Genomic DNA, 115,343 nt, shown 5'->3' on the forward strand with positions numbered 1-115,343 from the left:
TGTGTATACGCAACTTGGGGCTGCCGGCCATTGCGGTGCGGCAGGAATATATTCATCGAACCGCCGTGTACGTGACCCGTATGCACGGTGGTGTGGGAGGAGAGGCGCCGTGAGGCGTCTCCCTATCCCAATTAGCTTACAGAACCACACGAAAACGATGCTGACCGAAAAATACACGCAAGAAAACTACTCCGAACAGTATCTTGAGCTACTACAAATAGCCCAGGATAAATCTTTAGCACTTGGTCTTCCTCCCCCTGAAGCATGGTTTAATGAAGCAGCAGAAGATGAACTCCTAGAGTCTCTTCAGGGCTTCATATTTGAAAACCTCTACCCACACTTATATCGCATCCTTCCTGCGTACTGGGGGAACAGCTGCCAAATCTTATCCGCACATATTTTTTCCTGCCTAAAATCCATGGGAATTAACTGCGACATCGTAGTCGGTGAAGTAGAAATAAATGGCACGCCAGAGTGCGATGCAACCCTAGAAAACCTACAGCAAGAGTATTTAAGTGAAACTCCACCAATAGGAGGTCAACTCATACACGCATGGGTTTCTCTTGGCGGGGATTCCATAATAGACGCAGGCCTTCCAGATAGAGTAATTAAAAATTATCGATTTCCTGAGCAGTTCATGCCACCAATAATGGTGGGGCGCGCATCTGATTTATCGAAGAAATTCCGAACGAGACACCAACCATTGCTTGTCGGAGCAGAATATATCAGCAAGACCAACCAAATAAATCTGGCAAGCATGCGTGAAGAATATGAAAAACGTTTTTAACCGTCCAGCTAACTAGTGGTTCAAATCGTTCGCTTCGCTCACTGGGACGGGCTAAAGCCCGCCCCTTAACCAAACGTGTGTGCCGGGCATGGCACGTAACTATGTCGGTGAAAGTCCGGCAGCCAGGTTTTCGCAGAGCCGAAGGCTAGGGAAACTCTGAAAAAGACTTCCTGATTTGGCAAAATTCGTCGACTTCACTCGCCCGAGCTTTCATGCGCGACTCCCTCGCGGGTATCGACCGGATGATCGCCGATCTGGATCAGCGCATCGTGGGCACCTGGCGTGGGATGCGCGGTTCGGATACTTCCTGTGAGTTCCTGGCCTGGCAGTCCACCTTTCACCCCGATGCCCGATACGAAATCGTCTTCTATTCCGACGCCGAAATGAGCCGGCAGATCCTGGTGCAGACCGGGTTCTGGATGGCCATGAATGGCAAGAGCCGGCTTATGCCGAAGGGCGTCAAGGTGCCGGATGAGTACGACTACCGCCTGATCGACGCGGATACCATTGAGTACATCAACTTGGCGCGGGGACCAACGGCGGAGTGCCAGGAGGACTATCGGTTTGTCGAGCGGCGGGTCCGCTATTGATTCCAGGCGGCCCGGCACTGGCGCGGTTCGAGGAGCCGTTTTGCAACGCCTTCCTTGGTTTTCCGGTTACCTCTCCTGGGGCTGTATATGACGAGTCATGGTGCTATCCGGTCGTTAGCGTTCTTGGCAGGTCTTTGGTTGACGTTGATCGGTCCATTCGCCTCGGCGCAGGCCGAGCCTGAGCCCGCAGACCCCGCCCTTTGGCGGCAAATCGAGCACCTCACTGAGCTGCTGCGCGCCCCCTATGCACAGTGATACCGGGAGGCAACCATGGTGCAGCAGGTGGCCGGTGAGGAAGGCCCGGTGTTGACCCTGGCGGTGTTAATAAAAGGGACAGATTTATTTGTGGGGCCAATGCCGAGCTGGGAGCTTATTGCGCGGAACCGGACAACCAGCCACCGCCACAAGATCCCATGCAATACACCCTCTGACTTCGCCCAGGCGAAAGTGACAACCAGATGGCATTTGCAGATTTAGGCAGGTGCGTCAGAGCGGCGGTTCGTGGTTCAGATTCCCGAGACCAGGAAATCCATCGCGGCAATGATCTCGGCTCGCTGTGGTGCCAAGTCACAGACCTCTCTTCCCATATGTTTCCTGTCGATCCCAGCGATTTGCTGAGTAACGGCAAGGAACGCCTCGCCTTCGATTTCGACTGTTGGGCAGAGCTTCGTCAGGGTTGCCGTTCCGGCAATGCGTGCGGGACTGAGCGGAATCACGACCGTGGTCCGGAGTTCGTCCAGCAGGTTGGACTGGATATCCAGGAGGTACGGGTAGGTCTGGCGGGTGGCATCGTTCGGATTTTCATAAACCTTGAACTGGGCCATCAGAATCCTCTCAAGCTGTCGCCGAAGGTTCCCTGAGCCTCGACCATCCGGTTATAGGCCTCGATGGCGGCCTGGTTGTCTCGTTTCCACGCTTCGCGCTGTTTGGCGCTCACCTGTTCTTCCAGAGCCGCTTCGAGCGTTGCGGAAAGATTGATCTTCAACGCCCTGGCCTTGGCGAGCAGATCGCTGTTGATGCTGACATTGGTGGGCTTCTTTGTGGCCTGCGTATCGAATAGGGAACTCATGCGTGCCATCTCCACGGTATTTGATGCGCACAGGCTATGCGCATCAACCGTGGGCCGCAAGGGAGTTGGCATGGCAATCAACGTGCCGCCAACAGCTGCCGCGCCAGCGGCAGCACCTGGTCGCGGGTCAGGGGCGCCAGCGGCAGCTGTTCGGCGTCGTGCAGGTCAACCCAGCGCGCCTCGGCGATTTCGGCGCGGGCGGTGATGGTCTGGTCGAGGGGCAGGGCGAACAGTTCGGCGACCACCTCCAGGCCGGGCTCGTTGGCCGCCGGGGCGCTGAAGTTGCCCAGGTAGGTGGCCTGCGCGGCGTCGATCCGCAGGCCGAGTTCTTCGTGCAGTTCGCGGCACAGGGTGTCGACCGGGCGCTCATCCGCTTCCAGCTTGCCACCGGCCTGCATGAAGGCCGTGGTGCCGGCCTTGCGCACCAGCAACAGCTGGTGCCTGGCGTTGTAGATCAGGGCGGCGGCGATGGAGAGGTGGGGTGCTTGCATGGAGTTTCCTTGAGCGGGGGCTGGCGGTGTGGTCGGTGCTTCGTATACTGTTTGCATATACAGTATTCGCGGAGGGCCCATCGTGCAACTCATCGACAAGCTGAGCATCCTCGCCGATGCCGCCAAGTACGATGTGTCCTGCGCCAGTAGCGGCGCGCCCCGGCGCGGTTCGAAGGGGCAGTCGGGCATCGGTTCCGCCGGCCCGGGCATCTGCCACAGCTTCACGCCGGATGGCCGCTGCGTGTCGCTGTTGAAGATCCTGCTTACCAACTTCTGCCTGTACGACTGCCAGTACTGCGTCAACCGCCGCTCCAGCGACGTGCCGCGCGCCCGTTTCAGCCCCGAGGAAGTGGTGGCGTTGACCCTGGACCTGTACCGGCGCAACTGCGTCAGCGGGCTGTTTCTCAGCTCGGGGATCATCCGCTCGGCGGACTACACCATGGAACAACTCGTAGAGGTGGCGCGCCTGCTGCGCGAGGTGCACGAATTCCGCGGCTACATCCACCTGAAGACCATTCCCGACGCCGATCCGGCGCTGATCGAGCAGGCCGGCCAGTACGCCGACCGCCTGAGCGTGAACATCGAGCTGCCCAGCGACACCAGCCTGGTGCGCCTGGCGCCGGAAAAGACCGTCGCGGGCATCCAGCGCGCCATGGGCACTATCCGCTATCGCCAGCAGGCGGTGGAAGGCGAGGCGCGGGCACCCGCGTTCGCGCCGGCCGGGCAGAGCACGCAGATGATCGTCGGCGCCGACGACAGCGACGACCACCGCATCCTGCACACCTCGCAATCGCTGTACCGGCGCTTTCGCCTCAAGCGCGTCTACTACTCGGCCTTCAGCCCGATTCCCCACAGCCCGGCCACGGTGCCGCAGGCGGCGCCGCCGCTGCTGCGCGAGCACCGGCTGTACCAGGCGGACTTCCTGATGCGTGGCTACGGCTTTCGCGCCGAGGAGCTGCTCGGCAAGCCGGGCAACCTGGCGCTGGACATCGACCCCAAGCTGGCCTGGGCGCTGGAGCATCGCGAGCAGTTCCCGGTCGATCTCAACCGCGCCGAGCCGAGCCTGATCGCCCGCGTGCCAGGCATCGGCGTGCTCAGCGCGCAGCGTATCGAGCAGCTGCGCCGCCAGCGCAAGATCCGCTACGAGGACCTGCGCCGGCTGCGCTGCGCGCTGGACAAGGCCGGCCCGTTCATCGTCACCGCCGACTACCGCCCGCGGCAGGACAGCAGCGAGTCCCTGCGCCTGCGCCAGCAACTGGCCGAGCGGCCGGCACAGCAGATGGCGCTCTGGTGATGCGCTGCGTACGGGTTGATGGCGGCTTCGCCGACTGGCGCGACAAGGCGCGCACGCTGCTGCACGAGGGCGTGCCGCCAGCGTTGGTCAGCTGGCGCGACGAGTTGATGCCGGCCGACCTGTTCGCCGAGGAGGCGCTGGCCCGCTACGCGCCCGGGTCGCAGGTCACCGTGCCGCGCCAGGTGCTGGAACTGCTCGAACGGGCCGCGCGCTTTCGGGTGGCGGAGCGCTGGGCGTTGCTCTATCGCATCCTCTGGCGCGTGGCGCTGGGCGATGCGGCCGCCGCGCTGCCGGGCGACCCGGACGGCAGCGAGCTGCACCTGCGCATCAAGGCGGTGGGCCGGGAGATTCATCAGCTGCATGCGCTGCTGCGTTTCGTGCCGCTGGGCGGCGCGGGCCTGCCCGACTACGTGGCCTGGTTCGAGCCGGAGCACGAGGTGCTGGACGTCGCCTGCGGGCATTTCGCCGAACGCATGGGGCGGCACAGCTGGTTGATCGCCACGTCGCGCGACGGCGTGTGGTACGACGGCGAGCGCTTCGACTACCGCGCCGAGGCGCCGGACGAATGGCAAACGCTGGCGCGCACGCCCGACCCCGAGGGGCAGGCACTATGGCTGGCCTACTACCGCAGCACCTTCAACCCCACACGGGTGAATCCGCAGGCGCTGCGCCAGCACCTGCCGCAGCGCCTGTGGCAGCAGGTGCCGGAGGGGCGGCTGATTCCCGCGCTATTGGTGCAGGCGCGCATGGGTGCGCAGCGCGATGGGCAGGCGCCTGAGGTGAGCGTGCGACCCGGCAAGCGCATCCGCCTGCGACAGCAGGACTGAGAAAAGGCGTGCGCACGGTGGGCGCTGGGGGGGCAACACAGGCTAAAATGCTGCACTTTAACTCTCGCCCTCCCGGAGCCCCTTCATGTCCAGCATCACCCTGAGTCGCTACCTGATCGAGCAGACTCGCAACTTCAACACCCCGGCCGACCTGCGTTTCCTGATCGAAGTGGTGGCACGCGCTTGCCGGCAGATCAGCCACGAGGTGTCGCTGGGCGCGCTGGGCGGGGTGCTGGGCAGCATGGGCACCGAGAACGTGCAGGGCGAAGTGCAGAAGAAGCTGGACGTGCTGTCCAACGACATCCTCCTGGAAGCCAACGAGTGGGGCGGCCACCTGGCCGGCATGGCCTCCGAGGAAATGGAGCAGGCCTACCAGATTCCCGGCAAGTACCCGAAGGGCGCCTACCTGCTGGTGTTCGACCCGCTGGACGGCTCCTCGAACATCGACGTGAACGTCTCGGTGGGCACCATCTTCTCGGTGCTGCGCTGCCCGAACGGCCACAACGGCAAGGGCGATCTGTCCGAGGAGGCCTTCCTGCAGAAGGGCACCGAGCAGGTGTGCGCCGGCTACGCCATCTACGGCCCGCAGACCATGCTGGTGCTGACCCTGGGCAACGGCGTGAAGGGCTTTACCCTCGACCCGCACATGGGCAACTGGGTGCTGACCCACGACAACATCCGCGTGCCGGAACAGACCGCCGAGTTCGCCATCAACATGTCCAACCAGCGCCATTGGGAAGCCCCGGTCAAGCGCTACGTCAGCGAACTGCTGGCCGGCAAGGAAGGCCCGCTGGGCAAGAACTACAACATGCGCTGGATCGCCTCGATGGTGGCCGACGTGCACCGCATCCTCACCCGTGGCGGCATCTTCATGTACCCGCGCGACGCCCGCGAGCCGGAAAAGCCCGGCAAGCTGCGCCTGATGTACGAAGCCAACCCGATGTCGATGATCATCGAGCAGGCCGGCGGTGCCGCCACCAACGGTACCCAGCGCATCCTCGACATCCAGCCCGACTCCCTGCACCAGCGCGTGGCGGTGTTCCTCGGCTCGAAGGAAGAGGTCGAGCGCATCACCGCCTACCACAACCAGGCCTGACGCCATGCAACCCTGGCAGCCGCTGCTCGACTGGTGGTTCGGCGCACCCGCCGCGCCGGGCGAGCAGGCGGCGCGCCAGAACGGGTTGTGGTTTGGCTACCGGCCCGAGCAGGATGCCGAGGCGCGCGAGCGCTTCGGCGGGTGGGTCGAGCAGGCCCTGCGCGGCGAGCTGCACTGGGCAACGGAGCCGCACGGCTGGCTGGCCGAGCTGATCTGCCTGGACCAGCTGACTCGCATGATTCACCGGGGCACGCCCGCCGCGTTTGCCGGTGATGCCCGGGCCCAGGCGCTGCTCGATGTCGGGCTGCGCCAGGGCTGGGATCGCCAGCTGTCCGACCTGGAACGGGTGTTCTGCTACCTGGTGCTGGAGCATGCCGAAGGCTTGCTCCTCCAGGAGCGCGCCGTGGCGGCCTTCGCCGAGTTGCTGGCGCGCCAGGCCGAGGCCGACCGCGCGGCCTTCCAGTCCTTCCACGACTACGCCGAGGCGCATCGCCGGGTGATTGCCCGCTTTGGGCGCTTTCCGCACCGCAACGCCATCCTCGGCCGACCGAGTAGCGGCGCCGAGCGGGCCTTTCTCGCCGAGCCCGGTTCGTCGTTCTGAGCGCGACCCTTCATCGCCGCGCCACCTCCCCAGGCTCGCCGCTCGCGGGCTTTCCCGTTAGGCTGCCGCCCATAGTTTTATCGAGGAGTTGCGCCATGTTGTCACGTCTCGCCATCCTGCCGCTGTGCCTGTTGCTGGCCGCCTGCAGCAAGCTGACCCAGGAAAACTACGCCCGGCTCGAAGCCGGTATGCCGCGGGCCGAGGTCGAGGCGCTGCTGGGCAAGCCGACGCAGTGTTCCGGCGCGCTGGGCCTGTCCAGCTGCACCTGGGGCGACAGCGAGCGCTACGTGAGCGTGCAGTTCGCCGGCGACCAGGTGCTGCTGTTCTCCGGCAAGGGACTGCGCTGACGTTTCCTCGCTATCATCCCGTGATCCGCAGCCACGCCTCGGGAGCAACCCATGCAACCCCTCTACCCGGACATCAAGCCCTACGCCTGCCATGCGCTGGCGGTCGATGACACCCACACCCTGCACGTCGAGGAGAGCGGCACGCCGGACGGCCTGCCGGCGCTGTTCGTGCACGGCGGGCCCGGCGCTGGCTGCGATGCCAGTTCGCGCTGCTACTTCGATCCGACCCTGTACCGCATCGTCACCTTCGACCAGCGCGGCTGCGGCCGCTCCACGCCGTTCGCCAGCCTGGAGAACAACAGCACCTGGCACCTGGTGGAGGACATGGAGCGCATCCGCGAACAGCTGGGCATCGACAAGTGGCTGCTGTTCGGCGGCTCCTGGGGTTCGACCCTGGCGCTGGCCTATGCGCAGAAACACCCGGATCGGGTGCTGGGGCTGGTGTTGCGCGGCATCTTCCTGTGCCGTCCGCAGGAGTTTCACTGGTTCTATCAGGAAGGCGCCAGCCGCCTGTTCCCGGACTACTGGCAGGATTACCTGGCGCCGATCCCGCCGGCCGAGCGCGGCGAGCTGATGCAGGCCTACTACCGGCGCCTGACCGGCGAGGACCAGATCGCCCAGATGCAGGCCGCCAAGGCCTGGGCGGGCTGGGAAGGCCGCACCGCCACGCTGCGTCCCAACCACGAGGTGGTGGAACGTTTCCACGAGCGCGCGCTGTCCATCGCCCGCATCGAATGCCACTACTTCGTCAACGATGCCTTCCTGGAGCCCAACCAGCTGCTGCGCGACATGGAACGCATCGCCCACCTGCCGGGGATCATCGTGCACGGCCGCTACGACGTGATCTGCCCGCTGGACAACGCCTGGGCGCTGCACCAGGCCTGGCCGAACAGCGAGCTGCAGATCATCCGCGACGCCGGCCATTCGGCGGGCGAGCCGGGCATCGTCGATGCGCTGGTGCGCGCCACCGACGCCATGGCCCGCCGCCTGCTGCGCCTGCCCAACGGCGGTGACGCATGAAGGCCCTGATCCAGCGGGTGCGCGCCGCGCGGGTGGAAGTGGCCGGCGAGGTGGTCGGCGCCATCGACCAGGGACTGCTGGCGCTGGTCGGCGTCGAGCCGCACGACACTCCGGCCAGCGCCGACAAGCTGCTGCACAAGCTGCTCAACTACCGGGTGTTCGCCGATGCCGACGGCAAGATGAACCGCTCGCTGACGGATGTGGACGGCGGGCTGCTGCTGGTCTCGCAGTTCACCCTGGCGGCGGACACCAAGAGCGGCCTGCGCCCGAGCTTCTCCACCGCCGCGCCGCCGGCGCTGGGCGAGCAGCTGTTCGATGACCTGCTGGCCAAGGCCCGCGCCCGCCACGGCCAGGTGGCCAGCGGCCGCTTCGGCGCCGACATGCAGGTGCACCTGATCAACGACGGGCCGGTGACCTTCCTGCTGGAAACCTGACGGGTTGCACGGGCGGAACGGCGGCCAGAAAGGCGCTGATCGCGGCCGCGTAGGGTGGATGTCGTATTTCACATCCACCGTGGCCCCGCTCGGTGGATCGATGAAGCGCGATCCACCCTACATCCCTGGCGGTCAGGCGCCGTGCTTAATACAACCGCGCCAGCAGCGCGGTGACGGCGGTTTCCACGCGCAGGATGCGTTCGCCCAGCTGCACCGGCTGCAGGCCGGCGTCGCGCAGCTTGTCCACCTCGTAGGGAATCCAGCCGCCTTCCGGGCCGATGGCCAGGGTCACCGGCTGATCCAGGGGCAGGCCGCGCGGGCAGGCGGGGAAGTCGCCGGGGTGGCCGACCAGGCCGAGGGTGCCGTCCGCCAGGGCTGGCAGGCGGTCTTCCACGAACGGCTTGAAGCGCTTTTCGATGCTGATCTCGGGCAGCACGGTGTCGCGGGCCTGCTCCAGGCCGAGGATCAGCTGTTCGCGGATCGCCGCAGGCTCCAGGAATGGCGTCTGCCAGAAGCTTTTCTCCACCCGGTAGCTGTTGAGCAACACCAGCCGCGCCACGCCCAGGGTGGCCACGGTCTGCAGGGTGCGCTTGAGCATCTTCGGGCGGGGCAGGGCGAGCAGCAGGGTGATGGGCAGCTTGGGTGGCGGCGGCTGGTCGAAGGTCACCTGCAGCTCGGCTTCCTGCGGACCAAGACGCAGGATGCGACCTTTGCCCATCAGGCCCGCCAGGCGGCCGACGCGCAGGCTGTCGCCTTCGTCGGCGCGGTGGACTTCATGCAGATGGACCAGCCGCCGATCGCGCAGGATCACACGGTCGGCGGCAATGAAATCGGCCTCTTCGAGCAGCAGCAGGTTCACGGCTGGGCGCTGGGTGGCTGATCGTTGTGCTCGGTCGTTTCGACCTCGGTCGAGGTTTCGCTTTCCTTTTCGGCCTCTTCCTTCTCGCGACGGATCATCGCGCCGAAGAACAGACCCACCTCGAACAGCATCCACATGGGTACCGCTAGCAGGGTCTGCGAGAACACGTCCGGCGGCGTCAGCAGCATGCCGACCACGAAGCAGCCGACCACCACGTACGGCCGGCTCTTGCGCAGGGTGGCCACATCGACGATGCCGACCCAGATGAGCAGGAAGGTGGCGATGGGGATCTCGAAGGCCACGCCGAAGGCGAAGAACAGCGTGAGCACGAAATCCAGGTACTGGCCGATGTCGGTCATCATCGCCACCCCTTCCGGGGTCACGCTGGCGAAGAAGCCGAACATGATCGGGAACACCACGAAGTAGGCGAAGGCCATGCCGGCGTAGAACAGCAGGATGCTGGACACCAGCAGCGGCACGGCGATGCGTTTCTCGTGGGTATACAGGCCCGGCGCGATGAAGCCCCAGGCCTGTTGCAGCACCACCGGCATGCCCAGGAACAGCGACACCACCAGGGTCAGCTTGAACGGCGTGAGGAACGGCGAGGCCACCCCGGTGGCGATCATCGTCGCGCCTTCGGGCAGGTAGGCACGCAGCGGCGCGGCCACCAGCGCGTAGATGTCCTGGGCGAAGTAGAACAGGCTGACGAAGATCACCAGCACGGCGATCACGCAGCGCAGCAGGCGCGTGCGCAGTTCGGTGAGGTGCGAGACCAGCGGCATTTCCTGGTCGCCGGGTTGGCGCGTACTCATGATTGCTGCGGTTTGTCCGGGGTGGTGGAGGCGGAGGTGCCGGTCGGCGCCGGCTCGGTGGGCGCCACCGGGGTCGGCTGGGGCCCAGCGGCTGCCGTCGCCTCGGCGGCGGGCGCCGCAGGCGTGTCGGCAGGCTTGTCCGCCGGTTGCAGGCCCAGGTTTTCCTTCATCTTGCGCTCCATATCGAGAATGTTCTCGTTATGCAGCTGGCGACGAATCTCGTCGGCGCCGATCTCACGCTCTACTTCCGTCTTGATGGACAGGAAGCTGCGCTTGATACGCCCGATCCACAGCCCGGCAGTGCGCGCGGCTCCCGGCAGGCGCTCGGGGCCGAGCACCAGCAGGGCCACAAGGCCGACCAGTAGCAGTTCGCTGAAGCCGATATCGAACATGAGCGGACCTTGGCTGGGGCTTAGTCTTTCTTGACCGGGTCTTCGACCTTGCGGGCTTCGCCATTGATGACGGTGCCCTGTTGTGCCTGCTGGTTCGGAACCTGCTGGTTGTGCTTCTGCTCTTCGCTGGCCTTTTCTTCGTCAGCGCCCACCGATTTGCGGAAGCCCTTGATCGCGTCACCCAGGTCGGAACCGAGGCTCTTCAGGCGCTTGGTGCCGAACAGCATGACGACGATGAGCAGGATGATGAGCAGTTGCCAGATGCTGATGCCGCCGAATCCCATGATGGAATCTCCCAAGTTAATGTCAGGATTGCGGGCGCGCGGCCTTTTCCGCGTGCCCGGAGAGGCCGAAACGGCGCTCCAGTTCGTCGAGTACCGCCTGAGGGTGCTGGCCGAGGGCGGCCAGCATCACCAGGCTGTGGAACCACAGGTCGGCGGTCTCGTAGATCACATCGCTGCAGTCGCCACTCTGCGCGGCGTCCTTGGCGGCCAGGATGGTTTCCACCGACTCCTCGCCGACCTTTTCCAGAATCTTGTTCAGGCCCTTGTGGTACAGGCTGGCCACATAGGAGCTGTCAGGCGCCGCGTTCTTGCGCGACTCCAGCACCTCGGCTAGACGGTTCAGGGTGTCACTCATGGCTGTGTGCCTTGTGATAGATGGCGTCGGGGTTCTTCAACTGGGCGTCCACCGTGTGCCAGGCGCCGTCGCGATAGACGCGGTAGAAGCAGCTTTCCCGGCCGGTGTGGCAGGCGATGCCGCCCAGCTGCTCCACCTGCAGCACGAGCACGTCGGCGTCGCAGTCCAGGCGCAGCTCGTGCAGCTTCTGCACGTGACCCGATTCCTCACCCTTGCGCCACAGCTTGCCGCGCGACCGGGACCAGTAGATGGCACGACCTTCCTGGACGCTCAGGCGCAGGGATTCGCGGTTCATCCAGGCCATCATCAGGATGCGGCCCGTCGTGTGGTCCTGGGCGATCGCCGGCACCAGGCCGTCGTCGTTCCAGTTGATCTCTTCCAGCCAATCGGTCATTGCGTGTTCGCTACTGCTTTCGGTGAGGCCGGTGGTCCGACCGGGTGTTGAGTGTGCCACCGCCAGCGCGCTGCTGGCTATCGGCGGATGATCAGATAAAGGCCGGCGGTCGCCATCAGCCAGATCGGCCAGGCTTCCAGGTTGTCCAGGGTCTGGCTGTTAGCTACAGCAAAAAGCGCGCCACCTACCAACAATGCGGCGCCGGTCAGGCGCAGCACCCAGCTGTCGCGACGCCGCCAGGGCTCGGGCGGATCGTTCAGGTGCGGGCGCGACAGGCGCTCCAGCAGGTCGCGGGTCATGTTGGCCAGGTGCGGCAGCTGTTCGAGCTGCGACTTGGCCTGCATGGCCAGGTTCAGCGGGCTCATGCGCTCGCGCATCCAGCGCTCCAGGAACGGCTTGGCGGTGGTCCACAGGTCCAGGTCAGGGTACAGCTGGCGGCCGAGGCCCTCGATGTTCAGCAAGGTCTTCTGCAGCAGCACCAGCTGCGGCTGGATTTCCATGTTGAAGCGCCGGGCGGTCTGGAACAGGCGCAGCAGCAGCTGGCCGAAGGAAATGTCCTTGAGCGGCTTCTCGAAGATCGGCTCGCACACGGTGCGGATCGCCGCCTCGAACTCGTTCACCTTGGTGTCGGCCGGCACCCAGCCGGAGTCGATGTGCAACTGCGCCACCTTGCGGTAGTCGCGCTTGAAGAAGGCCACCAGGTTGCGTGCCAGGTAGTCCTGGTCCTCGGGGGTCAGGCTGCCGACGATGCCGCAGTCGATGGCGATGTACTGCGGATTGCGCGGCTGCCGGGTGCTGACGAAGATGTTGCCCGGGTGCATGTCGGCGTGGAAGAAGCTGTCGCGGAACACCTGGGTGAAGAAAATCTCCACGCCGCGTTCGGCCAGCAGCTTCATGTCGGTGTTCTGCGCGCGCAGGGCGGCGATGTCGGTCACCGGCACGCCGTAGATGCGCTCCATGACCAGCACCTTGGGCCGGCAGTAGTCCCAGTGGATCTGCGGCACGTAGATCAGCGGCGAGCCTTCGAAATTGCGCTTGAGCTGGCTGGCGTTGGCCGCTTCGCGCAGCAGGTCGAGCTCGTCGTAGATGACCTTCTCGTAGTCGCTGACCACTTCCACCGGGTGCAGGCGACGCGCCTCGCTGGACACGCCTTCGGCGATACGTGCGAGCAGGAACAGCCAGGCCAGGTCCTGGGCGATGATCGGCCGCAGCCCCGGGCGGATCACCTTGACCACCACGTCTTCGCCGCTGTGCAGGCGCGCGGCGTGCACCTGGGCGACCGAGGCCGAGGCCAGCGGCTGCTGCTCGAAGCTGGCGAACACCTTGGCAATGGGCGCGCCCAACTGTTCCTCGATCAGCGCCACGGCCCTGGCCGGCTCGAACGGCGGCACCTGGTCCTGCAGCAGCGCCAGTTCGTCGGCGATGTCCTCGGGTAGCAGGTCGCGGCGGGTGGAGAGAATCTGCCCGAACTTGATGAACACCGGGCCCAGGTCCTGCAGCGCCAGGCGCAGCCGCGCACCGCGCGAGAAGTCGCTGCGCCGGCGCGGCAGCCAGCGCCAGGGCAAGGCGTAGCGGGTAGCGGCCAGCCACCAGGGCAGCGGCAGGGCGTACAGCAGGTCGTCGAGGCGATAGCGGATGACGACCAGCAGGATGCGCAGCAGGCGGCGCAGGGCGGCGAACAGCTTCATGAAGTCCGGTTTCCTCGGCTCAGGCGTTCGACCCGGGCCTCAAGACGGTCGAGGGCCATTTTCATCTGGTCGAGTTCGGCGAAGCGGGCCTCCGCCTCGCGGTTGCCCACCAGGCTGCGGGCTTCCTCGGTCAGGTAGTCGGCCAGGTCCTGGCGCAGGCTGCCCAGGCTGTCGCCGGTCCAGCCGGCGGCGCTGCGCAGGCGGCCGCCCAGCAGGGCAGCCCCCAGCGGGCCGACCCAGCGGCCGAGCTGGTACTCCCAGTCCAGTTCCAGGGATTGCAGGATGTCCGCCAGCTCGGTGAGTGCGCTGGCGTCACCGTCCAGCTCCACCTGCGGGCCGTGCAGCACGGCGACCTTGTCGCGACTCACGGCCAGGCGCAGCAGCTCGCTGGCTGGAGCGCGCAGGGTGCAGTCGGCGGGTGCTTCCCAGTGGCTGGCCAGGCGCAGGCCGTTGGCACCGGGCAGCAGGTGGATCCGCAGCGCCGGCGCCGGGCAGTCGATGGCCAGCACCTTGCCTTCCAGGCGCGCCAGCCGGGTCAGCGCCACAGCATCCAGCGCCAGCAGCGGATTCAGGCCGCGCTCGACGGCGGCGAGCAGGGCGGTGCTCAGCATCAGGGCTTGATGCCGCGGTGCAGGGCGACGATGCCGCCGGTCATGTTGTGGTAGGTGACCCGCTCGAAACCGGCCTCCTGCATCATGCCCTTGAGGGTTTCCTGATCGGGGTGCATGCGGATCGATTCGGCCAGGTAGCGGTAGCTCTCGGAATCCTGGGTGATCAGCTTGCCGAACAGCGGCAGGGCGGTGAAGGAATACAGGTCGTAGACCTTGCCGAACAGCGGGTTGGTGGGCTTGGAGAACTCCAGCACCAGCAGGCGGCCGCCCGGCTTGAGCACCCGCAGCATGGAGCGGATGGCGGCGTCCTTGTGGGTGACGTTGCGCAGGCCGAAGGCGATGGTCACCACATCGAAGTAGTTGTCCGGGAAGGGCAGCGCCTCGGCATCGGCCTGCACGAAGCTGACGTTACCGGCCACGCCGCTGTCCAGCAGCTTGTCGCGGCCGACCATGAGCATCGAGGCGTTGATGTCGGCCAGCACCACTTCGCCGGTTGGGCCGACGATGCGCGAGAACTGACGGGTCAGGTCGCCCGTGCCGCCGGCGATATCCAGCACGCGGTTGCCCGGGCGCGCGCCGGACAGCTCGATGGTGAAACGCTTCCACAGGCGATGCACGCCGCCGGACATCAGGTCGTTCATCAGGTCGTACTTGGCGGCCACGGAGTGGAACACCTCGGCGACCTTCTTCGCCTTCTCGCTCTCGGGCACGGTCTGATAACCGAAGTGGGTGGTCGGTTCGGCCTCGGGCTTGCGGGAATCGTTCATGTCGGTCACCTGATGAAAAGTGGCGGGCATTCTAACCGCTGGCGCCGGAGCCGACCATGTATGCGATCAGCAACCCGGCGTGGCGAACTGGAGTATATTGGCGCGTTTTTTTGCCCGACCCCGGAGTATGCGATGGCCACCATTCGTGTCGAACGATCCCACCAGCTTGGCCGCGAGGCCGTGCGCGACAAGGTCGAGGCGCTGGCCGCGCGCCTGGCGCGCGAGTATCAGCTGCGCTGCCAGTGGCGCGGCGACCGGCTGGATGTCGAGCGCAGCGGGGTGAAGGGTCACATCGCCATCGATGAACGCGCGGTGCGCATCGAACTGAGCCTCGGGCTGCTGCTGTCGGCGATGCGCGGGCCGCTGCAGAGCGAGATCGAGTCGGCCCTGGACCGCGAGCTGGCCTGACGCTGCGCGAGAGCCAGGCCGGCGCTGCCGCAACGGCCAGGCTACAGCCGGAAGCGCTGGGTCAGCTGGCGCAGGTCGCCGCCCAGGCGCGCCAGTTCCACCGTCGAGGTGGCGGCCTGCTCGCTGGCCGAGGCAGTCTGCTGTGAAATGTCCTGCACCTGCGTCACGCTGCGGTTGATCTCCTCGGCGACCGCGCTCTGCTCCTCGGCCGCCGCCGCGATCTGCTGGCTCATGTCCTGGAGCTGCGACACCTGTGCGGTGATGTCGCGCAAGGCTTGCCCGACGTCACGGGCCAGGGTCACGGTGTCCTCGCTCAGGGTGCGGTTCTCGTCCATCGACTGTCCCGCGTGCTGGGCAGCCTCCTGCAGGCTGGCGATCAGTTGCTCGATCTCCCGGGTCGACTGCTGGGTGCGCTGCGCCAGGCCGCGCACCTCATCGGCGACCACTGCGAAACCGCGTCCGGCTTCGCCGGCACGCGCCGCTTCGATCGCTGCGTTGAGCGCCAGCAGGTTGGTCTGCTCGGCGACGTTCTTGATCACATCCAGCACGCTTCCGATGGCCTGGCTGTCGTGCCGCAGGCGCTGCATGGCTTCGGCCGAGCGGCTGGCTTGTGCGGCCATGCGCTCGATCTGCTCGAGCGCGGCGGCCACCACACGCTGACCGGCGTGCGCCTGTTGTTCGGCCTGGTTGCTGGACGCGGCGGCGCTGGCCGCGTTGCGGGCCACCTCCTGCACCGTGGCGGCCATCTCGTTGATGGCGGTGGCGACCTGCTCGGTCTCCGCCTTCTGATGCTGCACGCCGCTGCTGGTCTGTGCGCTGATCGCCGACAGCTCCTCGGCGGAGCTGGCGATGCGGGTGACGCTGCCGTCGATGCTGCCGATCAGTTCACGCAGGCTTTCGCGCATCTGGTGCATGGCCCGCTGCAGCAAGCCGAGCTCGTCGTGGCGGTCGCTGACCAGGTCGGCGCGCAGGTCGCCGCTGGTGATGCGCTGGGCGAACTCCAGGGTCTTGCGCAGCGGCTCGGTCACCTGGCGGGCGATCACCACGGCCGCCACGGTGCCGAGCAGGATGGCCAGCAGCATCAGGCCGAGGGTGACCTGGAAGGCCAGGGACAGTTGCGCCTCCATGCGCTCGCGAACCTGCGCGTTCAGCTCGCCGATGGCGCGCACCGACTCGCTCTGGTGTTCCAGCAGGGCGGCGTGGGCGGCGGCGGTTTGTGCCAGGCCGTCCTTGAAGGATTCGATGCCCTGGCGATACAGGGTGAGGTACTGGCTGAGCTCATCGAGATAGGGGACATGCCGCGCAGGCAGCAGCTGGCGCAGGGTCGCCGCCTGGTCCAGGGCGCGCTGGAAGCCCGGAATGGCCAGCTCGAAGGAGGCGTCGGTGTGCTGGAACACGAAGCCGCGGACCAGGTAGCGGGTTTCCAGCACACGCTTGACCAGGTCGCCCAGCGCGCGGTTCTGGCGATGCAGGGCGGTGTCCGTGGGGTTGGCCTGCAGCGCGGCGTCGATCTGTTCCTCCAGTGCGGTCAGCGCGGCCATGGCCTTGTTGCCGTTGCCGATCATTACCTGGCGGCTCTGCTCGCGCGACGCGCGGGCCGCGATCAGGGCATCGAACGCGGTGCGGATGGCGGCCAGACGCTGCAGGTTGGCGTCGATCTCGCGGTGGATGCGCGGGTCATCCTGACGCGCGCCGCGCAGCAGTTCGGCAATGCCCCCTTCCAGTGCGGCAAGCTGCTCGGCGTGGCGGGGGTGGGCATCCTTGTCGAAGCGCAGCTGCAGCGGCGGAATGGTTTCCGCCAGGCGAGCCGCCTCAGCCAGACGGTTCTGCAACAGGCTGCCGTCGATCAGCTGGTCCAGGCTGCGCAATCCATACAGGTTGCCCAGCAGGGTGAAGAGGATCGCGAAGCCGAAGCCGAGGCCGAGCTTGCGGGTCATGGGCAGGTTCGCCAGCAGGCGATGGAAAAGGGACATGAGGACTCCTGTCTCGGGTTACTCCCCCTCGCTCTGCGGCGGGGGTGACCCGCCTGTTTCGTCCAGCGGACGCGAAACTGGAGACGCATGACTCACCGCTATCCGTTTTTGTCGCTTCTAGTATGAGATTTCTAATCCTGCCGACTAGCGTGCACCACGAGCCCAGCGAAACGGGCGTGTTCTTACCCACCAGTGGAGAGGTGCAACATGGTCAAGACAGCATTGAAGAAAGTGAATGAAGAAGCCGCCCGCCCGGTGCTGGAGGGTGTCCGCTATTCCGCTCGCCAGCTGTGGCTGGCCGGCATCGGTGTCTACGCCAGCCTGGGTCGCCAGGGCCTGAGCTACTTCCGCGATCTGGTACGCAGTGGCGAAGAAGCCGAGACCCAGGGCAAGCAACTGGTCAGCGAGAAGCTCGAGCAGGCCACCGACCGGTTCAAGTCGGTCCGTCGCCGGGTCGACTCCCGACTGGAAAAGGTCGAGGAGCGGGTCGGTGCGCGCGTGGGCCGTGTGCTCAAGCGGGCCGGCGTACCGAGCCGCGCCGATATCGAGGCGCTGTCGGACAAGCTCGACGGTCTGAACGAAATGCTGGTGCGTACGGCCAAGCCGTAACAAGGAGGCCATCATGGCTGACAAGCGCAAGCAGAGCGGCTGGAGCGAGGATGTCGAGAAGTATTCGCGGCAGATCTGGCTAGCCGGTCTGGGCGCCTACGCGAAAATCGGCGAAGACGGCAGCAAGCTGTTCGAGTCGCTGGTGCGCGAAGGCGAAAGAACCGAGCAAATGGTCCGCGACGAGGTCGAGGCGGTGAAGAACGGCGCACGCAGCCGGGTTGCCGAGGCCAGGGACAAGGCGCTGGGCAAGTGGAATGCGCTGGAGGAGGCGTTCGACAAGCGCCTGAACAGCGCGATCACGCGCCTGGGGGTACCGAGCCGCCACGAAATCCTGGCCCTGGACGACAAGATCGAGGCCCTGAATCGTCAGCTGGACCGGCTGAGCGCGTTGCGGCTGGTGCAGGACGAGCCCGCCAGGCCGGCGGACGAGGCGCCGAAGAAGGCAACCCGGGCCAGCAGGCCCGCGCGCAGCGGCGAGAGCAAGCCGCGTGCGCGCAAGCCCAAGGCTGTGGTCGAAGCGCCGCAGGCCGAAACGCCGGAAACCGCCTCGCAATAAGGAGGCCTGAACGCCCCGCCTGCGCGGGGCGTTTCGCTTCCAGTGCCAACCGCTGGCCGTTACCCTCGATAGCGCCGCGCCAGACTGGCCGTGTCCTGGCGCGACGCGTCCGACAGGTGCGGCGAGACCAGCATCATCAGCTGATAGACCACCTGTTCGATGTCGGCCCGGCGCCCCAGGATGCGCTGGTAGTCCAGAGCAAACAGCAGGGTCAGGGTGATCTGCTCCACCAGCTCGCTGATCACAGAAGGCTCGCCCTGCAGGCGTGCCTGCCCCTGCAACTGGGCGAGCAGGCTGGCCAGGCAGTGCTTGAGCTGTGCCAGCCAGGCCCGTACCCCGCGGGCCAGGGTGGGTTGGCGCTCGGCCAGGTTGGCCAGGTCCTGGAACAGGAAGCGATAGGCTTCCAGGCGCTCCACCAGCAGCTGCAGGAACAGCCAGTAATCCTCGATGGCCAGCCGTGCATCGTTCGGCGGCGGCTGCAGCAGTGGCGCCAGCTCCTGGCGGAAGCGCTCGAACAGCGCCAGCACCAGGGGCTCCTTGCCGCGAAAGTGGTAATAGAGATTGCCTGGGCTGATGCCCAGCTCGGTGGCGATCTCCAGCACCGAGACATTGGCCTCGCCGCGTGCATTGAAGCACTGCAGTGCACATTCCAGGATGCGCTCCCGGGTTTTCATGCGTGGGTCTCCAGACGCTGATGCACGTAGCGTCCCGGGGCCGGGTCCAGCGCCGGATAGTCGTCGTTTCCCGCCGTGTCGTGTGCTGCCTGCAGCGGGCCGGCATGCGCCTGCAGCCACTCCATCCAGCGCGGCCACCAACTGCCTGCACGCGTCTGGCTGATCGCCTGCCAGGTCTGCGGCTCGGCATCCAGACGATCGGTTTCCTGGTAGTGGGCCTTCGGGTGCCCGGGCGGATTGACGATGCTCTGTACGTGCCCACTGTTGACCAGCAGGAAGCGGCGCTGGCCGCCGAGCAGGCGTGCCGAGCGGTAGGCGGCCTGCCAGGGCGTGATGTGGTCGTTGCGGCCGGCCACGCTGAAACTGTCCACTGTCACCTGCGACAGGTCCACCGGCTGGCCGCACACTTCCAGGCCCCCGGGCCGCGCCAGCGGATTGAATTTGAAGAAATCCAGCAGCTCGCCGTGCAGGGCGGCGGGCAGGCGCGTGTTGTCGTTGTTCCAGTAGAGGATGTCGTTGGGTGGCGGCTGCCGGCCGAGAAGGTAGTTGTTCACCCAGAACGGCCAGATCAGCTCGTTGGGTCGCATCCAGGCGAACAGGCGTGCCATCTCGCGGCCGTCCAGCACGCCCTGCTGGTAGGAGTGGCGCTTGGCGGCCTCCAGGCCTTCCTCGTCGACGAACAGCAGGGGCGTGGCATCGAGCTGGCTGTCCAGCAGGCTGACCAGGTACGTGGCGCTGGCCACCTGGCCGAGACGGCCGACCGCCTGCAGGTAGCCTTGCAGGGCGGCGATGGTCAGGCCGCCGGCACAGGCGCCGAGCAGGTTGACCTGTTCGGCGGCGCAGAGGGAGCGGCAGGCATCCATGGCCTCCTCCAGGGCCTGCACGTAGCTGGACAGGCCCCACTCGCGCTGTGCGCGGCCGGGGTTGCGCCAGCTGACCATGAACACCTGGATGCCCTGTTTTAGGCAGTACTGCACGAAGCTCTTCTTCGCATTGAGGTCGAAGATGTAGAACTTGTTGAGCTGCGGCGGCACGATCAGCAACGGCACGGCGTGCTGCTGCTCGGTCATCGGGTGGTACTGGATCAGCTCCAGTACCTCGTTGCGCAACACCACCGTGCCGGCGGTGGTGGCCAGGTTGACACCGAGCTGGAAGACATCGGCAGGCACCTGGTTGGGCAGGCCCCTCGGCAGGTCATGGGCCAGCTGGCGCAAGCCGCGCAGCAGGCTGGCGCCCCCCGTGTCGAAGCACTCCTTGACCACCAGCGGATTGAGGGGGCTGTTGGAGGGCGACAGCGCATGGCTCAACTGGGTGGCCAGGAATAATGCACGGTCGCGGTCGTCGCTGGGCAGGTTGCTCTGTTCCAGCCAGCTGAGCCATTGCTGCTGGCAGGCCAGGTAGGCCTGCAGGGTGCGCCGGTACACCGGGTTGTCATGCCAGGTCGGGTCGGCGAATCGCGGGTCGTCGCCCACCGTGTGAAGGGTTTCGCCCCGTAGCACGCGGGCCAGCTTGCCGGTCAGCGCCAGGCCGTTGCGCAGGGTATGCAGCGGCTGACGCAGCCCCTGGCCGAGCAGCAGGCCGAGGCTGGAACGAAGATCGCGCCCGCGCAGGCCGATGATCGCCTGCCGGGCGGTGAAACGCGTTGGGGGAAAGTCGGCGCTGGCCGGCCTGGGCTCGTGCATGGGCAACACTCCTTGTCATCACTCAGCTGGCGCGCGCCAGCCCGCCGGGCGGGTGCATGACCGCGCGCTTCGGCTCTTCTTCGAGAAAGGCCATGATGATCGGCGCAACCGCGCGGGCCCGGGTTATCAGGAACAGGTGGCCGTCATCGATGACATGCAGTTCGGCATTGGGAATGCGCCAGGCCAGCAGGCGCATGTTGACCAGCGGGATGATCGGGTCATCGTCGCCGGCGAGGATCAGGGTCGGCTGGCGGATGCGATGCAGCCAGGGCAGGCTGGTCCAGCCCAGGCCGGCGAACAGTTGCCAGTAGTAACCCAGCTTGCCGCCGGAGCGGATCTTGCTGGCGTGCTCGAGCGCCAGCTCCGGATCGCGGCGGAAGGCGCCGCCATAGATGTGCGGGGCGATCTTCGCGCCGTAGGAAGGCTGCAGGTAGCGCCGTGGGCTGGCCATGCGCAGCAGCACCTTCGGTTTGCCGGGCACCATGAAGGCGCCGGCGGAGGTGGCCGCCAGCACCAGTTTCTTGCAGCGCTCGGGAAAGTCGTGGGCGAACTGCTGGGCCAGTGCGCCCCCCCAGGAAACGCCGATGACATTCACCTGCCCATAGTTCAGGTAGTCGAGCATGCGTGCCATCAGGCGCGCCAGGCCGCCGAAACGATAGGGCAGCAACGGCGTGGAGGAGCCCCCCACGCCGGGCACGTCGAAGGCAATGACCTCCAGGTCCGCGGGTAGCGCGTTGACGAAGGGCAGCACCAGCTCCAGGTTGGCGCCGATGCCGTTGCAGATCAGCAGGGGTGGCAGATGGGACGACCCCGGGCGCACCGCGGTGCGCAGCGTCTGTGTGTCGAGGATGATGGTGCGGAAAACGAATGACTGCGACATGCGCCAATCCTCCGGTCGGTGGGCGTGCTGCGTCCGGTGCCGCCGCCGGGGCGGCGGCACTCCTTCAGGGGGCGATACGGCCCGCCCCGGTGCATCAGCACTCGTGGACGTAGGTACCCGGCGCCGGTTCGGCCGCCGGGAAGGCACGGTTGCCGGTGCGGCGCGGCGCCTTCTTCAGCTCACCGGAGCGCGCCTGCAGCCAGTCGCGCCAGTACAGCCACCAGCTGTCGCGCTGTTCAGTGGCGCCGGCCTTCCAGGCATCCGGGTCCTCCTCCAGGGCTGCGCCGTGCAGGAAGCGCGCCTTGGGATTGCCGGGCGGATTGAGAATGCTCTGGATATGACCGCTGTTGGAGAGCACGAATTCGCAGTGTTCGCCGAACAGCCGGGCGGACCTGTAGCTGGCCTGCCAGGGCGTGATGTGGTCGGTGGTGCCGGCGATGCAGAACACCTCGGCCTCGATGGACTTCAGGTCGATGGGCGTGCCGCACACCTCCAGCGCGCCGGGCGTGCGCAACGGGTTGTTGCGAAACAGCTCGATCATGTCATGGTGCAGGCCGGCCGGCAGGCGGGTGGTGTCGTTGTTCCAGTAGAGGATGTCGAACTCCGGCGGCAGGTTGCCGAGCAGGTAGTTGTTCACCCAGTAATTCCAGATCAGGTCGTTGGGGCGCATCCAGGCGAACACCCGGGCCAGATCGCGGCCTTCCAGCACACCGGCTTCGCTGGAGCGGCGCTTGGCGGCGTCCAGGGTCTTGTCGTCGACGAACAGCGCGTACTGACTGTCGAAGTCGGTGTCCAGCACGCTGACCATCAGGGTCAGCGCCTTGATCCGGTTGTCCCCCAGCGCGGCGTAGTGGCCCAGCAACACGGCGGCCGTAACCCCGCCGGAGCAGGCGCCGAGCATGTTCAGATCCGGGCTCCCGGTGATCGCCAGCACGGCGTCCACGGCTTCCTTGAGCGCCTCGATGTAGCGGTTCAGGTCCCAGTGGCTGTGCTGCCGGGTCGGGTTGCGCCAGCTGATGATGAAGGTCTGCAGCCCGCTGTCCAGGCTGAAGCGGGCCAGGCTCTTGTCCGGGCTCAGGTCGAAGATATAGAACTTGTTGATCTGCGGCGGCACCACCAGTACCGGTCGGGTGTGCACCTGCTCGGTGGTCGGCTGGTACTGGATCAGTTCCAGCAGCTCGTTGCGGAACACCACCGAGCCCGGTGTGGTGCCCAGGTTGCGGCCGACTTCGAAGGCCGCCTTGTTGACCTGGGACGGCAGCCCGCCGTTGCTGACCATATCGCGGGACAGCTGCGACAACCCTTTGAGCAGACTGGCGCCTCCAGTCTCGAACAGGCGCTTGACCGCTGCCGGGTTGGCCAGGCTGTTGGTGGGCGCCATGGCCTCGGTGAGCAGGTTGAGGATGAAGTGACCGCGGCGGATATCGTCGGCGGGCAAGTTGCTGGTCTCCAGCCAGTCATGCAGTTCCTTGCGCCACGCCAGGTAGGCCTGCTGATAACGGCGGTAGATGGGGTTGAGCTTCCAGGCCGGGTCGCTGAAGCGGCGGTCGTCCGGGTCGGGGCGCAGGTCGGACCTGTCCAGCAGGACATCCTTGAGGGCGCTGCCCAAACGCAGCAGGTGCCGGGCGCTGTGCACCGGCTGGCGAACGGTCTGGGTGAGAACCTGGCGGGAAGAATTGAGCAGATCCTTTCCGCGCAGTCCGGCAATCGGATGGGGTTTGCAGCCGTGCAGGGCGAGGGGTTGTTGCATGTCCGTGCTCATCGAAATGAAGCTCCATCTCCTGATGCGAGAATGCCGCGCGACCCGGAATGGGGCGTACAGCGTGGGCGGTGAGCGGCCCTGGCGCAGGGGCCGGGTCGAACCGCATCAGGTGTATAGGCGACATTCGCGCACTTGCCAGTTTCAGGCGGTTTTTTTACGCCGAATGGTGGTCTGGTGTGCGAAACGGCACAGATGCCGAACAGGGCTGCGCCGGCCTGGGGCGTTGGCCGGGCGCAGGCCCTGGAATGGGGCGTGGAGCGGAGGTCAGAGCATCAGGCGCACGGCCGATTCGTCGGGGTCGCGGGAGCGGCCTGCGGCATTCAGTCGCTGCAGGTAGTCCTGCCAGAGTTCGTCCTGATGGGTGGCCAGCTGGTGCAGGTAGTCCCAGCTGTACAGGCCGCTGTCATGGCCGTCGTCGAACATCAGCTTGAGGGCATAGTTGCCGGCCGGCTCGAGGCCGGTGAGGGCCACCTGCTGCTTGCCGTATTGCAGCACCGGATTGCCATGCCCCTGCACCTCGGCCGAGGGCGAGTGCACGCGCAGGAATTCGGCGCTGAGCAGGTAGCGTTGCTCGCCGTAGCGCAGCTCCAGGGTTTTCGAGGCCTTGTGCAGCTTGATCGCGGTGGGGATATGCATGGAGAGACTCGCTGAAAGCGGGAAGCCGGAAGGGTGAACAACTCGCATAGCGATTGTCCACCGCTCGAGGCGGGGAGCGAAGGTGGTGGAAAACCGCTGTGCGGGTTTTCCACCCTACGCTTTTCCATCAAAGGATATAGCGCGACAGGTCCTCGTCCTTGGCCAGCTCGCCCAGGTGCTGGTTGACGTAGGCGGCGTCGATGCGGATCGGCTGCTCGCCGTGGGCCGCGGCGAGGTCACCGGCGCTGAACGAGACTTCCTCGAGCAGGCGCTCCAGCAGTGTGTGCAGGCGTCGCGCCCCGATGTTCTCGGTCTTCTCGTTGACCTGCCAGGCGATCTCGGCGATGCGCTTGATGCCATCGGCGGCGAATTCGATGTCCAGCCCTTCGGTCTTCAGCAGTTCGCAGTACTGCTCGGTGAGCGAGGCATGGGGTTCGCTGAGGATGCGTTCGAAGTCCTGTGGCGAGAGGGCCTTGAGCTCGACGCGGATCGGCAGGCGGCCCTGCAGCTCCGGCACCAGGTCGCTGGGCTTGGACAGGTGGAAGGCGCCGGAGGCGATGAACAGGATATGGTCGGTCTTCACCATGCCCAGCTTGGTGTTGACCGTGCAGCCCTCGATCAGTGGCAGCAGGTCGCGCTGCACGCCCTCGCGGGACACGTCGGCACCGCCGACATTGCCGCGCTTGGCCACCTTGTCGATCTCGTCGATGAACACGATGCCGTTCTGCTCGACGGCCTCCAGGGCGCGCGCCTTGAGTTCCTCCTCGTTGACCAGCCGTGCGGCTTCCTCGTCGCGGATCAGCTTGAGCGCATCCTTGATCTTCAGCTTGCGGGTTTTCTTCTTGCCCTTGGCCATGCCGGCGAACAGGCTCTGCAGCTGGTTGGTCATCTCCTCCATGCCCGGCGGGGTCATGATCTCGATGCCGGTCGGCCCGTCGGCCACCTCGATGTCGATTTCCTTGTCGTCCAGCTGGCCTTCGCGCAGGCGCTTGCGGAACAGCTGGCGGGTGTTGGAATCCTGCGCCGGTGCGGTTTCCTCGCCAAAGCTGCGCGCCGGCGGCAGCAGGGCGTCGAGGATGCGCTCCTCGGCGGCGTCCTCGGCGCGGTGGCGCATCTTCGCCACTTCCTGCTCGCGGAACATCTTCAGCGCGGCGTCGGCCAGGTCGCGAATGATGGATTCCACGTCGCGCCCGACATAGCCAACCTCGGTGAACTTGGTCGCCTCGACCTTGATGAAGGGCGCGTTGGCCAGGCGAGCCAGCCGGCGGGCGATCTCGGTCTTGCCGACACCGGTCGGGCCGATCATCAGGATGTTCTTGGGGGTGACTTCCTGGCGCAGCTCGGCGGGCAGCTGCATGCGCCGCCAGCGGTTGCGCAGGGCGATGGCGACGGCGCGCTTGGCCTCGTCCTGGCCGATGATGTGGCGGTTGAGTTCGTGGACGATCTCGCGGGGGGTCATGGACATTCGGTTACTCCGGAGTGGGCGCGATCGGGTCAGACCGCGGAGTCCAGCTCTTCGAGGGTCAGGTTCTGATTGGTAAAGACACAGATGCTGCCGGCGATGTTCAGCGCGGTTTCCGCGATCTCGCGGGCGGACAGCGCCGGGTCGCCCTTCTGCAGCAGGGCCATGGCGGCCGCCTGGGCGAAGCCGCCTCCGGAGCCCATGGCGATCAGGCCGTGCTCGGGTTCGACCACGTCGCCGTTGCCGGTGATGATCAGCGAGGCGTCCTTGTTGGCCACCGCCAGCATGGCCTCCAGGCGGCTCAGCGAGCGGTCGGTGCGCCAGTCCTTGGCCAGCTCCACGGCGGCGCGCACCAGGTGGCCCTGGTGCTTCTCCAGCTGGCCTTCGAAACGCTCGAACAGGGTGAAGGCATCGGCGGTGGCGCCGGCGAAACCGGCCAGCACCTGGCCGTGGTAGAGGTGGCGGACCTTCTTGGCGTTGCCTTTCATCACGGTGTTGCCCAGGGAAACCTGGCCGTCGCCACCCATGACGACTTTGCCGTTGCGGCGCACTGAAACGATGGTGGTCAAGGGGAAAATCTCCACGCAGCGGGGCCGACGGCCCGAATGCAAGCCGATATGGGGGTGCCGGGTGGAGGCTTCAAGCGAAGGGCGACGAACGTCGAAGGCGGTGCGGCGCGAGGCGCGTCAATTCACCTTGCGCTGTTGCGGCAGGAGGTTGCTGAACCCATTGCTGGTGAGCACCTGCTGCGCCTGGCCCATCTGCTCGCGATTGCTGAACGGGCCGACCAGCACGCGGTGCCAGGTGCGATCGCCAACCGTGCCGGACTCCAGGCGGGCGATCTGGCCCAGCAGGGTGATCTGCGCGCGCACGCTCTCCGCCTGGGCCTTGGTGGGGAAGGAACCGGCCTGCAGGAAAAACTGACTGGTGCTGCCGGTGGCAGCGCTGGCAACCACCGGTGGCGGAGGGGGCGGCACCTTGCCCTGCAGGGCCATCTCGGCGCGTTGGGTGTCGATGCGTGCGGCCTCCTGCGGGGTGACCGGTTTGGGCGCCGGTTTGGGCGGTGGCTTGACCGGCTCCGGCGGGACGATGACTTCCGACTCGGGCAGCAGGGTATAGAAGTCGTACTTGGGCTTGGGCGCCGCGGGTTCAGTCGGTTGTTTCGGGGCGGTGGTTTCCCTTGGGCGCTTCACCGCCTCGTTGCCGGGCTCGAGGGTGGCGAGAAACACGACGAAACCGCCGATCAGCAGGCCGCACGCCAGCCAGGCCCAGGCCGGCAGCTGCTTTTTGCTCGCAGGCGCCTGCGGGCGGCTGGCGCCACGCTTGGGGGCAGGTTTCTTGCGTGCGGCGGCAGCCATTTACATGCGCTCCAGAGGTTCCAGGCCGAGCAGTTCGAGCCCCTGCTTGAGGGTGCGGCCGGTCAGGGCGGCCAGGCGCAGACGGCTTTGCTGGGTGGCTTCGTCCTCGGCGGTGAGGATCGGGCAGTGCTCGTAGAAGCTCGAGAATAGTCCGGCCAGGTCGTACAGATAGGCGCACAGCAGGTGCGGCACGCCCTTTTCGCCAACACTGTTGAGCACTTCACCAAACTGCGCCAGCTTGGCGGCCAGGGCCTGCTCCTGTTCGGCCTGGATATGAATCTGGCCGTCCACCTCGTCGAGGCCCTTGCCCAGCTTGCGGAACACGCTGGCCACACGGGTGTAGGCATACAGCAGGTAGGGCGCGGTGTTGCCCTCGAAGCTCAGCATCAGTTCGAAGTTGAAGCTGTAGTCACTGGTGCGGTGCTTGGACAGATCAGCGTACTTGACGGCACCGATGCCGACGGCGCGCGCGATGGTGCGCAGCTCGGCTTCGTCCAGTTCGGGGTTCTTGCCTTTCACCAGGGCGTAGGCGCGTTGCTCGGCTTCGTCGAGCAGGTCGATCAGCTTCACGGTGCCGCCGTCGCGGGTCTTGAACGGACGGCCGTCGGCGCCGTTCATGGTGCCGAAGCCCATGTGCTCCAGCTGCATGCCGGCGTGCACGAAACCGGCGCGACGGGCCACTTCGAAGGCCATCTGGAAGTGCAGGGCCTGGCGCTGGTCGACGAAGTACAGCGCGCGGTCAGCCTTCAGTTGCTGGCTGCGGTAGCGCATGGCGGCCAGGTCGGTGGTGGCGTACAGATAGCCGCCGCCGGCCTTCTGCACGATCACCGGTAGCGGGTTGCCTTCGGCATTCTTGAATTCGTCGAGGAACACGCACTGGGCGCCCTGGTCCTCGGTGAGCAGGCCCTGGGCGCGCAGCGCCTCAATGATGCCGGGCAGCTCGGCGTTGTAGGCGCTTTCGCCCTTCACGTCGGCCGGGGTCAGGCGCACGTTGAGGCGGTCGTAGACCTTCTGGCAATGCGACAGGGATATCTCGTTGAAGCGCGCCCACAGGCGCAGGCACTCGGCATCGCCGGCCTGCAGCTTGACCACCAGCTCGCGGGCACGGTTGGCGAAGGTTTCAGAGTCGTCGAAGCGCTGCTTGGCGGCACGGTAGAACTGCTCCAGGTCGGACAGCTCGGTTTCCGCCGACGCCGGGTTCTCTTCCAGGTAGGCCAGCAGCATGCCGAACTGGGTGCCCCAGTCGCCCACGTGGTTCTGGCGGATCACCTCGTCGCCGAGGAACTCCAGCACGCGGCCCACGGCGTCGCCAATGATGGTGGAACGCAGGTGGCCCACGTGCATTTCCTTGGCCAGGTTCGGCGAGGACAGGTCGATGACCACGCGCTGCGCCGCGCCGGCCTTGCGCACGCCCAGGTGCTCATCGGCCAGGGCGACCTCCAGGCGCTGGGCCAGGGCGTCGGTGTTCTGGAAGAAATTCAGGAAACCGGGGCCGGCGATGTCCACCTTGCTGATGGACGGATCGGCCGGCAGGGCGGCGATCAGCTTCTCGGCCAGGTCGCGGGGCTTCATGCCGGCGGGCTTGGCCAGCATCATGGCGATGTTGCTGGCGAAGTCGCCGTGGCTCTTGTCCTTGGTGTTCTCCACCTGGATGGCCGGGGTCAGGCCCGCGGGCAGCACGCCATCGGCGGTGAGGCGGTCAAGGGCTTGCTGGATCAGGTGGCGAATGCTGTCTTTCATCGGAAGGCTCGGTCGGCGGGGCTGCTCGAAAACCGCGCATTATAGAAGCAGCGGCAAGGGTCAGGCCACAGGCAAGGGCGTGGCGACGCCCGGTCGGTCGGCGCGTTCCTGGCCGCCGCGTGCCCCCCCCCCCGCCCGGCGGCCACAAACAGCGTTGACCGCCCTGCGTGGTGGGCTGGTGCGCGGGCGAGATCGTAGGGCGGTTGGCGCTTTCCCGGCCGCCGTTGCTCAAAACAGGTCGATCGGATCGACGTCCAGCGACCAGCGCACCGCGCGGCTGTCCGGCAACTGCTCCAGGCGTGGCAGCCAGGCGTGCAGCAGCCTGTGCAGCGGTGCCCGGCTGTTGCCCTGCAGCAGCAGCTGCGCGCGGTAACGGCCGGCGCGGCGCTCCATCGGCGCCGGTACCGGACCGAGCAGTTCGATGCCGCCGGCGACCTGCAGTTCCTCAAGCAGCGCTTCGGCTTCGACGCAGGCCAGGTCGAGGAAGCCCTCGGCCTGGCCGGGACGGTGCGCCTCGGCGCGCAGCAGCGCCAGGTGGCTGAACGGCGGCAGGCCGGCGGCGCGCCGTTCGGCCAGCGCCTGTTCGGCGAAGGCGAAGTAACCCTGTTCGGTGAGCTGCACCAATAAAGGATGGTCGGCCAGCTGGCTCTGGATGATCACCCGTCCGGGCTGGTCGGCCCGTCCGGCCCGTCCGGCGACCTGGACGATCATCTGGGCCATGCGTTCCGGTGCGCGGAAATCGGCGGAGAACAGTCCGCCATCGGCATCGAGGATCGCCACCAGGGTGACGCGCGGGAAGTGGTGTCCCTTGGCAAGCATCTGGGTGCCGACCAGCACGCAGGGCTCGCCCTTGTTGATGGTGGTGAACAACTGCTCCATGGCGCCCTTGCGCGCCGTGCTGTCGCGGTCGATGCGCAGCACAGGGTAGTCGGGAAACAGGGTGTTGAGGCGTTCCTCGGCGCGCTCGGTGCCGGTGCCCAGCGGGCGCAGGTCCACATGGTTGCACTTGGGGCAGTTGTGCGGCGTGCGCTCGGCATGCCCGCAATGGTGGCAGCGCAGCTCGTGGTGGCGCTGGTGCACGGTCATGCGTGCGTCGCAGCGCGGGCACTGGCTGATCCAGCCGCAGTCCTGGCAGAACAGGGTTGGCGCGAAGCCGCGGCGGTTGAGGAACACCAGTACCTGCTGGCCCGCTTCCAGTGTCTGGCGCATGGCCTGCTGCAGCGGGCCGGAAATACCGCTGTCCAGCGGCAGGCTTTTCACGTCCAGGCGCAGGAAGCGCGGCGCCTGGGCGCCGCCGGCGCGCTGGGTCAGCTTGAGCAGCGCGTAACGGCCGGTTGCGGCATTGTGCAGGCTTTCCAGCGATGGCGTGGCCGAGCCGAGCAGGATCGGCAGGTTCTCCTGGCGGGCGCGCATCAGCGCCAGGTCGCGGGCGTGATAGCGCAGGCCCTCCTGCTGCTTGTAGGAGGCGTCGTGTTCCTCGTCGACGATGATCAGTCCCGGGTTCTTCAGCGGTGTGAACAGCGCCGAGCGGGTGCCAATGACGATCTCCGCGTCGCCGTCGCGCGCGGCCAGCCAGGCGTCGAGGCGCTCGCGGTCGTTGAGTCCCGAATGCAGCAGGGCGATGCGCGCGTTGAAACGGCGGGCAAAGCGGTCCAGGGTCTGCGGCCCCAGGTTGATTTCCGGAATCAGCACCAGCGCCTGCTTGCCGGCCTCCAGGGTCTGGCGGATCAGCTGCAGGTAGACCTCGGTCTTGCCGCTGCCGGTCACCCCGGCCAGCAGGAAGGGCCGGAAGCCGCCGAAGCTGGCGCGCACCGCTTCGGTAGCGGCGCTCTGCTCGGCGTTCAGCGGCAGCTCTGCCTGCGCCAGCCAACCGCCGTGGTGCGGCTTGACCGTGCGTGCGCGCACGCTGACCTGCACCAGGCCCTTGTCGCGCAGCAGCTCTAGGCTGTCGCGGTTGAGCTCCAGCTTGCCGAGCAGGCTGTGCGGCACGCCCTGCGGATGCTGGGCCAGCGTGCGCAGCGCCTCGCGCTGGCGCGGAGCGCGACTCAGGCGCGGATCGTCCAGGCTGGCGCCCGGGACCTGAGTCCACACCTGTTCCTGGCGTACCTCGGCCGGTTCGCCCTGGCGCAGCAGCACCGGCAGGGCCCAGCTGAGGGTGTCGCCCAGGCTGTGCTGGTAGTACTGCGCCGTCCACAGGCATAGCCGGAACAGCGCCGGGGGCAGCAGGGGGCGGCTGTCTAGCAGTTGCAGGGCGGCCTTGAGCTTGTCCTCGGGCACGTCGCTGTGCGGGGCGGTTTCCACCAGCACGCCGACCACCTCGCGCCGGCCGAACGGCACGCGCAGGCGCGTGCCAGGTTGGAGCGCGGACGCCGGCACGCCGGGCGGCGCTCGGTAGTCGAACAACCGGCGCAGCGGCGAGGGGAGGGCGAGGCGGAGAATGAGGTTGGTCACGGTCGATCCCTGGCAGATTGCCGGCGATCTTAACAAGCGCACGCCGGTGGCGGGCGCTCTTGCAACGAGGGTCTGCTCTGGTATCATCCGCCGCCTGTTTTGCGTGCGGTATTCGGCATAGGGCCGGATGGCGGCACGCCGACTCGAGGACGTACCATGAAAGCCGATATCCATCCGAACTACGTCGAGGTCACTGCGACCTGCTCCTGCGGCAACGTGATCAAGACCCGCTCCACCCTGGGCAAGGATCTGAGCATCGACGTGTGCAACGAGTGCCACCCGTTCTACACCGGCAAGCAGAAGGTGCTGGACACCGGCGGCCGTATCGATCGCTTCAAGCAGCGCTTCGGCGTGTTCGGCGCCAAGTAAGGCCCGACATTCGGGAAGCCCTGGTGGGTATTTCCGTGCTGCAGAAAAAGGCGCCCCTGTGGGGCGCCTTTTTTATTGCCGTTCTGTTCGTCCGGCCAGTCGCCGCCCTCTGCGCGCTGCCGGGCGAGGGCGAGACGGTGCGCGTCGAACGCGTGGTGGATGGTGACACCCTGCGCCTGGTGGATGGTCGCCGGGTGCGCTTGATCGGCGTGAACGCGCCTGAGCTGGCCGGGCAGGGCCGGCCTGCCGAGCCTTATGCGCAGGCGGCGCGGCGCTTCCTGGTCGAGCAGGTCCAGGAAAGCGCGGGGCGCCTGCGGATGCTGCCCGGGGTCGAGCGCCGCGACGGGCATGGCCGCGAACTGGCACACCTGTACGACCGCCAGGGGCGCAACCTGGCCGCGTTGTTGCTGCGCGAGGGGCTGGCGCTGCAGGTGGCGGTGGCGCCCAACCTGCGCCTGGTGGACTGCCATTACCAGGTCGAGGCCGAGGCCCGCCTTGCCGGCAAGGGCCTCTGGCGGAATATGGCCGCGCTCGCGCCTGCGCAACTGCGGCGTCCGGGTTTCGCGCTGGTGCACGGGCGAGTCACCCGGGTGGCGCGCAACCGCGGCGGGACCTGGCTGGAGCTGGACGGCGGCCTGGCGCTGCGTATCCGGCCGCAGCATCAGGCGCGCTTCCGCGCCCTGGATCTGGATAGTGTGAGCGGGCGCACGGTGGAGGCGCGCGGCTGGGTGCTGGAACGCATGCGCCCGGGGCCCGGGCAGGCGCGCTGGTTGCTCGAGCTGGATCATCCGGTGTTGCTGCGACCCGTCGAGCGCGTCGGGATGTGACGCCCTGTCGCATTGCTTTCTGGATTTTCGCGACCTTTTTACGCACCGTTCGGCGCCGGCTTGTGGGGGGGTATTCTTCTTTCGTATGCTCGCTGCCCTGCACAAAAAAAAGCGGATACCTCCACCATGTCTGATTTGAAAACAGCCGCTCTCGACTACCATGCCCAGCCCCGCCCCGGGAAGCTGAGCGTGGAACTGACCAAGCCTACTGCCACCGCTCGCGATCTGGCCCTGGCCTACAGCCCCGGCGTGGCTGAGCCGGTACGGGAAATTGCCCGTGATGCGGACCTGGCCTATCGCTACACCGGCAAGGGCAACCTGGTAGCGGTGATTTCCGACGGCACGGCGATTCTCGGCCTGGGCAACCTGGGCCCGCTGGCGTCCAAGCCGGTCATGGAAGGCAAGGGCGTGCTGTTCAAGCGCTTCGCCGGCGTCGATGTGTTCGACATCGAGGTAGACGCGGAAAGCCCCCAGGCCTTCATCGACACCGTCAAGCGCATCTCCATCACCTTCGGCGGCATCAACCTGGAAGACATCAAGGCACCCGAGTGCTTCGAGATCGAGCGCACGCTGATCGAGCAGTGCGACATTCCGGTGTTCCACGATGACCAGCATGGCACCGCCATCGTCACCGCGGCCGGCATGCTCAACGCGCTGGAAATCGCCGGCAAGACCCTGGAAAACGCGAAGATCGTCTGCCTGGGTGCCGGCGCCGCCGCCACCTCCTGTATGAAGCTGCTGATCAGCATGGGCGCCAAGGTCGAGAACATCTACATGATCGACCGCAAGGGCGTGATCCATGCCGGTCGCGACGACCTGAACCAGTACAAGGCGATGTTCGCCCACGAGACCGACAAGCGCACCCTGGACGACGCCCTGGAAGGCGCCGACGTGTTCGTCGGCCTGTCCGGTCCGGACCTGCTGAGCCCTGAGGGCCTCAAGCGCATGGCGGCCAACCCGATCGTGTTCGCCTGCTCCAACCCGGATCCGGAGATCAAGCCGGAACTGGCCCATGCCACCCGTAGCGACGTGATCATGGCCACCGGCCGTTCGGACTACCCGAACCAGGTCAACAACGTGCTGGGCTTCCCCTTCATCTTCCGCGGTGCCCTGGACGTACGCGCCAAGCGCATCAATGAGGAAATGAAGATCGCCGCCGCGCTGGCCCTGCGTGACCTGGCCAAGCTGCCGGTGCCCCAGGAAGTCTGCGCTGCCTACGGCCTGTGCGGTCTGGAGTTCGGTCGCGAGTACATCATTCCCAAGCCGATGGATCCGCGCCTGATCACCCTGGTGTCCGACGCGGTGGCCAAGGCCGCCATCGAGAGTGGCGTGGCTACGCTGCCCTACCCTAAGAACTACCCGCTCAAGTCGGTGGATGACGTGTTCAACGTCTGATGCCCTGAGCAGAAACAAAAAACCCGCCGAGAGGCGGGTTTTTTGTGGGCGGGATTCGCGACGGACTCGGTGGGAGCGGACGCGTTCGCGAGCTCTTCGCGCCGGCCACCGGCCTGTGGCCCCGAGCACCAAAGGTGGCGAATGCATCGCCCCCGCAAGGCCTGCGGGGCGGCACCCTGCCTAGAACAGGTCGATCGGTGCCACCTCGTCGGCCGGCAGCGGGCTGCCGGGGGCGCCGGCGTCCAGCTCACCCAGCGGCGGCGGTGAGTCCTCGCTCTTGAAGATCTCGAAGTAGGCATTCGGCGTGGCGGCCGACGCGGCGCGGCCGGTGACCGGGTCGATGCGCAGGCTCAGCAGACCGCCGGGTTCGGGCAGGGTGCGCGACGGCTTGCCGCTGAGAGCCGGACCCATGTAGCTCATCCAGATCGGCAGCGCCACGGTGCCGCCGTACTCCCAGCGGCCGAGGCTCTCCGGCTGGTCGAAACCGGCCCAGACGGTGGTCACGTAGTCGCCGTTGTAGCCGGTGAACCAGGCGTCCTTGGAGTCGTTGGTGGTGCCGGTCTTGCCGGCCAGGTCGTCGCGCTCCAGCGCCAGGGCGCGGCGGCCGGTGCCCTTGGTGACCACGTCCTTGAGCATGCTGTCGAGGATGAAGACGGTTCGCGAGTCGACAATCTGTTCGGCGATGCGCGGCTGCTGCGTGTCGTCTGCTGGCGCCGCATCGCTGACCGTGCGCAGGTTTTCGGTCCCGGCCTGATCGGCAACGACTTCGCCCGGTTTCGGGGCGCGGGCCGGATTGGCCTGGTAGATGATCTCGGCGTCACGATTCTCGACGCGCTGGATCAGGTAGGGCGTGACCTTGTAGCCGCCGTTGGCGAACACGCTCCAGCCCGCGGTGATCTCCAGCGGCGTCAGCGCGGCGGTACCCAGCGCCAGCGACAGGTCGCGGGGCAGGTTTTCGCGCGGGAAGCCGAAGCGGTCCATGTAGTTCAGGGCGTACTGGATGCCGATGTTCTGCAGCAGCCGGATCGACACCAGGTTGCGCGAGCGGTAGAGCGCCTCACGCAGGCGGATCGGACCGAGGAAGGTGTTGTTGTCGTTCTTCGGCCGCCAGGCCTCGTCCATGCTGGAGTCGTGGTAGACGATCGGCGCGTCGTTGACCAGCGTGGCCGGCGTGTAGCCGCGATCCAGCGCGGCGCTGTACAGGAACGGCTTGAAGCTGGAGCCGGGCTGGCGCCGGGCCTGTACCACGCGGTTGTAGTTGCTCTGCTCGAAGGAGAAGCCGCCCACCAGGGCGAGGATGGCGCCATCCTGCGGATTCAGTGAAACCAGCGCGCTTTGCGCGGTCGGCAGCTGGCTGAAGGCCAGGCTTTCATCCGGTTTGCGCTGCACGCGGATCAGGTCGCCGGGCTGCACCACGTCGCCCGGCTTCTTCGGCCAGTCGCCGACGTTGTCGGTGTCCAGGTAGGGGCGGGCCCATTTCATGGTTTCCCAGCTCACCGGCTCCTCGCCCTGGCTGGTCAGTACCAGGATTCCGTCGTCAGTCAGCTCGGTGACGATGGCGGGCAGCAGGCCGCCAATGCTGCGCTGCTCGGCCAGGCGTTGTTCCCAGGCTTCACGGGTCTGGCCGCGGTAGCGGGTTTCCGGCCCGCGATAGCCGTGGCGCTGGTCGTAGCTCTGCAGGCCCAGGTGTACGGCGCTGTTGGCGAAGCTCTGCAGGTCGCTGGGCACCGTGGTGTAGACCCGGAAGCCCTCGGTATACGCCTCGCTGCCATACAGGCCGACCATTTCCGCGCGGACCATCTCGGCCACGTAGGGCGCGTTCAGTTCCGGGGTCGGGATGTGCAGGCGCACCTCGACCGGCTCGGCCAGGGCGTCCAGGTAACGCTGCTGGTCGATCTTGCCCAGGCGGTACATGCGGCCGAGGATCCAGTCGCGACGCTCCTTGCTGCGCTCGGGATTGACCACCGGGTTGTAGCGCGAAGGCGCCTTGGGCAGGCCGGCGATCATCGCCAGCTGGGCCAGGTTCAGTTCCTGGATGGATTTGCCGTAGTAGATCTGCGCGGCGGCTTCGATGCCGTAGGCGCGGTTGCCCAGATAGATCTTGTTCACATACAGCTCGAAGATCTCGTCCTTGCTCAGGTCGCGCTCGATCTGCAGGGCCAGGAGGATTTCGGTGATCTTGCGCGAGAAGCTCTTCTCACTGGTGAGGAAGTAGTTCTTCGCCACCTGCATGGTGATGGTGCTGCCGCCCGACTGGATCTGGCCCGATTTCAATAATTGCGTGGCAGCGCGCATCAGGCCGCTGATGTCAACGCCATAATGATTCGCAAAATTGTCGTCCTCCGCAGCCAGCAAGGCGTCGATGAAATCGCGGGGGATGGCTTCGAATTCGATAGGCGTTCGCCGCATTTCGCCGTACTCGGCGATGAGCTTGCCGTCGCTGCTGTAGATGCGCAGGGGAATCTGCAGCTGGATGCTGCGCAGCGCTTCGACGGAGGGGAGTGTGGGATTGATGTAGAGGAAGGCGCCGCTGAGGCTCAGCGCCAGACCGCATACGACGGCGAAGCCGGACCACACGACGAATTTCAGCAGGCGAATCAAGGTGGCGGATTTCCAGGGTAAAGGGTGGGCGTCAGGCCGACGGGCCGGGAAAAGCGGGTCGCATTATAAGCGCTTTCCCTTCCTGCGAGCCATTTGGCCGCCTGTCAAGAGGGCTGCTGGATGTCGAGCGGCATCACAGTGTTCGTAAGTCGCGGATGCACATAGGGAAAAACGGGCGTGCCAGGACTCTTCAGTAAAAAGGCCAACGCGGTGCTCGGCGTCGATATCAGTTCGACTTCGGTCAAGCTGCTCGAATTGAGTCGTTCGGGGAACCGCTACAAGGTCGAGGCCTATGCGGTCGAGCCGCTGCCGGCCAACGCGGTGGTGGAGAAGAACATCGTCGAGGTGGAGGGCGTCGGTCTGGCGCTCGCCCGCGTGCTCGGCAAGTCGCGGGCCAGTGCGCGCCAGGCGGCGGTCGCGGTCGCCGGCTCCGCCGTCATTACCAAGCTGGTGGAAATGGATGCCGGCCTGAGCGATGAGGAGCTGGAGACCCAGCTCAAGCTGGAGGCGGACCAGTACATCCCCTATCCGCTGGAAGAGGTTGCCATCGACTTCGAAGTGCAGGGTCCGGCGCCGCGCAATCCGGAGCGGGTCGAGGTTCTGCTGGCGGCCTGCCGCAAGGAGAACGTCGAGGCGCGCGAGGCGGCACTGTCGCTGGCCGGCCTGTCTACCCGGGTGGTGGATGTCGAGGCCTATGCCCTGGAGCGCACCTACGACCTGCTGGCGCCGCAGCTCGGCAAGCGGGGCGAGAACCTGGCCGTCGCGGTGGTGGACATCGGCGCCACCATGACCACCCTGAGCGTGCTGCTCAATGGCCGTACCTTATATACCCGCGAGCAGCTGTTTGGCGGTCGCCAGCTCACCGAGGAAATCCAGCGCCGTTACGGACTGACGCTCGAGGAGGCAGGCCTGGCCAAGCGCCAGGGCGGGCTGCCCGAGGATTACGAGCGCGAAGTGCTGCAACCGTTTCGCGAAGCGGTGGTGCAGCAGGTCTCTCGCTCCCTGCAGTTCTTCTTTGCATCCGGCCAGCTGCATGAGGTGGATTGCATCCTGCTGGCCGGCGGTACCGCCTCCATTCCCGGCCTTGCCCGTCTGATCGAGGAAAAACTCGGCACGACCACGCGGGTGGCCAACCCGTTTACCGACATGACGCTCAACAGCCGCATCAATGCCGCGGCGCTCGCCGCCGACGCGCCAGCGCTGATGATCGCCTGCGGCCTGGCGATGAGGAGTTTTGACTGATGGCTCGCATCAACCTGCTTCCGTGGCGCGAGAAGCTGCGCGAAGAGCGCCGCAAGCGCTTCCTGGCAACGCTTGGCGGCGTGCTGGTCGCCGCGGCCGGCCTGCTGTTCCTCAGCGACCAGTACCTGAGCCTGTCCATCGAGCAGCAGAGCGCGCGCAACGATTACCTGCGCAAGGAAATCGCCGTGCTGGATGCCCGCATCAAGGAAATCAGCGAGCTGCGCACCCGCCGTCAGCAACTGCTGGAGCGCATGAAGATCATCCAGGATCTGCAGGGCAACCGTCCGATCATCGTGCGGGTCTTCGACCAGATGGCGCGGACCTTGCCCGAGGGCGTGCATTTCAGCGAGCTGAGCATGACCGGCAAGAGCATCGCCATTCGCGGCGCCGCCGAATCCAACAGCAAGGTGTCCAGCCTGATGCGCAACCTGGATGGCTCCGACTGGCTGGCCGGGCCGAACCTCACCGAGGTCAAGGCCGTGACTTCCGGCGCGGTCGAACAGGCCAACGTCTTCCAACTGACGGTGCAACAGGTGGTACCCGAGGTGCGTGAGGAAAAAGAGGTGAAGAAATGAGTCTCGCCCAATCCCTGGAAGGGCTGCGCAAGATCGACCTTGCCGACCTGGACCTCAACAACCTGGGTTCCTGGCCGGCGCCGGTCAAGGCCGTGGCTGCCGTGCTGCTGTTCGCGCTGACGCTGTTCATGGGCTACCAGTTGCATCTCAAGGAGCTGCAGGAACGCCTGGATCAGCAGCGCAACGAGGAAATCACTCTCAAGGAGCAGTTCTCCACCAAGGCCTTCCAGGCCGCCAACCTGGAGGCCTATCGGGCTCAGTTGGTGCAGATGGAGGAATCCTTCGGCGTCATGCTGCGCCAGCTGCCCAGCGACACCGAGGTGCCGGGGCTGCTGGAAGACATCACCCGCACCGGCCTGGGCAGCGGCCTGGAGTTCGAGGAGATCAAACTGCAGCCCGAGGTCGTGCAGCAGTTCTATATCGAGCTGCCGATCAAGATCAGCGTGGTGGGCGGCTACCACGACCTGGCGACCTTCGTCAGCGGCGTGGCCAGCCTGTCGCGCATCGTCACGCTGCATGATTTCGAGATCAAGCCGCTCAAGGATGGCAGCGCCAGCAAGCTGCGCATGGCCATCACCGCCAAGACCTACCGCTACAACGACAAGGGGGTGACGCCATGAGCCGCCTTCGCGCCGTGACGGTAGCCGCAGTGCTTGCCAGCCTGGCGGGCTGCGGTGCCGGCCACGATTTTCATGACCTGCAGGGCTACATGGATGAAGTGCGCGCCCGTCCGAAGGGGCGCATCGAGCCGATTCCCAGCTTCCAGCCCTACGAGGCCTTTACCTACAGCGCCGCCAATCTGCGCAGCCCATTCCAGCCGCCGATCCCCGTCGACCTGGCGCGTCAGCAGCGCGGCTCGAAGGACATCAAGCCCGACGAGAATCGCGTCCGGCAGTTCCTGGAGGGCTTCAACATCGAGATGTTCGAGATGGTGGGCAGCCTGTCCAACGCCGAGGGCATGTTCGCCCTGGTGCGGGGCGCTGGCGGCGTGCACCGGATTCGCATCGGCGACTACCTGGGGCGCAACCACGGAAAGGTGGTGGCGATTGAGACCGGCAAGGTCGATGTGCTGGAGATCGTCCCCGACGGCGATGGCGGCTGGCTCGAGCGGCCGCGCAGCATGACGCTCAAGGAGCGCTCCTGATGATCACTAACAACAGCCTGTCTGTACAACGGAACGCACGCATGAACAGCATTTTCCCGCGCCTCGGTCTGTCGCTGCTGGCGACCCTGCTCGCCCCGCACGCACTGGCGGCCACCCTGCAAAGCCTGGATGTCGCAGCCTTGCCGGGCGATCGGGTCGAACTAAAGCTCGGCTTCGACCAGCCGGTGTCCGCGCCGCGCGGCTACACCATCGATCAGCCGGCGCGCATCGCGCTCGACCTGCCCGGCGTGACCAGCCAGATCGGCGTGAAGAACCGCGAGCTGGGCATGGGCAATGCGCGCAGCCTGAACATCATGGAGGTCAAGGACCGCACCCGGCTGATCGTCAACCTCGACCGGCTGACGCCCTACAGCACCCGGGCCGACGGCAATCATCTGTATGTGGTGCTCGGCGAGAACGCCGTCGCGGGCGCGGCGCAGGTGCCGCTGGTTGCCAGTGTGCCGACGCCGCAGGCTGCGGCGGCCGGCGGGCGGGTGATTCGTGGCGTCGATTTCCAGCGCGGCGAGCAGGGTGAAGGCAACGTCATCATCGACCTGGGGGACCCGGCCATGGCGCCGGACATCCAGGAGCAGGGCGGACGCATCCGCCTGGAGTTCGCCCGCGCCCAGTTGCCCGAATCGCTGCGCCTGCGTCTGGACGTCAAGGATTTCGCCACCCCGGTGCAGTTCGTCAGCAGCGCGGTGCAGGGTGACAAGGTGGTGATCAGCGTCGAGCCCAGCGGGCAGTACGATTACATGGCCTTCCAGACCGACCGGCGCCTGACCCTTAGCGTCAAGCCGCTGACCGATCGCGAAATGGAACGCCGCAAGGCGGAGCGTTTCGCCTACACCGGCCAGAAGCTCTCGCTGAACTTCCAGGACATCGAAGTGCGCTCGGTGCTGCAGCTGATCGCCGACTTCACCAACCTGAACCTGGTGGCCAGTGACACCGTGCAGGGCAACATCACCCTGCGCCTGCAGAACGTGCCCTGGGACCAGGCGCTGGACCTTGTCCTCAAGACCAAGGGCCTCGACAAGCGCCAGGTGGGCAACGTGCTGCTGGTGGCGCCGGCCGCCGAGATCGCCGAGCGCGAGCGCCAGGAACTGGAAGCCCAGCGCCAGGTGGCCGAGCTGGCCCCGCTGCGCAAGGACGTGATCCAGCTGAACTATGCCAAGGCTTCCGAGATCGCCAAGCTGTACGAGTCGGAAGCCGCCAAGGGCACTCTCAAGGACGACATGCGCGGCTCGGTGATCTTCGACGACCGCACCAACAGCCTGCTGGTGACCCTGACCCAGGAGCGCATCGACGAGTTGCGGCGCATCGTCACCTTGCTGGACGTGCCGGTGCGCCAGGTGATGATCGAGGCGCGTATCGTCGAAGCCAACGTCGACTACGACAAGAGCCTCGGCGTGCGCTGGGGCGGCAGCCAGACGTTCGCCAACGACCGTGGCGTCTTCTATGGCAACGATGACCGTGGCGACGAGGGCGGCAAGAGCGGCGCGGACAGCAGCGGCAACTTCCCCTTCGTCGACCTGGGCGTGCTGGGTCGCACCTCGGGCTTCGGCATTGGCTACGTGACCGACAACCTGATCCTCGACCTCGAACTGACGGCCATGGAGAAGACCGGCAACGGCGAGATCGTCTCCCAGCCCAAGGTGGTCACCGCCGACAAGGAAACTGCCAAGATCCTCAAGGGCGCGGAGATTCCCTACCAGGAAGCCAGCTCCAGCGGCGCCACCTCGACCTCGTTCAAGGAAGCGGCGCTGTCGCTGGAGGTGACCCCGCAGATCACCCCGGACAACCGCATCATCATGGAAGTGAAGGTCAACAAGGACGCCCCGGATTTCGCCAACGCCATGAACGGCGTGCCGCCGATCAACAAGAACGAAGTCAACGCCAAGGTGCTGGTGGCCGACGGCGAGACCATCGTCATCGGCGGTGTGTTCTCCAATACCCAGATAAAGGGTGTGGAGAAGGTGCCCTTCCTGGGCGACGTGCCCTTCATCGGCCGACTGTTCCGCCGCGACATCGTGCAGGACAAGAAATCCGAGCTGCTGGTCTTCCTGACTCCGCGTATCATGCACAGCCAGGCGTTAGCTGTGAGTCGTTAGGGTTGTGCAAAATCTGATCATCGTGGGCCCGATGGGGGCTGGCAAAAGCACCATCGGGCGTCTGCTTGCCAAGGAACTGCGTCTGGACTTCAAGGACTCCGACAAGGAGATCGAGGTGCGTACCGGCGCGAACATCCCCTGGATCTTCGACGTCGAGGGCGAGCAGGGCTTCCGCGACCGCGAACAGGCCGTGCTGGCCGACCTCTGCCAGGAGCAGGGGCTGGTGATTGCCACCGGCGGCGGCGCGGTGATGCGCCCCGAGAACCGCCAGGCTCTGCGCGCCGGCGGCCGGGTGATCTACCTGCACACCTCGGTTGAGCAGCAACTGGCGCGCACCGCCCGCGATCGCAACCGCCCGCTGCTGCGCACCGCCAACCCCGGGCAGGTGCTGAGCGACTTGCTGGCCATCCGCGATCCGCTGTACCGCGAGATCGCCGACCTGATCATCGAGACCGACGAGCGACCGCCGCGCCTGGTGGTGCTGGAAATCCTCGCGCGCCTCAAGGAGCTTCCCGAGCGTTAATGCCGGCGTCTAACTGGGGTATCCTAGCTCCCTGATCAAATCGGGGGCCCCATGCAGACTCTTCAGGTCGATCTCGGAACGCGCAGTTATCCCATCTATATTGGCCGCGGCCTGCTCGACGACGGCGCGCTGCTGGCCCGCCATATCGTCGGCCGCCAGGTGGCCATCGTCAGCAACGAGACGGTGGCGCCTCTCTATCTCCAGCGCCTGTCAGCGGCACTCGCCGATTTCAAGCAGACCCACATCGTCCTGCCCGATGGCGAAGCCCACAAGAACTGGGAAACCCTGCAGCTGATCTTCGACGGCCTGCTGCAGGCCCGACACGACCGGCGCACCACGGTGATCGCCCTGGGCGGCGGGGTAATCGGCGACATGGCCGGCTTTGCCGCCGCCTGTTACCAGCGCGGCGTGAACTTCATCCAGGTGCCCACCACGCTATTGTCCCAGGTCGATTCCTCGGTGGGCGGCAAGACGGGCATCAACCACCCGCTGGGCAAGAACATGATCGGCGCCTTCTACCAGCCGCAGGCGGTGCTGATCGACACCGCCAGCCTGGCCACCCTGCCGGCGCGTGAGCTTTCCGCCGGCCTGGCCGAGGTGATCAAGTACGGGTTGATCTGCGACGAGCCTTTTCTCGGCTGGCTGGAAACCAACATCGACGCGCTGCGCCAGCTCGACGATGCCGCCCTCAGCGAGGCGATCGAGCGTTCCTGCGCGGCGAAGGCCCGGGTGGTGGGTGCCGACGAGCGCGAATCAGGCATTCGCGCCACCCTGAACCTCGGCCATACCTTCGGCCACGCCATCGAAACCCACATGGGGTATGGCGTGTGGCTGCATGGCGAGGCCGTCGGTGCTGGCACCGTTATGGCGCTGGAGATGTCCCGTCGCCTGGGCTGGATTTCCGAAGCCGAGCGCGACCGCGGCATCCGCCTGCTGCGTCGTGCGGGCCTGCCGGTGGTACCGCCGCAGGAGATGACTTCCGAACACTTCCTCGAACACATGGCGGTGGACAAGAAGGTGCTCGACGGCCAGCTGCGCCTGGTGCTGCTGCAGCGGCTGGGCGAGGCGGTCGTCACCGCCGATTATCCACGTGAGGCCTTGCAGGCTACCCTGACTACCGATTACGCCGGCCTTGTCGACTCGCTAGGAGACGCCTGATTCATGAGCAGCCTTCACGCCGAGGACGTGTTCCTCAGCCACTACCAGTTCAGCCATGACCCCTTCGCCGCGCGGGTGCCCAACTTCAAGTTCTTCCCGGCGCAACGCAAGCCGCTGCTTGCCCAGCTGCTGCACCTGGCGCGCTACAGCCAGCTGCTGCTGCTGGTGACCGGGCCGCTGGGCAGTGGCAAGACCCTGCTCCGCCAGGCGCTGGTCGCCACCTGCAACAAGCAGACGGTGCTGCCGGTGGTGCTCAATGCGAATTCCGGCGGCAGCGCCCAGGCGCTGTTGTTGCAGATTTCCCAGGTGCTCGGGCTGCCGGATGCGGACTCGACGACTATCCAGCGACATGTCGAGCAACTGGCGCTCACCGGCCAGGCGGTGTTCCTGCTGGTGGACGATGCCGAACTGCTGAGCAGTGAAGCCCTGGCCGAGCTGCTGGTGCTGGCACAGGGGCCTGAGGAAGGGCGTGCCCACGTGTTCCTGTTCGGCGAGGCACAGACCGTCGAACGCCTGACGGCGCTGAGCGGTGACGATCAGGAGGAGCGTTTCCATGTCATCGAGCTGCAGCCCTACAGCGAGGAGGAAACCCGGGATTACCTGGCGTTGCGCCTGGACGGCGCCGGTCAGGGCATCGGCCTGCTCAGCGACGAGCAGGTGCGGGAGATTCACCAGCGCTCCGGCGGCTGGCCGGGGCCGATCAACGAGGCTGCTCGTGACCTGATGGTCGAGGCCATGCTGGAGGAGCGCGGTCTGCTGCGCCCGGCGGGCTTCCAGTTCAACCTGCCGCGCAAGCATCAGCTCGGTCTGCTCGGTATTCTGCTGGCCGTGGCGGCCGGTTGGCTGTGGCTGGGCAGTGGTGACGAACCTGCCACTGATGCGCAGGTGTCGCCTGCCGCCGCACCGGTCGAGCGCCATGCGGTGACGCGGGCGGCCGAGCCGGCGGTGCCGCGCGTGGAATTCGCCAATACGCCACAGCCGCTGCCGTTGCCGAGTGCGCCGAATCGCCCGGCCCAGCCACCTGCCCCGGCTGCTCCGGCGGTTGCCCCGCAAGCCGCCCCCGCAGTCACGGCCCTGCCGTTACCGCCCGAGCCGCCCACGCCGCAGCCACTCGCGAGCGCCCAGCCGGTGGCGGCGCCTGCTGCCCCGGCACCCGCCGCGAGCGAGCCGGCGCCGGCCAGGGTGTCCCTGCCGCTGCCCGAACCGGAGAGCAACGCCCCGGCCGCCCAGCCTCCCCGGCCGGCCGCCACGCAGATCGCCAGCCTGCCGCTGCCAACGCCCCAGGCGCCCTCCGTTGACTGGTACCTGGCCCAGTCGGCGCAGCACTATGCGCTGCAGGTGCTGGCGGTCAGCTCCGAACAGGCAGCTCGCGACTTCGTCCGCGAGCTGGGCAGCGAGTATCGCTATTACCGCAAGGTCCAGCAGGGCAAGGCGCTGTTCGTGGTAACCACCGGCAGCTTTGCCGATCAGGCGGCCGCCAAGGCAGCCATCGACGGCCTGCCCGCCAAGGTGCGCGCGGGCAAGCCTTGGGCGCGCAGCTTCGCCGGCATCCAGCAGGAAATCGGCCGGCCCTGACCGGCCTGTCCCGCATGTCGCAGGGGCGACATGCGGACTCCCCTCTCTGTCGCTTTTCTGATATTAAATTTCGCCTTTCTGACTCTGGAGCGAGCTGGAGGCCGCGCCGCGCCTGGCGTTCAGGCATCCCCAGTGTCAACCTGCTCTCCCTGCATCGTTCGCTTTTGCGACATTAACTTTCGGTTTTCGGTCATTTTTGCGTTGTGAGGCTCAGGGGCGCTGTGTAAGATGGCGTCCGTTTCAGTCGTTGCGGTCCCTGTCAAGTGGGGCCGAAACACTGCGCCAAGTGATTGATTTTGAAAGCAATGTGCCTTCCCGGTGAGGGCCGCCAGGCGAGATTCCCCTATGAAAGCAGGTCTGTACCAACCCGAAGCGTTCAAGGACAACTGCGGCTTCGGCCTGATTGCCCACATGCAGGGCGAGGCCAGTCATCACCTGCTCAAGACTGCCATTCAGGCGCTGACCTGCATGACCCACCGCGGCGGCATCAATGCCGACGGCAAGACCGGCGACGGTTGTGGCCTGCTCATCCAGAAGCCCGACCTCTTCCTGCGCGCGGTGGCCCGTGAGGAATTCAATGTCGAGCTGCCGGCCCAGTACGCGGTGGGCATGGTGTTCCTCAACGCCGACCCGGTGAAGGCCGAAGCGGCGCGCGCCAACATGAACCGCGAGATCCAGGCCGCCGGCCTGCAGCTGATCGGCTGGCGCAAGGTGCCGGTGGATACCTCCGTGCTCGGTGAACTGGCGCTGGCACGCCTGCCGCAGATCGAGCAGGTGTTCGTAGGCGGCGCAGGCTTGTCCGACACGGCGTTCGCCGTGCAGCTGTTCCGCGCCCGGCGCCGCTCCTCGGTGGCCAACGCCGCCGATACCGACCACTACGTGTGCAGCTTTTCGGCGCAGACCCTGATCTACAAGGGCCTGATGATGCCGAAGGACCTGCAGGCATTCTTCCCGGATCTCAACGACGAGCGTCTGCAGACCGCCATTGCGGTGTTCCACCAGCGCTTCTCGACCAACACCCTGCCGAAGTGGCCGCTGGCCCAGCCGTTCCGCTTCCTCGCCCACAACGGCGAGATCAACACCATTCCCGGCAACCGCAACTGGGCGCAGGCACGTCGCCTGAAGTTCGCCAACGACCTGATCCCCGACCTGCAGGAGCTGGGCCCGCTGGTCAACCGCGTCGGTTCCGACTCCTCGAGCATGGACAACATGCTGGAGCTGCTGGTGACCGGTGGCATGGACCTGTTCCGCGGCCTGCGCATGCTGATGCCGCCGGCCTGGCAAAACGTCGACACCATGGATGCCGACCGCCGCGCCTTCTACGAATACAACTCCATGCACATGGAGCCGTGGGACGGCCCGGCCGGCATCGTGCTCACCGACGGTCGCCACGCCGTCTGCCTGCTCGACCGCAACGGCCTGCGTCCGGCCCGCTGGGTCACCACCAAGAACGGCTACATCACCCTGGCCTCGGAAGTCGGCGTCTGGGACTACCAGCCCGAAGACGTGCTGGCCAAGGGGCGCGTCGGTCCGGGGCAGATCCTCGCCGTGGATACCCACACTGGCGACGTACTGCACACCGACGACATCGACAGCCGCCTGAAGTCGCGCCACCCCTACAAGAAGTGGCTGCGCCAGAACGCCCTGCGCATCCAGTCGACCCTGGACGACAACGACCACGGCGGCCCGCAGTACAGCAGCGAGCAGCTCAAGAGCTACATGAAGATGTTCCAGGTCACCTTCGAGGAGCGTGACCAGGTGCTGCGTCCGCTGGCCGAGCAGGGCCAGGAGGCCGTGGGCTCGATGGGCGACGACACGCCGATGGCCGTGCTGTCGCGCCGCGTGCGCTCGCCGTACGACTACTTCCGCCAGCAGTTCGCGCAGGTCACCAACCCGCCGATCGACCCGCTGCGCGAAGCCATCGTCATGTCGCTGGAAACCTGCCTGGGTGCCGAGCGCAACGTGTTCGAGGAAACCCCCGAACACGCCAACCGCGCGATCCTCAGCAACCCGGTGATCTCCCCGGCCAAGTGGCGGACCATCATGGAGCTGGACCGTCCCGGCTTCGAACGGCATGTCATCGAGCTGAACTACGACGAGTCGGTGGGTCTGGAAGCCGCCGTGCGCAGCTTCGCCGATCAGGCCGAAGCGGCGGTCAAGGCCGGCAAGGTGCTGCTGATCCTCAGCGACCGCCACATCGCCCCGGGCAAGCTGCCGGCGCACGCCGCGCTGGCCGTGGGCGCCGTGCACCACCGCCTGGTGGAGAAGGGCCTGCGCTGCGACTGCAACATCCTGGTGGAAACCGGCACCGCCCGTGACCCGCACCACTTCGGTGTGCTGCTGGGCTTCGGCGCCACCGCCGTGTACCCGTACCTGGCCTATGAAGTGCTGGCCGACCTGATCCGCACCGGCGAAGTGCTGGGCGACGTCTACGAAGTCTTCAAGTACTACCGCAAGGGCATCTCCAAGGGCCTGCTGAAGATCCTCTCGAAGATGGGCATCTCCACCGTGGCCTCCTACCGGGGCGCCCAGCTGTTCGAAGCGGTCGGCCTCGCCGACGAGGTGGTCGAGCTGAGCTTCCGTGGCGTGGCCAGTCGCATCAAGGGGGCGCGCTTCGTCGACCTGGAAAACGAACAGAAGCTGCTCGCCGCCGAAGCCTGGACCCCGCGCAAGGGCATCCAGCAGGGCGGCCTGCTGAAGTTCGTGCACGGCGGCGAGTACCACGCCTTCAACCCGGATGTGGTGAACACCCTGCAGGCTGCGGTGCAGACCGGTAACTACGCAACCTTCAAGGAATACACCGCGCTGGTGGACAGCCGTCCGGTGTCCATGCTGCGCGACCTGCTCAAGGTCAAGGAGGCCGCCCAGCCGCTGAGCCTCGACGAGGTCGAGCCCCTGGAATCGATCTTCAAGCGCTTCGACGCCGCCGGCATCTCGCTGGGCGCGCTGTCGCCGGAGGCCCACGAAGCCATCGCTGAAGCCATGAACCGCATCGGCGGGCGCTCCAACTCCGGCGAGGGCGGTGAGGACCCGGCGCGTTACGGCACCCTGAAGAGCTCGAAGATCAAGCAGGTGGCCACCGGCCGCTTCGGCGTCACCCCGGAGTACCTGGTCAATGCCGAAGTGCTGCAGATCAAGGTGGCCCAGGGCGCCAAGCCGGGCGAGGGTGGTCAGTTGCCCGGCGGCAAGGTCAACGGCCTGATCGCGCGCCTGCGCTATGCGGTGCCCGGCGTGACGCTGATCTCCCCGCCGCCGCACCATGACATCTATTCCATCGAGGACCTGGCGCAGCTGATCTTTGACCTCAAGCAGGTCAACCCCAAGGCGCTGGTCTCCGTGAAGCTGGTGGCCGAGCCGGGTGTGGGCACCATCGCCGCTGGCGTGGCCAAGGCCTACGCCGACCTGATCACCATCTCCGGCTACGACGGTGGCACCGGCGCCTCGCCGCTGACCTCCATCAAGTACGCCGGCTCGCCGTGGGAGCTGGGCCTTTCCGAAGCGCACCAGACCCTGCGCGGCAACGACCTGCGCGGCAAGGTACGCGTGCAGACCGACGGCGGCCTGAAGACCGGCCTGGACGTGATCAAGGCCGCCATCCTCGGCGCCGAGAGCTTCGGCTTCGGCACCGCGCCGATGATCGCCCTGGGCTGCAAGTACCTGCGCATCTGCCACCTGAACAACTGCGCCACCGGCGTGGCTACCCAGAATGACCAGCTGCGCAAAGACCACTTCATCGGCACCGTGGACATGGTGGTGAACTTCTTCACCTTCATTGCCAGCGAAACCCGCGAGTGGCTGGCGCGTCTTGGCGTGCGCAGCCTGGAAGAACTGATCGGGCGCACCGACCTGCTGGAAATTCTCCCCGGTGAAACCGAGAAGCAGGGTCATCTGGACCTCACGCCGCTCCTGGGCAGCGACCTGATTCCGGCCGACAAGCCGCAGTTCTGCCAGGTGGCAAGCAACCCGTCCTTCGACCCCGGCCTGCTGGCCGAGAAGATGGTCGAGCTGGCCGGCATGGCCATCGCCGACAAGCTGGGCGGCGAGTACGCGCTGACCATCTGCAACTGCGACCGCTCCATCGGCGCGCGGGTCTCCGGCGAGATCGCCCGTCGCCACGGCAACCAGGGCATGGTCGATGCGCCGATCACCTTCCGCTTCAAGGGTACCGCCGGTCAGAGCTTCGGCGTGTGGAACGCCGGCGGCCTGAACCTGTACCTGCAGGGCGACGCCAATGACTATGTCGGCAAGGGCATGACCGGCGGCAAGATCGTCATCACCCCGCCGGCCGGCAGCCAACTGGATACCCGCGTGTCGGCCATCGTTGGTAACACCTGCCTGTATGGCGCCACCGGCGGCAAGCTGTTCGCCGCCGGCACCGCGGGCGAGCGCTTAGCGGTGCGCAACTCCGGCGCCCATGCGGTGGTGGAAGGCACCGGCGATCACTGCTGCGAATACATGACCGGCGGCTTCGTCTGCGTACTGGGGCGTACCGGCTACAACTTCGGCTCGGGCATGACCGGCGGCTTCGCCTACGTGCTGGACGAGGACAACAGCTTCTTCGACCGGGTGAACCACGAGCTGGTGGAAATCCAGCGCATCACCGGCGAGGCGATGGAAGGCTATCGCAGCCACCTGCAGAAGGTGCTTGCCGAGTACGTCGCCGAGACCGGCAGCCCGTGGGGCACCGAGCTGGCCGAGAACCTCGACGACTACCTGCGTCGCTTCTGGCTGGTCAAGCCCAAGGCCGCCAGCCTGAAGGGCCTGCTGGCCAGCACCCGCGCCAACCCGCAATAACCCGTGACCCGGGGCAGAGCCTTCTGCCCCGACCCAGATTCCGCGAGCGGGCACCCAAGATGTCCGCCGCTGCCAAGAGGTTTTTAGTCATGACTGAACGTCTGCATAACGACTTCCAGTTCGTCGACGTTGATCGCCAGGACCCGAAGAAGAAGCTGCTGCGCGTGCGCAAGAAGAACTTCGTGGAGATCTACGAGCCCTTCAAGCCCGACGAGGCCAGCGAGCAGGCGCACCGCTGCCTGGAGTGCGGCAACCCGTATTGCGAGTGGAAGTGCCCGGTGCACAACTACATCCCGAACTGGCTGAAGCTGGTCTCGGAAGGCAACATCCTGGCCGCTGCCGAGCTCTCCCACCAGACCAACACCCTGCCGGAAGTCTGCGGCCGCGTCTGTCCGCAGGACCGCCTGTGCGAGGGCGCCTGTACCCTCAATGACACCGGCTTCGGCGCGGTGACCATCGGCTCGGTGGAGAAGTACATCACCGATACCGCCTTCGCCATGGGCTGGCGCCCGGATCTGTCCAATGTGGTGCCGACCGGCAAGCGCGTCGCGGTGATCGGCGCCGGCCCGGCGGGCCTGGGCTGCGCCGACGTGCTGGTGCGCAACGGCGTGACGCCGGTGGTGTTCGACCGCAACCCGGAGATTGGCGGCCTGCTGACCTTTGGCATCCCCGAATTCAAGCTGGAGAAGCAGGTACTGGCGCGCCGTCGCGAGGTGTTCACCGGCATGGGCATCGAGTTCCGCCTGAATACCGAGATCGGCAAGGACATCGGCATGCAGCAGCTGCTGGACGAGTTCGATGCGGTGTTCATGGGCATGGGCACCTACACCTACATGAAGGGCGGCATCCCCGGCGAGGATCTGCCGGGCGTGCATGCCGCGCTGGATTTCCTGGTGGCCAACGTCAACCGCAACCTGGGCTTCGAGAAATCGCCGGCCGACTTCGTCGACATGAAGGGCAAGAAGGTGGTGGTGCTCGGCGGTGGCGACACCGCCATGGACTGCAACCGCACCTCGATCCGCCAGGGCGCCAAGAGCGTCACCTGCGCTTACCGCCGCGACGCCAAGAACATGCCGGGCTCGCGCCGCGAGGTGAAGAACGCCAAGGACGAGGGCGTGAAGTTCCTGTTCAACCGCCAGCCGGTGGCCATCGTCGGCGAAGATCGGGTGGAAGGCGTCAAGGTGGTGGAAACCCGCCTGGGCGAGCCGGATGCCCGTGGCCGCCGCAGCCCCGAGCCGATCCCGGGCTCCGAACAGATCCTGCCGGCCGACGCCGTGGTGATCGCTTTCGGCTTCCGTCCCAGCCCGGCGGCCTGGTTCCAGGACTTCGAGATCGGCACCGACGAGCAGGGCCGGGTGGTCGCGCCGGAACAGGGCCGCTTCAAGTTCCAGACCGGCAACCCCAAGGTATTCGCCGGCGGCGACATGGTGCGCGGCTCGGATCTGGTGGTCACCGCCATTCACGAAGGCCGTCAGGCCGCCGAGGGCATCCTCGACTACCTGGGCGTGTGACGCCCTGCGGTCGGCCAGCCTTCTCCGGTTGCTCCGCCTGACGCCGATCAAACCAAAGATGAAAGGCCCGGCCCGCGCCGTGCCTTTTGTCGCGCGCTTTGCGACAATGCCCGGTCTCTTTTCTGGCTGGAACCTGGACATGACTGCCCTGAAGAACGATCGCTTCCTGCGTGCCCTGCTCAAGCAACCCGTCGACGTGACCCCGGTGTGGATGATGCGCCAGGCCGGCCGCTACCTGCCGGAATACCGGGCGACCCGAGCCAAGGCCGGCGACTTCATGAGCCTGTGCATGAATCCGGAGCTGGCCTGCGAGGTCACCCTCCAGCCGCTGGAGCGTTACCCGCTGGATGCCGCGATCCTGTTCTCCGACATCCTCACCGTGCCGGACGCCATGGGCCTGGGCCTGTACTTCGAAACCGGCGAGGGCCCGCGCTTCAAGAAGGTGGTGCGCAGCCTGGCCGACATCGAAGCGCTGCCGATCCCCGATCCGGAAAAGGACCTGGGCTACGTGATGGATGCCGTGCGCACCATCCGCCGTGAGCTGAACGGCCGCGTGCCGCTGATTGGCTTCTCCGGCAGCCCCTGGACCCTGGCCACCTACATGGTCGAAGGCGGCTCCTCCAAGGACTTCCGCAAGTCCAAGGCCATGCTTTACGAAAACCCGCAGGCCATGCACGCCCTGCTGGACAAGCTGGCCCAGTCGGTCACCAGCTACCTGAATGGCCAGATCAAGGCCGGCGCCCAGGCCGTGCAGATCTTCGATTCCTGGGGCGGCAGCCTGTCGGCGGCGGCCTACCAGGAATTCTCCCTGGCCTACATGAAGAAGATCGTCGACGGCTTGATCCGGGAGCACGACGGTCGGCAGATCCCGGTGATCCTGTTCACCAAGGGCGGCGGCCTGTGGCTGGAATCCATGGCCGAGGCCGGCGCCGAGGCGCTGGGCCTGGACTGGACCTGCGACATCGGCAACGCCCGCGCTCGCGTGGGTGACAAGGTGGCGCTGCAGGGCAACATGGACCCCAGCGTGCTGTACGCCAAGCCGGACGCCATCCGCGCCGAGGTGGGTCGCATCCTGGCCGCCTACGGCCAAGGCACCGGTCATGTGTTCAACCTGGGCCATGGCATCACCCCGGAGGTCGATCCGGCCCACGCCGGCGCCTTTATCGAGGCGGTGCACGAGCTGTCGGCGCAGTACCACCGCTGAGTCGCTGGCGGTTTCGCCTGAAAAGAACGCCACTTTATGTGGCGTTCTTTCATTTCGGCCCGCCTGGCGAAATGCCCGATCTTGAGCCTTCCGTAGGGGTCGCGCGGGTGCAGGTCATGACATAGACTCCAGGGTCATTGTCAGAATCGGGGAGACCAGCATGCGGCGAGTCGTGTTCAACCAGAAGGGCGGCGTCGGCAAGTCGAGCATCGCCTGCAACCTCGCCGCCGTAAGCGCCGCCGAGGGCTATCGCACCCTGCTGATCGACCTGGATGCCCAAGGCAATTCCAGCCACTACCTGACCGGGCTGAGCGGCAACGAGCTACCGGTCGGCATCGCCGATTTCTTCAAGCAGGTACTGTCCTCCGGGCTGACCAGGAAGGGCCGCGTGGACATCTACGAGACGCCGTTCGACAACCTTCACCTGGTCACCGCCACCCCCGAACTGGCCGAGCTGCAGCCCAAGCTGGAGCAGAAGCACAAGATCAACAAGCTGCGCAAACTGCTCAGCGAGCTGTCGGCGGACTACGACCACATCTACCTGGACACCCCGCCGGCGCTGAACTTCTACACCGTCTCGGCGCTGATCGCCGCCGACCGCGTGCTGATTCCGTTCGACTGCGACAGCTTCTCGCGCCAGGCGCTGTACGGCCTCTTGGAGGAAATCGACGAACTGCGCGAGGACCACAACGAGAAGCTGCAGGTGGAGGGCATCGTGGTCAACCAGTTCCAGCCGCGCGCCAGCCTGCCGCAGCAGATGCTCGACGAGCTGATCGCCGAGGGCATGCCGGTGCTGCCGGTGTACCTGAACAGCTCGGTGAAGATGCGCGAGTCGCACCAGGCGTGCATGCCGCTGATCCACCTGGACCCGAAGCACAAGCTCAGCCAGCAGTTCGTCGAGCTGCACCGGCATCTGAACGCAGATAGCTGAAACGCGCCGTAGGCGGTCGGCGCTTTTCCGTCCGCCGAAAGGAACCCGACCGAAGTTGCGGCGCTTTTCCGACTCTAGCCTCGGCTGATCAGGATGTCGCAGGGCGGCTGGCGCAGCAGGTCCTGGGCCATGCCGCCGAGCAGCGCGTCGCCCATCAGGCTGCGGGTGTGCTTGCCCAGCGCCAGCAGCTGCGGCCGTCGTTCGGCGATGGCCGCGGCCAGGCAGGCGCCGCGTTCGCCGCTGCGCACACCGTATTCGAGTACCCGACCGGGCGGTGCCAGGCGCGCCTGTTCGTCCGCCACCAGACGGCTGAACAGGCTGCACTGCAGGTCGAGATCCTCCTGCTGTTCGGCTGCCTTGCTCGGCGCCACCTCGAACACGTTCAGCGCGTACAGCTCGGCCTCGCTGGGCAGCAGGCGATGCGCCTGATGCAGGGCGGCGCAGGCGCACTGCGAGAAGTCCAGCGCCACCAGCGCCCGCTGATAGGGCGACACATCCCGGTTGATGGCCAACAGCAGCGGAATGCGGCTGCTGCGCGCCAGGCGTTCCAGAGTGGTGCCGGCGAACAGCTCGGGGCTGGACTTGTGATGGGCGCCCAGCACCAGCAGATCGGCGCCGACGCCCTCCGCCTGGCTGGCGATGGTGGCCGACGGTTGACCCTTGGCGATACGCAGCTCGGCGCCCGGCAGCCCCAGGGCCTGCAGGCGCTCACGCAGCGGCTGCGGATCGGTTTCCCGCTCCTGCACATGCAGCAGGGTCAGGCGACCCTCCAGCTGGCGGGCCAGCTGGGCGGCGCGCTGCAGGGCCAGGTCGGCCTCCGGGGTCAGGTCGTGGGCGATGAGAATGTGCATGGTGAACACCTGAGTTGAGGCTGCCGTTTCGAGCCGACAGCCTAGCAGAGGGCAGCCCCGCCGGGCTGCCCTGGGTCAGGTCATAGCGCCGCACCGCGCAGTTCGGCGACCCGCTGCTGCAGGGTCAGCCGGTCGGTGTCCGGCGCCAGCGGTTCGCCGGCCACCAGGGTGACCCGCGACCAGATGCGGCGGAACGGCCGGCGCGCCGGGTCGCGGCTGAAGAAGCTGCCCCACAGCCCGCGCAGCGCCAGCGGGATCACCGGCACCGGCGTGTCGCGCAGGATCAGCTCGACGCCGCCCTTGAACTCGTTCAGCTCGCCAGTGGTGGTCAGCTTGCCCTCCGGGAAGATGCACACAACTTCGCCGGCCTCCAGGTAGGCCTTGATGCGCGCGAAGGCCTGCTCGTAGATCGCGCGATCCTCGTGCTGGGCGGCGATGGGCACCGCGCCGGCGGTGCGGAACACGAAGTTGAGCACCGGCAGGTTGTAGATGCGGTAGTACATGACGAAGCGCACCGGGCGACGGATGGCGCCGCCGAGCAGCAGCGCGTCGACGAACGACACGTGGTTGCACACCAGCAGCGCGGCGCCCTCGTCGGGGATCGCCTCCAGGTTGCGGTGCTCGACCCGGTACAGGGTGTGGCCGAGCAGCCAGATGATGAAGCGCATGCTGAACTCGGGAACGATGGTGAAGATGTAGCCGTTCACCGCCAGGTTGAGCAGCGAGACGATCAGGAACAGCTCGGGAATGCCCAGCCCGGCCCAGTCCAGCACGGCGATGGCGAGCAGCGCCGCCAGCACCATGAACAGCGCGTTGAGGATGTTGTTGGCGGCGATCACCCGGGCGCGCTCGTCCGGCTTGCTGCGCGACTGGATCAGTGCGTACAGCGGCACGATGTAAAAGCCGCCGAAGACGCCCAGGCCGAGGATGTCGAGGAGGATGGCGCGCCCCGGCGCGCTGGCCAGCAGCGTCAGCCAGTCGTGGGGCGCGCCGCCCGGGAAGCTGGCGACGTGCCAGGCCAGCATCAGGCCGAACAGGCTCAGGCCCAGCGAGCCGAAGGGCACCAGGCCAATCTCCACCTTGTGGCCGCTGAGCCGCTCGCAGAGCATCGAGCCGAGCGCGATGCCCACCGAGAACACCAGCAGGATCAGCGTCGCCACGCTTTCGTCGCCGTGCAGCCAGTCGCGGGCCAGCGCGGGGATCTGCGTCAGGTACACCGCGCCGAGCAGCCAGAACCAGGAATTGCCGAGCAGCGAGCGCGACACTGCGGGGCGGCGGGTCAGGCCCATGCGCAGGGTGCGCCAGGTCTGCCGGGGAATGTTCCAGTCGAACCTCAGGCCCGGCAGCGCCGCCGGGGCGGCGGGGATGCCGCGGCTGGCCAGGTAGCCGAGCAGCGCCACTGTCACCAGGCTGGCGCCGATCCACAGGCTGTAGTCCGCGCGCGCGAGCAGCAGGCCGGCGCCCAGGGTGCCGAGCAGGATCGCCAGGAAGGTGCCGGACTCCACCAGCGCGTTGCCGCCGACCAGTTCGGTGTCGTCCAGGTGCTGCGGCAGGATCGAGTACTTCACCGGGCCGAACAGTGCCGACTGGGTGCCCATGGCGAACAGCGCCAGCAGCATCAGCGGCACGCTGCCCAGCCAGAAGGCCAGTGCGCCGAGCAGCATCAGCGCCAGCTCGAGCAGCTTGAGGCGGCGGATCAGCCAGTCCTTGGCGTACTTCTCGCCCAGTTGGCCGCCGAACGCCGAGAACAGGAAGAACGGCAGCACGAACAGCAGCGCGCAGAGGTTGACCAGGGTGTCGGCGCTGCCGGACAGGGTCAGCTTGAACAGGATGGCGAGGATGATCGCCTGCTTGAACAGGTTGTCGTTGAAGGCGCCGAGCGCCTGGGTGAGGAAGAACGGCAGGAAACGCCGGCTGCGCAGGAGGCTGAACTGGGACGACGAGGACATGGTTTCCATCCGTGAACAAGGCCGAGGGGCCGCTCACGGCCCCGTTCGGCGCATAGCATATCGCCACTGAGGCGACAGACCCATGTCAGGCGCGCCGGCCTGTGATCAGATCCCCTGCTGGCGCAGCCAGGCGAGCAGCTGCGGTAGCGGCATGGCGCCGCTCTGGCGGGCCACCTCGCGACCGTCCTTGAACAGCAGCAGGCTGGGAATCGAGCGGATGCCCAGTTGCCCGGCCAGCTGCGGGTTGGCCTCGCTGTCCAGCTTGGCCAGCCGGCATCTGCCCTGCAGCTCGCGGGCGGCCTGGGCGAAGGTCGGCGCGAAGCTGCGGCACGGCCCGCACCAACTGGCCCAGACATCCACCAGCAGCGGCAGGTCGCCCTTGAGCTGGCTGGCGAACGAGGCCTGGTCGATGTCGAACGGCGCCGCCGGCAGCACGGCGGACTTGCAGCGCCCGCAGCGCGGCGCGTCGTGCAGGCGATCGGCGGGAATACGGTTCAGCCCGGCGCAGGACGCGCAGGGCACCAGCAGGGTGTCGGACATGCAGAAGGCTCCGGAAATGGGCAATGCCCTTTAGGTGGAGCCGGGAAGGGGAGAAATCAACGGGGCGGGCCTGCGCGGGGTGTTATGGACGTAGGGTGGATCGCGCTTTACCGATCCACCAACGCGCCAAGGCGCGGCCGGCGAGGCGCGCCGTGCCGGCGCGATGGTGGACAAGAAACGCGTTGACCACCCTACGAGTGCAGGCAGCCAGTCTTAGCCTTTCGCCGCTTCCAGCGCCTGGGTCAGGTCTTCGAGGATGTCATCGATATGCTCGATGCCGATCGACAGGCGCACCAGGTCGCGGGAGACGCCGGCGCGGGCCAGTTCCTCGTCGTTCAACTGACGGTGGGTGGTGGAGGCCGGATGGCAGGCCAGCGACTTGGCGTCGCCGATGTTCACCAGGCGCACCACCAGCTTGAGGGCGTCGATGAACTTCGCTGCGGCGGATTCGCCACCCTTGATGCCGAAGGACATGATCGACGCCGGCTTGCCGCCCATGTAGCGCTGCGCCAGCGCGTGCTCCGGGTGCTCCGCCAGGCCGGCGAACTGCACCCAGCTGACCTGCGGGTGGCCCTTGAGGAACTCGGCGACCTTCTGGGCGTTCTCGCAGTGGCGCTCCATGCGCAGCGCCAGGGTTTCCAGGCCCTGCAGGATCAGGAAGGCGTTGAACGGCGACAGCGCGGCGCCCATGTTGCGCAGCGGCACCACGCGGCAGCGGCCGATGAACGCGGCCGGGCCGAAGGCCTCGGTATAGGTCACGCCGTGGTAGGACACGTCCGGAGTGTTGAGCAGCGGGAAGCGCGCCTTGTTCTCGGCCCAGGGGAATTTGCCGGAGTCCACCACGATGCCGCCGATGCTGGTGCCATGGCCGCCGATGTACTTGGTCAGCGAGTGCACCACGATGTCGGCGCCATGTTCGAACGGCCGGCACAGGATCGGCGTGGCCACGGTGTTGTCGACGATCAGCGGCACGCCATGGCGGTGCGCGGCATCGGCCAGCGCCTGCAGGTCGATGATGTTGCCGGCCGGGTTGCCGATGGACTCGCAGAACACCGCCTTGGTGTTGTCGTCGATCAGCGCTTCCAGCGCGGCGATGTCGTCGTGGGGCGCGAAGCGCACCTGGATGCCCTGGCGCGGCAGGGTGTGGGCGAACAGGTTGTAGGTGCCGCCGTACAGCTTGGCCACCGAGACGATGTTGTCGCCCACGCCGGCGATGGTCTGGATCGCGTAGGTGATCGCCGCCATGCCCGAGGCCACCGCCAACGCCGCCACGCCGCCTTCCAGCGCCGCCACGCGCTTTTCCAGCACGTCGGTGGTGGGGTTCATGATGCGGGTGTAGATGTTGCCGGCCACCTTCAGGTCGAACAGGTCGGCGCCGTGCTGGGTGTCGTCGAAGGCGTAGGAGGTGGTCTGGTAGATGGGCACCGCCACGGCCTTGGTGGTCGGGTCTGGGCTGTAGCCGGCGTGGATGGCCAGGGTTTCCGCTTTCATGCAGGGTCCTTGTTGTTGGTTTTCGTGTGGAGCGCAGCATGGCCAGACCGTCTGGGGCGGTCAATGCCCTGAGTCAGCCTGAGCCGTTGGCGAGCTAGATCGTTTTCTGCCGATTTAGAACACCGAGGAATAGATGTTGTAAGCGCTTATCGCGGTAATCAGCAGGCCGACGACAATCAGCAAGGTGCGGGCCGGCAGCTTCCTGCACAGCAGGGCGGCAAAGGGCGCGGCGAACAGGCCGCCAAACACCAGGCCGGCCACCATCATCCAGGTGCTCGGCTCGCCGGCCAGCAGGATGAACGAGGCCGCGCTGGCCAGGGTGAGGAAGAATTCCGCGAAATTCACCGAGCCGATGGTGGTGCGCGGGTCGCTGCCCGAGCCGATCAGGCTGCTGGTCACCACCGGACCCCAGCCGCCGCCCCCGGCGGCATCCACGAAACCGCCGAACAGCGCCAGCTTGCCGACATGCCGGGGCGCCTTGCGCTGGAAAACCTGACGGCAGGCCTTGCACAGGATGTACAGGCCCATCAGCAGCAGGTAGGCGGAAATGAAAGGCTTCATTACCGCGCCATCGAACTGGGTGATCAACAGGGCGCCGAGAAAGGCGCCGAGCATGCCGGGCAGCAGCAGGCTGAGGAACAGCCGGCGGCTGACATTGCCGAGCTTCACGTGAGAAATTCCGGACAGGCCGGTGGTGAACACCTCGGCGATATGCACGCTGGCGCTGGCCGCCGCCGGACTGGCCCCGGCGCTGAGCAGGAAGCTGGTGGCAGTGATGCCGTAGGCCATGCCGAGCGCACCGTCCACCACCTGGGCGAGAAAGCCGACCGCCACGGCACTCCAGAATGCCGGGCTGTGCAGGGTGCGGTCGATGATCTCCAGGCCGCTCAGCCCGCCGTTGTCGCCGAAGAACAGCCGCCAGGCCAGCACCGACAGCAGGCTGGCGAGGATTGCCAGGGCCGCCCACATGGCGATGCGCAGCGCCGGGTGGTTGTCCGGATGGCTGATGGTGTCCTCGATCGGCGGCAGCCCCAGCCGGGTGTGCTCCGCGTTGAGCGGGGAGTCGCTGAGGTCGATGGAGCGAATCTTCATGGGGGCGGGCCGTGGGCAATCACAAATCGACGGCGACCTTAGCGAGCCGGGTTTAGCACGTCCAAGTATGTTTCGCTTGTAAGTTATGCCTTGAGGTTCTAAGTCCGGCGCGCAGGAAACGAGCGCTGTATTCAAGCCGAAGGCTCCAGGGACGATAAGATGGCCACCCTCCGTCGCTTTCGGGGGCAGGGCCCCCGCCTCACAGAAGAGTCCAACCATGAAGAAAACAGGGATAGCCGCCGTCGTTCTGCTGGTGGCCGGTGCCGCGGTGACCGCCGGTGCCTGGTACACCGGCACTCAGCTGGAAACCCTACTCCCCGAAAAGATCACCGAAGCCAACCAGGAACTGGCGCGCCAGCTGCCGGGCAGCGAGGTGCAGCTCAGCCTGACCTCCCTGGAGCGCGGGGTGTTTTCCAGCGTCGCCCGCTACCAGCTTGACCTGGGCGAACTGGCCCACGAATGGCCCGCCTCCGAACTGGTACTGGTCGAGCACATCGAGCACGGCCCGCTGCCCTTGTCGCGCCTGAGCACCCTGCGCCTGCTGCCAGTGCTGTCGCACAGCCAGACGCGCCTGGAGGAAACCGCGCTGACCGCGCCGTGGTTCAGGCAGGCCGAAGGTGGCGAACCGTTGCGCATCCAGACCACGCTGGGCTACGACCTGGAGGCCAGCGTGCGTCTGGAGGTTGCGCCGCTGCGCTTCGCCGACGGCGAGACACACCTCAGCTTCAGCGGTTTCCAGGGCGAATTCGAGGGCTCCGCCGAGCAGGTGACGGGTAGCGGGCATTTCGACCGTCTGGAGCTCAGCACCCTCGGTGAGCAGCCGACGCGTGTGGGCCTGCAGGGACTGCAGGTGGTTTTCGACCGCCACAAGGGGCCGTCCGGCCTGTTCCTCGGCGAGCAATCGGTGACGCTCGAGCGGCTGGATGTGCACTGGCCGGGCCTGGAACCGCTGGTGCTGACCGAGCTGGCCCAGCGTGATCGCCTGAGCCAGACGGACGACCTGCTGGCCGCCGACCTGACCCTCGAACTGGCTGGGCTGAGCTATGCGGAGCAGCCGCTGGGCGCGTTGCGCATGGACTGGAGTGCCCGCGACCTGAATGCCGGGGCGATCGTTGCACTGGCGGACCTGATCGGCAGCTATGCCGAGACTCTGGAAAGCGACCCCGAGCATGAGGGCTTCAGCCATGCCCAGGAACAGCATCTCAAGGCTGCGCTGGAGTCTTTGCTCGACAGCCGGCCCAGCCTCAGCCTGGACAGTCTGTCGCTGAAGACCGCCAACACGGAGAGTCGCCTGAGCCTGCAGCTGGGCCTGAGCAAGCCGGCGATGGGTGAGGCGCTGCCGCCGGAAGTGCTGATCCAGCAACTGGTCTCCCGCCTCAACCTGCAGCTGGACCTGCCCAAGGCCAGCATTCGCGACCTGGTGGGCTACCAGGCGCTGTTCGATGCCAGCCTCGACCCGCAGGCGGTGGCCATGGAAGCCGACATGCTGGCCGAGATGGCCGGAGACATGGCGGTGGGCATGGAACTGGCCACCCTGCAGGGTGACACCCTCCAGACCCGTCTGGACTATGCCGACGGCCAGGTGACCCTGAATGGCCAGACCCGTCCGCTGGAGGAGTTCCTCGCCATGCTGAGCCTGCTGGCTGGCGGCGGCGTGGCAATCGAATAGGACTGCCCGCCGTGACGCCCGGTGGTTGCAGCGGCGGCTGGACCAGCCCGTAGGGTGGACAACGTTGTCCTTGTCCACCATGGCCCCCGCGCGCAACCTGATAGCGGCCAGAAAAACGCTGACCGCCCTACCTGCTTCATCAGGACGAGCAACTGATTTCCAGGTGCTTGCCCCATTGCGGTGGGCGCTCGGTGTAGCGCTCCTTGCCGGGCTGTTCCTCGAAGGGGCGACTGAGCACCGCGTGCAGCTCGTGCAGCGGCGCGAAGTCGCCGGCCTCGGCGGCTTCGATGGCCTGCTGGGCCAGGTAGTTGCGCAGGCTGTAGCGCGGGTTCACCGCGTGCATGCGCGCACGGCGCGCCTCGGCCGAGCCGCCTTCGCGCGCCACCCGGGCGCAGTAGTCGGCGGCCCAGGCGTCGAAACCAGCCAGATCGACGAACTCCTCGCGCAGCGTGCCCACCGCCGCTTCGGCGGGTTGTTCGCCCAGCGCGCGAAAGAAGTTCGGGTAATCCACCGCGCCGCCCTGCATCAGTTGCAGCAGGCGCTGGATCAGCTCTGTATCCGCCTCCTCGGCCTGGGTGAAGCCCAGCCTACGGCGCATGCGGTCTAGCCAGTGCGCCTGGTACAGCGGCAGGAACAGGCCGAGGGTCTCGCGCAGCGCCTCCACCGGTACGAACGGCGTCAGCGCCTGGGCCAGCGCCGACAGGTTCCAGTGGGCGATGGGCACCTGGTTCTCGAAGCTGTAGCGCCCCGTGTCGTCGGAGTGGTTGCAGATGAAGCGCGCGTCGAAATCATCCAGAAAGGCGTAGGGGCCGAAGTCGAAGGTCAGGCCGAGGATCGACAGGTTGTCGGTGTTCATCACCCCGTGGCAGAAACCGTAGGCCTGCCAGGCGGCGATCATCTCGGCGGTGCGTTCGACCACCGCGCGGAACAACGCCGCGTCATCGGCGCAGTCCGGGAAGTGGTTGGCGCGGGTGAAGTCCAGCAACTGGCGCAGCGCCCCATGCTGGCGCGTGTAATAGAAGTACTCGAAGTGGCCGAAGCGGATATGGCTGGGCGACAGGCGCAGCAGCATGGCGGCGGTTTCCTTGCGCTCGCGCCACACCGGCGTCGCCGAGGCCACCACACACAGCGCGCGTGTAGTGGGAACACCGAGGGCCGCCAGGTATTCGCTGGCCAGGAATTCGCGGATGGAACTGCGCAGCACCGCGCGGCCATCGCCCATGCGTGAGTAGGGCGTCGAGCCGGCGCCTTTCAGGTGCAGGTCCCAGTGCTCACCGGCCTCGTTGACCACTTCGCCCAGCAGCAGCCCGCGACCATCACCCAGGCGCGGGTTGTAGACGCCGAACTGGTGCCCGGAATAGACCATCGCCCTGGGTTCGGCGTCGCGCCACAGCGCATTGCCGGAGAATAGCCGGACGAATTCCGGCCGCTGCGCTTCGGCCGGGTCCAGATCGAGCAGCGCCAGGGCCGCCTCACTGGCGATGGCCAGGCGTGGCTCGGCGATGGGCTCGGGCTGCACGGCGGTGGAGAAGTCATCGCCCAGCCGCGCGAAACGGTTGTCGAAGTGCAACTGGTCCAGGCGTTTCATGGGCAACCTCAGGGTTTGGCCGGCGGTGGGATCGGCTGCTCGGTGGCCGCGCCAGCGGCGCCCAGCACGGCCGTTTGGCCGATCTGCGCTTCCTGCCCCTCCAGGTTCTTCACGAACACGTCGACCTGTCGGAAGGCGATCTCGATGCCGTGCTCGCGGAACAGCTGCTCGATGCGCCGGTTGATCTCGTCGGTGGCTCGGCCCCGGTCGCCCAGTTCGCGCACATGGATGATCAGGTCGTGGTCCAGCGTGCTTTCGCCGAAGGTCTGGAACAGCACCAGCGGCTCGGGGTCACGCATGACCCGCACGTTCTCGTGGGCTGCCTGATAAAGCAGGCGACGCACCAGCTCCAGGTCCGAGCCATAGCCGACACCGACCTTCAGCACCAGGCGGGTGACGGTGTCGCTCAGCGTCCAGTTGATCAGCTGGCTGGTAATGAAGGTCTTGTTGGGCACCACCACCACCTTGCGATCGGCATCGACGATGTGGGTGGCGCGGATGCGGATACGGTTCACCGAGCCGGTGACGTTGCCGATAGTCACCAGGTCGCCGATGCGTACCGGGCGCTCGAACAGGATGATCAGGCCGGAAATGAAGTTGGCGATGATCTCTTGCATGCCGAAGCCGATGCCCACCGACAGCGCCGCCACCAGCCACTGCAGCTTGTCCCAGCTGACCCCCAGGGTGGACAGCGTGGTGACGATGCCGAAGCCCATGATCAGGTAGGACAGGAGGGTGGTGGTGGCATAGGCGCTGCCCTGCGCCAGGCTCATGCGCGACAGCACCAGCACTTCCAGCAGGCCGGGCAGGTTGCGCGCCAGCACCAGGGTCAGTGCCACGATCAGCAGCGCGCCCAGCAGGTCGAGCAGGCTGATCGGCCGCAGGCTGGCGGTGGCGCCGCTGCCCTGGGTGAACTCGTAGAGGGTGACGTTATCCAGGTAGCTGAACACCGTCAGCAGGTCGGCCCAGACCCACCAGAGCACCGCCAGCAGGCCGGCGAACAGGCCCAGGCGGATCAGCCGCAGGGATTGCTGGTTGACCTGCTCGATGGCCAGCCCGGGCTCCTCGACGGGCGCCGCCACGCCGTCGACGCCCTCCGGCGTCTGCGCCTCGGTTTCGCGGCGGGCCTGCGCGCGCTGCCAGGCCAGGCGCCGGGCCGCCACCGCCAGGCCACGCGCCAGCAGGGCTTCCAGCAGCACCCAGAGCAGCAGGGCGTAGAGGGTGTCGATCAGCCGGCCGCTCAGCTTGAGCGCCGTGTAGTAGTAGCCGGCGAAGATCGCCGCCATCAGCAGCAGGGGCAGCAGGGCGACCAGCGCGCCCAGCAACCGGCGCAGCGGCGGCGCCTCGCTACTTTGCGGGCCCTGGAACATCAGGCGGGCCAGCAGCCAGCTCAGCAGCGCGAACCCGACCAGCAGCAGGAGCACGCCCAGCATGTCCTGGTCGAGTAAGCGCGGCTGGTTCTCGGCGAACGCCACCACGCCGACCAGGATCAGCAGCACAAGGCCCAGCCAGCGCATCTGCCGGTGCAGGAAGGACACCTGTGTGCGGCTCCAGCCGAAATGCCGCTCGGCCACTCCGCCCGGGGCGAGGATCTGATACGCGGTGTACAGCACCAGCCAGGCGCCGGCCATGGCATACAGCGCGGCGCCCAGGTGGACGTTCTGGCCGCGGGCGTCGATCTGCAGCGCATAGCCGCCCAGCGCCAGCATGAGACTGACGGGCAGGGCCTGCACCAGGCAGAACAGGATGGCCAGCGGTGTGTGGCGCTGGCTGTCGCGCCCCACCTGGCCGATGTCCTCATGCAGCGCCTGCAGCTTGCGTTGCCAGAACTGGCGCCGGGCGATCAGCAGGCCGCTGAGCAGCAGCGGCAGGAACACCCAGGGTCGGCTCAGCAAGCCGTTGGCCAGTTCGCCGAGGGCGCCCTGCCAGTCCAGGCGCGCCGCCTGCTCGACCAGCCGGCTGGGCAGGCGCTTCCACCAGTCCGGCTGCAGCGGCGGGTGGCTGGGAATCCAGAACAGCTGTTCTTCCAGCGTGTTGCTCAGGCGGCTGGCCAGGTCGCGCAGCTGGCGCTGGTTGAGCTGCAGGCTGACCGCTTCGCCCAGCAGCGCGTTGAGCTCGCGCGCCATGCGGTCGGCCAGTTCGGCGCGACTGTTGATCAGTTCCAGCAGCGCGGCGCGCAGTTGCTCATTCCCGGGCTCGCCGCTATCGGCGAGCAGTCGATCGACGAAGGCGCGCGGATTGGCCAGCTGCTCGCGGCTCTGGTTGAGCTCGAACTGGTAGAGGCGGATGTCGGCAATCTCGTCCGCCAGCTTGCCATCCACCGCGACCTGCGGCAGGCGGCGCTTCTGTTCCATGAGGATCTGCGCCAGCAGCAGGCTGCCCTTGAGCGCCTCGATCTGCTCGCCCAGCACCTGTTCGCTCTGAGTCAGGCTTTCCAGGCGCTGGCGGGTGCGCAGATTGGTCTGAGTCACTTCGTTGCGGCGATCGGTGATGCGCAGCAGGTGATCGGTCAGTTGCAGGTTGCGTGCGGTTTCCTGGGCAATCAGGCGATCCGGGCTGGCGCTGCGGGCTTCAAGGGTGGCCTGCTCGCGGGCCTGCTCGGATTGCGCCAGGCGCTTGGTGTTGATCAGTTCCTGCAGGGCGAGGATCTCCTGCTCCAGGCGCTCGATGCGCGTGGTGAGCAGCTCGCGGCGACGGCTGCCCAGGTCCAGCAGGGTGTCGTTGCCGGCCAGGGCGCGGCGGCTGAATTCATTGCTGAGGGTCAGGGTGGCCAGCTCGGCCGTCAGCAGGTCGCGCTGTTCGGCGCTGAGCGCCTGGCCGTCCAGGCGGTCGTCCTTGAGGGCTGCCTGCAGTTTCTGCATGCGCGCCTGGTTGCCGCTGATCTCGGTCTGTGCCCGCTCTGGACGTGTCTGCGCATTGATGACCAGGCTGTTGGCGGCGGTCAACTCCTGTTGCCACTCGGTCAGCTGCTGGTTGCGCGCGTCGAGGATGATCTCCAGCTCGACGATCTGGGCGCCGGCCTGCTCCCGCGCCGGATCGCTCTGTGGCCGGGCCTGCAGTTCCTCATAGGCGCGGCGGGCCTCGCTGATCTGCTCGGGCGCGTCGGCCAGCTCCCGTTCCAGGGCGCTGATCCGCTCGCGCAACTCGTCCTGGCGGGCCAGCTGCGCGAGCGTCTGTTCCAGGGTCTGCTGCACCTGCAACTGCTCGCTCTCCGGCAGTTTGCGATCCGGCAGGGCCGCCAGGGCAGCCTCGACGGACTCCCGGCTGGGCGGTTCGGCAGCATGGAGGGGAAGGCAGACGAGTAGCAGGAGGAACAGCGAACGAATCAGGGGCATGGGCTGGTCGGTGAACGGCGGGCCGGCGCGCAATGCGCGCCGGCCTCTGGCTAGAAGGACGGCCCCGGCGGCAGGGATTTGCTGCCCTCGGGGAATTTCAGACCGATCTTGCGGATGCGCGGACCGTCCATCTTGGCGACGGTCCAGGTCAGGCCGTTCCATTCGACCTGATCGCCTACCACGGGTTCGCTGCCCAGGCGCCGGGCGATGAACTGTCCGAGCGGCATGTCGCCGGCCTCTTCACCCAGGTTCAGCCCGTACACGGCGGCGACCGCGCCCAGCTCGGCCGAGCCTTCGAGGATGAAGTCGCCGAAGAAGTGCAGGTCCTGGCCGCGCTTGGGCGGTTGGCTGAACAGATTGCCGAGGGTGGGCAGGTCTTCTTCCTGGCCGATCACGCAGAGGATGTCACCCACCTGCAGCGTGGTGCTGCCGCTGGGGTGCAGCAACTGCTGGCCACGGAACAGCGCCGCGATGCGGGTGCCGGCAGGCATGTTCAGCGCGCGCAGCGGCGCGCCGATGTACCACTTCTTCTCGCCCAGGCGATAGACGAACAGTTCCCAGGGGCTGGTGGGGTGTACTTCCAGGCCGGTACGGGAAATCGGCGACGGCGACGGCGGCACTTCCACCCGCGCCTTGCGGGCCGCCCACGGCAGGGTGCTGCCCTGCAGCAGCAACGACACCAGCACGATGAAGAAGGCCACATTGAAGAACAGCTGGGCATTTTCCAGCCCGGCCATCAGCGGGAACACCGCGAGAATGACCGGGACCGCGCCGCGCAGGCCGATCCAGGAGATGAAGCTGCGCTCACGCAGGTTGAAGCCCTTGAACGGCAGCAGGCCGATGAACACCGACAGCGGCCGGGCGAAGAAGATCATCCACAGCGACAGCGCCAGGGCCGGTACGGCGATGGGCAGCAGCTCGCTGGGCGTCAGCAGCAGGCCGAGCACCAGGAACATGCCGATCTGGCTTAGCCAGGCCAGGCCGTCGAACATGTGCAGGATGCCGTGGCGGTTGCGGATCGGCCGGTTGCCCAGCAGCAGGCCGCAGACGTACACGGCGAGGATGCCGCTGCCACCGATGGCGCTGGCGATGGCGTAGATCATGATGCCGCCGCTCACCGCCAGCAGCGGGTACAGGCCGCTGGCGATCTCGATGCGGTTGATCAGCTGCAGCAGCAGCCAGCCGCCGGCCAGGCCCAGCACGATGCCCAGGCCGAACTGCTGGATCAGGCTGACCAGGAAGCCGAGGCCGAAATCGGCTTCACCGGTGGCGATCATGGCGATCAGCGACACGGTGAGGAACATCGCCATCGGGTCGTTGCTGCCCGATTCGATTTCCAGGGTGGAGCCGACCCGCTCGTTCAGCCCCTTGCCGTTGAGCAGGTTGAACACCACCGCGGCGTCGGTGGAGCCGACGATGGCGCCGATCAGCAGGCCTTCCAGCAGGGTCAGGTTGAACAGCCAGGCGGCGGCGATGCCGGTCAGGCCGGCGGTGATCATCACCCCGACGGTGGCCAGCGACATGGCTGGCCACAACGCCACGCGGAAGGTGGCGGCGCGGGTGCGGATGCCGCCATCCAGCAGGATCACCGCCAGCGCCAGGTTGCTGACCAGGTACGCCAGTGAGTAATCGTTGAAGACGATGCCGCCGATGCCGTCGACGCCGGCCAGCATGCCCACGGCCAGGAAGATGACCAGCACCGGGATGCCGATGCGGGTGGAGAACGAGCTCACCAGGATGCTGCTGGCCACCAGAAGCGCGCCAATGAAGAACAGGGCGTTGATGTTACTGGCGTCCAAAGGCGTCGCTCCTTCTCGTCTGACTGTGTCGGGTTTCGAAGAGCGACGCTATGTCAATAAGCCCTCGAATATCAAGCGCTTAATGCAATTTGAGGGCCATGACGAAAATGCGCCTCAGCGGTCGAGTCCGCCCGCCAGCCGCTGTGTCAGTTCGGCCGCCGGCAACCCCTGCGTGTTGCCGACATGCTGACCGGCCCACAGCGGCGAACAGGCGGCGGATCCCTGGCGCTCCGCCGCGGCGCGCAGCGGGCCGATCGCGTTGCCGGCCAGCGGGAACGGGGCAATGCCCTCGGGGCGCGGGCCCAGGGCCTGGATGAGACGGTTGACGATGCCGCGCGCCGGCCGGCCGCTGAACAGCGTGGTCAGCTCGGTGTAACGGGCCGCCGGACTGCCCAAGGCGGCCCGGTGCAGGGCGCTGGTACCGGCTTCCGGGCAGGACAGGTAGGCGGTACCCACCTGCACACCGGCGGCACCCAGGGCCAGGGCGGCGCGCACGCCGCGCGCATCGGCGATGCCGCCGGCGGCGATTACCGGCACGTCCAGGGCATCCACCAGTTGCGGCACCAGCGCGAAGATGCCGAGCTGACGACCCAGGTCCGCGGACAGGAAGTGGCCGCGATGGCCACCGGCTTCCAGGCCTTGGGCGATCACCGCGTCGACGCCGTGCGCCTGCAGCCACAGGCCTTCCTCCACCGTGGTGGCGCTGGACAGGATGCGCGCCCCGCTGGCCTTGACGCGATCGAGCAACTCGGGTGCCGGCAGGCCGAAGTGGAAGCTGACCACCGCCGGCCGATGGCGCTCGACGATGTCGGCCATCGCCGCGCTGAACGGCTGGCGCCCCGGGCCGTCGGGAATGCTCGCCGGATCGACGCCGAACTCGGCGTAGAAGGGCGCCAGCAGCGTGCGCCAGTGCTGCTCGCGCGCAGCGTCCGGGGCCGGTGGCGTGTGGGCGAAGAAGTTCACGTTATAGGGCTGATCGGTGAGCGCCCGGAGCTTGCCCAGCTCGGCATCCAGCGCCTCGGGGGCAAGCAGCGCCGCCGGCAGCGCGCCGAGGCCGCCGGCCTGGCAGACGGCGGCGGCCAGGCGGTGGTCCTGGGAGCCGGCCATGGGGGCCTGGAGGATCGGCAGTCGGCAGCCGAGCAGGGAAGTCAGGGCGTTCATCGTTGCAAAGCTCCTTGCGAGCGAAGGGTGGAAGGACCCGGCACCGCCCACATCCAGCCCAGCGACCAGATGAAGGCGCCCAGGCCCAGGGCGAAACTCTGCACCAGGGTGCCGCCGGCCTGCAGCCACAGCTCGGCCAGCCACGGGCCAGAGAGCTGCGCGCCGCCGTACAGGGCAATCAGCGCGGCCGACAGGCGCGGTCCCTGATGGGGCTGCAGGCTGCGCGCCAGGCGCTGGGTGAGCAGCACACTGCCGATGAAACCGCCGCCCACCAGCGCCGCGCAGAGCAGCACGCCGGTGGCGTTCGGCAGCAGCAGCGGCGCCGCGCAGCCGATGCCCTGCAGCACGTAGGTGCCGAACAGCGCGCCGCGATCGCCCAGGTGCGCGCCCAGGTAGTTCCAGGTCGGCACGGAGAGCAGGCAGGCGAAGGCGGTCCACAGCCAGACCTGGCCGATCAGCGGATCGCCCACCGGCAGCAACTGGTTGGCCAGCGTGGGCAAAAAGGTCATCGGCAGGATGTAGCCCAGCCCGGCGCCGGCGTAGGCCATGAACAGCGGCGTGCTGGCGCGGTCGAACAGCCGCCTCGACGGCGGGGTGGCATCGCCGCGCGGCGCGGCCGGCGGGATGTGCAGGCGCAGCAGCAACAGGCAGCTGAGCAGCGCCAGCGGCACCGCCAGTGCGGCCATCGGCCACCAGCGCGCCGCACCGCGCAGCCACTCGGCGGGCGCTTCGGCCAGCCAACTGGTGAGCAGCAGGCCGGCGGCGAAACCCAGGTACACCAGCCCGCTCAGGGTGGCGCGGCCACGTTGCGCCAGCCATTCCAGCACCAGCGCCGGGGCGAGCACGAACACCAGGCCGTTGCTGATGCCGTTGGCCAGGCGCAGCAGCAGCAGGCCGAACACGTCCTCGCAGGCGCCCTGCGCCAGGGTGATGGCGGCGTTGCCGAGCAACGCCAGCGGCAGCGCGATGCGCAGGCGCTGCGGCGCGGCCAGCAGCAGGGCGAGCAGGGCGCCGAGCAGGTAACCGATGTAGTTCCAGGTGGCGAGCCGCGCACCCTGTTCGAGGCTCAGCAGGCCGTCGGCAAGCAGGTGGGGCAGCAGCGGGGTATAGGCGAAACGACCCAGGGCGTGGACAACGACCAGGGCGGCGCTGCCGGCGAACAGGGCAAGGAAAATCTGGCGGGGAGAAGCGGCTGGCATGTTCTTGTACGTCCTTGGGCAACCACGGTCGTCACCATAGCGGTTGCCCGGTGCGGATCGTTAGTGAAAAATCCTGAGCCTCGCTTTCACTCCGGATGAAACCCCTTGGCTACCTGGGAACGCCTCAACCCCTATCTGCTGCGGCACTTTCTGGCCATCAGTCGCGCCGGCTCGCTGAGCGGCGCGGCGAAAAGCCTGCACTGCGTGCCGTCCAACGTTTCGGCCCGACTGCGCCAGCTGGAAGAGCAGTTGGGCGTCAGCCTGTTTCGCCGCCAGGCCCAGCGCCTGAGCCTGACCCCCGCCGGCGAGCGCCTGCTGCCGCACGCCGAGCAGCTGGAGCAGCTGTGCCGGCAGGTGTGGAGCTGCGTGCACGAGGACCCCTGGAGCGGCGAGCTGCGCCTGGGTTCCATGGAGACCACCGCCGCCGTGCGCCTGCCGGAAGTGCTCGCCGCCTTCCACCGCGAGGCGCCGCGGGTCAGCCTCAGCCTGCTGACCGGGGCCAGCCGCCAGTTGATCGACGAGGTGCTGGCCGGGCGCCTGGATGCCGCGCTGATCGGCGGGCCCTACAGCCATCCGCAACTGGTGGGCGAAGAGGTCTGGCGCGAGGAACTGGTGCTCGTGCTGCCAGCGCGCGCGCAGCTGGACATGCTGGCGCAGTCGCCGGTGACCCTGCTCGGCTTTCCCAGCGGCTGTCATTACCGCGAGCGGCTGGAACGCTGGAGCGAGCGGCAATCGCTGCAGATCGCCGCGCGGCAGAGCTACGGTTCGATCGACGCGATCCTCGGCGGCATCGCCGCCGGCATGGGCATCGGCCTGCTGCCGCGCAGCCTGCTGCAAAGCCACGCGCGCGGCCAGCTGGTGGCCTGGCAGCCGATCGACGCGGAGCTGGCGGCGGCGCCGACCCTGCTGGTGCGCCGCCGCGACGCCGCTCCCCATCCGGCCCTGGAGAGGCTGCGCGAGCTGCTGCACGGGCGCCAGGCCTGCACGGACCCGTAGGAGCGAATTCATTCGCGAGCTTTTGGCGGCGGCCGCACCTGGCCGGCCGCCCCTAGCCGGCCGCCACAATAAGCTCGCGGACAAGTCCGCTCCCGCCAAAGCGGCTGCGGTTCCGTCCCTAGGCGCTGCCCACCTTGAACTGGCCGACCAGCCGCGTCAGGTGTTCCATCTGGTCGCGGATCTCGCTGGCCGCGCCCACCGTCTGCCGGGCGGCGCGGGTGCTCTGCTCGGCCACCTCGGCGATGGTGTCGATGTTGCGCTGCATGTCCGTGGTGACGCTGGCCTGCTCCTCGGCGGCGGTGGCGATCTGCCGGGTCATGTGGCTGATGGTGCTGACCGCCGCCGCGATGCGCTCCAGCGCGGCATTGGCTTCGCGGGTGCGCTCGACGCTCTGCCCGGCCTCGCGGTGGCTGACCGCCATGCCGCCGACCGCCTGGCGGGCCTGTTCCTGCAGGTGCAGGACCATCGTGCGGATCTCCCCGGTGGAGGCGCTGGCCCGCTGCGCCAGGTCGCGCACCTCGCCGGCCACCACGGCGAAGCCCCGGCCCTGCTCGCCGGCCCTGGCTGCCTCGATGGCCGCGTTGAGCGCCAGCAGGTTGGTCTGCTCGGCGATCTCGTTGATCACGTCCAGTACCCGGCCGATGTCGTCGCTGTCGTGCTGCAGCGTGCGGATCACCTCGGCGGCTGCGCCGATCTCGGCGGCCAGCAACTGGATGCCTTCGGCGGTCTGGATCACCACCGCGCGGCCGCTGTCCGCCTCGCTGTGCCCGTCGCGGGCGGCCTGGGCGGTCTCGGCAGTGTTGATGGCGACCTCCTGGACCACGGCGACGATCTGCGTCATGGCGGTGGCCAGCTGGGTGAGCGATTCGCGCTGCTGGCTGACGCCCCGTTCGGCCTGCGTGGCGGCGGCGGCGACCTGGTGGGCGCCGTGGCTGACGTCCTGGGTAGCGTCGCGCACGGCGCGGATCAGGTCGCTGAAGCGTGCCAGCATGGCGTTGTAGGCCCGCCCCAGCAGCGCCAGCTCGTCGCGGCCGCGCTCGTCCAGCTGCACGCTGAGATCGTTGCTGCGCTCGGCCTGCTGGATCAGGCTCACCGCCTGGTGCAGGCGCAGGCCGACCATGCGCACCAGCAGGTGCAGCACCAGGGTGAGGATCACCACGCCGGCCAGCAGCACCAGGGAAAACCACAGGTTGTAACGGGTCTCGGCGGCGGCCGCGTCGGTGTCCGCCGCTGCGCTGCGGCTGATGGCCTGGCCCAGGGCGAGCAGGCTGTCGATGCCGGCGGTCGACACCGTCAGCCATTGCTGGTCGTCGAGCTCGTAGGCGCCGCTGGCGGCGCCGGCGTACACCCGCTCGCGCGCGGCGCCGAAGCGCTCGACGAACTCCGCCTGCACCCGCGCCCAGGCGCCGTCGATGCCGCTGTCGGCGCCCTGGCGCAGCAGGGGCAGGCCGACGTCGCGCAGGTAGGCCAGCTGGCGCTCGACGATGCTGCGAAAGCCGAGCAGTTCCTGACGGGTCGCCTCCGGCAGCGGCCGAGCGCTGGCGATCGCCATGGCCAGCTGGGCGCGCTCGCGGCCGGCGTATTCGGAGGCGAGCCAGACCGCCTGCTTGAGTTGTGTGTTCTTGAACGCGGCGCTTTGCAGCGCGCTGTTCGGCAGGAACGGCGTATCGCGCAGCCGCGCCGCGCTGTCGATCAGCGCGGTGGCTGTCGCCACCCACTCGGACGCCGGAATGGCCAGCTGGCCCGGTGCGCTGTCATCGATCCGCCGGCGGGCCTCGCGGAGCGCGATCCAGGCGGCGTGCACCTGGTCCAGGCTGGCGCGCAGCGAGTCGTCCGCCAGCTCCTCGCCGAGCGCGAGGGCCTGGGTCAGGGCCGCATCACCCTGGGCGCGCAGGTTCGGCAGGCGCCCGGCCAGTGCCGGATCGCCGTCGCCTTCGGCCAGGCGGCTGAGCAGCGCCGCGCCCAGGCCGCGTTCGCGGGCCTGCTCGGCGGCAGCCACCAGCAACTGGTCGGCCATGCGGTTGGCCGTGCCATACCGGGCAGCCAGGCGCGCGGCCGGCTGGTTGACGAAGGCCAGTTGCCAGAGGATGACGAGGATCAGCAACACGGCGATCAGCATGACCGGCGCGGTCAGGGTGAGGCGCAGCGGCAGGAAGCGCAGCAGGGTCAGCATCGGGATCGTCTCCATTCTTCTTGTTGTCATGCGCGGCGGTGGCGGACCGTTCGGATGCGCCGGGCCTGGCAGCGGCCTGTTAAACTGCGCCACCCCAGGAGTCCCGACCCATGAACTACCGTCACGCCTTTCACGCCGGCAACCATGCCGATGTGTTCAAACATGTCACCCTGGCGCGGCTGATCGCCTTGATCACGCGCAAGGACACGCCCTTCGCCTACCTGGACAGCCACGCCGGGGTCGGGCTCTATGACCTGCGTGGCGACCAGGCCAGCCGTACCGGCGAATGGCTGGAGGGCATCGGCCGCGTGTGGCAGGCCCAGAGCGTGCCGGCCCTGCTGGATGACTACCTGGGCGTGCTGCGTGCCATGAACCCTGACGGCGAGCTGCGCCATTACCCCGGTTCGCCTGAGCTGGCCCGGGTGCTCAGCCGCGAGCAGGACCGCCTGCACCTCAACGAGAAGCACCCGGCGGACGGTGAGCTGCTCAAGGACAACATGCGCGGCGACCGTCGCGTCGCCGTGCACCGTGGCGAAGGCTGGTTCGTGCCGCGTGCGTTGTTGCCGACCCGCGAGAAGCGCGTGCTGCTGCTGATCGACCCGCCATTCGAACAACCGGACGAGCTGGAGCGTTGCGTGCAGGCCCTCGACGAGGCCCACGGCCGCATGCGTCAGGCCATCGTGGCCATCTGGTACCCGATCAAGGACCGCCGCCAGCTCAAGCGCTTCTACCAGCGCCTGGAGAAGAGTGGGGCGCCCAAGCTGCTGCGTGCCGAGCTGTACGTGCACAACCCGGACGACGCCGAGCGTCTCACCGGCTCGGGGCTGGTGATCAGCAACGCGCCCTGGGGCCTGGAGGAGGAACTGCGCGAACTGCTGCCCTGGCTGGCCCAGACCCTGGGGCAGAGCCAGGGCGGGTGGACCCTGGACTGGCTGATTGCCGAGCGTTGATTGTCATGAGCAGTGATTACACGATTTATCGGAGCCTGGTGGCCGCGATGATGAAGGGCGAGGAAACCCTGCCCAGCCTCCCGCAGCTCACCCTGCAGATCCGCTCGGCGCTGTCGCGCCCGGAAACCACCCAGGCCGAACTGGAGCGGCTGATCAGCCGCGATCCCGGCCTGGCGGCGCTGCTCATCAAACATGCCAGTGGCGCCCTGTACCGCCGCGCCAAGCCGACCCAGAGCCTGCGCGAGGCGATCAGCCTGCTGGGCTTGCGCCAGGTGGGCAGCATCACCATGGCCCACAGCCTCAAGAGCCTGGCGGTGCTGCACAACCCGACCTACAAGCTGCTGTACATGGATGCCTGGCGCTACCTGGTGCTCAAGGCCAGCACCAGCGCGGTGCTGGCCCGCGAGCTGGGTGGGGTGGTGCCCGAACAGGCGCTGCTGGCCAGCCTGCTCAGCGACGTGGGCAACCTGGTGCTGCTTTCCGCCTTCATGGACACCCGCGAACCGGTGAGCCTGGAGCATTACCGCCGGCTGTGCCACGAGTTCGGCCGCTCGCTGGGCCTGCTGCTGCTCAAGCGCTGGGGCGTGGAGCCGGAGTACATCGCCGTGCTGGAACAGGCCGGCGACTGGCAACGCGACAGCGGAGCACGCCTGCAGGTGATCGACGTGGTGAACCTGGCGCTGTACCACGCCAGGCTGCAGCGCGAGCCGAACAGCGGGCTGCCGCCGCTCACCGAGCTGTCCGCCTGGCGCAAGCTTGCCGAGCCGGACAACCGGCTGGACGAGCAGGGCCGCCTGGCGCTGATCGCCGAGCACCGGGAACAGGTGCAGAGCCTGGCGCGCAGCTTCGGCGGCTGATTACGGCAGGCACACCCCGGTGCCGCGCAGCCCGCAGTATCCGTGGGGATAGCGATCCAGATACTGCTGGTGTTCCGGTTCGGCGTAGTAGAACGGCGGCGCTGCGACGATCTCGCTGCTGACCGGCCCGAATCCGGCGCGGGCCAGGGCGCGGGCGAAGGCATCGCCGCTGGCCCGGGCGGCGTCCAGTTGCTCGTCGCCGTGGCAGTGGATCACCGAGCGGTACTGGGTGCCGATGTCGTTGCCCTGGCGCATGCCCTGGGTCGGATCGTGGGATTCCCAGAACACCCGCAAGAGGGTGTCGTAGTCGACCTGTTGCGGATCGAACACCACCAGCACCACCTCGGCATGACCGGTCAGGCCACTGCACACTTCCTCGTAGGTGGGGTTGGGCGTCAGGCCGCCGGCATAGCCCACGGCGGTGGTCCAGACGCCGGGTAGCTGCCAGAAGCGCCGCTCGGCGCCCCAGAAGCAGCCCATGCCGAACACCGCCTGCTGCAGGCCAGCCGGAAACGGACCGCGCAGAGGATGGCCCAGCACCCGGTGGCGTTCCGGCACCGGCATAGGCGTGGAGCGACCGGGCAGGGCCTGATCGGGCGTGGGCATGGAGAGGGAGTGGGCAGGCATGGCGCGGTACCTCATGAGCTCTGTAATGGACAGCCTAAGCCGGCTGGCGCGGAGAGTGAACCCGGCACCTGTCCCGTAAGGCGGTCAAGGCATCGCCTTGGCCGCCGTGAAGGCGCGGCGTTGCCCACCCTGCGCCAACGGGCGCCGCCGATCAGTGCTTGTCGAGTCGCTGGTCCAGCCCGTCGAGCAAACGCTCCAGCGCCCCCTGGTTGGCCCGCAGCACGCCGAGGCCGCCTTCGCGCATGGTTTGGGCCTTTTCAGGCTGCTCGAACAGAGTGCTGATTTCCAGGGCCAGGCCGGCGGCATCCGCCACCTCGCCTAGCGCACCGGCGGCGCGCAGCTGCTGGGAGATTTCCAGGAAGTTGAACAGGTGCGGGCCGCTCAGCACCGGCTTGCCGAGGGCGGCCGGCTCCAGCAGGTTGTGGCCGCCATTGGCCACCAGGCTGCCGCCGACGAAGGTCACGTCGGCCAGCGCATAGAGGAACAGCAGCTCACCCATGGTGTCCCCGAGCAGCACGCTGTGCTCGGCGGTCACCGGCTCGTTGCCCGAACGCCGGCAGGTGGCAAAACCTTGCTGGCGGCACAGCGCGAAGACATCCGCAAAGCGCTCCGGATGACGCGGCACCAGGATGAGCAGGGCGTCGGGATGACGTTCCAGCAGCTTGCGGTGGGCCGCCAGGATCACCTCGTCCTCGCCGCCGTGGGTGCTGGCGGCGATCCACACCGGGCGTTGGCCGGCGCCCCACTGGGCGCGTTGCGCGGCAGCGCGTTCCACCAGGGCCGGATCGATGCGCAAATCGAACTTGATCGAGCCGGTGACGCTTACCCGCTCCGCGCGCGCGCCGAGCTGGCGGAAGCGCTCGGCCTCCGTCTCGGTCTGCACCGCCAGCCAGTCCAGCTCGGCGAGCATCGGCGCGGTCAGCTTCCTGAAGCGTGCATAGCCGCGCGCCGAGCGCTCCGACAGCCGCGCGTTGGCGAGCACCACCGGAATGCCGCGCCGGGCGCACTGGTGGATATGGTTGGGCCACAGCTCGGTTTCCATCACCACCGCCAGCCTGGGCTGCAGGCGATTCAGGAAGCGCGCGGCCGCCCAGGGCAGGTCGTAGGGCAGATAGCAGTGCTGCACCTGGTCGCCAAACAGGGCGCGGATGCGCTCCGAGCCGGTTGGCGTCATGCAGGTCACGGTGATCGGCAGGTCGGGATGGCGGGCCATCAGTGCGCGGATCATCGGCGCGGCGGCGATGCTTTCGCCGACGGAAACGGCATGCACCCAGATACCGCCGGGCCGGAAGGCCGGCAGGCCGAGGGCGAAGCGCTCGCCGGTGCGCCGGGCATAGGCCGGGGCCTTGCGGGCGCGCACCAGCAGACGAATGCCCACCAGCGGCAGGCCCAGGTGAAGCAGCAGGGTGTAGATGAGTCGGTTCATGGGCGCGCAGCTTAACAAAGCCTGTCGCCGGGGCGTGAGCGCGGCGCGCCGGTTCGCCGGTTGCGCCGGCGGAAGCCGGCACGGTTTATACTGCCGGCCCCGTTTCAACCACGAGCCCGTGTCCATGTCCCAAGCGCTGAGTACCGATGTCCTGATCGTGGGTGGCGGCATCGCCGGCCTGTGGCTGAATGCCCGGCTGCGCCGCGCCGGCTACGCCACCCTGCTGGTGGAAGCCGACCGGCTGGGCGGCGGGCAGAGCGTCAAGTCGCAGGGCATCATCCATGGCGGCACCAAGTACGCCCTGCACGGGGCGTTGACCGGCTCCTCCGAGGCCATCGCCGACATGCCGGCGCGCTGGCGCAAGGCGCTGCTCGGCGAGGGCGAGCTGGACCTTTCTGGTGTGCGTCTGCTCTCCGACGCCCATTACCTGTGGTCGCCCGGCAGCCTGGCCGGCAACCTGACCAGCTTCTTCGCCAGCAAGGCCATGCGCGGGCGCGTGGATGCGGTGAAGGGCGAGCAGCTGCCACCGGCGCTGCAGCATCCGAAGTTCAAGGGCAAGGTCTACCGACTGGCCGAGCTGGTGCTCGACGTGCCCAGCCTGATCGCCCGCCTGGCCGAACTGGCCGGCGACGGCCTGCTGGCCGCCGAGACCATCGAGCCCCTGCGGGAAAACGGCGAGCTGGTCGGCCTGCGGATCGACGGTCGCGAGGTGCGTGCCCAGCGCATCGTGCTCAGTGCCGGCGAAGGCAACGCCGCGCTGCTCGCGGCGCTCGGCCTGGAGCAGCCGAAGCAGCAGCTGCGCCCGCTGCACATGGTGCTGGTCAAGGGCCCGAACCTGAAGCCGATCTACGCCCACTGCCTGGGCGGCGGACCCAAGCCGCGCGTCACCATCACCACGCACCCCGCCGCCGACGGCCAGTGGGTCTGGTACCTGGGCGGCGACCTGGCCGAGGCCGACGGCGTGGCCCGCGACGAGGCCGCGCAGATTGCTGCGGCGCGCAAGGAAATCGCCGACCTGCTGCCCTGGGTGGACCAGAGCGCGCTGCGCTGGGCCACCTTGCGTGTGTCGCGCGCCGAGCCGGCGCAATCCGGGCTGGTGCGTCCGGACAACGCCTTCCTGGCCGAGCAGGGCCGCCTGCTGGTTGGCTGGCCGACCAAGCTGGCCCTGGCGCCGGATCTGGCCGACCGGGTATTTGCCAGCCTGGAACGCGACGGCATTCGTCCGTCGGCGCAGCCCACCGTGTCGGCGCTGCCGCGCCCGGCGGTGGCCCGTCCGGTGTGGGAGGAACTGCTGCCATGACCGACCTCAAGCAGCTGCATGACCTGCATCGCCCGCTGGGCAGCACCGGCCTCCTGGTTTCGCCGCTGGGGCTGGGTACCGTGAAGCTGGGCCGCGACCAGGGCGTGAAATACCCCAGCGGCTTCCGCATTCCCGATGACGCCGAGGCGCGGCAACTGCTGGCCCTGGCCCGCGAGCTGGGCATCAACCTGATCGACACCGCGCCGGCCTACGGCACCAGCGAGCAACGCCTCGGACCGCTGCTGCGCGGCCAGCGCGACCAGTGGGTGATCGTCAGCAAGGTGGGCGAGGAGTTCGAGAACGGCCAGTCGCGCTTTGATTTCTCGCCGGCGCATACCCGGCTGTCGGTGGAGCGCAGCCTCCGGCGCCTGGAAACCGAGCATATCGATCTGGTGCTGGTGCATTCGGACGGCAACGACGTGGCCATCCTGCGCGACAGCGGGGTCTACGAGACGCTGGCCGAGCTCAAGCACGAGGGCAAGATCGGCGCCTTCGGCCTCTCCGGCAAGACCGTGGAAGGCGGGCTGCTGGGGCTGGAGCGTGGCGATTGCGCGATGGTCACCTACAACCTCAACGAGCAGGCCGAAAAACCGGTGCTGGACTACGCTGCCAGTCACGCCAAGGGCATCCTCATCAAGAAGGCCCTGGCCAGCGGCCATGTCTGCCTGGCGCCGGGGACGGATCCCGTGCGTGCCAGCTTCGAACTGCTGTTCGGCCACCCTGGGGTGTGCAGCGCCATTGTCGGCACCATCAACCCGCTGCACCTGGCCCACAACGTCGCGACGGCTGCCGCCGTCATCCGTTCCATCCGCTAAGGCCGCGACCGCGGCCGCTTCCCCGCAAGGAGGCACCATGCCGCGAACCCTGCTCAGCAAACTTCCCGGTGACTTCAAGACCCTGCCGCTGCGGGTCGACGCCAGCCGCGAGGGGTTGCGTTACCAGAGCCTCGGCCTGCCGCTCAATTTCAGCCAGATGCTGGCCCGCCGGCGGCCGGTGGCCATCGACGATCCGCACTGTTTCAGCGTCGAACTGGCGAACCTCGGTGTTTCGGTACGCCTGACCCTGCACTGGCAGGGTTGCGATTACTGGATCCTGGTGCGCCAGCAGCGCGCGGATCGCCAGGATGACGTGCTCAAGCTGATTTCCGGCTACGTGCCGGCCCACGAGCTGGGCCTGCCGCTGTTCACCGCCATGCAGGAAATCGCCGAGGAATGCCTGATCGAGCACGCCGACGGCTGGCTGCCCGGGCGTTTCGCCGATGCCTGGCTGCCCACGCCCTACCGTGACAGTCTGCGTTACCTGGCCAACAGCCATTTCAACCTGCAGGCGCTCGGCGGGGGCGACACGCCGGTGCGTTGCGGTGCGCTGTGCCTGGCGGGCGAACCCCGCGCCTACGTTCATCAGCCCACCGCCTCGCTGCAGCTGGTCTACGACCTGCGCCTGAAGCTGCCGGACGATTGCCAGCGGCCGAGCCTCTACCACGTGGACGAATGCCTGGAAGGCGACCGCCTGGTGGCCCGCCTGGACCACGACCGCCCGGATATCTACCTGCTGGAGCCGCGCCACGGCGAACTGCACAGCCTGCGCAACGGCCGGCTGCAGCCAGTGGACACGCGCGACCTTTGGCTGTCGGAGAGCTTCGCGGCGCAGGACGGCTGGCTGATCCGTGACGAGCGGGTGGCGCTCGAGCAGTGGCGGGCGCAACGCCAGGCGGCGAGTTAGCCAGAGCCGTGCAGGCCTTGCCTGAAAGTGCGGGTTGTTTTGTGGGGGCGGACTTGTCCGCGATTCAGGCGTTCACGGTGTAACTGCGCAGGCGCTCCAGCAGCTCGCGGCCGTCGATGGGACGGTCGAACAGGTAGCCCTGGCCGGTGTCGCAGCGCTGCCGGCGCAGGAAGCTCAGCTGTTCCTGGGTCTCGATGCCTTCGGCCACCACGCGCAGACGCAGCTTGTGGGCCATGGCGATCACCGCGGCGGTGATCTCCATATCGTCCTGGTTGGCCGGAATGTCCTTCACGAAGCTGCGGTCGATCTTGATGGTGTCCAGCGGGAACTTCTTCAGGTAGCTGAGCGAGGAATAGCCGGTGCCGAAGTCGTCCATGGCCAGGGTGAAGCCCAGCGCCTTGAGCTGATGCAGTTGCTGGTGGTTGGCCTGGCTGGCGTCCAGCAGCAGGCTCTCGGTCAGTTCCAGCTCGAGGCGCGAGGCCTCGACCTTCTCCTGCACGAGAATGTCGCGCAGCGCGTTGACCAGCTCGGTGTCGTGGAACTGGCGGGGCGAGAGGTTGATGGCGATGCGCACCTCACCCATGCCGGCGGCGTCCAGGCGATGCAGCATGCGGCAGGCCTCGCGCACCACCCATTTGCCGATCGGCACGATCAGCCCGGTTTCCTCGGCCAGGCCGATGAAGGCATCCGGCGGGAACATGCCTTCGGTGGGGTGCTGCCAGCGCAGCAGGGCTTCCAGACCGGTCAGGCGGTCGGTCTTCAGGCACAGCTTGGGCTGGTAATACAGCAGCAGCTCGTTTCGCTCGATGGCGTGGCGCAGGTTGTGCTCGATGAACTGGCGGCGGTGGGCTTCGGCGTCCAGCGCGGGGGTGAATGCCTGCCAGCGGTTCTTGCCGCTGGTCTTGGCCTTGTGCAGTGCCAGGCCGGCGTACTGCATCAGCGTCTGGGCATGCTTGGCGTGCTCCGGGCTGCGTACCAGACCGATGGAGGCGGTGACGTTGATCAACTGGTTGGCCACGAACAGCGGGCGACTGAGCAGGTGCAGCAGCTGCTGGGCGACCTCCTCGGCGTCCTGCAGATCGCTGGCGTCGAGCAGGGCGGCGAACTCGTTGCTGGCGAAGCGCGCCAGGCAGGTCTTGGGCCCCAGCGCGTTGCGCAGCCGCCGTGACAGGCTGGTCAGCACCTTGTCGCCGGTTTCGTGGCCCAGGTTGTCGTTGATGCGCTTGAAGTTGTCGATATCCATCAGCAGCAGGCTGAAGGGCGCATCCGGGGTTTCCGCCAGGCGCTGCTCGAGGCGCCCGATGAAGTACGGGCGATTGCCCAGTCCGGAGAGACTGTCGCGCAGGGTTTGTTGCGTCTGGCGCTGGTAGTTCAGCTTGTTGAGGGTGACGTCCTCGCACAGGCCGAGCAGGTGGGTGGTCTGCCCCTCCGCATTGCGGACCCGGGACACCCACATGTGGCCCCAATAGGGCTCCAGGCTCTTGCGCTGGCTGCGGAACTCGATCTGCCAGCTGTCGTTGTCCGGCTTCTGGCGCAGCGCCGTGCGCACCAGTTCCGGCAGGCTGGCCAGGGCGGGGAATTCGTCCAGCGAGCGTCCTTGCAGTTCGCTCGGGCTGTACTGGGTGATGGCTTCGAAGCGGGGGTTCGAGAACACCACGCGACCGTTGATATCCACCAGCAGGAAGGCCTCGGCGCTCTGCTCCAGGGCGCTGCGGCACAGTTCGGCGGTGTCAGTGAGGTCGGCGGCCACCGCGTCCAGCGGCAGCAGGTAGCCGTGCAGCCGTTGGGCCTGGTCATCGGCGGGCTCGCCGAACTCCAGCAGGCTGATATCGCCATGGGCGGTCGCCAGGCGGTGCTGCACCTGATAGTGGCCGCGCTCGGCCAGCTGTTGTCGCACCTGCTGGTGCAACTGCTCGCGCCGCGTGGCGTCCAGCAAGGCGCCAAACGCGGCGTTGCCGAACAGCCGCAGCAGCGGATGGGCATCCGCGCCCGGACCCGGCTCGCAGCCGTCCAGCGTCCAGCCGGCATCGTTTAGCCGGGTGAAGCGCCACAGGCCGAGTCGGGAGAGGGCGGGGAGAGACGATGTCAGGTCCATAGGATCCATGGATGCGAACGATTCCCTAGTGTAACGCTCGCGCGCGTTGCTAGCACCTTGCCATTATCCCGTGCGTGCCGGGCGAAAGGCATTCTGCCCGGGCGGCTTAGTGTGCCCCGAGTCACAAAAGCAAAAAAAGCCCCGCTTGCGGCGGGGCTGGAGAGACGAGCGTGGCGTGCTCGTTTGAGGAAAGCGGCCGGGCCGGTGGCCCGGCAGGGATATCACAGCAGCAACGTGCGGATATCGGCCAGCAGCTCGGAGAGCCGCTTGGTGAAACGCGCCGCGGCGGCCCCGTTGATCACCCGGTGGTCGTAGGACAGCGACAGCGGCAGCATCAGGCGCGGCTGGAACGCCGAGCCATCCCAGACCGGCTGCATCGTGGCCTTGCTGACGCCCAGGATCGCCACTTCCGGCGCGTTGACGATCGGCGTGAAGCCGGTGCCGCCAATGTGGCCGAGACTGGAGATGGTGAAGCAGGCGCCCTGCATGGCATCGACACCGAGCTTCTTGTTGCGCGCCTTGTCGGCCAGCTCGGCGGCCTCGCCGGCCAGTTGCAGCAGGCTCTTCTGGTCCACGTCGCGGATCACCGGCACCAGCAGGCCGTCCGGGGTGTCCACGGCGAAGCCGATGTGCACGTACTTCTTGCGGATCAGCGCAGCGCCGCTGGGTGCCAGCGAGCTGTTGAAGTCCGGCATCTCCTTGAGTAGGTGCGCGCAGGCCTTGAGCAGCAGCGGCAGCACGGTCAGCTTCACGCCGGCCTTTTCCGCTGCAGCCTTCTGGGCCACGCGGAAGGCTTCCAGCTCGGTGATGTCGGCGGACTCGAACTGGGTGACGTGGGGCACGTTCAGCCAGCTGCGGTGCAGATTGGCGGCGCCGACCTGCATCAGGCGGGTCATGGCCACTTCCTCGATTTCACCGAACTTGCTGAAATCCACCGCCGGGATCGGCGGAATGCCCGCACCACCGGCAGCCACGGCCGGCGCGGCCTGGGTCTGCTGCATCATGGCCTTCACGTAGGCCTGCACGTCTTCCTTGAGCACGCGGCCGTGCGGGCCGGTGGGCGTGACGCGCGCCAGGTCGATACCGAACTCGCGGGCCAGCTGGCGCACGGCCGGACCAGCGTGCACCTGGGCGGCGGGGCGCTTGGGGGGCTCGACCAGCGGGGCAATGCTCTCCAGCGGCGGGTTGCCGTCGGCGGCGCTCGGTGCCGGCTTCTGCGGTTCGGCCACCACCGGAGCAGGCGCCTTGGCAGCCGCTTGCGGAGCGGCGGCCGGTGCCGCGGGCTGGGCGGCCGGCGCGGCGCCTTCCACCTTGAGGGTGAGGATCAGGTCGCCGGTGCCCACTTCGGCATCCAGCTGCACGGCAATCGATTCCACCACGCCGGCGGCCGGCGAGGGGATTTCCATGCTGGCCTTGTCGGACTCCAGGGTGATCAGCGACTGCTCGGCGCTCACCGTGTCGCCGGCCTTGACCAGCACCTCGATGACACGCGCCTTGCCGGCCGAACCGATGTCCGGCACGCGGATTTCCTGGCTGCTGGCCGGGGCCGGAGCGGCGGCGGGTGCGACGGTTTCCTTGGCGGCGGGCTGGGTGGCCGGCGCTGCCGGTGCGGCCTCGGCCTTGGGGGCGGCGGCCGGCTCGGGGGGCGGCGCGCTGGCGCCGGCGTCGTCGCTTTCCAGCTCCAGCAGCTCGTCGCCTTCCTTGAGGCGGTCGCCCAGCTTGACCTTCAGGCTCTTCACCACGCCGGCCTTGGGCGCGGGAATCTCCATGCTGGCCTTGTCGGATTCCAGGGTCAGCAGGCTCTGCTCGGCCTCGATGCGGTCGCCCACCTTGACGAACAGCTCGATGACTTCGCCTTCGCCGCTGCCGATGTCCGGGACACGAATCAGTTCACTCATGGTTCGCTCCTCAGCAGTCCAGCGGGTTGGGCTTTTGGGTGTCGATGCCGAAGCGGGCGATGGCTTCGGCCACCACTTTGCGCTCGATCTCGCCGCGGTCGGCCAGGGCTTCCAGCGCGGTCAGCACGATCCAGTTGCGGTCCACTTCGAAGAAGTGGCGCAGCTTCTCGCGGGTGTCGCTGCGGCCGAAGCCATCAGTGCCCAGCACCTTGTACTCCTTGACCGGCACCCATTGGCGAATCTGATCGGCGAACAGCTTCATGTAGTCGGTGGAGGCGATGACCGGGCCCTTGCGGCCGCCCAGGCACTGCTCGACGTAGCTCTGTTGCGGTTTCTGCTCCGGGTGCAGGCGGTTGTGACGCTCCACCGCCAGCCCGTCGCGGCGCAGCTCGTTGAAGCTGGTGACGCTCCAGACGTCGGCGCCGATCTTGAACTCTTCGCGGAGGATCTTCGCCGCCTCGCGCACTTCGCGCAGGATGGTGCCGCAGCCGAGCAGCTGCACGTGGCAGGCGGCTTCCTTCTTGTCCTCTTCGAGCAGGTACATGCCCTTGATGATGCCGTCCTGTACACCCTCGGGGATGGCCGGCTGGGCATAGGACTCGTTCATCACCGTGAGGTAGTAGAAGACGTTCTGCTGCTCCTCGGTCATCTGGCGAATGCCTTCGCGGATGATCACCGCCAGCTCGTAGCCGTAGGTGGGGTCGTAGCTGCGGCAGTTGGGGATGGTGCTGGCAAGGATGTGGCTGTGACCGTCCTCGTGCTGCAGGCCCTCGCCGTTGAGCGTGGTGCGACCGGCGGTGCCGCCGATCAGGAAGCCGCGTGCGCGGCTGTCGCCGGCGGCCCAGGCCAGGTCGCCGATGCGCTGGAAGCCGAACATCGAATAGAAGATGTAGAACGGCAGCATCGGCTGGTTGTGGGTGCTGTAGGCCGTGGCGGCGGCGATCCAGCTGGACATGGCGCCGGCCTCGTTGATGCCTTCCTCGAGGATCTGGCCCTTCTTGTCCTCGCGGTAGAACATCACCTGGTCCTTGTCGACCGGCTGGTACAGCTGGCCTACGGACGAATAGATGCCGAGCTGGCGGAACATGCCTTCCATGCCGAAGGTGCGCGCCTCGTCCGGCACGATCGGCACGATGCGCGAGCCCAGCTCCTTGTCCTTGACCAGCTGCGCCAGGATGCGCACGAAGGCCATGGTGGTGGAGATCTCGCGATCGCCCGAACCGTCGAGGATGGCCTTGAGGGTTTCCAGCGGCGGCGTCGGGATGCTGAAGCTCTTGTTGCGGCGCTGCGGGACCGGGCCGCCGAGCTTTTCACGGCTCTTGAGCAGGTACTTCATTTCCGGGCTGTCGGGCTCGGGCTTGTAGAACGGCAGTTCTTCGAGCTTGTCATCCGGAATCGGGATGCCGAAACGGTCACGGAAGACCTTCAGGCTGTCCAGGTCCACCTTCTTGACGTTGTGGGCGATGTTCTGGGCTTCGCCCGAGCCGGTGCCGTAGCCCTTGATGGTCTTGGCCAGGATCACCGTCGGCTGGCCGGTGTGGTGCACCGCCGCGTGATAGGCGGCGTACACCTTGAACGGGTCATGGCCGCCACGGTTGAGCTTCCAGACCTCGTCGTCGGAGAGGTCTTCGACCATCTTCAGCAGCTCGGGGTTGGCGCCGAAGAAGTGCTGGCGCACGAAGGCGCCGTTGTTGGCCTTGTAGTTCTGGTAGTCGCCGTCGACCACCTCGTCCATGCGTCGCTGCATGACGCCGTCGGCGTCCTTGGCGAACAGCGGGTCCCACAGGCGGCCCCAGATCACCTTGATGACGTTCCAGTCGGCGCCGCGGAAGTTGCCTTCCAGCTCCTGGATGATCTTGCCGTTGCCACGCACCGGGCCGTCCAGGCGCTGCAGGTTGCAGTTGATGACGAAGATCAGGTTGTCCAGCTTCTCGCGGCCGGCCAGGGAGATGGCGCCCAGGGACTCCGGCTCGTCGGTCTCGCCGTCGCCCAGGAAGCACCAGACCTTCTGCTTGCCGGCGGGGATGAAGCCGCGGCTTTCCAGGTACTTCATGAAGCGCGCCTGGTAGATGGCCTGGATCGGGCCCAGGCCCATCGACACGGTCGGGAACTGCCAGAAGTCCGGCATCAGCCAGGGGTGTGGGTAGGAAGACAGGCCGTTGCCGTCCACTTCGCGGCGGAAGTTCTCCAGCTGGTCTTCGCTGATGCGGCCCTCCAGGAAGGCGCGGGCGTAGACGCCGGGCGCGGCGTGGCCCTGGAAGAAGACCAGGTCGCCGCCATGTTCTTCGGTCGGGGCCTGGAAGAAGTAGTTGAAGCCGATGTCGTACAGCGTCGCGCTGGAGGCGAAGGTGGAGATGTGGCCGCCCAGGCTGGAGTCCCGCTTGTTGGCCCGCGCCACCATGGCCAGTGCGTTCCAGCGCACCAGCGAGCGCACGCGGCGCTCCATGAACAGGTCGCCGGGCATGCGGGCTTCGTGGGTGACCGGAATGGTGTTGCGGTAGGGCGTGGTGATTGCGTAGGGCAGCTGCGTGCCGCTACGGGTGGCCAGCTCGCCCATCCGGGTGATCAGGTACTTGGCGCGGTCCTCGCCTTCGCGGTCGAGGACCGACTCCAGGGCGTCCAGCCACTCCTGGGTTTCGATGGGATCTTGGTCTTGCATGGCTTGCTCCAGGGCTCAGGGCGACCTTTTGAGTCGCCTCGATGGCACTGCCGCGTCGTGGCCGCAGTGTCTTTTGTTGTTCGTTGTGTGCCAGGGACAATCGGCGCTTGTAGTTTTACTACAAAAAAGCGAGACCCAACAGTCATCGCACAAATTTGTAGCGAAACTACAGGGGTGGCCGCGAAACCGTCCTTGGCGGGCCCTGTTTGCAGGGCAAGCATAGACCGCGTCACCGGCAACCCTTGACGAACCCCCCGGCGATGCCCTCTGCTGGCGGTCCATTCGCCCCTTTCGCAGAAGGAAGTTTCCCCATGAGTCTGCCCTCCCTGGTTGCCGTCCCGGCGTCGCTGGCTGATCTCGCCGAGCGACCGGGTGTCGCACTGCGCGCCCGTCTGGCCGAGCGAGGGCGGGCGGATGACTGGCCGGCGGCGCGCCAGGAGGCGTTCGTCCGCGCCTGCGTGGCCAGCGACTTCGTGGCCGAGCAGGTGCAGCGGGATGTCGAGGCGTTTCTGGCGCTGGCGGACTCCGGCGAGCTGGAGCGCAGCCTGCGCCCCGGCGAACTGCGCGGGCAGTTGCAGGCGCTGCTGGCCGACTGCGAGCAGGAAGACGATCTGGCCCGCCGCCTGCGACGCTTCCGCAACCGCCAGCAACTGCGCATCGTCTGGCGCGATGTGAATCGCCTGGCCGATCTCGGCGAGACCTGCCGCGACCTCTCCGACCTGGCGGACGCCTGCATCGACCTGGCCTACCGGTGGCTGTACCCGCGCCATTGCGCGCAGTTCGGCACGCCGATGGGTCGGCGCTCCGGCAAGCCGCAGCAGATGGTGATCCTCGGCATGGGCAAGCTCGGTGCCCACGAGCTGAACCTGTCCTCGGACATCGACCTGATCTTCGGTTTCCCCGAAGGCGGCGAGACCGAGGGTGTGCGCCGCTCCCTCGACAACCAGGAGTTCTTCAACCGCCTGGGCCAGCGGCTGATCAAGGCGCTGGACGCCATCACCGTGGACGGCTTCGTGTTCCGCGTCGACATGCGCCTGCGCCCCTACGGCTCGGCCGGCGCGCTGACCCTGAGCTTTGCCGCGCTGGAGCAGTACTACCAGGACCAGGGGCGCGACTGGGAGCGCTACGCGATGATCAAGGCGCGCGTGGTCGGCGGCGATCAGGTCGCCGGCGCGCACCTGCTGAAGATGCTGCAGCCGTTCGTCTATCGGCGTTACCTGGATTTCTCGGCCATCGAGGCGCTGCGCAGCATGAAGCAGCTGATCCAGCAGGAGGTGCGCCGCAAGGGCATGAGCGAGAACATCAAACTCGGCGCCGGCGGCATCCGCGAGGTGGAATTCATCGCCCAGGCCTTCCAGCTGATCCACGGCGGCCGCGACCTGAGCCTGCAGCAGCGGCCGCTGCTGCCGGTGCTGGCCGTGCTGGAGGCCGAGGGCTACCTGCCGGCTCCGGTGGTGGCCGAGCTGCGCGACGGTTACCGCTTCCTGCGCTATGTCGAGCACGCCCTGCAGGCGCTGGCCGACAAGCAGACGCAGATGCTGCCTGAGGATGCCCGCGAGCGGGCGCGGGTGGCCTTCATCATGGGCTTCGCCGACTGGCCTGCGTTCATGGCACGTCTGGAGCAATGGCGCGAACGTATCGAATGGCATTTCCGGCAGGTGATCGCCGACCCTGACGAGGAAGAGGAACAGGCCGCGGGTGGCGAGTGGCTGGCCCTGTGGCTGGGCGATCTGGAGGAGGACAGCGCCATCCGGCAACTGGCCGAGCTGGGCTTCGCCAGCCCCGAGCACGCCTGGCGACACCTGCACGACCTGCGCGGCAGCAGCCAGGTGCGCAGCATGCAGCGCCTGGGCCGCGAACGCCTGGACGCCTTCATGCCGCGCCTGCTGGCCCAGGTGGCCGAACAGGACGCCCCGGATCAGGTGCTGGAGCGCGTCATGCCGCTGGTGGCGGCGGTGGCGCGGCGCTCGGCCTACCTGGTGCTGCTCACCGAGAATCCCGGCGCGCTGACCCGGCTGCTGCAGCTGTGCGCCGCCAGCCCGCTGATCGCCGAGCAGATCGCCCGCTTCCCGTTGTTGCTCGACGAGCTGCTCAACGAAGGCCGCCTGTACAGCCCGCCGCAGGCCCCGGAGCTGGCCGCCGAGCTGCGCGAGCGGCTGATGCGCATTCCCGAGGACGACCTCGAACAGCAGATGGAGGCGCTGCGCCACTTCAAGCTGGCCCACAGCCTGCGCGTGGCCGCCTCGGAATTCGCCGGCACCCTGCCGCTGATGAAGGTCAGCGACTACCTGACCTGGCTCGCCGAGGCGATTCTCGAACAGGTGCTGGCGCTGGCCTGGCGCCACACCGTGGCCAAGCACGGCACGCCCAAGCGCGCCGACGGCAGCGACTGCGACCCGGACTTCATTATCGTGGGCTACGGCAAGGTGGGCGGCATCGAGCTGGGCCACGGCTCGGACCTGGACCTGGTGTTCATCCACGACGGCGATCCGCAGGCGGAAACCGACGGCGCCAAGCCCATCGACGGCACCCAGTTCTTCACCCGCCTGGGCCAGCGCATCATCCACCTGCTGACCACCCAGACCACGTCGGGCCAGCTCTACGAGGTTGACATGCGCCTGCGCCCCTCGGGCGACGCCGGCCTGCTGGTCAGCTCGCTGGCGGCCTTCGAACGCTACCAGCAGCAGGAAGCCTGGACCTGGGAACACCAGGCACTGGTGCGCGCCCGGGTGCTGGTCGGCAGCCCACGGGTGGCGCAGTGCTTCGAACAGGTGCGCGGGCAAGTGCTGGGGCGGGCCCGCGACCTGCAGAAACTGCAGGCGGAAGTCAGCGAAATGCGCGCCAAGATGCGCGACAACCTGGGGACCCGGGCCACCGACGCCGGACGTGGCGAAAACGCCTTCGACCCCGCGCAGAGCTTCGATCTCAAGCAGGATGCCGGTGGTATCGTCGATATCGAATTTATGGTGCAATACGCGGCCCTGGCCTGGTCGCACCAGCACCCGGAGCTGCTCCGCTACACCGACAACATTCGCATTCTGGACGGCCTCGGCGCGGCCAACCTGCTGCCCGAAACGGATGTCCAGTTATTGCAGGAGGCCTACAAGGCCTACCGCGCCGCAGCCCACCGCCTGGCCCTGCAGAAACAACCCGGCAAGGTGCCGGGCGATCAGTTCCCCGATTCGCGCCGCCTGGTGCGGCGCATCTGGACGGAACTGGGACTGAACTGACTTCACGCAGGCGGCCGACGGCCGCCTCACTTGACCATTGAGGAATGCAACGATGTCGATGGCTGACCGCGACGGTGTGATCTGGTACGACGGCAAACTGGTGGAATGGCGCGGCGCGACCACCCATGTGCTGACCCACAGCCTGCACTACGGCATGGGTGTGTTCGAAGGCGTGCGCGCCTACGAGACCCCCCAGGGCACCGCGATCTTCCGCCTGCAGGCGCACACCGATCGTCTGTTCGATTCGGCCCACATCATGGGCATGAAGATTCCTTACACCAAGGAAGAGATCAACGAAGCCACCAAGGCGGCGGTGCGCGAGAACGGCCTGGCCAGCGCCTACATCCGTCCGCTGGCGTTCTACGGTTCCGAAGGCATGGGCATCCGTGCCGACAACCTGAAGGTGCATGTGATTGTCGCCGCCTGGCACTGGGGCGCCTACATGGGCGAGGAAGCGCTGGAGCGCGGCATCAAGATCCGCACCAGCTCGTTCACCCGCCACCACGTGAACATCTCCATGACCCGCGCCAAGGCCAGCGGCCACTACATCAACTCGATGCTGGCCCTGCAGGAAGCCGTTTCCGCCGGTGCCGACGAGGCGCTGCTGCTGGATCCGGAAGGCTACGTGGCCGAGGGTTCGGGCGAGAACATCTTCCTGGTCAAGGACGGCGTGATCTACACCCCCGAGGTGACCGCCTGCCTGAACGGCATCACCCGCAACACCGTGCTGACCCTGGCCCGCGAGCTGGGCGTGGAGATCGTCGAGAAGCGCATCACCCGCGACGAGGTGTACATCGCCGACGAGGCCTTCTTCACCGGCACCGCCGCCGAAGTGACGCCGATCCGCGAACTGGACGGCCGCCAGATCGGCATCGGTCGTCGCGGCCCGGTCACCGAGAAGCTGCAGAAGGCCTACTTCGACCTGGTCACCGGCAAGACCGATGCCCACCCCGAGTGGCGCACCCTGGTCAAGTGATTCACCAGCGCAGGGTGGGTTAGGCCGCAGGTCGTAACCCACCATCCGGCCCGCAGGGGCGGCCAATGGATGCCTGGCGACATCCTTGGTGGGTTACGCCGCGAGCGCGGCTGACCCACCCTACGGGGACAATTCCTAGTATGAACATTCTGATCATCGGACCCAGCTGGGTCGGCGACATGGTGATGGCCCAGACGCTGTTCACCTGTCTCAAGCAGCAACACCCCGATTGCGCCATCGACGTGCTGGCCCCGGAGTGGAGCCGGCCGATCCTCGAGCGCATGCCCGAGGTGCGCGAGGCCCTGAGCTTTCCGCTCGGCCATGGCGTGCTGGAGCTGGCCACCCGCCGGCGTATCGGCAAGTCTCTCAAGGGGCGATACGACCAGGCGATCCTGCTGCCCAACTCGCTGAAGTCCGCCCTGGTGCCGTTCTTTGCCGGTATTCCCAGGCGCACCGGCTGGAAGGGCGAGATGCGCTATGGGCTGCTCAACGACATCCGCCTCCTCGACAAGCAGCGCTACCCGCTGATGATCGAGCGCTTCATGGCGCTGGCCTACGCGCCGGGCGCCGAGCTCCCGCAGCCCTATCCGCGCCCGTCGTTGCAGATCGACGAGGCCAGCCGCGCCGCCGCGCTGGAAAAATTCGGCCTGACCCTGGACCGTCCGGTGCTGGCGCTGTGCCCCGGCGCCGAGTTCGGCGAAGCCAAGCGCTGGCCGGCCGAGCACTACGCCAAGGTGGCGGAGGTCAAGATCCGCGAAGGCTGGCAGGTCTGGCTGTTTGGCTCGAAGAACGACCATCCCGGCGGTGAGACCATCCGCGAGCGGCTGATTCCCGGCCTGCGCGAGGAAGTCAGCAACCTGGCCGGCCAGACCTCGCTGGCCGAGGCCATCGACCTGATGTCCGCCGCCACGGCGGTGGTGTCCAACGACTCCGGGCTGATGCACGTGGCGGCGGCGCTGAATCGCCCGCTGGTGGCCGTGTACGGCTCCACCTCGCCGCAATTCACCCCGCCGCTGGCCGAGCAGGTGGAGATCGTGCGCCTGGGTCTGGAATGCAGCCCCTGCTTTGAGCGCACCTGCCGCTTCGGTCACTACGACTGCCTGCGCCAGCTCAAGCCGCGCGCGGTGATCGAGGCGCTGGATCGCCTGGTGCCGCAGCCGGTCGAGGTGAAATGAGTGAAGGTGCTGCTGATCAAGACGTCGTCCATGGGCGACGTCATCCACACCCTGCCGGCGCTCACCGATGCCGCGCGCGCCATTCCCGGCATCCGCTTCGACTGGGTGGTTGAGGAGGGCTTCGCCGAGATTCCCGCCTGGCACCCGGCGGTGGAGCAGGTGATCCCGGTAGCGATTCGCCGCTGGCGCAAGAACCTGTGGAAAACCTTAAAGAATGGCGAGTGGCGCCAGTTCAAGCAGCGCCTGCGTGAGGGCGACTACGACCTGGTGATCGATGCCCAGGGCCTGCTGAAAAGCGCCTGGCTGACCCGTTACTGTCGCGCGCCGGTGGCCGGCCTGGACCGTGACTCAGCCCGCGAGCCGCTGGCCAGCCGCTTCTACGACCGCACCTTCCACGTGCCGAAGGAACAGCACGCCCTGGAACGAGTACGCCAGCTGTTCGCCCAGGCGCTGGGTTATCCGCTGCCCGACTCGATCGGCGACTATGGTCTGGACCGCGCCGCGCTGGCCGAGTCGTCCGCTACCCCCTACATCGTGTTCCTGCATGGCACCACCTGGTCCAGCAAGCACTGGCCGGAAGCCGACTGGCGTGCCCTGGCCGAGCGCCTGAGCGCCGACGGCTGGGCGATCCGCCTGCCGTGGGGCAACCCCGGCGAAAAGGCCCGCGCCGAACGCATCGCCGCCGGTCTGCCCGGCGTCGAGGTGCTGCCCAGGCTGAACATTGTCGGCGTCGCCCGCGTACTGGCCGGCGCCCGCGCCTGCGTGGCGGTGGACACCGGCCTCGGCCACCTGGCCGCGGCGCTGGATGTGCCGAGCATCTCCCTCTACGGCCCGACCCGCCCCGGCCGCGTCGGCGCCTACGGCAAGGGTCAGGTGCACCTGTGCGCCAGCGGGCCGAACGCCGGCAGCGGCGACCGCGACAAGCCCTGTTTCGAGGGGCTGGATGCGGTGCGCGTGTATCCCGAATTGCAGCGCCTGTTGGCGGAGAACCCCTGAATGCGCCTGGCCTTCCTGCTCTACAAGTACTTCCCGTTTGGTGGCCTGCAGCGCGACTTCCTGCGCATTGCCCTGGAATGCCAGCGCCGTGGCCATGCCGTGCGGGTCTACTGCCTGTCCTGGGACGGCGAAGTGCCGGAAGGCTTCGAGCTGCGCCGTGTGCCGGTCAAGGCGTTCAGCAACCACAGCCGTAACCAGAAATACATCGATTGGGTATCTGCCGATCTGGCCCGCGACCCGGTGGACCGCGTGGTGGGCTTCAACAAGATGCCGGGGCTGGACGTCTATTACGCCGCCGATGGCTGTTATGCCGCCAAGATGGCCGGCAAGGGCTGGCTGAGCCGTCTTGGCGGCCGCTACCGGCATTTTTCGGAAACCGAGCGGGCGGTGTTCACCGCCGAGGCGCAAACCCGGATCCTGATGATATCCGAGGTTCAGCAGCCGTTGTTCATCCGGCATTACGGCACCCCCGCCGAGCGCTTTCACCTGCTGCCTCCGGGCATCTCACCGGATCGGCGGGCGCCAGACAATGCCGCAGCGCTCCGCGCGCAGCTGCGGGAGGAGTTTGGCTGCGGCCAGAACGATCTGCTGGTTCTTCAGCTTGGCTCAGGGTTCAAGACCAAGGGGCTGGACCGCAGCCTGGCAGCACTGGCTGCGTTACCCGAGTCGTTGCGGGCGCGCACCCGGTTGCTGGTGATCGGCCAGGACAATCCCAAGGCGTTCCAGGTCCAGGCGGCCCAGCTGGGCATTGCCGAGCGGGTGCAGTTCCTCGGTGGGCGCAGCGATGTGCCGCGCTTCCTGCTCGGCGCCGACCTGCTGATTCACCCTGCCTACCACGAGAACACCGGTACCGCGCTGCTGGAGGCGCTGGTCGCCGGGCTGCCGGTACTGGTTACCGATGTCTGCGGTTACGCCCACTACATTGCCGAGGCAGACGCCGGCCGGGTGCTGCCCAGCCCCTTCCAGCAGGCGCAATTGAATCAGTGCCTGGCGCAGATGCTGGAGGATGATCAGGCTCGTCAGCGCTGGTCGGCCAATGGCCTGAGCTACGCGGACAGCGCAGATCTTTATTCGATGCCGCAGCGTGCGGCGGATGTGATTCTCGCCGATTGAGCCACAACCGGGCCCGCGCAATGCGGGCTCGACTGAACGCCCCGCTTTCTCCCTGCCCGGTCAAGCGGCCCGCCAGGCATCTTATTGCTTCGTTTCGTGCCCGGCTTCACGTGCGCATGCTCCCTGCTGGACTTTAATCGGCAATCGACCAGATGGGGCGCGTGCGTCTGCCGGTGCCCTATGTGTCTGACTCGCTCACAGGAAGTGGCGGCGGTCAATTCTGTATCGCAGTGTGGTGCGGTGTATCATTGGTCGCCTTTACATCGAACTTCCCATCAAATCGCCTGGTCTAGGCTTGGCTATACGCAGGGGAGTGCTGATCAGGAGGTGGATGTTGGCAGACATTTTTCTTGCCGAGCCCTTGAACAACCTATGGGCCGGCAAGGACCCGTTCGTTGCAGTCGAGGCGCTGGACGGTCCCGTTTATAGGCAGAAGGAAGGCCGAGTAGTGTTCCGTGTGGAGCTCGATGGGGCGGCTTACTTCGTCAAGATCCATCGCGGCATCGGCTGGCGGGAAATCTTCAAGAATCTGCTGAGCTTCCGGTTGCCGGTGCTCGGGGCCCGCCAGGAACTGTTGGCCATCCGCTGCCTGGAGCAGGCCGGCATCCCGACCCTGAAGCCCGTCGGCTACGGGCGTCGCGGGCTCAATCCTGCACGTCAGCATTCCTTTCTGATTACCGAAGAGCTGGCTCCGACCATCAGCCTCGAAGACTACTGCCAGGATTGGGAGCGTACGCCTCCGCCCCTGCCGCTCAAGCGGGCGCTGATTGACCGGGTGGCGGATACGCTGCGTGGCATGCACGGGGCGGGGCTCAATCACCGCGACTGCTACCTGTGCCACTTCCTGCTGCACACGGACTGTCCACCTGCCCCAGACAATCTGCGCCTGTCGGTGATCGATTTGCACCGCTCCCAGGTGCGCAGCCGGGTTCCACTGCGCTGGCGCGACAAGGACCTGGCCGGGCTGTACTTCTCTGCCTTGCACATCGGGCTGACGCGCAATGATAAGCTGCGCTTCCTCAAGCGCTACTTTCGCCAGCCGTTACGCGACATCCTGATCCGGGAGGCCAGCCTGCTCAGTTGGCTGGAGCGCAAGGCGGCTCGTTTGCTGGAGCGGTATCGGCGAAAATACGCACCCGGTGTTCAGACATAAGGTTGTTGTCCATTGAAGCTGCACGAATTGGCCGGCTCCGGCAGTACCCCCTCGACCCCGCTGGAACTGGAGCTGGCCGACGCAGCAGGGCCGGGCCTTTTGCGTGTCGAGCGTTGGCTGTCGCCGGGGTCCGAAGCCTACGTGGCGCAGGGGCGTTGGCGCAGTGGGCCAGTACAGGCCCGTCTGCTTATCGGGCGGCATGCTGCGGAGCGTTTCCGCCGCGAGCGTGAGGGCGCCAGACTGTTATCAGCCCAGGGCATGGCCGGGCCGCGCCTGCTCGCGGAGGGTATGCAGGCGGGGCAGGGCGGCTGGCTGCTGTACGAGGCTCGCGAAAATGCCGAAGCCCTGGATGCCCGTTGGCGGCGAGTGGCCGACGAGCTGCTGATTTCGGAACGGCAGCAGGAAGTCCTGGGCGCGGGGCTTGCCGCGTTGGCGACGCTTCACGCCAAGGGCCTGTGGCACGAACGGCCAGGCCTGGATCAGCTGCAGAGCGGTGCCGGTGAAACCTGGTGGCGAGATCCAGGGGCCATCCGTGCTCAGACGCCCGGTACACCCCTTTCACGCGACCGGGTGCTGGATGACCTCGGCCGTTTTTTTGCGCAGCTGCCGGTGCGCGCCGAACCGTTCTTCGAGGAACTGCTGGTGCATTACCTGCTGGTCAACGGAGAACATGCTCTGCCGCTTGAGCGCCTGCTGGACATCTCGCGGCGCATGCGGCGTGAGGGTATGCGCGGGTTTATCCGTAGTCTGGGGCGCACCGGCAAGCACGTGCAGGTCAGCCGTGGACTCGGTGGACTCACCGCAGTGGTCAACGGCGAGGCGGGACGGCTGTCCGCGATTCTTGCTGACCCCGAGGCCGCCATGGCTGGTGGCAAACCCCTCAAGCTTGGTGATACCACCACCGTGGTGCGGGTGGAAACGGACAGCGGTCCGGTGGTTATCAAACGCTACAACCTGCTCGGCTGGCGGCACTGGCTGCGCCGTTGCCTGGTGCCGACCCGCGCCTGGCGCTGCTGGATATCCGGTCATCGTCTGGAGTACCTGGGCATTCCCACTCCCCGTACCCTGGCTGTCATCGAAAATCGTTGCTGCGGATTGCGCGGGCGCAGCTACCTGATCACCGAATTTCGTGCGCTGCCCGACCTGCTGCATCACCTGCAGCCAGACGCTCACACGGTCCCTCCCGAGCCCGAAGTGAACGCCCTCGAACAACTGTTCGCAACGCTGCTGCACGAGCGCATCAGCCATGGCGATTTCAAGGACACCAACCTGCTGTGGGATCAGGACCACTGGGTGATGATCGATCTGGATGCCATGCGGTATCACCGCTGGGGAGCCCGGTTCAGGAGGGCGTACGAGAAGGATCGGCGCCGAGTGCTGGAGAACTGGCGAGCAGATGCAGCGGCTTTCAGCGTGATTGATGCGCGGCTTCCCCATTACGTCGATGGCTAAGCCGGACAGATATTCAAGAGGAGCGGTCACCGTGAATGAGAATAAGGGCACTCCAGGGAAGCTGGTTAGCGTGGTTATCCCTGCCTACAACTATGCAAAGACCCTGGAGCGTGCTGCTGAGTCGGTCATTGGCCAGCTTGACGAGTCCTCAGAGCTGATCATCATTGATGACGGTTCGAAAGATGAAACTCCCGAAGTGATGCAGCGCCTGGCTGAGCGCCATCCTGGGAAATTTATCGGTATCCGCAAGGAAAATGGCGGTCTTGCCTCGGTTCGCAATCGAGGCATAGCCGAGGGGCGCGGGGATTATCTGATCTTTCTCGATGCGGATGATGAGATGGCACCGGGAGCGCTGGCAGCTATCCGGCAGCACATCGAACGAAACCCGGACACTCGTCTGGTCATCGGTGGTAGCGAAGCAATCTACCCCAACGGGAGGCGGCGTACCCGCGTGCCACCGGCACTACCATCACGGCCAGTGGATCGGGTCCGGGCCTATCTCATAGACCAGACGCTGAATATCTCCAACGGTGCTTGCGTCATGCATCGTGATGTATTCCAGCGAGGGCTGTATCCAAGCCATTTCCGTAATGTGGAAGACATTCCCGTATTCGCGCAGGTGCTGGCATCTTACCCGTGCACGACCCTCGCTCAGTCCCTAGCTTATATCTATAAACACGAAGACAGTCTGCGCCACAATCTCGATTATGGGCTGCAGGTGGGAGAGAAGCTCATTGCGGAGGTTTTCGATACTCAGCGCCTCCCTGAAACTATGCAAGTGTTGCGAAGGCCATTCATTGTAAAGCGGTACCTGACGCTTTTTAGAACGTTCTCTCGTGCGGGGGAAAAAGAAAAGGCGTGGGAGTTTTATCGAAAGGCTTTAAAGACAGACTGGCGCGCGATATTTAAGTTATCTTATACTAGGAAAGCCATTAAATTCTTATTTAAGTAGCTCTAAGTGGGGCTGTCTTCTCGGTTATATATTTCGAGGATATTGTGGAAAGTCTTCCGTTGGTTACTGTTGTTGTCTCATGCTTTAATCATGCAAATTATGTTGAGGAGTGCATATTAAGCATTCTAAATCAGTCTTGGCCTAATATTGAGCTTTTGGTCGTTGATGATGGGTCTTCTGATGATAGTGTTGAGGTTATATCGAAGATTCAGGGGAGGTACGGTTTTGATTTTCGTGTCCAAGAGAATAAAGGGCTTTCCAGGACGCTAAATGAGACGTTCGCCAGGAGTTCTGGCGAGTATTTGGTTGCCTTTGGCTCTGACGACGTAATGCTTCCCGAAAGAATTAAGCGACAAGTTGAGTATATGCGCGGGAAGCCTTTAGTCGGAATTTGTTCTGGAAATATCTTGCCAATTGATTCGAGTGGGAAGCAGTTAAGGCTTAGTAGTAGAGAGCGAAGGCGCCATGAGTTCATGTCGCTAAATTTCGAAGATGTCTTTTTGAGCAAAAAGCCATTTCCCCCTGCGGCAACAATGATGATTCGGCGTTCCGCCTTCTATGACGTCGGTGGTTTTGATCCTGAAATTCCTCTAGAAGACTTGCAGATATGGCTTAAAGTAACACACGCCGGATATACGATAGATAGCATTCCTGAGTTTTTCTCAAAATACAGGAAGCATAATGACAATACATACAAAAAGCTTAGGTTTATGGCGGAGAGCGCGCTGAAGACCTATGGTATTTTTAAAGATCATCCGTTATATGAGCAGGCTGTTTTTCGCTATAAGAATAGTATGATTAGAAGTGCGGCTCGTGTGGATAAGGAATTTGCCAGGGAGCTGGTTTGGTCGTTGCCTATTCGCGGCTGGAATCGGAAGACTATAAAGGGGTTGCTCGTATCTCTTGTTCCTTGAGTGTTTGGTACTGGGCTGGCGCTCTGAGGTTTTTGTTCTAATCTTCCCTCCATAGCTCTCAAGGCCTTTGTTGTTCTGGCTGGAGCTGGTAGGGAAGAGGTTTTTCCGATCGGGTGCTGATCATGCGAAAAATTAAAGTACTTCAAGTTCAGCTCCATAAAAAAAACGATTGTGTCCTTGCGGATGAGATTATTCGTAGCCTACCAGTCAATTTCGAAGTGACGAATGCCTTCCTGTGCGGTGAGACGTGTGCGTCCGGTTATAGGGATGGCGGGATAGAGAATATCTGTTTCGGTTTTCCGGACGCATGGCTCAGGGGCTCGCGTTTGCGGGTTCTCTGGCGCCTTTATCGGTTTTGCAAGCAGGAGCGGTTCGATATGGTGGTAGCGCATCGGTATAAACCGATGAGCCTATTCCTGCAGCTGAATCGCTGGCTGCGCTTCGGACGCGTGATCGGCATACAGCACGGTATTGGTGATTTTGATCGCTCCTACCGCAAGCGCGAAATGAGACGCCTACTACGTGAGAACTGCTACGTTGTTGCTGTATCTCAAGCAGTGCGCGAGTATTTGTTGCGCGCGAATTTAGGTATTGATGAGCGTAATTGTGTGCGGATCGATAATGCGATCGATATTGCTGCTGCCGAGCGCATGCAGTTGACGCGTGAATATGCCCGCCGCCAACTGGGTTTACCTGAGGGAAGTTTTCTATTCGGCACGATTGGCCGCCTAGTGTCGGTGAAGGGGCATATTCATTTGCTTGAGGCTTTTGCTCTCATCAAGGATGAGTTTCCGCAGGCTAACGTCGCCATCATTGGCGAGGGGGCTTGCCGCGCGGAGTTGGAGGCGGCCAGCGAGCGACTTGGCTTGCACGATCGAGTATTCCTGTTGGGTTCTAGGGTACAAGCGCTGCGTTATGTTAAAGCATTCGACGTATTTGTAATGCCATCTTTGAGTGAAGGATTGCCCCTTGCCTTGCTGGAGGGTATGAGCGGCCATCTACCGGTAATCGGTTCCGATATTCCGGCCCTGTTGCCAATTCTCGAGGGTTGTGGTGGCGGAATCTTCCCTGTTGGTCAGGCGGATGGGCTAGCCGAATGTCTGCGGGACTCCTTAGAATTCACTGAAGACCAGCTTCGGGAACAGGGCGAGCGGTGTTACCAGTATCTGTGTGTAACGCACTCCATTGAGGAGTATCGGCGTAAATACCGACAGCTACTCACAGCTTCGGATTGACGGAAGGTTAGTATGCTTCGTTACTCATCTTTTACCGCCCAAGGCTGGCGGGGGGAAGTGCTGGCCGGATGGGAAGATATGTTCATCGAGCTCGATGAATGGTTGGCTAGTAGCGTTGGCGAGCGTGTTGTGAATCTGCCTTCTAGGCAGGTCTGGCGTGCCGAGACGTCGAAGGGAGCTGTTTTCGTTAAAGTGATTTACCGTGCCAGTGAGGTGAACAGCCTGGTACGGAAAACATTCTCGTCACTGAAATGGCTACTGCGGCCCTCACGGGCGCTGGCTACCCTGAAAGTGTCGCGGGCAATGCTCTTAGCAGGATTTGATTGTCCGGTTCCCGTGTTGGCTGTGCGGCGCCGCTCGGCGGCTGGTTGGCCGGTGGACGTGTTCGTTAGTGCGGAGTGTCGTTATCTCAACCTTTATGAGCAGATGCTTGACCTGAATCGGGAGCATAAGGAGGCGCTACTGAGTCAGGTGGCGAGTGAGTTAAACCGGTTCCATTGTGCAGGATTTGTCCATGGGGATTGTATTACTCCCAATTTGGCTCTGAATGGGCAGGGGCGACTAGTACTTTTCGATAACGACCGTACTGTCCGAGCGCCTATGTTGCGGCGAAGATACGCCCAGCGACGCAATCTGATCCAGTTTGGCTATCGGCTGACACGGCAGCAGGGGAGTTCGTGCTACTTCGAGCTATTTCTGAATAGCTATGTTGCTGCAGGCAAAGGTGCGGCTGATAGAGAGCATATCCCCCGCATCCTGCGTGCGGTAAACAAGCGCTTGCGAAATGCTCGGTAGCTCCTAGCGAAACCCGGCAATGAGCCGTTCCGCAATACCTCGCCAGGCGGGCACGTAAGGTTGAGCGTACTGGCGGATCTGTTTTAACGCGCCGCTACCAGCGGAGCGGTGGCGCTTCATCAAGGCAAGCCAGTGGCTGGCGGCAGGTGAAGGTGCTTGTGCTTCCTGGCTGAGCCAATCGCTCCAGAAAGCCATTAACGGTAGGTAGAGCGACAGTTCACCCTCAGTCAAAGCCTGCTGATGCTTCCAGATTTTAAAGTGCAGAGGCAGGAGTTTCTCCAGCGAGGTGCCTTTCGGGTGGGGCAGGAGTCGCTCCTGAATAAGCTGCAGGTTTGTGATGTTCTGTTTTTTTAAATGCTGGCTTGCTTGGGTTGAGTGTATTCGGTATCGGATTAGTGTTCTTTGAATGTTGGTTAGCTGAATTTTAGGGTTTTTAATAAACGAAGAAAGGAAGAAAGAAAAATCTTCTCCGTAGGCTATGTCGGTAGGGTAGCGTGTGTCGTTGATGCTGCTTCGGCGAAACATGCAGCTTCCGCTTGGGATTGTTCGGTCAAAAAAGAAGTAGTTCCATTTCAATGTATCGCTGTGGCTCGGGTATTTATTTAGGCGGTTGGAGGCCCCGAAGTTCTGTAGCCACGACCCGCAAATATCTGCATATTTATTTTGCAAGACATCCAGTTGAATTTCAAATCGGTTGTGAATGCAAATATCGTCGGCATCCATCAGTGCGACGAACTCTCCCTCGCAGCGCTCAAGACCGGCGTTACGCGCACGTGAGACACCACCGTTGGGTTGATCAATGAGCAGAATCCGCCCTTCACGCCGCTGATAAGCCGTAAGCACTTCAAGCGACTGATCCGTCGAGCCATCGTTGACAATCACGATCTGATCGGCCTGCATCGATTGCTGAAGTACGGAATCCAGCATTTCCTGCAGGTAGGGGGCCGCGTTGTAGACAGGGATGAGAACGCTGAGTGTGGTCATCTGAAAGTGCTTTTGACTGCTGTGTGGAGATGTATCGGCCCGCTCCAGAGGTTCTGCATGAGCGCGGACGACGTCGCGGTCGGCAGTCTATCAAATGCCTCGCAGGAGCTCCCGATGCCCTATGGTAGAATCCGCCCCCTGCCGTCCGGGACCTTAGCCGCATGACCAGCCTCAATTCACGCGCCGAAGGCGCCTCCAGCCTCACCGTTTACCTTCGCCTGCTTGGCTACGTGAAGCCCTACACCGGTTACTTCGCCCTGAGCATCGTTGGCTACGTCATTTTCGCATCCAGCCAGCCCATGCTGGCCGGCATCCTCAAGTACTTTGTCGATGGGCTGGGCAATCCCGAAGCAGTGCTGTTCCCTGACATCAGGTTCCTGCAGGGCTTCCGGTTGCTGGAGCTGGTGCCATTGATGATCGTCGCCATCGCCATTTGGCAGGGCATCGGGTCCTTCCTAGGTAACTACTTTATTTCGAAGGTTTCCTTTGGATTAGTCCACGACCTGCGGGTGGCGCTGTTTGACAGCTTGCTGCGTCTGCCCAACCGTTATTTCGACGAGCACAACTCCGGACACCTGATCTCGCGCATCACCTACAACGTAACCATGGTCACCGGTGCGGCCACTGAGGCGATCAAGATCATGATCCGCGAGGGCCTGACGGTCGTCTTTCTTTTCACCTACCTGCTGTGGATGAACTGGAAGCTGACCCTGGTCATGGTAGCCATCCTGCCAGTCATCGGTGTGATCGTGGGTACTGCGGGCAAGAAGTTCCGTAAGCAGAGCCGACGCATTCAGGTGGCCATGGGGGATGTCACCCAAGTAGCCTCCGAGACTATCCATGGCTACCGTGTGGTGCGTAGCTTCGGCGGGGAAGACTATGAATCCACACGCTTCTCGCTCGCCAGCGCCAACAACACCGCCCGCCAACTGCGCATGACCCGCACCAGTGCAATCTACACTCCGACGCTGCAGTTGGTGACGTACACCGGCATGTCGCTGGTGCTGTTTCTGGTGCTCTTGCTGCGCGGCGACGCGACCGCGGGCGACTTGGTGGCTTATATCACCGCTGCTGGCCTGCTGCCCAAGCCGATCAAGCAGCTCTCGGAAATCAGTGCCACCATCCAGAAGGGCCTGGCTGGCGCTGAAAGCATTTTCGAGCAACTGGACACCCCCCCGGAGCCGGATCAGGGAACGGTGGAGCGCCAACACGTGAATGGGCGCCTGGAAGTGCGCGACCTGAATTTCCGTTACCCAGGCACAGATAAGCCGGTACTGGCGGGTATCAACTTCTGCGCGGAGCCGGGGCAGATGATTGCGTTGGTCGGTCGCTCTGGCAGCGGCAAGTCGACGCTGGCCAACCTGATCCCCCGTTTTTACCAGCACAGCGAGGGGCAGATTCTGCTGGACGGTGTCGAAGTGCAGGATTATCGACTGCGTAATCTGCGCAGGCATATCGCGCTGGTAACCCAGCAGGTGACCCTTTTCAATGGCTCGGTGGCTGACAATATCGCCTACGGCGATCTGGCCGGCTCACCGCGCGAGGCCATCGAGCAGGCGGCTGAAGCGGCCTATGCACGGGAGTTCATCGACCGGCTGCCGCAGGGCTTCGACACCGAAGTGGGAGAGAACGGCGTGTTGCTCTCGGGTGGTCAGCGGCAACGCCTGGCCATCGCGCGCGCGCTGTTGAAGAACGCGCCGTTGCTGATTCTCGATGAGGCCACTTCGGCGCTGGACACCGAGTCCGAGCGCCATATCCAGGCTGCGCTGGACAAGGTGATGAGCGGGCGGACCACGCTGGTCATTGCCCACCGGTTGTCCACGATCGAGAAAGCCGACCTGATTCTGGTGATGGACCAGGGCCAGATCGTCGAGCGTGGCACGCATGCCGAGCTGCTGGCCCAGAACGGCTATTACGCGCGCCTGCATTCGACGCAGTTCGAGGAGCGGGCCTGAGTTCAGCTGCCGTCGTGCTAGAATCGCGCGCATTTTCGCGCCCTTCTGGAGTCCTCATGCAGCTGTCCATGCCCCGTTTCGATCAGGCCGCCGTGCTGGTGGTCGGTGATGTCATGCTCGACCGCTACTGGCATGGCGGGACTTCGCGTATTTCTCCGGAGGCGCCGGTGCCGGTGGTCAAGGTCGAGCATCGGGAAGACCGTCCTGGCGGTGCGGCCAACGTGGCCCTGAATATCGCTGCTCTAGGCGCACCGGTCCGCCTGATCGGTGTTACTGGCAAGGACGAGGCCGCTCATTGCCTGGAGCAGAGCCTGGCGGCTGCTGGCGTGGTCACCCGCTTCCAGCGCATCGACAGGCAGCCGACCATCGTGAAACTGCGCGTTCTGAGTCGCAGCCAGCAGTTGCTGCGCATGGACTTCGAAGAACCCTTCGAGACCGATACCGCGGCGTTGATCGCTGAAGTCGAGCAGCAACTGGCCGGGGTCAAGGTGCTGGTACTGTCCGACTACGGCAAGGGCGCGCTGCAGAATCACCAGGCGCTGATCCAGGCGGCCCGCGTGCGCGGCATCCCGGTGCTGGCCGACCCCAAGGGCAAGGATTTCTCCATCTACCGCGGTGCCAGCCTGATCACTCCCAACCTTTCCGAGTTCGAAGCGGTGGTGGGCCGTTGTGCTGATGAGGCCGACCTGGTGGCCAAGGGCAACCGATTGATGGCTGAGCTGGAGTTGGGCGCGTTGCTGGTGACCCGCAGCGAGCATGGCGTGACCCTGCTGCGCCCTGATCATCCGGCCCTTCATCTCCCAGCGCGGGCGCGCGAGGTGTTTGATGTCACCGGCGCGGGGGACACGGTGATTTCCACCCTGGCTGCCGCGCTGGCCGCGGGTGAGGAGCTGCCCCAAGCGACGGCGCTGGCCAACCTGGCTGCCGGCATCGTCGTCGGCAAGTTGGGCACCGCAGCCATCAGCGCGCCGGAGCTGCGGCGTGCGGTGCAGCGCGAAAAGGGCTCCGAGCGCGGTGTGCTGGGTCTTGAGCAACTCAAGCTGGCCATCGAAGATGCCCGTGCGCAGGGCGAGAAAATCGTCTTCACCAACGGTTGCTTCGACATCCTGCATGCCGGCCATGTCACCTATCTCGAACAGGCCCGCGCCCAGGGCGACCGACTGATCGTGGCCGTCAACGGTGATGCCTCGGTGACGCGCCTGAAAGGACCGGGGCGTCCGATCAACGCCGTCGACCGCCGCATGGCGGTGCTGGCCGGCCTTGAAGCGGTGGATTGGGTAACCAGCTTCGACGAGGACACCCCGGAGAACCTGCTGCACGCATTGCGCCCGGATGTGCTGGTCAAGGGCGGCGACTATGGCATCGAAGGTGTGGTTGGCGGCGACTTCGTGCGCTCCTACGGCGGCGAGGTAAAGGTGCTGGGGCTGGTGGAGAACAGCTCCACCACTGCCATCGTTGAAAAAATCCGAAAAAGATAATTGCCCGCTAAATGGGTAAGTGCGCTCATGGGAGCGCTCAGTGCTGTCTCATTCAAGGAAATGCCTTTGGCTACCGGTTCGAAGTTGGTGACGTCGAGTAAGGAGTTTCGCTCGGATATTAACGGCCTAAGGGCGTGGGCGGTTGTTTCGGTCGTTCTTTACCATTTTGGTGTGCCAGGCGTTCAAGGCGGCTTTGTCGGCGTTGACGTGTTCTTCGTGATTTCCGGATTCTTGATGTCCGGGATTATTCTGAACGGCATGGAGGCCGGACGATTTTCACTGTGGCGCTTCTATTGGGCGCGTGCGCGCCGCATTATCCCGGCCCTGGTCGTCTTATGCGCAGCGGTGCTTTGTCTAGGCTGGTTCCTTTTGATGTCCAGCGAGTATCAGGCGCTTGGCCGCCACGCAAGGGATAGCCTATTCTTCACGTCAAATCTGCAGTACTTGAGCGAAAGCGGCTATTTTGATAGCGACTCGCACGAAAAGTGGCTACTGCACACATGGTCGCTCTCTGTGGAGTGGCAATTTTATTTGCTGTTCCCTTTGCTTCTGTTGTTAGTTGGCAAAATCTTCAACGCGCCACGAGCCTTTGTGGCGGCCGTGATTGCTTTGTTTGCCGCATCCTTGTTCTGGTGTCTGGTATTGACCTACAACCAGCCGGATGCGGCTTTTTTCAAACTTGAGTCCAGGGCATGGGAGATGCTTGCGGGTGCGGCTCTGTTTGTTTGCAGAGTGTCGCTCGGTACACAGATTCAGAGGCGTGTCGCTTCCGGGCTTGGCTTGGTGCTGATAGCGGCCTCCGTGGTTATCTTTACGCCTGAAAGCCTGTGGCCGGGGTGGGGAGCTGCCCTTCCCGTTGCCGGTGCGGTACTGGTCCTGCTGGCTCGTGATGAGGACTCGATATGGACCAGCAGCGGCTTGGCGCAATGGTTGGGAGACCGCTCCTATTCGATATACCTGTGGCACTGGCCTGTTGTTGTGTCTCTGGCCTATTTCGGAGTTGACGAGCAGTATTTCTGGATGCTGCTGGGAGTATTGATTTCGCTGGGCCTCGGTCATTTCTCCTACTTGCTGGTTGAAGTGCCTTCGCGAAACTTTCTGAGTCGAAAAAACGCTGATTTTCGTGGCTTCTTGTGGCTATCTTTTTTGGCTGTCACTGTCATGGTTGCCAGCCAGTACGTTCGCAAAACCGGCGTTGTCGATCGTCTTCCCGAGGAAGTTCGCGCGGTTGATTCTGCACGTCTTGATGTCAATCCTCGGAGAGATGAGTGTCAGGATGCCCGGGCGTCCTGTATTTATGGCGGAGACCAGTTGGAAATTATCGTTGTAGGGGATAGTCATGCGGACACGATTGTCACTGCGGTGATGGACAGCTTGGACGAGCCGGCAGGCGTTCTTTACAAGGGCGAAAGCGGTTGCCTCGTTATGCACGGGGCAAAAAGAACCAAGGAGCACAAGGACTGCGAGCGGCTGAACCGCTGGGTTCTTGAGGAGCTTCCAGGAGTGCTTCCCGGTAAGCCCGTATTGCTGGTGAATGCGCTATCCGGGTATGCGCTTGGTTCAGGCGACTCATATGAAAATGTGGGGCGTCCAAGCGTCTACTTTCAGCAGGAGTATCTGCTTTCTTCTGCGAGATTCCGAGAAGAGTTCAGGCAGGGATACATCGATACGGCCTGCAGAATCGCGCAGGCACACCCTCTCTATGTGATGCGACCTCTTCCCGAGATGCCTGGCCATGTCCCCAATGTTATCGGTCGAGCAATGCTGCGTGGCAGCTCGATAGAAATCCATCAGACGTTGCAGGATTATCGTAAGCGGAACGATTTTATCTGGAGTCTCCAGGATGAAGCGGCTGAAAAATGTGGTGTCACCATCCTTGATCCGCTGCCTTATCTGTGTGGCGATGGCCGTTGTGCGGGCGCGAAAGATGGCGTGCTGTACTACTCGGATACAGATCACCTGACGCAAAGCGGCAACCGCCGTTTGATTCCACTTTTTTCAGATGCTTTTAAGCAAAATAAGGATCTCTGATCGTCAGATTCCCTTCGAGCCATTGTTGAAGTTAGCTGCGCGCCAGCAGTCGGGAACCCTTGGACCTCTGCCTGAAAATCCGCCGCCGCGCTTTAAAATTTTGGGCTGGTGGGGAATAACTTTTCCACGGCGATCGTGGAAAAGATTAGAAATAAGTAATTTTCACGTGGTGAATGAATTTCTAAGGGGAAGGAAATGAGGCGCTCGCGCAAGCTGTTTTTTATTGCTATGAGCGCGATTCTCGATATAGGGAGAATTTGATATTCTTTCTTTCGGTTGCCTATCGTTCGGATCTGGATTTCTTCTTGATAATCTCGGGGGCGTGCTCCGTCATTATTCCGGAGTGGAGTAATTTAAGACTGTTTTATGTGGAAAATAAAAACCACGATTGCGGTGGCTGCTCGTCGGTTGTTAGGCAGCTTAAAGAGCAGCTTTATGGATATGAATATTATATTTTTGTGAATTCTTCTGTCCGTGGGCCTTTTTTGCGGTTTGCTGGGATGAATTGGGTTGATTGCTTTTTAAGATTTATTTCTTCTGATATTGGTCTGGTTGGAAGTGGCATAAATATACTTCCCGAAAAATCCAAGTACTCCGAAATGATGCGGAGTAATTACGATTACTTCGCGCCATATTCTCATGTTCAAACGACAGTATATGTTTTGAGTGGGTAGGCGTTTCGCCATTTGGTTGCTGTTTTTTTTGGCTGGCTGATGCTCTACCAAAGGATGAGCTTATTTGCTACTACGAGGTGGGGCTTTCTCAAGAGGTTAAGACGGCGGGTTGGAATCTTGCGGCTTGTCTGGAGCGCTATAATTCAATTGATTACCGGCTTCCGCATGATGATATCAATCCCACTTCTCGAAAGGGTGATCCACTCTATAAAGGAGCTCATTTTGGGCGGACTGCCAGCTGTGATGAGCTTGTTTTTATAAAAGCAAATAGAAATTTAATTGGTGACTTTTGTTTGTATCTAAGGACTTGGCGAGAATTGCGTAGGGTTAAAAGTCCGTTGGTTGTTGGTGGGTGTGAATATAGAAGGCTTAGGCGTTATTTGCTTTTAAAGACGCTATGCTTACCGCTTCTTTCTCTTTGGAGGAAGGCGGCACGGGAAAAGTAATGTATTTCCTGGTTCTTGAAATTCATTGTGAAAAATTTTAGCGAAGCGTTTGTTTTCTCAATCACAGTGCTGCCCGCATCTCTCCGGCGAGTCGACGATTGACGTCTCCGCTTGCTCCTACTCCCAATAAATGGAGCCGCTGAGGTTGGGGTCGAGAGTCTCCGACTTGGGGCTTGTTTATTTCAGCAACTTCGATCCCCGAAGCCCCTGCCTGAAAATCCGCCGCCGCGCCTTGCGGTTGACGATGGTGTGCTTGGCGGCCTGGTAGGCGGCTTCGAACTGGTCGGTGTCCAGTGCTGCCAGTCGTTCGCGGTAGGGGCGTACGATGGCGTCGAATTGCGCCTCGCTGAGGAAGTCCCTGAAGGTGGCTTTCAGCGTGCCGTAATACAGCTGCCCGAAGATAAGACCCAGCACCGCATCGATGTGCGGGCTCGTGCCGAAGCAGCAGCTTTCGAAGTCGATGAAGGTCAGGCGCAATGGGTCCTGGGGGCTCAGCATCAGATTGCCCAGCCAAAGGTCCAGCGGGTAGGCCCGTTTCCCATGCAGGTCCAGCACGGCTTCGCACAGCGTGGCGAGCAGCTCGGGAGCGCGCTCGGGGTGCCGGCCCAGCCATTCAGCGCCGTCGCACTGACCGTCCAGGTATTCGTAGATCAGGCAAAGGGCATCGACCAGGCCGGCACGGGTGCGATAGCCGTAGCCCAGCAGGCGCGGGCAGGGAATGCCCAGCGCCTCGGCCTGGAGATGATTGACCAGCTCCACCAGCTCCCAGTCCAGTCCTTTGCCGGGCGAGGGAAGTCCAAAGGTGATGCGCAGGCGGCGGCTCAGGCTGCGGATCGGCGTGGTCTTGATGAAGCAGTGGCCAAATGCCGATTGGTGGGTGGTCAGTCGCCGGCCGTCTTCCAGCCTATCGAACTGGTCGGCAATCGAAGCCAGCAGTTCGGCATCGGGCGCCTGGTAAAGCTGGAAGCGGATGCCCTGGTGGTTCAGGTGGACGGGTAGGCTGGGGTGCTGGCCAGCAAGGTACGGCATGACGAATCCTTGAAGGGGCCGGAAACGGGCCGGCATTTTCGCACAGTGCGATCCCGCTGGCTGCCCTGCCATGCGGCTGCGGCAGGCGAGTCATAGGCGCCCTCAACCCCCACACGCATCATCCTGGTTCTCCGCCGAATCGGGACGATATCCATGACCACCACCCTCCAGGGCCACGCCCTGGCCCTGCTCAATCGCCTGGCCCGGGCCGACTGGCCGGATCGATTCAAACTGCGCAAGCCGCTGGAAGGCCTGTTGCTACGTGGCAGTCGCGCCGGCTTCCGACTGGCCGGGCGCCGGTCCGCTCACGGGTCCACGCGGCCGCTGCTGAGCGGGCCTGGGGAACTGTTCGACCTGTCGCTGAGCGAGGAACAGCAACTGCTGCGCGACATGCTGGCCCCGTTCGCCGTCGAGGTCATGCGCCCGGCGGCGCTGGAGGCGGATGCGCAGGGTAACCTTCCCCCGGCGCTGCGAGCGCAGGCGGCTGCCCTCGGGCTGGTGCATTACGGCGTGCCGGAGTCCATGGGCGGGCTGGCCGGTGGCCCGACAGCGCTGACCACGGCCCTGCTGGCCGAAACCCTGGCCCAGGGGGATCTGTCCCTGGCCGCCGCCTTGCTGCAGCCGCTGTCGGCGGCCCATTGCCTGCGCCGCTGGGGCAGTACCGAGCAGCAGCAACGCTGGTTGCCGGCCTTGCTGCACGAAGATGCACCGCACTATGCCCTGGCCATCGAGGAGCCGCAGGTGCTGGCCGATCCCGCACGGCCCGCCACCCGCGCGCGCAAGCGCGGCGGGCAGTATCGGCTCGATGGCGAAAAGTGCCTGGTGCTGCAGGGTGGGCAGGCCGACTGGCTGATCGTCTCGGCCCAGTGCAGCGACGGGCCGGCGCTGTTCCGGGTGTCGGCCGACGCCGACGGCCTCTCGCGCCAGCCGGAGCCGGCCATGGGGCTGAAGGCCTGCGCCACCACTCGCATCCGCCTGCGTCAGGTGAAGGTCGAGCGTGACGCCCGGCTTGCGGGGCGCGGCTTCGATCATCGGGTCTTTCTCGATCTGTCCGCCCTCGGCTGGTGCGCCCTGGCGGTGGGCACCTGCCAGGCGGCGCTCGACTACGTGATCGCCTACTGCAACGACCGCCACGCCTTTGGTGAGCCCATCAGCCACCGTCAGGGCGTGGCGTTCAGCATCGCCGACATGGCCATCGAGCTGGAGGGCATGCGCCTGCTGCTCTGGCGGGCCTGCGCGCGCGCCGACCGGGGGCTGGATTTCCAGGAGCAGGCCTGGCGCGCCCGGCTGTTCTGCAGCGAACACGCCCCGCGCATTGGTAGCGCCGCGGTGCAACTGCTGGGTGGGCATGGCTTCACCCAGGAACACCCGGTCGAGCGCTGGTACCGGGACCTGCGCGCCGTGGGCGTGCTCAACGGCGCAATGCCGCTCTGAGGATCAGCCATGTATCTGGAAACTCCGCGAAAATTCCGCGCGCTGGTCAGCCAGGCGCACCAGGTGGCGGCGAACTACCTGCGACCGCTGTCCCGCACCTACGACCGTGCCGAGCATGCCTACCCCAAGGAGCTGGACATGCTTGCCGCGCTGCTCGACGGCATGAATGCCGGCGCGCCGGAGGCGGTGGGAGCTGGCGCGGCGGGCAAGCGCAGCGAGGGCGCTGCCGACGGCGTACGCAATGGCGGCAACCTGTCCGCCTGCCTGGCGGTGATGGAAATGTGCTGGGGCGATGTCGGCCTGCTGCTGTCCATGCCGCGCCAGGGGCTGGGCAATGCCGCGATCGCTGCCGTGGCCAACGAGGAGCAGCGCCAGCGCTTTGCCTCTGTCTGGGCCGCCATGGCCATCACCGAACCCGGCTGCGGTTCGGACTCGGCGGCCATCCGTACCACGGCGGTGCGCGACGGCGACCACTACGTGCTCAACGGCGAGAAGATCTTCGTCACCGCTGGCGCGCGGGCCGATGCCGTGGTGGTCTGGGCGACCCTGGACCGCAGCCTCGGGCGGGCCGCCATCAAGTCCTTCGTGGTGGAAAAGGGCACGCCGGGCATGACCGTGACCCGGCTGGAGAAGAAGCTCGGTATCAAGGCTTCGGACACCGCCTCGATCAGTTTTCAGGATTGCCGGGTGCCCGCCGCCAACCTGCTCGGCAGCCCCGAGATTGATACGCAGAAGGGCTTTGCCGGGGTGATGGAAACCTTCGACAACACCCGGCCGCTGGTGGCCGCCATGGCGGTGGGCCTGGCGCGGGCGGCGCTGGATCGCAGCCGTACGCTGTTGGAAAAGGCAGGATGTCGCTTCGACCGCCAGCGCCCCCTGCTGGTGCTGCAGCACGCCGAAGCCTGCTGGCATCGCTACGAAGCGGAGTGGGAGGCGGCGCGGCTGCTCACCCTCAAGGCAGCCTGGATGGCCGATAACCGAATGCCGAACTCGAAGGAGGCCTCGATTGCCAAGGCCAAGGCCGGCCGCATGGTCGGCGAGGTGACCCTTGGCTGCTTGGCGCTGGTGGGGGCGCAGGGTTATGGCGAGGACGAGCTGCTGGAGAAGTGGGCGCGCGATGCCAAGATTCTCGACATCTTCGAGGGCACTCAGCAGATCCAGCAACTGATCATTGCCCGCCGGCTGCTCGGCAAGAGCTCCGCCGAACTGAAGTAGGGCCACGTGGGGCGGGCCGCCGGTAGGGTGCACACGGCGGCCGGAAAAGGCGCCGACCGCTCTACGGATCGGCCAGGCGTAGGGTGGTCAACGCAGCGCGTTGGCCACCATGAGGATCACCGCAACGGTGACCGGCAATGGGCGGTGCAGACCCTCGCCGTCCAGCCTCAGAACCGATAGATCTCCACGTCGGTCCGCAGCGGCTCGACGGTGGGAATCTGCGGAGCCTGAGGCTCGCTCGGGCGTGCCTTGCGGGCGGCGACGATCTGCCGCGACAGCGGCTCGATGGCGCCGGCGAGCTGCTCGGCCAGTTGCTGCAGCAACTGGCTCTGGGCGCGGATCTGGTCGGCGGTGCTGCCCTGGTGTGCCGCCTCCAGGCGCACCAGGCGACTGTCGCGCAGCTTGCCGTTGCGGTCCAGCAGGCGCCACTGGCCTTCCAGCACGGCCGGCTTCTGTGGACCGGAGTCCAGCCGGGAAATGCTCAGGCGCACTTCAATATCCGGCTCGAAACCGGCGGCCGGTTCCAGGGCGACGCGCTGGCCGCTCAGACGGCCGGCCAGGCGTTGCAGCATGACATTGTCGATGTTGTCGCCCAGATTGCCGGCCCAGCGGGCACCGAGGTCGGGCACCAGACTGCCATCGGCCTGGCGCTGCAGCACCGCATCGCTCTGGTTGAGGTAGTCGGCCAGGTCCACCGGTTCCAGCAGGACCATCAGGCCGGAGGCCTTTTCCTTGATTGTCGGACTGCCGCTGTCCAGCTGAAAGAGCACGGCGGGCGGGCGGCTGATACAACCTCCCACCGCCAACAGTCCTGTCAGCAGCGACAGCGCCGCAAAGCGCATGTACTTCATCATTCACCCAGAAGGCCGCAAGGGGCGGCCGGATTGGCAGCAAGCTGGGCCGGCGGGTTTCGCCGGCCCGTGATTCTAATGTGCGGTCAGGTCGCCACGTGACGCCAGGGGCGTGCAGGCGGGGCGGCTGGCGCTTGGTGCCGGGCATTCTCCCAGCACTACCCTCAGATTTCCACCTGCAGCGCGTCGACCCGCTGGAAGCCGCGCGGCAGCTTGTTGCCGCGCCGCCCACGTTCGCCCTGGTAGTGGGCCAGATCCTCGCCCTTGAGTGTCAGCGTGCGCTTGCCAGCCTGCAGCACCAGGTTGGCGCCTTCGGGCAGCACGGCCAGCGCGGTGACGTATTCCTCGCGGGAGGCCACGCGGTCGGCGGGAATGCTGATCAGCTTGTTGCCCTTGCCCTTGGGCAGCTGCGGCAGCTCGGCGATGCGGAACAGCAGCAGGCGGCCGTCGCTGGTGGCCGCTGCCAGCCAGTCCTGTTCGCGGTTGCTCAGCGGTAGCGGCGGCAGCACCTTGGCGCCGGTCGGCAGGGTGAGCAGGGCCTTGCCGGCCTTGTTCTTGGCCTGCAGGTCGTCGCCCTTGGCGACGAAGCCGTAGCCGGCATCCGAAGCCATGACATACAGCGCCTCGTCGTCCGGCAGCAGTACGCATTCGAAGCTGGCGCCGGGCGGTGGGGTCAGGCGACCGGTCAGCGGCTCGCCCTGGCCGCGCGCGGAAGGCAGCGAATGGGCGGCCAGCGAATAGCTGCGCCCGGTGGAGTCGATAAACACCGCGTACTGGTTGGAGCGGCCCGGCGCAGCGGACTTGAAGCTGTCCCCGGCCTTGTAGGACAGCCCGGCGGCATCCACCTCGTGGCCCTTGGCGCAACGCACCCAGCCCATCTCGGAGAGCACCACGGTGACCGGCTCGGACGGCAGCAATTCGGTCTCCGACAGCGCGCGGGCCTCGGCGCGCTCGATGATCGGCGAGCGGCGCGCATCGCCGTAGGTCTCGGCGTCCTCCAGCAGCTCCTTGCGCACCAGCTTCTTCAGCTTGGTCTCGCTGCCCAGCAGGGCCAGCAGCTTCTCGCGTTCCTTGGCCAGTTCGTCCTGCTCGCCGCGAATCTTCATTTCCTCCAGGCGGGCCAGTTGGCGCAGCCGGGTGTCGAGGATGTAGTCGGTCTGCAGATCGCTGAGGCCGAAGCGCTCCATCAGCACCGGCTTGGGCTGATCCTCGTTGCGGATGATGGCGATCACTTCGTCGAGATTGAGGAAGGCGATCAGCAGGCCTTCCAGCAGGTGCAGGCGTTTCTCCACCTTGTCCAGGCGGAACTGCAGGCGGCGGCGCACGGTGCCGATGCGGTAGGTCAGCCATTCGCCGAGCAGGGTGCGCAGGTCCTTGACCTGCGGGCGACCGTCCAGGCCGATGACGTTCATGTTCACCCGGTAGCTGGATTCCAGGTCCGTGGTGGCGAACAGGTGACGCATCAGGTCTTCCACGTCCACGCGGTTGGAGCGCGGGATGATGACGATGCGGCAGGGATTCTCGTGGTCGGATTCGTCGCGCAGGTCCGCGACCATCGGCAGCTTCTTGGCCTGCATCTGCGCGGCGATCTGCTCCAGCACCTTGGCGCCGGAGACCTGGTGCGGCAGCGCGGTGATCACCACATCGCCATCCTCCACGCGGTACACGGCACGCATGCGCACCGAGCCGCGGCCGGTTTCGTAGACCTTGAGCAGGTCGGCGCGTGAGGTGATCACCTCCGCCTCGGTGGGAAAATCCGGGCCGGGTACGTGTTCGCACAGTTGCGCCACCGTGGCGTTCGGCTCGTCCAGCAGGCGCACGCAGGCTGCGGCCACTTCGCGCAGGTTGTGGGGCGGCACGTCGGTGGCCATGCCCACGGCGATGCCGGTGGTGCCGTTGAGTAGCAGGTTGGGCAGGCGTGCCGGCAGTACCGCCGGTTCTTCCAGCGTGCCGTCGAAGTTGGGCACCCAGTCGCTGGTGCCCTGGCCCAATTCGCTGAGCAGCACCTCGGAATAGCGCGACAGGCGCGCCTCGGTATAGCGCATGGCGGCGAACGACTTGGGATCGTCCGGCGCGCCCCAGTTGCCCTGGCCGTCCACCAGGGTGTAGCGGTAGCTGAACGGCTGGGCCATCAGCACCATGGCCTCGTAGCAGGCCGAATCGCCGTGGGGGTGGAACTTGCCGAGCACGTCACCCACGGTACGCGCCGACTTCTTGTGCTTGGCGTCGGCGTTCAGGCCCAGTTCGCTCATGGCGTAGACGATGCGGCGCTGCACCGGCTTGAGGCCGTCGCCGATGTGCGGCAAGGCCCGATCCATGATCACGTACATGGAATAGTTCAGGTAGGCCTGTTCGGTGAACTCGGCGAGGGAGCGGCGCTCCACGCCATCCAGGCTGAGGTCGAGGGTTTCGCTCATGGTGGGGCCCTAGTTTGAAAAGTACTGGCGCAGCAGCAGGGTGCCGTCGCGCTGCGTGAATTCGAGTTGGCGCAGGGCGCTCATGCCCAGCAGCACCTGGTCGTTGCCCATCCCCGGGGCGATCAGTGCGCGTACATCGGTGAGCACGATGTCGCCCAGTTGCAGGCGTTCCAGGCGCGTGCGATAGCCGGTGGCGCGGCCGTTGGCGGTGAGCAGCTCGATGGGCGCGCCGCGCTCCAGGCCGAGCGTCTCCACCAGCGATTCCGGCACGGCGACGTCGGTGGCGCCGGTGTCGAGCAGGAACAGCACCGGCTGGCCGTTGATGCGCCCGCTGGCGCGGAAGTGGCCGTGGCCGTCGCCTTGCAGGCGCACTTCGATATGGCTGGCGCTGTGCAGCGAGGCCGGCGCCGGGTTGGGGTTGTAGCGCGACTCTTCCCACTGGGCGAAGAAGCGCGTGGCCAGCAGCATGCCGGCGCCCCAGGCGAGCAGCAGCATGATGCGCCCCAGGTGCTTGCCGGGTGGTGCGCTGCTCACGGCGTCGCCCCCCAGCCGCCTTCCGGTGCGGCGAAGTGCCAGAGCATTGGCCGGCGCT

The 115,343-nt window shown here is 65.9% G+C and carries 96 protein-coding genes and 1 pseudogene (1 of these 97 running past the window's edge); 50 read left to right on the forward strand and 47 right to left on the reverse strand.

The window, feature by feature from the left end; translation table 11 throughout:
• The first annotated feature begins 157 nt into the window (after window positions 1-157).
• Both SF06_RS18195 and SF06_RS00005 read left to right on the forward strand, forming a co-directional pair.
• Window positions 158-787 carry a hypothetical protein gene (locus SF06_RS18195; protein ID WP_156143272.1) on the forward strand — a complete coding sequence of 210 codons (630 nt, stop codon included), beginning with the start codon at window positions 158-160 and terminating at the stop codon, window positions 785-787.
• Between the two features lie 212 nt (window positions 788-999).
• On the forward strand, window positions 1,000-1,377 hold the full coding sequence (locus tag SF06_RS00005; RefSeq protein WP_052199656.1) for a hypothetical protein: 378 nt from the start codon (window positions 1,000-1,002) through the stop codon (window positions 1,375-1,377).
• A 506-nt stretch (window positions 1,378-1,883) separates the two neighbouring features.
• On the opposite strand, the gene SF06_RS00015 is transcribed toward SF06_RS00005, so the two are convergent.
• From SF06_RS00015 to SF06_RS00025, 3 genes are all read right to left on the reverse strand, one after another.
• A complete protein-coding gene (locus tag SF06_RS00015; protein ID WP_027589999.1) occupies window positions 1,884-2,201 on the reverse strand; it encodes a CcdB family protein in 318 nt (105 codons plus the stop codon).
• Entirely contained in the window at window positions 2,201-2,446 is a 246-nt protein-coding gene (locus SF06_RS00020; protein WP_027590000.1) for a type II toxin-antitoxin system CcdA family antitoxin, read from the reverse strand. Before SF06_RS00020 ends, SF06_RS00015 begins: the two co-directional genes overlap by 1 nt.
• Before the next feature lie 77 nt (window positions 2,447-2,523).
• Window positions 2,524-2,937 (reverse strand): NUDIX hydrolase, encoded by a 414-nt coding sequence (locus tag SF06_RS00025; protein ID WP_027590001.1) that lies wholly within the window; start codon window positions 2,935-2,937, stop codon window positions 2,524-2,526.
• Between the two features lie 82 nt (window positions 2,938-3,019).
• On the opposite strand from SF06_RS00025, the gene SF06_RS00030 reads away from it, so the two are divergent.
• From SF06_RS00030 to dtd, 7 genes are all read left to right on the forward strand, one after another.
• Window positions 3,020-4,231 carry a putative DNA modification/repair radical SAM protein gene (locus SF06_RS00030; protein ID WP_039559126.1) on the forward strand — a complete coding sequence of 404 codons (1,212 nt, stop codon included), beginning with the start codon at window positions 3,020-3,022 and terminating at the stop codon, window positions 4,229-4,231.
• Complete coding sequence (locus SF06_RS00035) at window positions 4,231-5,058, forward strand: TIGR03915 family putative DNA repair protein (protein WP_039559128.1); 828 nt, start codon at window positions 4,231-4,233, stop codon at window positions 5,056-5,058. Before SF06_RS00030 ends, SF06_RS00035 begins: the two co-directional genes overlap by 1 nt.
• 85 nt (window positions 5,059-5,143) lie before the next feature.
• Entirely contained in the window at window positions 5,144-6,154 is a 1,011-nt protein-coding gene (locus tag SF06_RS00040) for a class 1 fructose-bisphosphatase (RefSeq protein WP_027590004.1), read from the forward strand.
• Window positions 6,155-6,158: 4 nt separating this feature from the next.
• Window positions 6,159-6,755 (forward strand): DUF924 family protein, encoded by a 597-nt coding sequence (locus SF06_RS00045; RefSeq protein WP_039559132.1) that lies wholly within the window; start codon window positions 6,159-6,161, stop codon window positions 6,753-6,755.
• 95 nt (window positions 6,756-6,850) lie between these two features.
• Window positions 6,851-7,102, forward strand: coding sequence for a hypothetical protein (locus SF06_RS00050; protein ID WP_027590006.1), 252 nt, complete (start codon window positions 6,851-6,853; stop codon window positions 7,100-7,102).
• A gap of 51 nt (window positions 7,103-7,153) precedes the next feature.
• On the forward strand, window positions 7,154-8,122 hold the full coding sequence (gene pip, locus SF06_RS00055; protein WP_027590007.1) for a prolyl aminopeptidase: 969 nt from the start codon (window positions 7,154-7,156) through the stop codon (window positions 8,120-8,122).
• Window positions 8,119-8,556: a D-aminoacyl-tRNA deacylase gene (gene dtd, locus SF06_RS00060; protein ID WP_027590008.1), complete on the forward strand. Its 438-nt coding sequence runs from the start codon at window positions 8,119-8,121 to the stop codon at window positions 8,554-8,556. The genes pip and dtd overlap by 4 nt, the downstream gene beginning before the upstream one ends.
• 145 nt (window positions 8,557-8,701) lie before the next feature.
• Here the strand turns inward: dtd and SF06_RS00065 are convergent, their stop codons facing one another.
• From SF06_RS00065 to ubiE, 9 genes are read right to left on the reverse strand one after another with little or no spacing between them, the layout of a single operon-like run.
• On the reverse strand, window positions 8,702-9,415 hold the full coding sequence (locus SF06_RS00065) for a 16S rRNA (uracil(1498)-N(3))-methyltransferase (RefSeq protein ID WP_039559135.1): 714 nt from the start codon (window positions 9,413-9,415) through the stop codon (window positions 8,702-8,704).
• Entirely contained in the window at window positions 9,412-10,227 is an 816-nt protein-coding gene (gene tatC, locus SF06_RS00070; protein WP_039559138.1) for a twin-arginine translocase subunit TatC, read from the reverse strand. Before tatC ends, SF06_RS00065 begins: the two co-directional genes overlap by 4 nt.
• On the reverse strand, window positions 10,224-10,619 hold the full coding sequence (gene tatB, locus SF06_RS00075) for a Sec-independent protein translocase protein TatB (RefSeq protein WP_027590011.1): 396 nt from the start codon (window positions 10,617-10,619) through the stop codon (window positions 10,224-10,226). The genes tatC and tatB overlap by 4 nt, the downstream gene beginning before the upstream one ends.
• A 20-nt stretch (window positions 10,620-10,639) precedes the next feature.
• On the reverse strand, window positions 10,640-10,903 hold the full coding sequence (gene tatA / locus SF06_RS00080; protein WP_027590012.1) for a twin-arginine translocase TatA/TatE family subunit: 264 nt from the start codon (window positions 10,901-10,903) through the stop codon (window positions 10,640-10,642).
• 22 nt (window positions 10,904-10,925) lie between these two features.
• The gene (locus SF06_RS00085) at window positions 10,926-11,258 is read right to left on the reverse strand and encodes a phosphoribosyl-ATP diphosphatase (RefSeq protein ID WP_027590013.1); all 333 of its coding nucleotides are present in this window, start codon (window positions 11,256-11,258) and stop codon (window positions 10,926-10,928) included.
• Window positions 11,251-11,712 carry a phosphoribosyl-AMP cyclohydrolase gene (gene hisI / locus SF06_RS00090; RefSeq protein WP_256214717.1) on the reverse strand — a complete coding sequence of 154 codons (462 nt, stop codon included), beginning with the start codon at window positions 11,710-11,712 and terminating at the stop codon, window positions 11,251-11,253. The genes SF06_RS00085 and hisI overlap by 8 nt, the downstream gene beginning before the upstream one ends.
• A gap of 17 nt (window positions 11,713-11,729) precedes the next feature.
• Complete coding sequence (gene ubiB, locus SF06_RS00095) at window positions 11,730-13,340, reverse strand: ubiquinone biosynthesis regulatory protein kinase UbiB (RefSeq protein WP_027590015.1); 1,611 nt, start codon at window positions 13,338-13,340, stop codon at window positions 11,730-11,732.
• A complete protein-coding gene (locus SF06_RS00100) occupies window positions 13,337-13,951 on the reverse strand; it encodes a ubiquinone biosynthesis accessory factor UbiJ (protein WP_039559149.1) in 615 nt (204 codons plus the stop codon). Before SF06_RS00100 ends, ubiB begins: the two co-directional genes overlap by 4 nt.
• On the reverse strand, window positions 13,951-14,718 hold the full coding sequence (gene ubiE, locus SF06_RS00105) for a bifunctional demethylmenaquinone methyltransferase/2-methoxy-6-polyprenyl-1,4-benzoquinol methylase UbiE (RefSeq protein WP_039559151.1): 768 nt from the start codon (window positions 14,716-14,718) through the stop codon (window positions 13,951-13,953). Before ubiE ends, SF06_RS00100 begins: the two co-directional genes overlap by 1 nt.
• A gap of 132 nt (window positions 14,719-14,850) precedes the next feature.
• Here ubiE and SF06_RS00110 point away from each other — a divergent pair, with 132 nt between their 5' ends.
• A complete protein-coding gene (locus SF06_RS00110; protein WP_027590018.1) occupies window positions 14,851-15,126 on the forward strand; it encodes a polyhydroxyalkanoic acid system family protein in 276 nt (91 codons plus the stop codon).
• A gap of 41 nt (window positions 15,127-15,167) precedes the next feature.
• Here SF06_RS00110 and SF06_RS00115 read toward each other — a convergent pair whose 3' ends face one another.
• A complete protein-coding gene (locus tag SF06_RS00115) occupies window positions 15,168-17,099 on the reverse strand; it encodes a methyl-accepting chemotaxis protein (protein ID WP_039559153.1) in 1,932 nt (643 codons plus the stop codon).
• 207 nt (window positions 17,100-17,306) lie between these two features.
• Between SF06_RS00115 and SF06_RS00120 the strand changes: the two genes are divergently transcribed.
• Together SF06_RS00120 and SF06_RS00125 are read left to right on the forward strand one after the other, a co-directional pair.
• Window positions 17,307-17,708: a phasin family protein gene (locus tag SF06_RS00120; RefSeq protein ID WP_039559154.1), complete on the forward strand. Its 402-nt coding sequence runs from the start codon at window positions 17,307-17,309 to the stop codon at window positions 17,706-17,708.
• A gap of 13 nt (window positions 17,709-17,721) precedes the next feature.
• Window positions 17,722-18,264: a phasin family protein gene (locus tag SF06_RS00125; protein WP_039559288.1), complete on the forward strand. Its 543-nt coding sequence runs from the start codon at window positions 17,722-17,724 to the stop codon at window positions 18,262-18,264.
• A gap of 59 nt (window positions 18,265-18,323) precedes the next feature.
• On the opposite strand, the gene SF06_RS00130 is transcribed toward SF06_RS00125, so the two are convergent.
• The 10 genes from SF06_RS00130 to SF06_RS00175 all read right to left on the reverse strand — a co-directional run bounded on the left by SF06_RS00130 (window position 18,324) and on the right by SF06_RS00175 (window position 30,909).
• Complete coding sequence (locus tag SF06_RS00130) at window positions 18,324-18,938, reverse strand: TetR/AcrR family transcriptional regulator (RefSeq protein ID WP_027590021.1); 615 nt, start codon at window positions 18,936-18,938, stop codon at window positions 18,324-18,326.
• The gene (locus SF06_RS00135; RefSeq protein ID WP_039559155.1) at window positions 18,935-20,620 is read right to left on the reverse strand and encodes an alpha/beta fold hydrolase; all 1,686 of its coding nucleotides are present in this window, start codon (window positions 20,618-20,620) and stop codon (window positions 18,935-18,937) included. The genes SF06_RS00130 and SF06_RS00135 overlap by 4 nt, the downstream gene beginning before the upstream one ends.
• Before the next feature lie 22 nt (window positions 20,621-20,642).
• Complete coding sequence (gene phaZ / locus SF06_RS00140; RefSeq protein WP_027590023.1) at window positions 20,643-21,500, reverse strand: poly(3-hydroxyalkanoate) depolymerase; 858 nt, start codon at window positions 21,498-21,500, stop codon at window positions 20,643-20,645.
• A 94-nt stretch (window positions 21,501-21,594) separates the two neighbouring features.
• Complete coding sequence (phaC, locus tag SF06_RS00145; protein ID WP_234703286.1) at window positions 21,595-23,250, reverse strand: class II poly(R)-hydroxyalkanoic acid synthase; 1,656 nt, start codon at window positions 23,248-23,250, stop codon at window positions 21,595-21,597.
• Window positions 23,251-23,526: 276 nt separating this feature from the next.
• Window positions 23,527-23,898: a gamma-butyrobetaine hydroxylase family protein gene (locus SF06_RS00150; protein ID WP_027590025.1), complete on the reverse strand. Its 372-nt coding sequence runs from the start codon at window positions 23,896-23,898 to the stop codon at window positions 23,527-23,529.
• Window positions 23,899-24,025: 127 nt separating this feature from the next.
• Window positions 24,026-25,363 carry an ATP-dependent protease ATPase subunit HslU gene (gene hslU / locus SF06_RS00155; protein ID WP_039559165.1) on the reverse strand — a complete coding sequence of 446 codons (1,338 nt, stop codon included), beginning with the start codon at window positions 25,361-25,363 and terminating at the stop codon, window positions 24,026-24,028.
• Window positions 25,364-25,392: 29 nt separating this feature from the next.
• Window positions 25,393-25,929, reverse strand: a complete 537-nt coding sequence (gene hslV / locus SF06_RS00160; protein ID WP_027590027.1) for an ATP-dependent protease subunit HslV — start codon at window positions 25,927-25,929, stop codon at window positions 25,393-25,395.
• Between the two features lie 117 nt (window positions 25,930-26,046).
• Window positions 26,047-26,718 (reverse strand): SPOR domain-containing protein, encoded by a 672-nt coding sequence (locus SF06_RS00165; protein ID WP_027590028.1) that lies wholly within the window; start codon window positions 26,716-26,718, stop codon window positions 26,047-26,049.
• Complete coding sequence (gene argS, locus SF06_RS00170; protein ID WP_027590029.1) at window positions 26,719-28,458, reverse strand: arginine--tRNA ligase; 1,740 nt, start codon at window positions 28,456-28,458, stop codon at window positions 26,719-26,721.
• A 228-nt stretch (window positions 28,459-28,686) separates the two neighbouring features.
• Window positions 28,687-30,909, reverse strand: a complete 2,223-nt coding sequence (locus tag SF06_RS00175; protein WP_027591756.1) for a primosomal protein N' — start codon at window positions 30,907-30,909, stop codon at window positions 28,687-28,689.
• Window positions 30,910-31,065: 156 nt separating this feature from the next.
• On the opposite strand from SF06_RS00175, the gene rpmE reads away from it, so the two are divergent.
• The 3 genes from rpmE to SF06_RS00190 all read left to right on the forward strand — a co-directional run bounded on the left by rpmE (window position 31,066) and on the right by SF06_RS00190 (window position 33,500).
• Window positions 31,066-31,278 carry a 50S ribosomal protein L31 gene (rpmE, locus tag SF06_RS00180; protein ID WP_027591755.1) on the forward strand — a complete coding sequence of 71 codons (213 nt, stop codon included), beginning with the start codon at window positions 31,066-31,068 and terminating at the stop codon, window positions 31,276-31,278.
• A gap of 23 nt (window positions 31,279-31,301) precedes the next feature.
• Entirely contained in the window at window positions 31,302-32,105 is an 804-nt protein-coding gene (locus SF06_RS00185) for a thermonuclease family protein (protein ID WP_081993379.1), read from the forward strand.
• A 126-nt stretch (window positions 32,106-32,231) separates the two neighbouring features.
• On the forward strand, window positions 32,232-33,500 hold the full coding sequence (locus tag SF06_RS00190) for a malic enzyme-like NAD(P)-binding protein (protein ID WP_027591753.1): 1,269 nt from the start codon (window positions 32,232-32,234) through the stop codon (window positions 33,498-33,500).
• 180 nt (window positions 33,501-33,680) lie between these two features.
• Here SF06_RS00190 and SF06_RS00195 read toward each other — a convergent pair whose 3' ends face one another.
• Window positions 33,681-36,101, reverse strand: a complete 2,421-nt coding sequence (locus SF06_RS00195; RefSeq protein WP_039559170.1) for a penicillin-binding protein 1A — start codon at window positions 36,099-36,101, stop codon at window positions 33,681-33,683.
• Window positions 36,102-36,278: 177 nt separating this feature from the next.
• Between SF06_RS00195 and SF06_RS00200 the strand changes: the two genes are divergently transcribed.
• The 12 genes from SF06_RS00200 (at window position 36,279) to SF06_RS00255 (ending at window position 52,869) form a co-directional block, all read left to right on the forward strand.
• Entirely contained in the window at window positions 36,279-37,343 is a 1,065-nt protein-coding gene (locus SF06_RS00200; RefSeq protein ID WP_039559176.1) for a pilus assembly protein PilM, read from the forward strand.
• Entirely contained in the window at window positions 37,343-37,918 is a 576-nt protein-coding gene (locus tag SF06_RS00205; RefSeq protein WP_027591559.1) for a PilN domain-containing protein, read from the forward strand. The genes SF06_RS00200 and SF06_RS00205 overlap by 1 nt, the downstream gene beginning before the upstream one ends.
• Complete coding sequence (gene pilO / locus SF06_RS00210) at window positions 37,915-38,538, forward strand: type 4a pilus biogenesis protein PilO (protein WP_027591560.1); 624 nt, start codon at window positions 37,915-37,917, stop codon at window positions 38,536-38,538. Before SF06_RS00205 ends, pilO begins: the two co-directional genes overlap by 4 nt.
• Window positions 38,535-39,062, forward strand: a complete 528-nt coding sequence (gene pilP / locus SF06_RS00215; RefSeq protein ID WP_027591561.1) for a type 4a pilus biogenesis lipoprotein PilP — start codon at window positions 38,535-38,537, stop codon at window positions 39,060-39,062. Before pilO ends, pilP begins: the two co-directional genes overlap by 4 nt.
• A 41-nt stretch (window positions 39,063-39,103) precedes the next feature.
• On the forward strand, window positions 39,104-41,173 hold the full coding sequence (locus tag SF06_RS00220) for a type IV pilus secretin PilQ (protein WP_027591562.1): 2,070 nt from the start codon (window positions 39,104-39,106) through the stop codon (window positions 41,171-41,173).
• A 4-nt stretch (window positions 41,174-41,177) separates the two neighbouring features.
• A complete protein-coding gene (gene aroK / locus SF06_RS00225) occupies window positions 41,178-41,696 on the forward strand; it encodes a shikimate kinase AroK (protein ID WP_027591563.1) in 519 nt (172 codons plus the stop codon).
• A gap of 51 nt (window positions 41,697-41,747) precedes the next feature.
• Window positions 41,748-42,854: a 3-dehydroquinate synthase gene (gene aroB / locus SF06_RS00230; RefSeq protein ID WP_039559180.1), complete on the forward strand. Its 1,107-nt coding sequence runs from the start codon at window positions 41,748-41,750 to the stop codon at window positions 42,852-42,854.
• Between the two features lie 3 nt (window positions 42,855-42,857).
• On the forward strand, window positions 42,858-44,429 hold the full coding sequence (locus SF06_RS00235) for an AAA family ATPase (RefSeq protein ID WP_039559182.1): 1,572 nt from the start codon (window positions 42,858-42,860) through the stop codon (window positions 44,427-44,429).
• A 345-nt stretch (window positions 44,430-44,774) separates the two neighbouring features.
• Window positions 44,775-49,223: a glutamate synthase large subunit gene (gene gltB / locus SF06_RS00240; protein ID WP_039559184.1), complete on the forward strand. Its 4,449-nt coding sequence runs from the start codon at window positions 44,775-44,777 to the stop codon at window positions 49,221-49,223.
• Window positions 49,224-49,312: 89 nt separating this feature from the next.
• Window positions 49,313-50,734 carry an FAD-dependent oxidoreductase gene (locus SF06_RS00245; RefSeq protein WP_027591652.1) on the forward strand — a complete coding sequence of 474 codons (1,422 nt, stop codon included), beginning with the start codon at window positions 49,313-49,315 and terminating at the stop codon, window positions 50,732-50,734.
• Between the two features lie 139 nt (window positions 50,735-50,873).
• Window positions 50,874-51,938, forward strand: a complete 1,065-nt coding sequence (gene hemE / locus SF06_RS00250; RefSeq protein WP_039559185.1) for a uroporphyrinogen decarboxylase — start codon at window positions 50,874-50,876, stop codon at window positions 51,936-51,938.
• A gap of 160 nt (window positions 51,939-52,098) precedes the next feature.
• Window positions 52,099-52,869 carry a ParA family protein gene (locus SF06_RS00255; RefSeq protein WP_027591654.1) on the forward strand — a complete coding sequence of 257 codons (771 nt, stop codon included), beginning with the start codon at window positions 52,099-52,101 and terminating at the stop codon, window positions 52,867-52,869.
• 74 nt (window positions 52,870-52,943) lie between these two features.
• Here SF06_RS00255 and SF06_RS00260 read toward each other — a convergent pair whose 3' ends face one another.
• From SF06_RS00260 to SF06_RS00280, 5 genes are all read right to left on the reverse strand, one after another.
• Window positions 52,944-53,720: a universal stress protein gene (locus SF06_RS00260; protein WP_037009776.1), complete on the reverse strand. Its 777-nt coding sequence runs from the start codon at window positions 53,718-53,720 to the stop codon at window positions 52,944-52,946.
• A gap of 80 nt (window positions 53,721-53,800) precedes the next feature.
• Window positions 53,801-55,669 carry an MFS transporter gene (locus tag SF06_RS00265; RefSeq protein ID WP_039559190.1) on the reverse strand — a complete coding sequence of 623 codons (1,869 nt, stop codon included), beginning with the start codon at window positions 55,667-55,669 and terminating at the stop codon, window positions 53,801-53,803.
• 105 nt (window positions 55,670-55,774) lie between these two features.
• Complete coding sequence (gene trxC, locus SF06_RS00270) at window positions 55,775-56,209, reverse strand: thioredoxin TrxC (protein ID WP_039559193.1); 435 nt, start codon at window positions 56,207-56,209, stop codon at window positions 55,775-55,777.
• A 213-nt stretch (window positions 56,210-56,422) separates the two neighbouring features.
• Window positions 56,423-57,700: a bifunctional O-acetylhomoserine aminocarboxypropyltransferase/cysteine synthase gene (locus SF06_RS00275; RefSeq protein WP_039559198.1), complete on the reverse strand. Its 1,278-nt coding sequence runs from the start codon at window positions 57,698-57,700 to the stop codon at window positions 56,423-56,425.
• A 114-nt stretch (window positions 57,701-57,814) separates the two neighbouring features.
• Window positions 57,815-58,792, reverse strand: a complete 978-nt coding sequence (locus SF06_RS00280) for a sulfite exporter TauE/SafE family protein (protein ID WP_027591659.1) — start codon at window positions 58,790-58,792, stop codon at window positions 57,815-57,817.
• 217 nt (window positions 58,793-59,009) lie between these two features.
• Between SF06_RS00280 and SF06_RS00285 the strand changes: the two genes are divergently transcribed.
• Window positions 59,010-60,461, forward strand: coding sequence for a YdgA family protein (locus SF06_RS00285; RefSeq protein WP_039559205.1), 1,452 nt, complete (start codon window positions 59,010-59,012; stop codon window positions 60,459-60,461).
• Window positions 60,462-60,600: 139 nt separating this feature from the next.
• On the opposite strand, the gene selO is transcribed toward SF06_RS00285, so the two are convergent.
• The 5 genes from selO to SF06_RS00310 form a co-directional block, all read right to left on the reverse strand.
• The gene (gene selO / locus SF06_RS00290) at window positions 60,601-62,049 is read right to left on the reverse strand and encodes a protein adenylyltransferase SelO (RefSeq protein WP_039559207.1); all 1,449 of its coding nucleotides are present in this window, start codon (window positions 62,047-62,049) and stop codon (window positions 60,601-60,603) included.
• An 8-nt stretch (window positions 62,050-62,057) separates the two neighbouring features.
• Window positions 62,058-65,384 (reverse strand): mechanosensitive channel MscK, encoded by a 3,327-nt coding sequence (gene mscK / locus SF06_RS00295; RefSeq protein ID WP_039559293.1) that lies wholly within the window; start codon window positions 65,382-65,384, stop codon window positions 62,058-62,060.
• A 50-nt stretch (window positions 65,385-65,434) separates the two neighbouring features.
• Window positions 65,435-67,183, reverse strand: coding sequence for a potassium/proton antiporter (locus tag SF06_RS00300; RefSeq protein WP_039559210.1), 1,749 nt, complete (start codon window positions 67,181-67,183; stop codon window positions 65,435-65,437).
• Window positions 67,184-67,297: 114 nt separating this feature from the next.
• Window positions 67,298-68,344 carry an NAD(P)H-dependent flavin oxidoreductase gene (locus tag SF06_RS00305; RefSeq protein WP_052199657.1) on the reverse strand — a complete coding sequence of 349 codons (1,047 nt, stop codon included), beginning with the start codon at window positions 68,342-68,344 and terminating at the stop codon, window positions 67,298-67,300.
• Entirely contained in the window at window positions 68,341-69,543 is a 1,203-nt protein-coding gene (locus SF06_RS00310) for a YbfB/YjiJ family MFS transporter (protein ID WP_052199658.1), read from the reverse strand. The genes SF06_RS00305 and SF06_RS00310 overlap by 4 nt, the downstream gene beginning before the upstream one ends.
• A 105-nt stretch (window positions 69,544-69,648) precedes the next feature.
• On the opposite strand from SF06_RS00310, the gene SF06_RS00315 reads away from it, so the two are divergent.
• Complete coding sequence (locus SF06_RS00315; protein WP_039559213.1) at window positions 69,649-70,539, forward strand: LysR substrate-binding domain-containing protein; 891 nt, start codon at window positions 69,649-69,651, stop codon at window positions 70,537-70,539.
• Between the two features lie 118 nt (window positions 70,540-70,657).
• Here SF06_RS00315 and SF06_RS18915 read toward each other — a convergent pair whose 3' ends face one another.
• Entirely contained in the window at window positions 70,658-71,530 is an 873-nt protein-coding gene (locus tag SF06_RS18915) for a methyl-accepting chemotaxis protein (RefSeq protein WP_437123619.1), read from the reverse strand.
• A pseudogene (locus tag SF06_RS18920) lies at window positions 71,531-72,742 on the reverse strand (nitrate- and nitrite sensing domain-containing protein); the annotation flags it as partial.
• A gap of 80 nt (window positions 72,743-72,822) precedes the next feature.
• Here SF06_RS18920 and SF06_RS00325 point away from each other — a divergent pair.
• Window positions 72,823-73,662: a 23S rRNA (adenine(2030)-N(6))-methyltransferase RlmJ gene (locus SF06_RS00325; protein WP_027589523.1), complete on the forward strand. Its 840-nt coding sequence runs from the start codon at window positions 72,823-72,825 to the stop codon at window positions 73,660-73,662.
• A 5-nt stretch (window positions 73,663-73,667) separates the two neighbouring features.
• Complete coding sequence (locus SF06_RS00330; protein WP_039559218.1) at window positions 73,668-74,519, forward strand: HDOD domain-containing protein; 852 nt, start codon at window positions 73,668-73,670, stop codon at window positions 74,517-74,519.
• Here the strand turns inward: SF06_RS00330 and msrA are convergent, their stop codons facing one another.
• Both msrA and waaA read right to left on the reverse strand, forming a co-directional pair.
• Window positions 74,520-75,146: a peptide-methionine (S)-S-oxide reductase MsrA gene (gene msrA, locus SF06_RS00335; protein ID WP_234702694.1), complete on the reverse strand. Its 627-nt coding sequence runs from the start codon at window positions 75,144-75,146 to the stop codon at window positions 74,520-74,522. It abuts the gene before it with no gap.
• A gap of 151 nt (window positions 75,147-75,297) precedes the next feature.
• On the reverse strand, window positions 75,298-76,572 hold the full coding sequence (gene waaA / locus SF06_RS00340) for a lipid IV(A) 3-deoxy-D-manno-octulosonic acid transferase (RefSeq protein WP_039559223.1): 1,275 nt from the start codon (window positions 76,570-76,572) through the stop codon (window positions 75,298-75,300).
• A gap of 124 nt (window positions 76,573-76,696) precedes the next feature.
• Between waaA and SF06_RS00345 the strand changes: the two genes are divergently transcribed.
• Genes SF06_RS00345 through SF06_RS00355 form a run of 3 tightly spaced genes read left to right on the forward strand, consistent with a single transcriptional unit; the run spans window position 76,697 to window position 79,594 of the window.
• Window positions 76,697-77,872 carry an FAD-dependent oxidoreductase gene (locus SF06_RS00345; RefSeq protein WP_039559225.1) on the forward strand — a complete coding sequence of 392 codons (1,176 nt, stop codon included), beginning with the start codon at window positions 76,697-76,699 and terminating at the stop codon, window positions 77,870-77,872.
• A complete protein-coding gene (locus SF06_RS00350) occupies window positions 77,869-78,687 on the forward strand; it encodes an aldo/keto reductase (protein WP_039559227.1) in 819 nt (272 codons plus the stop codon). Before SF06_RS00345 ends, SF06_RS00350 begins: the two co-directional genes overlap by 4 nt.
• Window positions 78,688-78,724: 37 nt before the next feature.
• The gene (locus SF06_RS00355) at window positions 78,725-79,594 is read left to right on the forward strand and encodes a hypothetical protein (RefSeq protein WP_039559228.1); all 870 of its coding nucleotides are present in this window, start codon (window positions 78,725-78,727) and stop codon (window positions 79,592-79,594) included.
• Between the two features lie 64 nt (window positions 79,595-79,658).
• Here SF06_RS00355 and SF06_RS00360 read toward each other — a convergent pair whose 3' ends face one another.
• The 3 genes from SF06_RS00360 to aceE form a co-directional block, all read right to left on the reverse strand.
• Window positions 79,659-81,698 (reverse strand): putative bifunctional diguanylate cyclase/phosphodiesterase, encoded by a 2,040-nt coding sequence (locus tag SF06_RS00360; protein WP_039559230.1) that lies wholly within the window; start codon window positions 81,696-81,698, stop codon window positions 79,659-79,661.
• 212 nt (window positions 81,699-81,910) lie between these two features.
• On the reverse strand, window positions 81,911-83,587 hold the full coding sequence (aceF, locus tag SF06_RS00365; protein ID WP_039559232.1) for a dihydrolipoyllysine-residue acetyltransferase: 1,677 nt from the start codon (window positions 83,585-83,587) through the stop codon (window positions 81,911-81,913).
• Between the two features lie 10 nt (window positions 83,588-83,597).
• Window positions 83,598-86,246, reverse strand: a complete 2,649-nt coding sequence (gene aceE / locus SF06_RS00370) for a pyruvate dehydrogenase (acetyl-transferring), homodimeric type (protein WP_039559233.1) — start codon at window positions 86,244-86,246, stop codon at window positions 83,598-83,600.
• A gap of 311 nt (window positions 86,247-86,557) precedes the next feature.
• Between aceE and glnE the strand changes: the two genes are divergently transcribed.
• From glnE to SF06_RS17870, 11 genes are all read left to right on the forward strand, one after another.
• On the forward strand, window positions 86,558-89,476 hold the full coding sequence (glnE, locus tag SF06_RS00375) for a bifunctional [glutamate--ammonia ligase]-adenylyl-L-tyrosine phosphorylase/[glutamate--ammonia-ligase] adenylyltransferase (protein ID WP_039559235.1): 2,919 nt from the start codon (window positions 86,558-86,560) through the stop codon (window positions 89,474-89,476).
• A gap of 52 nt (window positions 89,477-89,528) precedes the next feature.
• Window positions 89,529-90,452 carry a branched-chain amino acid transaminase gene (locus SF06_RS00380; protein WP_027590168.1) on the forward strand — a complete coding sequence of 308 codons (924 nt, stop codon included), beginning with the start codon at window positions 89,529-89,531 and terminating at the stop codon, window positions 90,450-90,452.
• Between the two features lie 140 nt (window positions 90,453-90,592).
• Entirely contained in the window at window positions 90,593-91,627 is a 1,035-nt protein-coding gene (gene waaF, locus SF06_RS00385; protein ID WP_039559237.1) for a lipopolysaccharide heptosyltransferase II, read from the forward strand.
• Window positions 91,628-92,623 (forward strand): lipopolysaccharide heptosyltransferase RfaC, encoded by a 996-nt coding sequence (rfaC, locus tag SF06_RS00390; protein WP_039559238.1) that lies wholly within the window; start codon window positions 91,628-91,630, stop codon window positions 92,621-92,623. It begins immediately after the preceding gene.
• Window positions 92,624-93,736: a glycosyltransferase family 4 protein gene (locus SF06_RS00395; RefSeq protein ID WP_039559240.1), complete on the forward strand. Its 1,113-nt coding sequence runs from the start codon at window positions 92,624-92,626 to the stop codon at window positions 93,734-93,736.
• Between the two features lie 331 nt (window positions 93,737-94,067).
• Window positions 94,068-94,889, forward strand: coding sequence for a lipopolysaccharide core heptose(I) kinase RfaP (rfaP, locus tag SF06_RS00400; RefSeq protein WP_037008740.1), 822 nt, complete (start codon window positions 94,068-94,070; stop codon window positions 94,887-94,889).
• A gap of 12 nt (window positions 94,890-94,901) precedes the next feature.
• Window positions 94,902-96,341 (forward strand): lipopolysaccharide kinase InaA family protein, encoded by a 1,440-nt coding sequence (locus tag SF06_RS00405; protein ID WP_039559245.1) that lies wholly within the window; start codon window positions 94,902-94,904, stop codon window positions 96,339-96,341.
• Between the two features lie 31 nt (window positions 96,342-96,372).
• Window positions 96,373-97,293 (forward strand): glycosyltransferase family 2 protein, encoded by a 921-nt coding sequence (locus SF06_RS00410; RefSeq protein WP_234703287.1) that lies wholly within the window; start codon window positions 96,373-96,375, stop codon window positions 97,291-97,293.
• Between the two features lie 41 nt (window positions 97,294-97,334).
• Window positions 97,335-98,207 (forward strand): glycosyltransferase, encoded by an 873-nt coding sequence (locus tag SF06_RS17865; RefSeq protein WP_076380889.1) that lies wholly within the window; start codon window positions 97,335-97,337, stop codon window positions 98,205-98,207.
• A gap of 122 nt (window positions 98,208-98,329) precedes the next feature.
• Window positions 98,330-99,442 carry a glycosyltransferase gene (locus tag SF06_RS00415; protein WP_039559307.1) on the forward strand — a complete coding sequence of 371 codons (1,113 nt, stop codon included), beginning with the start codon at window positions 98,330-98,332 and terminating at the stop codon, window positions 99,440-99,442.
• 12 nt (window positions 99,443-99,454) lie between these two features.
• A complete protein-coding gene (locus SF06_RS17870) occupies window positions 99,455-100,237 on the forward strand; it encodes a lipopolysaccharide kinase InaA family protein (protein WP_076380887.1) in 783 nt (260 codons plus the stop codon).
• Between the two features lie 3 nt (window positions 100,238-100,240).
• Here the strand turns inward: SF06_RS17870 and SF06_RS17680 are convergent, their stop codons facing one another.
• On the reverse strand, window positions 100,241-101,221 hold the full coding sequence (locus tag SF06_RS17680; protein ID WP_052199661.1) for a glycosyltransferase family 2 protein: 981 nt from the start codon (window positions 101,219-101,221) through the stop codon (window positions 100,241-100,243).
• Between the two features lie 161 nt (window positions 101,222-101,382).
• On the opposite strand from SF06_RS17680, the gene msbA reads away from it, so the two are divergent.
• Genes msbA through SF06_RS00435 form a run of 3 tightly spaced genes read left to right on the forward strand, consistent with a single transcriptional unit; the run spans window position 101,383 to window position 106,685 of the window.
• Window positions 101,383-103,176, forward strand: a complete 1,794-nt coding sequence (gene msbA / locus SF06_RS00425) for a lipid A export permease/ATP-binding protein MsbA (protein WP_039559246.1) — start codon at window positions 101,383-101,385, stop codon at window positions 103,174-103,176.
• Window positions 103,177-103,232: 56 nt separating this feature from the next.
• Complete coding sequence (hldE, locus tag SF06_RS00430) at window positions 103,233-104,654, forward strand: bifunctional D-glycero-beta-D-manno-heptose-7-phosphate kinase/D-glycero-beta-D-manno-heptose 1-phosphate adenylyltransferase HldE (protein ID WP_039559247.1); 1,422 nt, start codon at window positions 103,233-103,235, stop codon at window positions 104,652-104,654.
• Window positions 104,655-104,681: 27 nt separating this feature from the next.
• Window positions 104,682-106,685: an acyltransferase family protein gene (locus tag SF06_RS00435; RefSeq protein ID WP_234703288.1), complete on the forward strand. Its 2,004-nt coding sequence runs from the start codon at window positions 104,682-104,684 to the stop codon at window positions 106,683-106,685.
• Window positions 106,686-107,982: 1,297 nt separating this feature from the next.
• Here the strand turns inward: SF06_RS00435 and SF06_RS00445 are convergent.
• The gene (locus SF06_RS00445; RefSeq protein WP_039559250.1) at window positions 107,983-108,834 is read right to left on the reverse strand and encodes a BUD32 family EKC/KEOPS complex subunit; all 852 of its coding nucleotides are present in this window, start codon (window positions 108,832-108,834) and stop codon (window positions 107,983-107,985) included.
• A 153-nt stretch (window positions 108,835-108,987) separates the two neighbouring features.
• Between SF06_RS00445 and SF06_RS00450 the strand changes: the two genes are divergently transcribed.
• Window positions 108,988-110,268 (forward strand): acyl-CoA dehydrogenase family protein, encoded by a 1,281-nt coding sequence (locus SF06_RS00450; RefSeq protein ID WP_039559251.1) that lies wholly within the window; start codon window positions 108,988-108,990, stop codon window positions 110,266-110,268.
• Window positions 110,269-110,277: 9 nt separating this feature from the next.
• Window positions 110,278-111,483 (forward strand): acyl-CoA dehydrogenase family protein, encoded by a 1,206-nt coding sequence (locus tag SF06_RS00455; protein ID WP_039559252.1) that lies wholly within the window; start codon window positions 110,278-110,280, stop codon window positions 111,481-111,483.
• A gap of 167 nt (window positions 111,484-111,650) precedes the next feature.
• Here SF06_RS00455 and SF06_RS00460 read toward each other — a convergent pair whose 3' ends face one another.
• The 4 genes from SF06_RS00460 to SF06_RS00475 form a co-directional block, all read right to left on the reverse strand.
• Window positions 111,651-112,334, reverse strand: coding sequence for a PqiC family protein (locus tag SF06_RS00460; RefSeq protein WP_039559314.1), 684 nt, complete (start codon window positions 112,332-112,334; stop codon window positions 111,651-111,653).
• 164 nt (window positions 112,335-112,498) lie between these two features.
• Window positions 112,499-114,751 (reverse strand): DNA topoisomerase IV subunit A, encoded by a 2,253-nt coding sequence (parC, locus tag SF06_RS00465; RefSeq protein WP_039559253.1) that lies wholly within the window; start codon window positions 114,749-114,751, stop codon window positions 112,499-112,501.
• Between the two features lie 9 nt (window positions 114,752-114,760).
• Complete coding sequence (locus tag SF06_RS00470; protein WP_039559256.1) at window positions 114,761-115,285, reverse strand: retropepsin-like aspartic protease family protein; 525 nt, start codon at window positions 115,283-115,285, stop codon at window positions 114,761-114,763.
• Window positions 115,282-115,343, reverse strand: the 3' end of a protein-coding gene (locus SF06_RS00475) for an esterase-like activity of phytase family protein (RefSeq protein WP_175610508.1). Its footprint extends 922 nt past the window's final position; the window shows 62 of its 984 coding nt (coding positions 923-984); the start codon falls outside the window, past its right edge; its stop codon occupies window positions 115,282-115,284. The genes SF06_RS00470 and SF06_RS00475 overlap by 4 nt, the downstream gene beginning before the upstream one ends.

This window comes from Pseudomonas flexibilis, assembly GCF_000802425.1.
Lineage (GTDB): Bacteria > Pseudomonadota > Gammaproteobacteria > Pseudomonadales > Pseudomonadaceae > Serpens > Serpens flexibilis.

Bases quoted from the DNA above. Each gene is read 5' to 3' on its own strand.
- SF06_RS00205 (WP_027591559.1), top strand. From the start codon at position 37,343: ATGGCTCGCATCAACCTGCTTCCGTGGCGCGAGAAGCTGCGCGAAGAG.
- SF06_RS00135 (WP_039559155.1), bottom strand. From the start codon at position 20,620: ATGCACGAGCCCAGGCCGGCCAGCGCCGACTTTCCCCCAACGCGTTTC.
- dtd (WP_027590008.1), top strand. From the start codon at position 8,119: ATGAAGGCCCTGATCCAGCGGGTGCGCGCCGCGCGGGTGGAAGTGGCC.
- SF06_RS00415 (WP_039559307.1), top strand. From the start codon at position 98,330: ATGCGAAAAATTAAAGTACTTCAAGTTCAGCTCCATAAAAAAAACGAT.
- SF06_RS00125 (WP_039559288.1), top strand. From the start codon at position 17,722: ATGGCTGACAAGCGCAAGCAGAGCGGCTGGAGCGAGGATGTCGAGAAG.
- SF06_RS00275 (WP_039559198.1), bottom strand. From the start codon at position 57,700: ATGAAAGCGGAAACCCTGGCCATCCACGCCGGCTACAGCCCAGACCCG.
- SF06_RS00380 (WP_027590168.1), top strand. From the start codon at position 89,529: ATGTCGATGGCTGACCGCGACGGTGTGATCTGGTACGACGGCAAACTG.
- hslU (WP_039559165.1), bottom strand. From the start codon at position 25,363: ATGTCCATGACCCCCCGCGAGATCGTCCACGAACTCAACCGCCACATC.
- SF06_RS00015 (WP_027589999.1), bottom strand. From the start codon at position 2,201: ATGGCCCAGTTCAAGGTTTATGAAAATCCGAACGATGCCACCCGCCAG.
- SF06_RS00035 (WP_039559128.1), top strand. From the start codon at position 4,231: ATGCGCTGCGTACGGGTTGATGGCGGCTTCGCCGACTGGCGCGACAAG.
- SF06_RS00285 (WP_039559205.1), top strand. From the start codon at position 59,010: ATGAAGAAAACAGGGATAGCCGCCGTCGTTCTGCTGGTGGCCGGTGCC.
- trxC (WP_039559193.1), bottom strand. From the start codon at position 56,209: ATGTCCGACACCCTGCTGGTGCCCTGCGCGTCCTGCGCCGGGCTGAAC.
- pilP (WP_027591561.1), top strand. From the start codon at position 38,535: ATGAGCCGCCTTCGCGCCGTGACGGTAGCCGCAGTGCTTGCCAGCCTG.
- SF06_RS00120 (WP_039559154.1), top strand. From the start codon at position 17,307: ATGGTCAAGACAGCATTGAAGAAAGTGAATGAAGAAGCCGCCCGCCCG.
- SF06_RS00085 (WP_027590013.1), bottom strand. From the start codon at position 11,258: ATGAGTGACACCCTGAACCGTCTAGCCGAGGTGCTGGAGTCGCGCAAG.
- SF06_RS00310 (WP_052199658.1), bottom strand. From the start codon at position 69,543: ATGCCAGCCGCTTCTCCCCGCCAGATTTTCCTTGCCCTGTTCGCCGGC.
- tatA (WP_027590012.1), bottom strand. From the start codon at position 10,903: ATGGGATTCGGCGGCATCAGCATCTGGCAACTGCTCATCATCCTGCTC.
- pip (WP_027590007.1), top strand. From the start codon at position 7,154: ATGCAACCCCTCTACCCGGACATCAAGCCCTACGCCTGCCATGCGCTG.
- hldE (WP_039559247.1), top strand. From the start codon at position 103,233: ATGCAGCTGTCCATGCCCCGTTTCGATCAGGCCGCCGTGCTGGTGGTC.
- SF06_RS00260 (WP_037009776.1), bottom strand. From the start codon at position 53,720: ATGCACATTCTCATCGCCCACGACCTGACCCCGGAGGCCGACCTGGCC.
- SF06_RS00325 (WP_027589523.1), top strand. From the start codon at position 72,823: ATGAACTACCGTCACGCCTTTCACGCCGGCAACCATGCCGATGTGTTC.
- SF06_RS00460 (WP_039559314.1), bottom strand. From the start codon at position 112,334: ATGAAGTACATGCGCTTTGCGGCGCTGTCGCTGCTGACAGGACTGTTG.
- phaZ (WP_027590023.1), bottom strand. From the start codon at position 21,500: ATGTCGCAGTCATTCGTTTTCCGCACCATCATCCTCGACACACAGACG.
- SF06_RS00245 (WP_027591652.1), top strand. From the start codon at position 49,313: ATGACTGAACGTCTGCATAACGACTTCCAGTTCGTCGACGTTGATCGC.
- SF06_RS00165 (WP_027590028.1), bottom strand. From the start codon at position 26,718: ATGGCTGCCGCCGCACGCAAGAAACCTGCCCCCAAGCGTGGCGCCAGC.
- pilO (WP_027591560.1), top strand. From the start codon at position 37,915: ATGAGTCTCGCCCAATCCCTGGAAGGGCTGCGCAAGATCGACCTTGCC.
- argS (WP_027590029.1), bottom strand. From the start codon at position 28,458: ATGAAAGACAGCATTCGCCACCTGATCCAGCAAGCCCTTGACCGCCTC.
- SF06_RS00345 (WP_039559225.1), top strand. From the start codon at position 76,697: ATGTCCCAAGCGCTGAGTACCGATGTCCTGATCGTGGGTGGCGGCATC.
- glnE (WP_039559235.1), top strand. From the start codon at position 86,558: ATGAGTCTGCCCTCCCTGGTTGCCGTCCCGGCGTCGCTGGCTGATCTC.
- SF06_RS18195 (WP_156143272.1), top strand. From the start codon at position 158: ATGCTGACCGAAAAATACACGCAAGAAAACTACTCCGAACAGTATCTT.
- SF06_RS00445 (WP_039559250.1), bottom strand. From the start codon at position 108,834: ATGCCGTACCTTGCTGGCCAGCACCCCAGCCTACCCGTCCACCTGAAC.
- tatB (WP_027590011.1), bottom strand. From the start codon at position 10,619: ATGTTCGATATCGGCTTCAGCGAACTGCTACTGGTCGGCCTTGTGGCC.
- SF06_RS00450 (WP_039559251.1), top strand. From the start codon at position 108,988: ATGACCACCACCCTCCAGGGCCACGCCCTGGCCCTGCTCAATCGCCTG.
- SF06_RS00255 (WP_027591654.1), top strand. From the start codon at position 52,099: ATGCGGCGAGTCGTGTTCAACCAGAAGGGCGGCGTCGGCAAGTCGAGC.
- parC (WP_039559253.1), bottom strand. From the start codon at position 114,751: ATGAGCGAAACCCTCGACCTCAGCCTGGATGGCGTGGAGCGCCGCTCC.
- SF06_RS18915 (WP_437123619.1), bottom strand. From the start codon at position 71,530: ATGCTGGCACGCTTCAGCGACCTGATCCGCGCCGTGCGCGACGCTACC.
- SF06_RS17870 (WP_076380887.1), top strand. From the start codon at position 99,455: ATGCTTCGTTACTCATCTTTTACCGCCCAAGGCTGGCGGGGGGAAGTG.
- SF06_RS00235 (WP_039559182.1), top strand. From the start codon at position 42,858: ATGAGCAGCCTTCACGCCGAGGACGTGTTCCTCAGCCACTACCAGTTC.
- selO (WP_039559207.1), bottom strand. From the start codon at position 62,049: ATGAAACGCCTGGACCAGTTGCACTTCGACAACCGTTTCGCGCGGCTG.
- SF06_RS00115 (WP_039559153.1), bottom strand. From the start codon at position 17,099: ATGTCCCTTTTCCATCGCCTGCTGGCGAACCTGCCCATGACCCGCAAG.
- waaF (WP_039559237.1), top strand. From the start codon at position 90,593: ATGAACATTCTGATCATCGGACCCAGCTGGGTCGGCGACATGGTGATG.
- msrA (WP_234702694.1), bottom strand. From the start codon at position 75,146: ATGCCTGCCCACTCCCTCTCCATGCCCACGCCCGATCAGGCCCTGCCC.
- hemE (WP_039559185.1), top strand. From the start codon at position 50,874: ATGACTGCCCTGAAGAACGATCGCTTCCTGCGTGCCCTGCTCAAGCAA.
- gltB (WP_039559184.1), top strand. From the start codon at position 44,775: ATGAAAGCAGGTCTGTACCAACCCGAAGCGTTCAAGGACAACTGCGGC.
- SF06_RS00100 (WP_039559149.1), bottom strand. From the start codon at position 13,951: ATGCTGAGCACCGCCCTGCTCGCCGCCGTCGAGCGCGGCCTGAATCCG.
- SF06_RS00040 (WP_027590004.1), top strand. From the start codon at position 5,144: ATGTCCAGCATCACCCTGAGTCGCTACCTGATCGAGCAGACTCGCAAC.
- SF06_RS00130 (WP_027590021.1), bottom strand. From the start codon at position 18,938: ATGAAAACCCGGGAGCGCATCCTGGAATGTGCACTGCAGTGCTTCAAT.
- SF06_RS00025 (WP_027590001.1), bottom strand. From the start codon at position 2,937: ATGCAAGCACCCCACCTCTCCATCGCCGCCGCCCTGATCTACAACGCC.
- waaA (WP_039559223.1), bottom strand. From the start codon at position 76,572: ATGAACCGACTCATCTACACCCTGCTGCTTCACCTGGGCCTGCCGCTG.
- SF06_RS00360 (WP_039559230.1), bottom strand. From the start codon at position 81,698: ATGGATCCTATGGACCTGACATCGTCTCTCCCCGCCCTCTCCCGACTC.
- SF06_RS00305 (WP_052199657.1), bottom strand. From the start codon at position 68,344: ATGAACGCCCTGACTTCCCTGCTCGGCTGCCGACTGCCGATCCTCCAG.
- SF06_RS00190 (WP_027591753.1), top strand. From the start codon at position 32,232: ATGTCTGATTTGAAAACAGCCGCTCTCGACTACCATGCCCAGCCCCGC.
- aroB (WP_039559180.1), top strand. From the start codon at position 41,748: ATGCAGACTCTTCAGGTCGATCTCGGAACGCGCAGTTATCCCATCTAT.
- rpmE (WP_027591755.1), top strand. From the start codon at position 31,066: ATGAAAGCCGATATCCATCCGAACTACGTCGAGGTCACTGCGACCTGC.
- SF06_RS00435 (WP_234703288.1), top strand. From the start codon at position 104,682: ATGGGAGCGCTCAGTGCTGTCTCATTCAAGGAAATGCCTTTGGCTACC.
- SF06_RS00045 (WP_039559132.1), top strand. From the start codon at position 6,159: ATGCAACCCTGGCAGCCGCTGCTCGACTGGTGGTTCGGCGCACCCGCC.
- SF06_RS00150 (WP_027590025.1), bottom strand. From the start codon at position 23,898: ATGCATATCCCCACCGCGATCAAGCTGCACAAGGCCTCGAAAACCCTG.
- SF06_RS00265 (WP_039559190.1), bottom strand. From the start codon at position 55,669: ATGTCCTCGTCGTCCCAGTTCAGCCTCCTGCGCAGCCGGCGTTTCCTG.
- tatC (WP_039559138.1), bottom strand. From the start codon at position 10,227: ATGAGTACGCGCCAACCCGGCGACCAGGAAATGCCGCTGGTCTCGCAC.
- SF06_RS00005 (WP_052199656.1), top strand. From the start codon at position 1,000: ATGCGCGACTCCCTCGCGGGTATCGACCGGATGATCGCCGATCTGGAT.
- SF06_RS00350 (WP_039559227.1), top strand. From the start codon at position 77,869: ATGACCGACCTCAAGCAGCTGCATGACCTGCATCGCCCGCTGGGCAGC.
- rfaP (WP_037008740.1), top strand. From the start codon at position 94,068: ATGTTGGCAGACATTTTTCTTGCCGAGCCCTTGAACAACCTATGGGCC.
- SF06_RS00330 (WP_039559218.1), top strand. From the start codon at position 73,668: ATGAGCAGTGATTACACGATTTATCGGAGCCTGGTGGCCGCGATGATG.
- SF06_RS00355 (WP_039559228.1), top strand. From the start codon at position 78,725: ATGCCGCGAACCCTGCTCAGCAAACTTCCCGGTGACTTCAAGACCCTG.
- phaC (WP_234703286.1), bottom strand. From the start codon at position 23,250: ATGCAACAACCCCTCGCCCTGCACGGCTGCAAACCCCATCCGATTGCC.
- ubiE (WP_039559151.1), bottom strand. From the start codon at position 14,718: ATGAACGATTCCCGCAAGCCCGAGGCCGAACCGACCACCCACTTCGGT.
- SF06_RS00395 (WP_039559240.1), top strand. From the start codon at position 92,624: ATGCGCCTGGCCTTCCTGCTCTACAAGTACTTCCCGTTTGGTGGCCTG.
- SF06_RS00050 (WP_027590006.1), top strand. From the start codon at position 6,851: ATGTTGTCACGTCTCGCCATCCTGCCGCTGTGCCTGTTGCTGGCCGCC.
- SF06_RS17680 (WP_052199661.1), bottom strand. From the start codon at position 101,221: ATGACCACACTCAGCGTTCTCATCCCTGTCTACAACGCGGCCCCCTAC.
- ubiB (WP_027590015.1), bottom strand. From the start codon at position 13,340: ATGAAGCTGTTCGCCGCCCTGCGCCGCCTGCTGCGCATCCTGCTGGTC.
- SF06_RS00220 (WP_027591562.1), top strand. From the start codon at position 39,104: ATGAACAGCATTTTCCCGCGCCTCGGTCTGTCGCTGCTGGCGACCCTG.
- msbA (WP_039559246.1), top strand. From the start codon at position 101,383: ATGACCAGCCTCAATTCACGCGCCGAAGGCGCCTCCAGCCTCACCGTT.
- aceF (WP_039559232.1), bottom strand. From the start codon at position 83,587: ATGAGTGAACTGATTCGTGTCCCGGACATCGGCAGCGGCGAAGGCGAA.
- SF06_RS00280 (WP_027591659.1), bottom strand. From the start codon at position 58,792: ATGAAGATTCGCTCCATCGACCTCAGCGACTCCCCGCTCAACGCGGAG.
- aceE (WP_039559233.1), bottom strand. From the start codon at position 86,246: ATGCAAGACCAAGATCCCATCGAAACCCAGGAGTGGCTGGACGCCCTG.
- SF06_RS00110 (WP_027590018.1), top strand. From the start codon at position 14,851: ATGGCCACCATTCGTGTCGAACGATCCCACCAGCTTGGCCGCGAGGCC.
- mscK (WP_039559293.1), bottom strand. From the start codon at position 65,384: ATGCCCCTGATTCGTTCGCTGTTCCTCCTGCTACTCGTCTGCCTTCCC.
- SF06_RS00455 (WP_039559252.1), top strand. From the start codon at position 110,278: ATGTATCTGGAAACTCCGCGAAAATTCCGCGCGCTGGTCAGCCAGGCG.
- SF06_RS00020 (WP_027590000.1), bottom strand. From the start codon at position 2,446: ATGAGTTCCCTATTCGATACGCAGGCCACAAAGAAGCCCACCAATGTC.